111 protein-coding genes, 5 tRNA genes, 1 rRNA gene, 2 pseudogenes and 1 other annotated feature (1 of these 120 running past the window's edge) are annotated in these 115,343 nt (G+C 46.9%); of the genes and pseudogenes, 38 read left to right on the top strand and 81 right to left on the bottom strand.

What is annotated here, in order from left to right; translation table 11 throughout:
- On the top strand, positions 1 to 404 hold the end of the coding sequence (locus SB847_RS16820; protein ID WP_410578136.1) for a M20 peptidase aminoacylase family protein. The gene continues 718 nt to the left of window position 1, outside the view; the window shows 404 of its 1,122 coding nt (coding positions 719–1,122); its start codon lies off the left edge, out of view; it ends in the stop codon at positions 402 to 404.
- A gap of 35 nt (positions 405 to 439) precedes the next feature.
- On the opposite strand, the gene SB847_RS16815 is transcribed toward SB847_RS16820, so the two are convergent.
- The 3 genes from SB847_RS16815 to opuAA are packed head-to-tail and all read right to left on the bottom strand — an operon-like array spanning position 440 to position 3,426.
- Positions 440 to 1,321, bottom strand: coding sequence for a glycine betaine ABC transporter substrate-binding protein (locus SB847_RS16815; RefSeq protein ID WP_007409051.1), 882 nt, complete (start codon positions 1,319 to 1,321; stop codon positions 440 to 442).
- Positions 1,321 to 2,169: a glycine/proline betaine ABC transporter permease subunit OpuAB gene (gene opuAB, locus SB847_RS16810; protein WP_003156639.1), complete on the bottom strand. Its 849-nt coding sequence runs from the start codon at positions 2,167 to 2,169 to the stop codon at positions 1,321 to 1,323. The genes SB847_RS16815 and opuAB overlap by 1 nt, the downstream gene beginning before the upstream one ends.
- On the bottom strand, positions 2,170 to 3,426 hold the full coding sequence (opuAA, locus tag SB847_RS16805) for a glycine/proline betaine ABC transporter ATP-binding protein OpuAA (RefSeq protein ID WP_410578134.1): 1,257 nt from the start codon (positions 3,424 to 3,426) through the stop codon (positions 2,170 to 2,172).
- A gap of 286 nt (positions 3,427 to 3,712) precedes the next feature.
- Between opuAA and SB847_RS16800 the strand changes: the two genes are divergently transcribed.
- Both SB847_RS16800 and SB847_RS16795 read left to right on the top strand, forming a co-directional pair.
- Positions 3,713 to 4,015, top strand: a complete 303-nt coding sequence (locus tag SB847_RS16800; RefSeq protein ID WP_410578132.1) for an ArsR/SmtB family transcription factor — start codon at positions 3,713 to 3,715, stop codon at positions 4,013 to 4,015.
- Between the two features lie 68 nt (positions 4,016 to 4,083).
- Positions 4,084 to 5,247 (top strand): MFS transporter, encoded by a 1,164-nt coding sequence (locus tag SB847_RS16795; RefSeq protein WP_410578131.1) that lies wholly within the window; start codon positions 4,084 to 4,086, stop codon positions 5,245 to 5,247.
- 30 nt (positions 5,248 to 5,277) lie between these two features.
- Here SB847_RS16795 and niaP read toward each other — a convergent pair whose 3' ends face one another.
- From niaP to SB847_RS16760, 7 genes are all read right to left on the bottom strand, one after another.
- Complete coding sequence (gene niaP / locus SB847_RS16790; RefSeq protein ID WP_071392163.1) at positions 5,278 to 6,480, bottom strand: niacin permease NiaP; 1,203 nt, start codon at positions 6,478 to 6,480, stop codon at positions 5,278 to 5,280.
- Between the two features lie 115 nt (positions 6,481 to 6,595).
- Positions 6,596 to 7,684, bottom strand: a complete 1,089-nt coding sequence (locus SB847_RS16785; RefSeq protein ID WP_410578128.1) for a toxic anion resistance protein — start codon at positions 7,682 to 7,684, stop codon at positions 6,596 to 6,598.
- A 6-nt stretch (positions 7,685 to 7,690) separates the two neighbouring features.
- Complete coding sequence (locus tag SB847_RS16780) at positions 7,691 to 9,313, bottom strand: YceG family protein (RefSeq protein WP_410578126.1); 1,623 nt, start codon at positions 9,311 to 9,313, stop codon at positions 7,691 to 7,693.
- Positions 9,314 to 9,385: 72 nt separating this feature from the next.
- Positions 9,386 to 10,159, bottom strand: a complete 774-nt coding sequence (locus tag SB847_RS16775) for a TerC family protein (RefSeq protein WP_003156644.1) — start codon at positions 10,157 to 10,159, stop codon at positions 9,386 to 9,388.
- A 38-nt stretch (positions 10,160 to 10,197) separates the two neighbouring features.
- Positions 10,198 to 10,776: a TerD family protein gene (locus SB847_RS16770; RefSeq protein ID WP_032872756.1), complete on the bottom strand. Its 579-nt coding sequence runs from the start codon at positions 10,774 to 10,776 to the stop codon at positions 10,198 to 10,200.
- A gap of 33 nt (positions 10,777 to 10,809) precedes the next feature.
- Positions 10,810 to 11,391 (bottom strand): TerD family protein, encoded by a 582-nt coding sequence (locus SB847_RS16765; RefSeq protein ID WP_003156648.1) that lies wholly within the window; start codon positions 11,389 to 11,391, stop codon positions 10,810 to 10,812.
- Positions 11,392 to 11,414: 23 nt separating this feature from the next.
- On the bottom strand, positions 11,415 to 12,011 hold the full coding sequence (locus SB847_RS16760; RefSeq protein ID WP_003156649.1) for a TerD family protein: 597 nt from the start codon (positions 12,009 to 12,011) through the stop codon (positions 11,415 to 11,417).
- A gap of 275 nt (positions 12,012 to 12,286) precedes the next feature.
- Between SB847_RS16760 and SB847_RS16755 the strand changes: the two genes are divergently transcribed.
- Positions 12,287 to 13,282 (top strand): LLM class flavin-dependent oxidoreductase, encoded by a 996-nt coding sequence (locus tag SB847_RS16755; RefSeq protein ID WP_410578124.1) that lies wholly within the window; start codon positions 12,287 to 12,289, stop codon positions 13,280 to 13,282.
- A 44-nt stretch (positions 13,283 to 13,326) separates the two neighbouring features.
- On the opposite strand, the gene SB847_RS16750 is transcribed toward SB847_RS16755, so the two are convergent.
- The 6 genes from SB847_RS16750 to SB847_RS16725 all read right to left on the bottom strand — a co-directional run bounded on the left by SB847_RS16750 (position 13,327) and on the right by SB847_RS16725 (position 19,791).
- A complete protein-coding gene (locus SB847_RS16750) occupies positions 13,327 to 14,166 on the bottom strand; it encodes a metal ABC transporter permease (protein ID WP_007409044.1) in 840 nt (279 codons plus the stop codon).
- Positions 14,124 to 14,819 carry a metal ABC transporter ATP-binding protein gene (locus SB847_RS16745; RefSeq protein WP_003156655.1) on the bottom strand — a complete coding sequence of 232 codons (696 nt, stop codon included), beginning with the start codon at positions 14,817 to 14,819 and terminating at the stop codon, positions 14,124 to 14,126. The genes SB847_RS16750 and SB847_RS16745 overlap by 43 nt, the downstream gene beginning before the upstream one ends.
- 54 nt (positions 14,820 to 14,873) lie before the next feature.
- Complete coding sequence (locus SB847_RS16740; RefSeq protein ID WP_410578122.1) at positions 14,874 to 15,827, bottom strand: metal ABC transporter substrate-binding protein; 954 nt, start codon at positions 15,825 to 15,827, stop codon at positions 14,874 to 14,876.
- Positions 15,828 to 16,010: 183 nt separating this feature from the next.
- A complete protein-coding gene (locus tag SB847_RS16735; RefSeq protein WP_410578120.1) occupies positions 16,011 to 17,690 on the bottom strand; it encodes a glycoside hydrolase family 13 protein in 1,680 nt (559 codons plus the stop codon).
- An 83-nt stretch (positions 17,691 to 17,773) separates the two neighbouring features.
- On the bottom strand, positions 17,774 to 18,553 hold the full coding sequence (locus SB847_RS16730) for a glucose 1-dehydrogenase (protein ID WP_410578118.1): 780 nt from the start codon (positions 18,551 to 18,553) through the stop codon (positions 17,774 to 17,776).
- Between the two features lie 116 nt (positions 18,554 to 18,669).
- Complete coding sequence (locus SB847_RS16725; protein ID WP_410578116.1) at positions 18,670 to 19,791, bottom strand: response regulator aspartate phosphatase; 1,122 nt, start codon at positions 19,789 to 19,791, stop codon at positions 18,670 to 18,672.
- 109 nt (positions 19,792 to 19,900) lie between these two features.
- Here SB847_RS16725 and SB847_RS16720 point away from each other — a divergent pair, with 109 nt between their 5' ends.
- Entirely contained in the window at positions 19,901 to 20,404 is a 504-nt protein-coding gene (locus tag SB847_RS16720; RefSeq protein WP_410578114.1) for a M15 family metallopeptidase, read from the top strand.
- Here the strand turns inward: SB847_RS16720 and SB847_RS16715 are convergent.
- Positions 20,401 to 21,759, bottom strand: coding sequence for a YcdB/YcdC domain-containing protein (locus tag SB847_RS16715; RefSeq protein WP_410578112.1), 1,359 nt, complete (start codon positions 21,757 to 21,759; stop codon positions 20,401 to 20,403). The genes SB847_RS16720 and SB847_RS16715 overlap by 4 nt on opposite strands.
- 200 nt (positions 21,760 to 21,959) lie before the next feature.
- Complete coding sequence (locus SB847_RS16710) at positions 21,960 to 23,360, bottom strand: YcdB/YcdC domain-containing protein (protein WP_410578110.1); 1,401 nt, start codon at positions 23,358 to 23,360, stop codon at positions 21,960 to 21,962.
- Positions 23,361 to 23,486: 126 nt separating this feature from the next.
- On the opposite strand from SB847_RS16710, the gene SB847_RS16705 reads away from it, so the two are divergent.
- Positions 23,487 to 24,482, top strand: a complete 996-nt coding sequence (locus tag SB847_RS16705) for a DUF5105 domain-containing protein (protein ID WP_410578108.1) — start codon at positions 23,487 to 23,489, stop codon at positions 24,480 to 24,482.
- Between the two features lie 43 nt (positions 24,483 to 24,525).
- On the opposite strand, the gene SB847_RS16700 is transcribed toward SB847_RS16705, so the two are convergent.
- From SB847_RS16700 to SB847_RS16685, 4 genes are all read right to left on the bottom strand, one after another.
- Positions 24,526 to 25,458, bottom strand: a complete 933-nt coding sequence (locus SB847_RS16700; RefSeq protein WP_410578106.1) for an aldo/keto reductase — start codon at positions 25,456 to 25,458, stop codon at positions 24,526 to 24,528.
- A 129-nt stretch (positions 25,459 to 25,587) separates the two neighbouring features.
- A complete protein-coding gene (locus SB847_RS16695; protein WP_130571651.1) occupies positions 25,588 to 26,658 on the bottom strand; it encodes a helix-turn-helix domain-containing protein in 1,071 nt (356 codons plus the stop codon).
- Positions 26,659 to 26,795: 137 nt separating this feature from the next.
- Complete coding sequence (gene estA / locus SB847_RS16690; RefSeq protein ID WP_044802712.1) at positions 26,796 to 27,440, bottom strand: lipase EstA; 645 nt, start codon at positions 27,438 to 27,440, stop codon at positions 26,796 to 26,798.
- A 195-nt stretch (positions 27,441 to 27,635) separates the two neighbouring features.
- Positions 27,636 to 28,751 carry a type II asparaginase gene (locus SB847_RS16685; RefSeq protein WP_410578103.1) on the bottom strand — a complete coding sequence of 372 codons (1,116 nt, stop codon included), beginning with the start codon at positions 28,749 to 28,751 and terminating at the stop codon, positions 27,636 to 27,638.
- A gap of 177 nt (positions 28,752 to 28,928) precedes the next feature.
- On the opposite strand from SB847_RS16685, the gene lmrA reads away from it, so the two are divergent.
- Positions 28,929 to 29,495, top strand: coding sequence for a transcriptional regulator LmrA (gene lmrA / locus SB847_RS16680; protein WP_088461485.1), 567 nt, complete (start codon positions 28,929 to 28,931; stop codon positions 29,493 to 29,495).
- 37 nt (positions 29,496 to 29,532) lie between these two features.
- Positions 29,533 to 30,972, top strand: coding sequence for a lincomycin efflux MFS transporter Lmr(B) (lmr(B), locus tag SB847_RS16675; protein ID WP_410578101.1), 1,440 nt, complete (start codon positions 29,533 to 29,535; stop codon positions 30,970 to 30,972).
- A gap of 35 nt (positions 30,973 to 31,007) precedes the next feature.
- On the opposite strand, the gene SB847_RS16670 is transcribed toward lmr(B), so the two are convergent.
- A complete protein-coding gene (locus SB847_RS16670; RefSeq protein WP_410578099.1) occupies positions 31,008 to 32,135 on the bottom strand; it encodes an aminotransferase class V-fold PLP-dependent enzyme in 1,128 nt (375 codons plus the stop codon).
- Positions 32,136 to 32,206: 71 nt separating this feature from the next.
- Here SB847_RS16670 and pcp point away from each other — a divergent pair, with 71 nt between their 5' ends.
- A complete protein-coding gene (pcp, locus tag SB847_RS16665; RefSeq protein ID WP_326151039.1) occupies positions 32,207 to 32,854 on the top strand; it encodes a pyroglutamyl-peptidase I in 648 nt (215 codons plus the stop codon).
- On the opposite strand, the gene tatC is transcribed toward pcp, so the two are convergent.
- The 4 genes from tatC to SB847_RS16645 all read right to left on the bottom strand — a co-directional run bounded on the left by tatC (position 32,851) and on the right by SB847_RS16645 (position 36,290).
- Positions 32,851 to 33,576, bottom strand: a complete 726-nt coding sequence (gene tatC / locus SB847_RS16660; protein ID WP_326151040.1) for a twin-arginine translocase subunit TatC — start codon at positions 33,574 to 33,576, stop codon at positions 32,851 to 32,853. The two genes, pcp and tatC, sit on opposite strands and share 4 nt — an antisense overlap.
- A gap of 61 nt (positions 33,577 to 33,637) precedes the next feature.
- Positions 33,638 to 33,835, bottom strand: coding sequence for a twin-arginine translocase TatA/TatE family subunit (locus SB847_RS16655; RefSeq protein WP_003156681.1), 198 nt, complete (start codon positions 33,833 to 33,835; stop codon positions 33,638 to 33,640).
- A 12-nt stretch (positions 33,836 to 33,847) separates the two neighbouring features.
- Positions 33,848 to 35,599 carry an alkaline phosphatase D family protein gene (locus SB847_RS16650; protein WP_410578096.1) on the bottom strand — a complete coding sequence of 584 codons (1,752 nt, stop codon included), beginning with the start codon at positions 35,597 to 35,599 and terminating at the stop codon, positions 33,848 to 33,850.
- Between the two features lie 262 nt (positions 35,600 to 35,861).
- A complete protein-coding gene (locus SB847_RS16645) occupies positions 35,862 to 36,290 on the bottom strand; it encodes a cell wall hydrolase (protein WP_032872720.1) in 429 nt (142 codons plus the stop codon).
- 153 nt (positions 36,291 to 36,443) lie between these two features.
- On the opposite strand from SB847_RS16645, the gene SB847_RS16640 reads away from it, so the two are divergent.
- Complete coding sequence (locus tag SB847_RS16640; RefSeq protein WP_003156684.1) at positions 36,444 to 36,827, top strand: DUF2512 family protein; 384 nt, start codon at positions 36,444 to 36,446, stop codon at positions 36,825 to 36,827.
- Positions 36,828 to 37,045: 218 nt separating this feature from the next.
- On the opposite strand, the gene SB847_RS16635 is transcribed toward SB847_RS16640, so the two are convergent.
- From SB847_RS16635 to SB847_RS16620, 4 genes are all read right to left on the bottom strand, one after another.
- Positions 37,046 to 37,384, bottom strand: coding sequence for a thioredoxin family protein (locus tag SB847_RS16635; RefSeq protein ID WP_410578094.1), 339 nt, complete (start codon positions 37,382 to 37,384; stop codon positions 37,046 to 37,048).
- Between the two features lie 168 nt (positions 37,385 to 37,552).
- Positions 37,553 to 37,942 (bottom strand): DoxX family protein, encoded by a 390-nt coding sequence (locus SB847_RS16630; RefSeq protein ID WP_410578092.1) that lies wholly within the window; start codon positions 37,940 to 37,942, stop codon positions 37,553 to 37,555.
- A 132-nt stretch (positions 37,943 to 38,074) separates the two neighbouring features.
- On the bottom strand, positions 38,075 to 39,013 hold the full coding sequence (locus tag SB847_RS16625; RefSeq protein WP_101669941.1) for a ring-cleaving dioxygenase: 939 nt from the start codon (positions 39,011 to 39,013) through the stop codon (positions 38,075 to 38,077).
- 24 nt (positions 39,014 to 39,037) lie between these two features.
- Positions 39,038 to 39,658, bottom strand: a complete 621-nt coding sequence (locus SB847_RS16620) for a nitroreductase family protein (protein ID WP_410578089.1) — start codon at positions 39,656 to 39,658, stop codon at positions 39,038 to 39,040.
- A gap of 429 nt (positions 39,659 to 40,087) precedes the next feature.
- Between SB847_RS16620 and SB847_RS16615 the strand changes: the two genes are divergently transcribed.
- On the top strand, positions 40,088 to 40,981 hold the full coding sequence (locus tag SB847_RS16615) for a cation diffusion facilitator family transporter (RefSeq protein ID WP_058906537.1): 894 nt from the start codon (positions 40,088 to 40,090) through the stop codon (positions 40,979 to 40,981).
- Positions 40,982 to 41,126: 145 nt separating this feature from the next.
- On the opposite strand, the pseudogene SB847_RS16610 reads toward SB847_RS16615, so the two are convergent.
- The 5 genes and pseudogenes from SB847_RS16610 to glnK all read right to left on the bottom strand — a co-directional run.
- Positions 41,127 to 41,305 (bottom strand): annotated as a pseudogene (locus SB847_RS16610) (transposase); the annotation flags it as partial.
- A gap of 128 nt (positions 41,306 to 41,433) precedes the next feature.
- A complete protein-coding gene (locus SB847_RS16605; RefSeq protein WP_032872714.1) occupies positions 41,434 to 41,598 on the bottom strand; it encodes a tryptophan RNA-binding attenuator protein inhibitory protein in 165 nt (54 codons plus the stop codon).
- An 88-nt stretch (positions 41,599 to 41,686) separates the two neighbouring features.
- Positions 41,687 to 41,937: a binding site (T-box leader), on the bottom strand.
- A gap of 48 nt (positions 41,938 to 41,985) precedes the next feature.
- Positions 41,986 to 42,219: pseudogene (locus SB847_RS16600) on the bottom strand (hypothetical protein); the annotation flags it as partial.
- A gap of 5 nt (positions 42,220 to 42,224) precedes the next feature.
- Complete coding sequence (glnL, locus tag SB847_RS16595; protein WP_410578087.1) at positions 42,225 to 43,172, bottom strand: glutamine utilization two-component system response regulator GlnL; 948 nt, start codon at positions 43,170 to 43,172, stop codon at positions 42,225 to 42,227.
- 1 nt (position 43,173) lies between these two features.
- Positions 43,174 to 44,466 carry a two-component system sensor histidine kinase GlnK gene (glnK, locus tag SB847_RS16590; protein ID WP_410578085.1) on the bottom strand — a complete coding sequence of 431 codons (1,293 nt, stop codon included), beginning with the start codon at positions 44,464 to 44,466 and terminating at the stop codon, positions 43,174 to 43,176.
- Between the two features lie 243 nt (positions 44,467 to 44,709).
- On the opposite strand from glnK, the gene SB847_RS16585 reads away from it, so the two are divergent.
- The 4 genes from SB847_RS16585 (at position 44,710) to SB847_RS16570 (ending at position 49,734) form a co-directional block, all read left to right on the top strand.
- The gene (locus SB847_RS16585) at positions 44,710 to 45,693 is read left to right on the top strand and encodes a glutaminase (protein ID WP_007409011.1); all 984 of its coding nucleotides are present in this window, start codon (positions 44,710 to 44,712) and stop codon (positions 45,691 to 45,693) included.
- A gap of 24 nt (positions 45,694 to 45,717) precedes the next feature.
- Positions 45,718 to 47,154 (top strand): alanine/glycine:cation symporter family protein, encoded by a 1,437-nt coding sequence (locus SB847_RS16580; RefSeq protein ID WP_410578082.1) that lies wholly within the window; start codon positions 45,718 to 45,720, stop codon positions 47,152 to 47,154.
- A 115-nt stretch (positions 47,155 to 47,269) separates the two neighbouring features.
- Entirely contained in the window at positions 47,270 to 48,217 is a 948-nt protein-coding gene (gene mmuM, locus SB847_RS16575; RefSeq protein WP_410578080.1) for a homocysteine S-methyltransferase, read from the top strand.
- Positions 48,218 to 48,330: 113 nt separating this feature from the next.
- Entirely contained in the window at positions 48,331 to 49,734 is a 1,404-nt protein-coding gene (locus SB847_RS16570; protein ID WP_181364942.1) for an amino acid permease, read from the top strand.
- 41 nt (positions 49,735 to 49,775) lie between these two features.
- Here SB847_RS16570 and SB847_RS16565 read toward each other — a convergent pair whose 3' ends face one another.
- Positions 49,776 to 50,843, bottom strand: a complete 1,068-nt coding sequence (locus SB847_RS16565; RefSeq protein ID WP_082998925.1) for a branched-chain amino acid aminotransferase — start codon at positions 50,841 to 50,843, stop codon at positions 49,776 to 49,778.
- Between the two features lie 369 nt (positions 50,844 to 51,212).
- On the opposite strand from SB847_RS16565, the gene gltP reads away from it, so the two are divergent.
- A complete protein-coding gene (gltP, locus tag SB847_RS16560) occupies positions 51,213 to 52,463 on the top strand; it encodes a glutamate-aspartate/proton symporter GltP (RefSeq protein WP_007409006.1) in 1,251 nt (416 codons plus the stop codon).
- Positions 52,464 to 52,499: 36 nt separating this feature from the next.
- Here gltP and trhO read toward each other — a convergent pair whose 3' ends face one another.
- The 9 genes from trhO to SB847_RS16515 all read right to left on the bottom strand — a co-directional run bounded on the left by trhO (position 52,500) and on the right by SB847_RS16515 (position 59,760).
- On the bottom strand, positions 52,500 to 53,468 hold the full coding sequence (gene trhO, locus SB847_RS16555; protein ID WP_224223994.1) for an oxygen-dependent tRNA uridine(34) hydroxylase TrhO: 969 nt from the start codon (positions 53,466 to 53,468) through the stop codon (positions 52,500 to 52,502).
- Positions 53,469 to 53,572: 104 nt separating this feature from the next.
- Positions 53,573 to 53,848 carry a hypothetical protein gene (locus tag SB847_RS16550; protein WP_007409004.1) on the bottom strand — a complete coding sequence of 92 codons (276 nt, stop codon included), beginning with the start codon at positions 53,846 to 53,848 and terminating at the stop codon, positions 53,573 to 53,575.
- A gap of 42 nt (positions 53,849 to 53,890) precedes the next feature.
- A complete protein-coding gene (locus SB847_RS16545; protein WP_007409003.1) occupies positions 53,891 to 54,706 on the bottom strand; it encodes a phosphatidylserine decarboxylase in 816 nt (271 codons plus the stop codon).
- Positions 54,699 to 55,187, bottom strand: coding sequence for a DedA family protein (locus SB847_RS16540; protein WP_003156711.1), 489 nt, complete (start codon positions 55,185 to 55,187; stop codon positions 54,699 to 54,701). The genes SB847_RS16545 and SB847_RS16540 overlap by 8 nt, the downstream gene beginning before the upstream one ends.
- Positions 55,178 to 55,711: a CDP-diacylglycerol--serine O-phosphatidyltransferase gene (gene pssA / locus SB847_RS16535; protein WP_003156712.1), complete on the bottom strand. Its 534-nt coding sequence runs from the start codon at positions 55,709 to 55,711 to the stop codon at positions 55,178 to 55,180. The genes SB847_RS16540 and pssA overlap by 10 nt, the downstream gene beginning before the upstream one ends.
- Positions 55,712 to 56,188: 477 nt before the next feature.
- Positions 56,189 to 57,343: a phosphoribosylglycinamide formyltransferase 2 gene (gene purT / locus SB847_RS16530; RefSeq protein ID WP_101669936.1), complete on the bottom strand. Its 1,155-nt coding sequence runs from the start codon at positions 57,341 to 57,343 to the stop codon at positions 56,189 to 56,191.
- 81 nt (positions 57,344 to 57,424) lie between these two features.
- Positions 57,425 to 58,495 carry an iron-containing alcohol dehydrogenase family protein gene (locus SB847_RS16525; protein WP_326156744.1) on the bottom strand — a complete coding sequence of 357 codons (1,071 nt, stop codon included), beginning with the start codon at positions 58,493 to 58,495 and terminating at the stop codon, positions 57,425 to 57,427.
- A gap of 72 nt (positions 58,496 to 58,567) precedes the next feature.
- Positions 58,568 to 59,038 (bottom strand): helix-turn-helix transcriptional regulator, encoded by a 471-nt coding sequence (locus SB847_RS16520; protein WP_003156718.1) that lies wholly within the window; start codon positions 59,036 to 59,038, stop codon positions 58,568 to 58,570.
- 278 nt (positions 59,039 to 59,316) lie between these two features.
- Positions 59,317 to 59,760 carry a hypothetical protein gene (locus SB847_RS16515; protein ID WP_038456840.1) on the bottom strand — a complete coding sequence of 148 codons (444 nt, stop codon included), beginning with the start codon at positions 59,758 to 59,760 and terminating at the stop codon, positions 59,317 to 59,319.
- A 375-nt stretch (positions 59,761 to 60,135) separates the two neighbouring features.
- On the opposite strand from SB847_RS16515, the gene SB847_RS16510 reads away from it, so the two are divergent.
- From SB847_RS16510 to hpaB, 3 genes are all read left to right on the top strand, one after another.
- Positions 60,136 to 62,310, top strand: coding sequence for a glycoside hydrolase domain-containing protein (locus tag SB847_RS16510; protein WP_088461498.1), 2,175 nt, complete (start codon positions 60,136 to 60,138; stop codon positions 62,308 to 62,310).
- Positions 62,311 to 62,382: 72 nt separating this feature from the next.
- A complete protein-coding gene (locus SB847_RS16505) occupies positions 62,383 to 62,808 on the top strand; it encodes a hypothetical protein (protein ID WP_044802693.1) in 426 nt (141 codons plus the stop codon).
- 150 nt (positions 62,809 to 62,958) lie between these two features.
- Positions 62,959 to 64,404: a 4-hydroxyphenylacetate 3-monooxygenase, oxygenase component gene (gene hpaB / locus SB847_RS16500; RefSeq protein WP_044802692.1), complete on the top strand. Its 1,446-nt coding sequence runs from the start codon at positions 62,959 to 62,961 to the stop codon at positions 64,402 to 64,404.
- Between the two features lie 55 nt (positions 64,405 to 64,459).
- Here the strand turns inward: hpaB and SB847_RS16495 are convergent, their stop codons facing one another.
- A complete protein-coding gene (locus tag SB847_RS16495; RefSeq protein WP_007408994.1) occupies positions 64,460 to 64,702 on the bottom strand; it encodes a DUF2651 family protein in 243 nt (80 codons plus the stop codon).
- 334 nt (positions 64,703 to 65,036) lie between these two features.
- On the opposite strand from SB847_RS16495, the gene glpT reads away from it, so the two are divergent.
- Together glpT and SB847_RS16485 are read left to right on the top strand one after the other, a co-directional pair.
- Positions 65,037 to 66,371, top strand: coding sequence for a glycerol-3-phosphate transporter (gene glpT, locus SB847_RS16490; RefSeq protein ID WP_410578078.1), 1,335 nt, complete (start codon positions 65,037 to 65,039; stop codon positions 66,369 to 66,371).
- A 95-nt stretch (positions 66,372 to 66,466) separates the two neighbouring features.
- On the top strand, positions 66,467 to 67,354 hold the full coding sequence (locus SB847_RS16485) for a glycerophosphodiester phosphodiesterase (protein ID WP_410578076.1): 888 nt from the start codon (positions 66,467 to 66,469) through the stop codon (positions 67,352 to 67,354).
- 181 nt (positions 67,355 to 67,535) lie between these two features.
- Here SB847_RS16485 and SB847_RS16480 read toward each other — a convergent pair whose 3' ends face one another.
- The 3 genes from SB847_RS16480 to aimA form a co-directional block, all read right to left on the bottom strand.
- Positions 67,536 to 67,784 carry a DUF2651 family protein gene (locus tag SB847_RS16480; protein ID WP_032872681.1) on the bottom strand — a complete coding sequence of 83 codons (249 nt, stop codon included), beginning with the start codon at positions 67,782 to 67,784 and terminating at the stop codon, positions 67,536 to 67,538.
- A gap of 67 nt (positions 67,785 to 67,851) precedes the next feature.
- A complete protein-coding gene (locus tag SB847_RS16475) occupies positions 67,852 to 69,060 on the bottom strand; it encodes a hypothetical protein (RefSeq protein ID WP_410578073.1) in 1,209 nt (402 codons plus the stop codon).
- A 535-nt stretch (positions 69,061 to 69,595) separates the two neighbouring features.
- A complete protein-coding gene (aimA, locus tag SB847_RS16470; protein WP_007609126.1) occupies positions 69,596 to 71,215 on the bottom strand; it encodes a glutamate/serine transporter AimA in 1,620 nt (539 codons plus the stop codon).
- A 185-nt stretch (positions 71,216 to 71,400) separates the two neighbouring features.
- On the opposite strand from aimA, the gene SB847_RS16465 reads away from it, so the two are divergent.
- Complete coding sequence (locus SB847_RS16465) at positions 71,401 to 71,661, top strand: hypothetical protein (protein WP_003156732.1); 261 nt, start codon at positions 71,401 to 71,403, stop codon at positions 71,659 to 71,661.
- 44 nt (positions 71,662 to 71,705) lie between these two features.
- On the opposite strand, the gene SB847_RS16460 is transcribed toward SB847_RS16465, so the two are convergent.
- The 12 genes from SB847_RS16460 to SB847_RS16405 form a co-directional block, all read right to left on the bottom strand.
- Entirely contained in the window at positions 71,706 to 72,404 is a 699-nt protein-coding gene (locus SB847_RS16460) for a YqeB family protein (RefSeq protein WP_032872674.1), read from the bottom strand.
- A 109-nt stretch (positions 72,405 to 72,513) separates the two neighbouring features.
- Positions 72,514 to 72,762, bottom strand: coding sequence for a sigma-G-dependent sporulation-specific acid-soluble spore protein CsgA (locus SB847_RS16455; RefSeq protein ID WP_032872819.1), 249 nt, complete (start codon positions 72,760 to 72,762; stop codon positions 72,514 to 72,516).
- Positions 72,763 to 72,842: 80 nt separating this feature from the next.
- The gene (locus tag SB847_RS16450; protein ID WP_032872671.1) at positions 72,843 to 73,319 is read right to left on the bottom strand and encodes a DUF4879 domain-containing protein; all 477 of its coding nucleotides are present in this window, start codon (positions 73,317 to 73,319) and stop codon (positions 72,843 to 72,845) included.
- A gap of 103 nt (positions 73,320 to 73,422) precedes the next feature.
- The gene (locus SB847_RS16445) at positions 73,423 to 73,602 is read right to left on the bottom strand and encodes a hypothetical protein (protein ID WP_011996242.1); all 180 of its coding nucleotides are present in this window, start codon (positions 73,600 to 73,602) and stop codon (positions 73,423 to 73,425) included.
- Positions 73,603 to 73,615: 13 nt separating this feature from the next.
- Entirely contained in the window at positions 73,616 to 74,758 is a 1,143-nt protein-coding gene (locus SB847_RS16440; protein WP_410578070.1) for an ABC transporter permease, read from the bottom strand.
- Positions 74,755 to 75,942: an ABC transporter permease gene (locus SB847_RS16435; protein WP_410578068.1), complete on the bottom strand. Its 1,188-nt coding sequence runs from the start codon at positions 75,940 to 75,942 to the stop codon at positions 74,755 to 74,757. Before SB847_RS16435 ends, SB847_RS16440 begins: the two co-directional genes overlap by 4 nt.
- 9 nt (positions 75,943 to 75,951) lie before the next feature.
- Entirely contained in the window at positions 75,952 to 76,887 is a 936-nt protein-coding gene (locus SB847_RS16430; RefSeq protein WP_410578066.1) for an ABC transporter ATP-binding protein, read from the bottom strand.
- A gap of 141 nt (positions 76,888 to 77,028) precedes the next feature.
- On the bottom strand, positions 77,029 to 77,673 hold the full coding sequence (locus SB847_RS16425) for a response regulator (protein ID WP_014416791.1): 645 nt from the start codon (positions 77,671 to 77,673) through the stop codon (positions 77,029 to 77,031).
- Positions 77,674 to 77,677: 4 nt separating this feature from the next.
- Positions 77,678 to 78,808, bottom strand: coding sequence for a sensor histidine kinase (locus SB847_RS16420; RefSeq protein ID WP_410578064.1), 1,131 nt, complete (start codon positions 78,806 to 78,808; stop codon positions 77,678 to 77,680).
- 10 nt (positions 78,809 to 78,818) lie between these two features.
- Positions 78,819 to 79,532 (bottom strand): YjjG family noncanonical pyrimidine nucleotidase, encoded by a 714-nt coding sequence (locus tag SB847_RS16415; protein ID WP_042634759.1) that lies wholly within the window; start codon positions 79,530 to 79,532, stop codon positions 78,819 to 78,821.
- A gap of 92 nt (positions 79,533 to 79,624) precedes the next feature.
- A complete protein-coding gene (locus SB847_RS16410; RefSeq protein WP_410578061.1) occupies positions 79,625 to 81,010 on the bottom strand; it encodes an amino acid permease in 1,386 nt (461 codons plus the stop codon).
- Positions 81,011 to 81,436: 426 nt separating this feature from the next.
- Entirely contained in the window at positions 81,437 to 81,868 is a 432-nt protein-coding gene (locus SB847_RS16405) for a MarR family winged helix-turn-helix transcriptional regulator (RefSeq protein WP_003156749.1), read from the bottom strand.
- A 195-nt stretch (positions 81,869 to 82,063) separates the two neighbouring features.
- Here SB847_RS16405 and SB847_RS16400 point away from each other — a divergent pair, with 195 nt between their 5' ends.
- The 3 genes from SB847_RS16400 to SB847_RS16390 all read left to right on the top strand — a co-directional run bounded on the left by SB847_RS16400 (position 82,064) and on the right by SB847_RS16390 (position 84,086).
- Entirely contained in the window at positions 82,064 to 82,468 is a 405-nt protein-coding gene (locus SB847_RS16400) for a CidA/LrgA family holin-like protein (RefSeq protein ID WP_003156751.1), read from the top strand.
- Positions 82,438 to 83,130, top strand: a complete 693-nt coding sequence (locus SB847_RS16395) for an LrgB family protein (protein WP_349553435.1) — start codon at positions 82,438 to 82,440, stop codon at positions 83,128 to 83,130. The genes SB847_RS16400 and SB847_RS16395 overlap by 31 nt, the downstream gene beginning before the upstream one ends.
- A gap of 110 nt (positions 83,131 to 83,240) precedes the next feature.
- Entirely contained in the window at positions 83,241 to 84,086 is an 846-nt protein-coding gene (locus SB847_RS16390) for an aldo/keto reductase (RefSeq protein ID WP_410564476.1), read from the top strand.
- 129 nt (positions 84,087 to 84,215) lie between these two features.
- On the opposite strand, the gene SB847_RS16385 is transcribed toward SB847_RS16390, so the two are convergent.
- The 13 genes from SB847_RS16385 to SB847_RS16325 form a co-directional block, all read right to left on the bottom strand.
- Complete coding sequence (locus SB847_RS16385) at positions 84,216 to 84,869, bottom strand: ABC-2 transporter permease (RefSeq protein ID WP_349553439.1); 654 nt, start codon at positions 84,867 to 84,869, stop codon at positions 84,216 to 84,218.
- The gene (locus SB847_RS16380; protein ID WP_029326108.1) at positions 84,847 to 85,719 is read right to left on the bottom strand and encodes an ABC transporter ATP-binding protein; all 873 of its coding nucleotides are present in this window, start codon (positions 85,717 to 85,719) and stop codon (positions 84,847 to 84,849) included. Before SB847_RS16380 ends, SB847_RS16385 begins: the two co-directional genes overlap by 23 nt.
- A gap of 420 nt (positions 85,720 to 86,139) precedes the next feature.
- Complete coding sequence (gene glmS, locus SB847_RS16375; protein ID WP_410578058.1) at positions 86,140 to 87,942, bottom strand: glutamine--fructose-6-phosphate transaminase (isomerizing); 1,803 nt, start codon at positions 87,940 to 87,942, stop codon at positions 86,140 to 86,142.
- A gap of 431 nt (positions 87,943 to 88,373) precedes the next feature.
- Positions 88,374 to 89,720 carry a phosphoglucosamine mutase gene (glmM, locus tag SB847_RS16370; RefSeq protein ID WP_410578056.1) on the bottom strand — a complete coding sequence of 449 codons (1,347 nt, stop codon included), beginning with the start codon at positions 89,718 to 89,720 and terminating at the stop codon, positions 88,374 to 88,376.
- 17 nt (positions 89,721 to 89,737) lie between these two features.
- Positions 89,738 to 91,177, bottom strand: coding sequence for a CdaA regulatory protein CdaR (gene cdaR, locus SB847_RS16365; RefSeq protein ID WP_410578054.1), 1,440 nt, complete (start codon positions 91,175 to 91,177; stop codon positions 89,738 to 89,740).
- Entirely contained in the window at positions 91,170 to 91,991 is an 822-nt protein-coding gene (cdaA, locus tag SB847_RS16360; protein ID WP_003156763.1) for a diadenylate cyclase CdaA, read from the bottom strand. The genes cdaR and cdaA overlap by 8 nt, the downstream gene beginning before the upstream one ends.
- Positions 91,992 to 92,156: 165 nt before the next feature.
- Entirely contained in the window at positions 92,157 to 92,783 is a 627-nt protein-coding gene (gene rsiW / locus SB847_RS16355) for an anti-sigma-W factor RsiW (protein WP_003156765.1), read from the bottom strand.
- 13 nt (positions 92,784 to 92,796) lie between these two features.
- Positions 92,797 to 93,360 (bottom strand): RNA polymerase sigma factor SigW, encoded by a 564-nt coding sequence (sigW, locus tag SB847_RS16350; protein ID WP_003156766.1) that lies wholly within the window; start codon positions 93,358 to 93,360, stop codon positions 92,797 to 92,799.
- 230 nt (positions 93,361 to 93,590) lie between these two features.
- Positions 93,591 to 93,662 (bottom strand) — tRNA-Gln (locus SB847_RS16345).
- A 4-nt stretch (positions 93,663 to 93,666) separates the two neighbouring features.
- Positions 93,667 to 93,751, bottom strand: a tRNA-Tyr gene (locus SB847_RS16340).
- Between the two features lie 19 nt (positions 93,752 to 93,770).
- Positions 93,771 to 93,843, bottom strand: a tRNA-Thr gene (locus SB847_RS16335).
- A 5-nt stretch (positions 93,844 to 93,848) separates the two neighbouring features.
- Positions 93,849 to 93,924, bottom strand: a tRNA-Val gene (locus tag SB847_RS16330).
- Between the two features lie 3 nt (positions 93,925 to 93,927).
- A tRNA-Glu gene (locus tag SB847_RS16325) sits at positions 93,928 to 93,999 on the bottom strand.
- Between the two features lie 180 nt (positions 94,000 to 94,179).
- On the opposite strand from SB847_RS16325, the gene SB847_RS16320 reads away from it, so the two are divergent.
- The 12 genes from SB847_RS16320 to SB847_RS16265 all read left to right on the top strand — a co-directional run bounded on the left by SB847_RS16320 (position 94,180) and on the right by SB847_RS16265 (position 107,739).
- Positions 94,180 to 94,632: a 2-thiouracil desulfurase family protein gene (locus tag SB847_RS16320; RefSeq protein ID WP_410564465.1), complete on the top strand. Its 453-nt coding sequence runs from the start codon at positions 94,180 to 94,182 to the stop codon at positions 94,630 to 94,632.
- Between the two features lie 18 nt (positions 94,633 to 94,650).
- Positions 94,651 to 95,127, top strand: coding sequence for a GNAT family N-acetyltransferase (locus tag SB847_RS16315; protein ID WP_410564463.1), 477 nt, complete (start codon positions 94,651 to 94,653; stop codon positions 95,125 to 95,127).
- Between the two features lie 99 nt (positions 95,128 to 95,226).
- A complete protein-coding gene (gene murQ, locus SB847_RS16310; RefSeq protein WP_044802671.1) occupies positions 95,227 to 96,156 on the top strand; it encodes an N-acetylmuramic acid 6-phosphate etherase in 930 nt (309 codons plus the stop codon).
- Positions 96,157 to 96,284: 128 nt separating this feature from the next.
- Positions 96,285 to 97,652 (top strand): PTS transporter subunit EIIC, encoded by a 1,368-nt coding sequence (locus tag SB847_RS16305; RefSeq protein WP_410578052.1) that lies wholly within the window; start codon positions 96,285 to 96,287, stop codon positions 97,650 to 97,652.
- A gap of 18 nt (positions 97,653 to 97,670) precedes the next feature.
- Positions 97,671 to 98,954, top strand: coding sequence for a penicillin binding protein PBP4B (pbp4b, locus tag SB847_RS16300; protein WP_410578050.1), 1,284 nt, complete (start codon positions 97,671 to 97,673; stop codon positions 98,952 to 98,954).
- A gap of 46 nt (positions 98,955 to 99,000) precedes the next feature.
- Complete coding sequence (locus SB847_RS16295; RefSeq protein ID WP_410578048.1) at positions 99,001 to 100,914, top strand: glycoside hydrolase family 3 protein; 1,914 nt, start codon at positions 99,001 to 99,003, stop codon at positions 100,912 to 100,914.
- 15 nt (positions 100,915 to 100,929) lie between these two features.
- Complete coding sequence (locus SB847_RS16290; RefSeq protein ID WP_174737893.1) at positions 100,930 to 102,174, top strand: exo-beta-N-acetylmuramidase NamZ family protein; 1,245 nt, start codon at positions 100,930 to 100,932, stop codon at positions 102,172 to 102,174.
- Between the two features lie 137 nt (positions 102,175 to 102,311).
- Positions 102,312 to 103,907, top strand: a complete 1,596-nt coding sequence (btr, locus tag SB847_RS16285; protein WP_045206526.1) for a bacillibactin transport transcriptional regulator Btr — start codon at positions 102,312 to 102,314, stop codon at positions 103,905 to 103,907.
- An 87-nt stretch (positions 103,908 to 103,994) separates the two neighbouring features.
- Positions 103,995 to 104,951 carry an ABC transporter substrate-binding protein gene (locus SB847_RS16280; RefSeq protein WP_410578045.1) on the top strand — a complete coding sequence of 319 codons (957 nt, stop codon included), beginning with the start codon at positions 103,995 to 103,997 and terminating at the stop codon, positions 104,949 to 104,951.
- Positions 104,952 to 104,970: 19 nt separating this feature from the next.
- Complete coding sequence (locus SB847_RS16275; protein WP_410578043.1) at positions 104,971 to 105,978, top strand: FecCD family ABC transporter permease; 1,008 nt, start codon at positions 104,971 to 104,973, stop codon at positions 105,976 to 105,978.
- A 1-nt stretch (position 105,979) separates the two neighbouring features.
- Entirely contained in the window at positions 105,980 to 106,990 is a 1,011-nt protein-coding gene (gene feuC / locus SB847_RS16270) for an iron ABC transporter permease FeuC (RefSeq protein WP_032872817.1), read from the top strand.
- The gene (locus tag SB847_RS16265; RefSeq protein WP_410578042.1) at positions 106,987 to 107,739 is read left to right on the top strand and encodes an alpha/beta hydrolase; all 753 of its coding nucleotides are present in this window, start codon (positions 106,987 to 106,989) and stop codon (positions 107,737 to 107,739) included. Before feuC ends, SB847_RS16265 begins: the two co-directional genes overlap by 4 nt.
- Here the strand turns inward: SB847_RS16265 and SB847_RS16260 are convergent.
- The 5 genes from SB847_RS16260 to SB847_RS16240 form a co-directional block, all read right to left on the bottom strand.
- Positions 107,728 to 108,669 (bottom strand): bile acid:sodium symporter family protein, encoded by a 942-nt coding sequence (locus SB847_RS16260; protein ID WP_099567254.1) that lies wholly within the window; start codon positions 108,667 to 108,669, stop codon positions 107,728 to 107,730. The two genes, SB847_RS16265 and SB847_RS16260, sit on opposite strands and share 12 nt — an antisense overlap.
- Before the next feature lie 150 nt (positions 108,670 to 108,819).
- Positions 108,820 to 110,253, bottom strand: a complete 1,434-nt coding sequence (locus SB847_RS16255) for a SulP family inorganic anion transporter (RefSeq protein WP_410578040.1) — start codon at positions 110,251 to 110,253, stop codon at positions 108,820 to 108,822.
- Between the two features lie 231 nt (positions 110,254 to 110,484).
- Positions 110,485 to 111,531: a zinc-dependent alcohol dehydrogenase gene (locus tag SB847_RS16250; RefSeq protein WP_044802661.1), complete on the bottom strand. Its 1,047-nt coding sequence runs from the start codon at positions 111,529 to 111,531 to the stop codon at positions 110,485 to 110,487.
- Positions 111,506 to 112,456, bottom strand: a complete 951-nt coding sequence (locus SB847_RS16245; RefSeq protein ID WP_410578038.1) for an inositol monophosphatase family protein — start codon at positions 112,454 to 112,456, stop codon at positions 111,506 to 111,508. Before SB847_RS16245 ends, SB847_RS16250 begins: the two co-directional genes overlap by 26 nt.
- Positions 112,453 to 113,721 carry an aspartate aminotransferase family protein gene (locus tag SB847_RS16240; protein ID WP_410578036.1) on the bottom strand — a complete coding sequence of 423 codons (1,269 nt, stop codon included), beginning with the start codon at positions 113,719 to 113,721 and terminating at the stop codon, positions 112,453 to 112,455. Before SB847_RS16240 ends, SB847_RS16245 begins: the two co-directional genes overlap by 4 nt.
- Positions 113,722 to 113,949: 228 nt before the next feature.
- Between SB847_RS16240 and SB847_RS16235 the strand changes: the two genes are divergently transcribed.
- Positions 113,950 to 115,161: an MFS transporter gene (locus SB847_RS16235; RefSeq protein WP_173602744.1), complete on the top strand. Its 1,212-nt coding sequence runs from the start codon at positions 113,950 to 113,952 to the stop codon at positions 115,159 to 115,161.
- Positions 115,162 to 115,256: 95 nt separating this feature from the next.
- On the opposite strand, the gene rrf is transcribed toward SB847_RS16235, so the two are convergent.
- Positions 115,257 to 115,343: ribosomal RNA gene (gene rrf, locus SB847_RS16230) — 5S ribosomal RNA — on the bottom strand; the annotation flags it as partial.

The following is a 115,343-nucleotide window of genomic DNA, read 5'->3' as shown; positions in this document are numbered from 1 at the left end:
GCCTTGATCTCCGCGCACAAACCAATGCCGCCATGGAGAAATTAACCGCCGAAACCGAAAGAGCCTGTGAAGCGGCGGCTGCCGCATTCGGCGCAAAAATCGAACTGCAAAAAGAACACAGCCTCCCGGCAGCCGAGCGAAACAAGGAGGCGGAAGCCATCATGGCATCTGCGATCAGCAGCATTCTCGGAGAAGAACATCTGGATGAACCTCTTGTGACAACCGGTGGAGAGGATTTTCATTTTTACGGGGTAAAGGTGCCGAACTTAAAAACGACGATGCTCGGCCTAGGATGCGGTCTGGAGCCGGGACTTCACCATCCCCAAATGACATTTGACCGAAGCGCCATCTTTACTGGCGTTGAGATATTAACGGCCGCCGTCCTCAAATCGTTTGAAGCATAAAAAAAAGCAGCCCGTTACAGGGCTGCTTTTCCTTATTACTTCTTCAAATCTTCAATTGAATTGACGTTTTTCATGTACTGAGGAACGACCAGACCCATCTTGACGCCTGTCAGACTCGTTCCTACATCTTCATATTTGCCTTTATATTTAGACGCATATGCCTTATGGGTATTCGGAAGCCAAGCAGACAATGACGCATCCGCGCTGCCTGTCGCAATCGCAGTCCACATCGGTCCTGCCTCCACTTGCGTCAGCTTCACGTCATAGCCGAGGTCTTGAAATACTTTTCCGATTACATTCGTACTTGCGATTTCACTGTCCCATGCCACATAAGCCAGGTTGATTTTATCCCCTTTAACTTTATGGGCTCCTTTTGTCCATTGAGCCACTTGATCTTTGTGTTTTTTCACATATTCAGCTGCGGCTTTGGCCGGCTTTTCGCCTTCCTCAACGGCAATCATGACTTCTCCCATATCGTCCTGCGTCCATTTGAACTGGCTGAGAACTTTGGCCGCGTTAGGCTGTTCCTTACTGAAGCCGGTTCTAGTAATCGTATGAATCTGCTCGGCAGTTCCATACGTTTTTTTCGGATCATCAAGGAACTTCAGCTTGTATCTGGAGAACATCCAGTGCGGCGTCCAGCCCGTTACGATGATCGGCTTTTTCCGGTCATATGATTTCTTCAATGTCGCCGTCATGGCAGCACTTGACGCCGTGACGACATTCCAGTCTTTCAATCCGTAATCCTTCACGGCCTCATCCGTCAGGGCCATGATCCCCGATCCCGGATCAATACCGATAATGGTTTTGTTCACCTGGTCCGCAGCCGTTGCCTTACCATCAGTCTGCGAACCGCAGGCAGCCAAAGAAAGAGCCAGCGCAGCGGTAACGCCGACACCGATGATTTTCTTAAGCATCAGGCATTCCCCCTGCTCTTCTTCTTCACTTTAATGTTTTGCGTGATACGGTCGAGTGTAATCGCTACGATAACGATCGCGATACCCGCTTCCACTCCGACACCGGTTTTCAACTGTGTCACGGCGCTGTATACTTCAGAACCGAGACCCGGCGCACCGACCATGGCCGCGATAACGACCATTGACAAAGCAAGCATGATGCTTTGGTTAATACCGGCAAGAATTGTTTTTGTGGCAAGCGGAAGCTGGACCTTGAACAGACGCTGAGACGTCGTTGAACCGAATGCTTCCGTCGCTTCAATCAGATCAGCCGGAACCTGTTTAATACCGAGAACCGTCATGCGGATCGTCGGAGGCATCGCGAAAATAACAGATGCCACGACGCCTGGCACAACCCCGATATTAAAGAAGAAAATTGCAGGCAGCAGATATACGAAAGCCGGCATGGTCTGCATTAAATCCAGAATCGGTGTGACAATGCGGCGGACCGTTTCTTTCTGAGACGCCCATATGCCGATCGGAACCCCGATAATAATGGAAATCAAAACAGATGTGACGACAAGCGCCAACGTTTGCAGCATCGGCGACCAATAACCCAAATAATCAATAACAAGGAATCCGATTAACGTAAAGAGTGCAATTCCTCTCGTACTGATCCACCAAGCGAGAGCTGCAAAAATAACAGTCAATAAAATAGACGGGATGAAACCCAAACCGCTCACAATCGCGTTTACGAAAGCGGCCAAACCGTTTGAGATTCCGTCAAAGAAACCTCCGAACGTCATGGTAAGCCAGTCAACAAACCGGTCAACGATATCTGCTAACGGAATTCTAGGCAATCTGTCCATTTACTTCACCCCCTGAACAGAAGAATCCTGAGCTTGTTCAGCAGAATCTTCAACATTTATATAATCGTTATTTCCTGAAAGCGCGCCGATTAATGCGCCTTTTACGACAATGCCTTTCATGCGGTCCTTATCGTCCGTGACGGCGATCGGAATATTCGCATCAGACACGACATCGAAAATTTCCGTCAAGTACGTGCTTTCGTTTACAGTCGTAAATTCAGTATTTAGAATATCCTGAAGCGATAAGTCGGATTCCACCGCTTTTTTCGCATCCGCCGCGTGAATGACGCCGAGAAGCTGTTTCTGTTTATCAACGGCGTAAATAGAAGAAATACCGAGATTCTTCATGAGCTGCAGCGCTACACGAGGCCCTTTGTCAATCCGCACGGTTTCAGCGCGCTTCATGATGTGACCCGCTGTCAGAACTTTGGATAAATCAACGTCCTCAACGAATTTCTCAACGTATTCATTGGACGGGCTCATCAGAATTTCTTCAGGCGTCCCGATCTGAACGATGTTACCGTCTTTCATCAGCACGATTCTGTCGCCGATGCGCAATGCTTCATCAAGATCATGTGTGATGAAGATGATCGTCTTGCCGACAGAGTCATGAAGGTCTAAAAGCTCATCCTGCATGTCTTTGCGGATCAGCGGATCAAGCGCACTGAAAGCTTCATCCATCAGAAGAATGTCAGGATCATTCGTCAATGCGCGGGCAAGTCCGACACGCTGCTGCATTCCTCCGCTGAGCTGATCAGGGAATTGGTGTTCAAAGCCTTCAAGACCGACAAGTTTAAGCGAATCAAGCGCTTTTTGCTCACGCTCTTTTTTGTCGACGCCTTGGAGCTCCAAACCGTATTCCGTATTTTCAAGAATCGTTCTGTGCGGAAACAGCGCAAATTTTTGAAAGACCATGCTGATTTTTTTCCGGCGCACTTCCCGGAGCTGGTCTTTTGACATATTTGTTATCATGTCACCATCAATATAAATATTCCCGGCAGTCGGTTCAATAAGCCGGTTTAACAGCCGAACTAAAGTTGATTTACCGCTCCCCGATAGACCCATGATGACAAATATCTCACCATCATATACATCAAAATCAGCTTGATTTACCCCAACGGTTGATCCAGTGGCTTTCAGGATCTCTTTTTTTGTCTTTCCGTCGGCAAGCATCTGAACTGCTTTCTTTGTATGTTTCCCAAAAATTTTAGAGACTTTCTCGACTTTTATCTTAATTGGTTTCTCATCTACACTCATATTTTCCCTCCATATTAAGCAATCTTTATTAACGTAACATTTATGTAACATCCCCACAAACAGCATATTTCCTTTTATTCTGTACCATTTCTTTATAAACATCCCCTGTGGCCGTTTGACCTTATTTATGCTTCTAAATACTCTGTTATACTCCTTTATGATTGTATTTTACAGGTGATATTCCGCTCACCTATAGTTGAAAGCGCTTTTAACGGAACTTAATTCCTCTCTTTTCTATAATTGTTCTCCTTTACTGGAAAAATAAGTTGCTTTCCCACCTCCCATTATGTATTATAGTTTCATGACTATGAAACAATCAGATGATCAAATCAGAGCCCAAATCTTTAAAGCACTGTCTGATGAATCGAGGCTTGCCATTATTCGTACGCTTTATTACAGCGGAAAAGAACTCAGCTGCGGTGAAGTAGGTGAAAAATGCGATATTGTCAAAACCACAGCATCCTATCATTTTAAAACGCTGCGGGAAGCGGGATTAACGGCAACCCGGAAAAATTCACGGACAAAATACGTCCGCCTGCGGGAAGAGACATTTCAAACATACCTGCCCGGCTTTTTGGAAACCCTTTAACAAAGGGTTTTCTCTATACATATCTGTTTCATAGTTTCAAAATTATAAAACTATAGGAGTGATAACATTTGAATCGTATTTGGCTTTTCTTCAGTGTGATGTTTGTCATTGGCACGGATACTTTTTTACTTTCTCCGCTTCTCCCGCTTTTACAGAATCAGTTTCATGTCTCTACCGATTTGTCAGGCTGGATGGTCAGTGCTTATGCACTCGGTTATGCGCTATTCGCTTTCATTGCGGGTCCGATCTCAGACAGGCTTAACAGGAAAACAGTCATGCTGTGGGGACTTGCAGGCTTTATTGTATCCACGTTTTTATGCGGCATCGCACCCTCTTTTGCCGCCATGTGCCTGTTCCGTTTTGCCGCAGGCGTTAGCGCTGCGTTTGTGACGCCTCAAATTTGGGCGTCCATCCCTATCCTCGTCCAGCCTTCTCAGGTCATGAAAAGCATGGGGATTGCGACAGCGGGATTGGCCGCTTCACAAATGCTCGGACTGCCGATCGGAGGGTTTTTCGCTTCCTTTACATGGCATACTCCCTTTTTCTTTTTGTCAGCGTGCTCGCTTATTCTTCTATTGATCCTGGCAGCTGTTATGCCTGATATTCGACCTTCTGAACAAACAGCGCGCACGTCAATTGCCGCTCCATATCGGGAGCTGTTTTCGCTGCCGAAGACAGTGGTTATTTTGCTTGCCTATTTCCTCTTTCAAACCGGAAATTTCGCGTCGTTCAGCTTTCTCGGCACTTGGCTTTCTGCGGATTATCATTTAACCGTGTCGCAAATTGGCGCCGCTATGCTTGTACTCGGACTGGGAAATATGCTCGGAAGCCTGATCGGCAGCCGGATTTCAGAAAAGCTGGGCATGTTTAAAACATTGATCGGCGGCATGCTGCTGATGGGCGCTTTCTATTTCGCTCTTCCTTTCTTGCCTAACTTATTTTTTGTAGAAACAAGCTTTTTTCTCACGTTCTTTACAGCTGGCATCATCTTTCCGTTAATGATGGGTGTCTTTCAAGCCATTTCACCGAATGCGCGAGGAACTATCGCTTCCCTTTCCAATGCCGCTATGTATGCAGGTACCACTGTCGGCACATGTGCTGCAGGTTTTTTATATCAAAGCGCACACCATTTCGGAGCCGTCACAGGATTTACAGCCATTCTATTCATCCTGTCTATGACGCTCTACCAGACAACCGGGAATCGCCAATCCGCAGCCCGGGCACACATGTAAAAAAAGCACCTCAATCGCGAGGTGCTTTCCTTATTCAAGCTCAGTTTGTTTTGTTTCTTTCCCCATAATCAAAATACAAGCAACCGCGAGTAAGATGGCAATGCAAAAGATTGAAAAGATGACCGAAAACGAAATATGGCGGGCTGCGAGCGTTCCGACGAGCAGCGGGCCGAAGATGCCGCCGATTCTTCCAAACGCCGCTGTCGTTCCTGAACCTGTTGCGCGAATCGCTGTCGGGTATTGCTCCGGTGTATAGGCATACAGCACGCCCCACGCACCAAGGTTGAAAAACGATAACAGCATGCCAGCCGTAAGCAGAAGGCCTAAGGAATCAGCTGTTCCGAAGAAATAGGCGCTTCCTGCCGTACCGATCAAGTAAATGACGAGTATCCGCTTCCGGCCCGCTTTTTCGATCAGCCATGCAGCGGAAAAATAGCCCGGAAGCTGAGCAAGCGTCATCAGCAGGACATATTCAAAGCTTTGAATCATGCTGAAGCCTTTCATCAGCATGACACTCGGCAGCCATAGGAACATGCCGTAATAAGAAAACACCACGCAAAACCACACGATCGACAGCATCACAGTCGGCCTTATATACTGTCTTGCCCAGACGCTTTTTACATTCTCCCACACCGATTTCTTTTTGGCAGAAAGCGACTCATATTTCGGCGAATCAGGCAGACCCGTCCGCAAGTACAGCGCATAAAAAGCAGTCAGCGCGGTTAACAGCAGGGCAGCCTGCCAGCCGAAGCTTGGGATCACAAAGTAAGAAATCAGTGCCGCTGCGAGCCACCCCGCGGCCCAAAAGCTTTCCAGAAGCACAATCACTCTGCCGCGCTTCTCAGGCACAACCGCTTCCGATACAAGTGTTGAAGCAACTGGGAGCTCTCCGCCAAGCCCCATCCCGATGACAAAACGAAGAATGAGAAATGCTGATAAGCTCGTTACAAAAGCGGAAATGCCGCTTCCGATGGAAAAGCACAAAAGGGTAATGATAAACACTTTTTTGCGGCCGATTCGATCAGCCAGTAAACCAAACAAAAACGCACCCGCTGCCATACCGATGGAATTGACGCTTCCGATCCATTTCATTTGATCGGGCGTTAAATTCCAATCAGTGTGAAGCGCGGCGATAATAAACGATAAAATTCCGACATCCATCGCATCAAACAGCCAGCCCATTCCGGCAATCGCCAGAAGTTTTCGCGGAGTGACGGCAGGTTGTTTGTTCATAAGCAGCACCTCAAATCGAAAATGATTACCGTATAAGTTTACACCTGTCTTTACACATTGTCATTATCTTTTTTCGCAAAAAAATCCCGCTTGCCGTAAGCAAGCGGGATGTGTGTTAATTCTTTAAGACTGCGTTTTTAATATTATCCTGAAGCTGTTGAATCCGTTTCGCGCCGTCTTCTCTGATACGTCTGTTCTCTTCCTCGATCTGTTTCGTTTCCTGCATACCGCTGACAATCGTATTCCAAGACGTTTCAATCGTCTCAATGTCAATGCTCGGACGGCCTGCCATACGGGCAATCTCCACGCTTTGGTTTGAGATGTTTTCAGCGTTGCGCTTCAGCATTTCATTCGTGCGGCGGTCCAGCTCGCTCATTGAATCAGCCACAAGCTTTTGCCGTTTGACTGTGACAGCCTGAATGATGCCGTTTTTAAAAATCGGAATCGTAATAACGAAAGCGGAATTGATTTTCCCGATGAGCTTCGTATTCCCGCGCTGAAGGAGGCGGATCTGCGGCGCCGTTTGCAGCGCCACCATCCGCGCCATATCTAAATCATAGACACGTTCCTCAAGCGCCTGAAGCCCGTCACGAAGCGTATCAAGCTGCATTTGCGCAAGCTGGTTTCCGCCGGCCGCTTTTTCTTCATAAGAAGGAATGAGCGCCTGCATTTCCTCAAGCTTCATCTGCCCGGCAACGACATACTTTTCAAGCTCCATGTAGTAGTTAATGTTGTTTTCATACATCTCTTCTAGCATATGGTTTGTCTTTGCCATTTCATCTTTGTATTTTGAAATTTCGACGTGGATTTTTTCAATTTCTCCGCCCAGGGTGCGGTACTTTTGAAAAATCTTTTCAATCATGCTGTTGCCGCGTTTGAACATTTTAGCGAGAAATCCTTTTGGTTCATCGAAATCATTTTTGTCAAAACGGTCCATAATTTTTCCGAGCTGCGTCAGCATTGTGCCTGAATCCGTGACACTTGTTGTTTTCATCATATTTAAGATGCGGTCGGAGAACTTCGAGATTTCAACTGCCGGTTCTTTTCCGTACTCCAGCAGCTCCATTTGGTTTTTCACGTCAATCTGCTGCGAAATGCGCTGCACTTCAGGGTCTTGGCGCAGCTGCACCCTGATGTCATCTGCTTTTTGTTCAGAAATCTCTTCATTTTTATCAAGAACAAGCGGATTTTGATTTTCTGTCATGTTTATTTACTCTCCCTGCTTTTGCGTAATGGTTCTAAACAGCTTTCTTACGAGTGACGGCTCCTTATATTCCTGCCGAAACACCATGTCCTCCAGCCAATGGACATCAAATTGGCTTTCTTCAATATAATGCTCAATATCTTGATGCCCCGGCGGATTATACAAGATGATATCGACGCCGAATTTATTTAAAAACAACAGAGCGGCGGCGTCAGAACGTGTGAGTTCGCCATTTTGTTCCGTATGATATAAAACGAGTTTCGGAACGGTTTGGGCGTAATCAAACGTCTGAATCAATTGCAGCAGCGAAGCGGGCAGGTTCATCGCCTGGCGGAACAAATAGATTGCGGCATCCCTTGCCTGCTCCCCGGGCAAAGCCTTCAGCCCTGGGTTTCTGCACATGTCAGAAATCACATTGGCGATGGCGTTCTGCACACCTGAAGGCAGATGCTTGTACTGCCAGATGTTGCTTCTTTTCAGCCTGTCCGCGTCAATCGCTCCTTCTTCGTTCAAAACCTGAGTGTAGTGATACTGGTAGTTGGCTTTCAGCTCTTCCGTAAACGGAAAACTGCGGATCATGTGTGTCTCCTGATAGTCCGCGGCGGTATGGAGTCTGTTCCAATATTCTTTCGTATCTTTGGAAACCCCCATCACTTTCGCAAAAAGGTTCGGAACGGCCACCCGCTCCCTGTCCGCTTTAAATTGCGGCCGGATAAACGCCCGCTCCTTCGCAATGAGAAATAACTCATCATACGTCGTTTTTAATGTCACGGACTGCGGGGTATGATCCCTGAACTGCCAAGGCTTATACATCATAGATTCCTCATGGTTCAGCACATGCTCAATTTCTTTCGTTGACCGGTAGGCCGTCGTGGACGTTCTGTCCGGCTTTTCTTTCGGGAATGGCTCAAGGCCGCCTGTTGCGGGGAGCTTTATCACAAAGCTGAGTTCCTCATCCGGATCAATCAAGCTGAACGGATCTTCCGCAGCCGGATGAAACAATAGGACGTCACAGCCGATTAGCATGAGATAATAGAGAAAATAGAGCTGGCTTTTGGCAGCGTCTCCATACCACACCACCTTCGGCATCTCACGCTCTATATCGGCTTGTTCGAGCCATGGATTCAGGTGGTTCAGCGAAAACTTTGACACATCCAAGAGCACACGCCGGAAATCGGGGTGATTCAGCCCGTTTTCATGCCGGTCCGCAAAGGTTTCCAAAAGCGTCATAAACGCGGTTCTCAGCCGGCGGTGCATAAGCGGATCAGCGTGTTTGGCAAGCAGCCTGCCCCCATCGAGAAACGCGACAAATCTGGAAACCGAAAGCCCTTTCTCTTTTTGATTGACCGAATGGATGTGCTGGAGCGCCTGAAACGTTTCAGGCGCGATGGTCTTATCCAGCGTTTCGCTTAACACATGGATGTTTTCATGAGAAGACAGCTCGAAAAGCTTATTGTAATACTCCGTCTCATCATAAGGAGTGCCCAAAATCCGGACGGCAAGCCGGGTAAACGTCAGCCCGTTTTCCCGCTCGTAACCGGGACGTTCCGGCAGCGGCCGCATCAGAAACGTTTCCCAGTCATCGTTTTCCGGCTCGGCCTTTCGGATCACCAATTCTTCCTGCCTCATCATCTTCCTCCTTTCTCTTCATGATTATCGGTACAAAAAAGGAAGGAAATGAACTCTCCCTCCTTTTTTGTTTTATTCTTCTTTAGATGCAGCCGTTTGCTCCTGAACCTGCTTTTGTTTGTTGAAATAGTGGATAATAAACGTTACCACAAACGCAGCGATGATGATTCCGAAGAACACAACGTGCGGCATTTCATAATCAAAGGCGCTCGCCGCCATTTTCACGGCGATAATCCCGATCAGCACGAAAGCCGTGTTTTCAAGCTCAGGGATTTTATCAATTAAAACAAGGAATACTTTTGCGACTGTACGCATCATGAGAATGCCAAGCATACCGCCGATCAAGAGCACCCACACTTTTTCCGATACCGCAAACGCGGCCAAAATGCTGTCAACAGAGAAGGCCAGATCCATTAACTCAACTGAAACGACAGTGGCCCAGAAAATTCCGAACGTACGGACCATCCATGAATTTTTCTTCATGCCTTCCGTATCGTCATCACCTTCTCCGATCCAGAAATGCTTAATGACGAGCCAAGCCAGGTACAGCGCGCCAAGCACTTTGATCCACCAGAACTTAATGAGCAGCATTCCGATCCCGATAAAGATAAAACGGAAAATATATGCCCCGAACAATCCGTATGTTAATGCTTTCTTCCGCTGTTTTTCAGGCAGATGCCTTACCATAACCGCAAGCACTAACGCATTGTCGGCCGACAGCAGCCCTTCCAGCAGAACCAAGGAACCGATCAGCCCCCATGATACAGGGTCAGTCAGCACCTCACCCCACATTTTCCAATCAAAAAAGGAAGCGTAGGTCGACATAATATGATGTAGAAAATCCAAGTTTTTTCCTCCTATTTAGTAAAACGGTAATTTCCTGTTTACACCTGCAAGCCGTAATTCCGGCAAAGTGATGCCAGACCGCCGGAAAACCCGCTGCCGATGGCGTTAAACTTCCACTCAGCCCCATGGCGGTAAAGCTCACAAACGACAACCGCCGTTTCAATCGAGAAGTCCTCCCCTAAATCGAAACGAAGCAGTTCATTCTGGCTGTTTTCATCGACGACGCGCACGAACGCGTTAGACACTTGTCCGAAATTTTGGCCGCGCGCTTCCGCATCATGAATCGTGACGGTGATGCCGATCTTTTCAATATTTGCGGGTATTTTTGAGAAGTCGACGATAATTTGTTCATCGTCTCCCTCGCCCTCGCCCGTCCGGTTGTCTCCCGTATGGATGACGCCCCCGCTTGGGTGTTCCAGGTTATTGTAGAAAACAAAATCAAGATCATTTACACAGTTGTCATGGGCATCGACAAGAAAAGCCGACGCGTCAAGGTCAAAGTCATGCCCTCCGGAGTACTTGTTCGTATCCCAGCCTAAGCCGATCACCGCTTTTGTAAGGCCGGGGTTCGTTTTTGTCAGATCAACACGCTGTCCTTTCGATAATTGAATAGCCATGTGCCGTCCTCTCCCTTCTGTGTTTGATATGGTTCAGCCGATTTGCAGGCCGTAATCTGTCGCAATACGGGCCAGTCCGCCTTGGTAGCCTGAGCCGATCGCGGAAAATTTCCATTCACCGTTATGTCTGTAAAGCTCCCCTGCGATAATGGCTGTTTCAATTGAGAAATCTTCAGCCAGATCGTAGCGGATCAGCTCTTCATTTGTCTCTTCATTGACAATGCGCACGAACGCGTTGGAAACTTGTCCGAAGTTTTGGCCGCGCGCTTCGGCTTCATGAATCGTGATGACGAATGAGATTTTGTCAATAGCGGCAGGCACCGCGCTCAGGTTGACTCTTACGCTTTCGTCATCGCCCTCGCCCTGGCCTGTCAGGTTGTCTCCTGAATGTGCGACAGAGCCGTTTCCGCCTTCAAGCTGATTATAGAAAATGAAATCATCGGGCGACGCGCATCTTCCTGCTTCATTTAGTAGAAAGACGCTGGAATCTAAATCAAAATCATGTCCGCCGTCGTATTTGTTTGTATCCCAGCCAAGGCCGACAACGACTTTAGAAAGACCCGGATTTGTTTTCGTCAAATCTACTTTTTGTCCTTTTGCCAATGAAATTGCCATGTGAGCACTCTCCTTTTTATCGTTTAGGCGTATCGGTTAACGATATCGCCGATTTTTGTATCGTTTGTGCCTTCTCCTACTGCGGCGAATTTCCACTCGCCGTCCTCGCGGTAGATTTCAGCCGCAATCAGGCTCGTTCTGCCTGAATAGTTATCTCTTAAATTGTAAGTCACCAGTTCTTCCCGATTAGCCTGATCAACGACGCGGATGAACGCGTTTTGAATCATGCCGAAGTCCTGTTTACGTCTGACGCAGTCGTAAATATTGACGACAAACACAAGTTTATTAATCTGAGCGGGCACTTTCGCCAAATCGATGAGAATTTGTTCATCATCGCCGTCGCCTTCACCTGTCAGGTTGTCACCCGTATGTACGACACCGCCGCAGCGGCTTTTCAGATTGCCGAAATAGATGACGTTTTTGCTGTCTGTCATTTTATCATTTTCAAGCATCAGTACGGAAGCGTCACAGTCGATATTGGCACCGCCTCCGCCGAACAGCTTTCCGAAAAAGCCCCCGGATGATACAGGGTCCCAGCCGAGTCCGACCAGCAGTTTTGACAGGCCGGCTTTTCCTTTTGTTAAATCAATCCGCTGTCCTTTTTGTAAAGAGATCGCCATATGATTCACTCCTATTCTGTAAGGGTGCCGCTAAGCACGCCGCAAGTGCGCATTTTTACTAAATTCCGGGACAAGAATCCCGGTGTTTATTAAGATATACGTCTTTTATTATATCAAAGTTTCATAAAACATAAGAATTTTTGGCGAAAATCGGCGAAAAATCACTTCCTATATTCTCCTTCGTTCCGGAGAGAATAGAAAAAACAAAGAAATTGACGGGGACTGAACATTTTTCCTATCCTTGTATCAAAACATGTCAGGAAAGGGGCAGACGAGTGATTGATTTAAGCATACTTGATCAGGCGCCCGTATCCAAAGGAAACGGGCCGCACGAGACGCTCCGCCATTCCGCGGAGCTCGCCCGCCTCAGCGAAGGTTGGGGCTATAAGCGGTACTGGTTTGCCGAGCATCACGGCACAAGAGGGCTCGCAAGCGTTTCGCCGGAAATTATGATCGCTCATACCGCCGCAGCTACAACATCCATCCGTGTCGGATCAGGCGGCGTGCTGCTGCCGCAGTACAGCCCCTATAAAGTCGCGGAAACTTTCCGTCAGCTTGAGGCGCTGCACCCGAACCGGATTGACCTTGGGGTCGGACGCTCACCGGGCGGTACAACGAAAATCCGGCTCGCCCTCACAGACGGGGTAAAGAAAAGCATGACCGAGTTTAATAGGCAGCTTCAGGATTTATCATCCTTTCTGACAGATTCGGTTCCCTCGGACCATGCTTATGCAGGAATAAAAACAGCGCCTTTGATTGAAACAGCCCCGCAGCTTTGGGTGCTCGGCCTCGGGGAAAACAGCGCCAGACGCGCCGCTCTTCAAGGTGCGGGCTATGTCTTCGGCCATTTCATTAATCCGGAACGCGGGGAAAAAGCGTTTCAGATCTATCGGAACCATTTCCGGGCCTCCGCCCATTTTTCCGCTCCCGCCTCGCTCTGTGCCATTTTCGTCATATGCGCGGCTACGGATGAGAAAGCGGAAGAACTTGCGTTAAGCCAGGATTTATGGCTTCTTCGTGTCGGAAAAGGCGCCGACAGCCGCGTGCCGAGTGTGGAAGAAGCGAAGGCTTATCCGTATTCGCCCGAGGACCGTAAACAGATAGAAGAAAACAGGAAGCGGATGGTGATCGGCTCTCCTGCCGCAGTGAAACGCCGTCTGCTTGAACTTTCCGAGCGGTATCAGACAAAAGAGATGATGGTGCTGTGCAACGTCTTTGATTTCGAAGCAAAAAAAGAGTCATATGAGCGTCTTGCTGATATATTTCTGTAAAAAAAAGCCGTCAAACGGAGCAGCAGATGAGACTGCTGCTCCGCTTAACGGCGGTTTTTTCGTTCTTTTCCTTTTTTAAACGCATTCCAAATCCCCTGCAGCGTAAACCCGAGCAGAAGCAGAATGATTAACAGTAAAGTGATTGACGGCCCTGGAGGCGTTCCGAGCTGGTACGAAGACGTCAGCCCCATGAACACACTGAAAAGAGAAATAATAATGGCTGCCGCAAACACCCATTTAAACCCTTTGGCGATACGGATTGCAAAAGCCGCGGGCAGTACGAGGAGCGCCGAAACGAGAAGCACACCGATAATCGGAATAATGACCGAAATCGCCAGCCCCGTCACGATGCTGAATGACATTGACAGCAGGTTTGTGTTAATGCCTGATGTCTTCGCCGTCGCCTCGTCAAAGGTAAGAAGATAGAGCGGTCTGTTTAATATAATGAAATAAAGCAGAATCAGCAGGGTAATGCCTCCGATAATATAGACCTGCTGCTGGCTGACCGTGACAAGCGATCCAAATAAATATTGATCGATGCTCATCGACGCGCCGCCTTTTGACAGGCTGATCAGAAACATCGCAAACGACAGCCCGGCCGCCATTAAAATTGCGATAGATACCTCTGAATATGTACGGTACGCCCGCCGCATGTATTCAATGCCGATCGCTCCGATCGTGACGACAACAATGCTCGCCGCCGTAATATTGGTACTGAGAAAAAAACCGATGGCCACGCCCGACAATGAAATATGAGACAGCGTATCCGCCATCAGCGCCTGTCTTCTCAGCACGAGATATACGCCTAATATCGGCGCCATAATTCCGATCATGCTTCCCGCTAGAAAAGCTCGTCGCATGAATTCCAAGTCAAACATTTCCATCCGCCTTTTTCCCCCCTCTCAAGCCGTATGACTTTATCCAGATACTGCTGTACTTCGTTTTGTTCGTGTGTCACCATGACGACGGTGCGGTTGTGATTTTTCACTTGATGGTGCATAAATTCGTAGAAACCCTGTCTGCTTTCATAATCAACCGCGGTTGTCGGCTCATCAAGCATCAGCAGATCCGGATTGCTCGCAAGCATTCTCGCAATGCAGATTTTCTGCTTCTGTCCGCCGGATAAATCGCCGATTTTCCGGTGGCGGAAATCCCACATTTCCACCATCTTCAGCGCGTTTTCCACCTCGTGGTGATCCGTTTCGTTCAATCGTTTAAACCATTTTCCTTTCGTATAACGGCCTGATTGCACAAGCTCCAGAACCGTGCTTGGGAATCCTGCGTTAAATGAAGAAATCTGCTGCGGAACATAGCCGATTGTCAGGCGTTTTCCGGCTGCGTTTTTTTTACTGATCTCGGCCGTTCCTTCCCAAGGTCTGAGCATGCCGAGCATGACTTTCATGAGCGTCGATTTTGACGCGCCGTTCGGTCCTGTAATGCCGACGAATTCGCCGCTTTTGATTTCCAGCGACACGCCGTCAAGCACCGGTGTATGCGAATAACCAAAAACGATATCCTGTAATGTAACGAGATTCATGCTGACCTTCCTTTCCCGCATAGAAATAGTGTGCACCCCGCGGCGCACACTATGTTATTTAACCAATAGCGAATCTTTCAGTGCATCAAGGTTTTTCTCCATAATGTCGATATAACCGATGCCTTTATCCCGTTCTTTTTGGCTTAAACCTTCCAGTGTATTGAGCACTTCCGTTTTCGCGCCGATTTCACCGGCAAGTGTATCTGCAACTTTAGGCGATGCAACTTCTTCAAAGTAGATGATCTTCACATCATGCTTTTTGGCAAACGTTTTGAGATCCGCCAGTTTGGCCGCACTCGGCTCTTCTTCAGGAGAAAGGCCTGCAATCGCGACTTGTTTTAAGCCGTATTCTTTGGCGAGATAGCTGAATGCCGCGTGCTGTGTGATCAGTTCTTTTTTAGCCGCTTTATTTAATGTTGTACGGTATAGTTTATCAAGATCCTGCAGTTTTGCAATATATTCTTTACTATTTTTCTCATAGTATGCTTTATTCTTCGGGTCCTGTTTTACGATCTGCGCCGTAATGGTTTTGACCTCTTTTTGCGCAAGAACCGGGCTGAGCCACACGTGAGGGTCCATGCTGTGGCTGTGGTCATGACCGCCGTGTCCATGTTCCTCTTCATCCGAACCTTCGAGTAAGTCAATTCCTTTTGACGCCTTTACAAACTTCGCATGATCAGAGCCCATGCTTTTTTCCGCTGAAGGAACCCATGTCTCCATATATTCGCTGTTGTATACGAAAAGATCGGCGTTTTGAATGCCGGCGATATCCTTCGGCGTCGGCTCCCAATCATGGGGTTCGACCGAAGACGGGATGAGAATGTCTACATCGCCTTTGTCTTTGACAATTTGTTTCGTGAATTCGTACATAGGATAAAAGGTCGTCACGACGTGCAGTTTGCCGCTTTTTGAAGAACCTGACGAACCTTTTGAAGATGAATTGCCGCAGCCCGCCGCGATTAAAAAGCATGCCGCAATGACAATGATTCCGCTCCATTTTTTAAACAAGCCGTTTCCCCCTGTTCTGTAAATCAGAATGATGACGATTTCCAAAGCGTACTTTCTCGTTCATTTGTTACCTATACCATAATAAAACGAAGTAATTACGTTTTGCAAGATTTTTTTCTAAATTGATATCCGATTTACCTAAAAAGCCCCCGCCATGTATGGACGGGGGCGTCATATCACATATCAGGCAAGCAGATAAACTCTTGTTTCGTATGGGCGGAATGTGATGCGGGATCCCGTGCCGCCGTCATTTTCATAGTTGCTGAGAAGCAGCTCGGCCCTTTCAGGTTCGGAGCCATCCGGCCAATAAAAGACGGCTTCTTCTTTCGATACGTTGCTGATGGACATGAGTTTTTGTCCGTTTGCCTGTCTTTCATACACAAACAGCTGCGGGTCATCAGGAAGCAGCAGCGTGTAGCTGCCTTTTATGATATCAGCATACTGTTTTCGCAGGCGGATCAGTTTTTTGTAAAAGTTCAATATAGAGTCGGGATCATCCTGAGCCTCGGCCGCATTGACGGTTTTGTAATTGGGATTGACCTTGAGCCACGGTTCGCCCTCCGTAAATCCGGCATTCTTGCTGCCGTCCCACTGCATCGGTGTACGGGCATGGTCCCGGCTTTTCGCCATAATGGACGCCATGACTTCTTCCCTGTTGCTGCCCATTTCAAATACCCTTTTATGATACATATTGACGGTCTGAATATCTTGATAATCCTCTATTCTGTCAAACGGAGCGTTTGTCATGCCGATTTCTTCCCCCTGGTAAATGTACTGCGTGCCTTTCATGAAATAAAGCAGGGCGGCAAGCATTTTAGCGGATGCTTTGCGGTATGTGCCTTCGTCTCCGAAACGGGACACGATCCGGGGCTGGTCATGATTGCACCAATACAGCGTATTCCAGCCTCGATGTTCCAGTTTTTCCTGCCAGTCTGTGAGCACTTTCTTCAAATCGGATAGCTCAAGCGGTTTTACATCCCAATGCTCTTGGCCCGGCTTTTGATCAAGCTCCATATGCTGAAAATGAAAAATCATATTCAGTTCATGCTCATCGGTTCCCGTGTAGACGAGCCCTTCCTCAGGCGTCACTGATCCGGCCTCGCCGACCGACATCACGTTATATTTGGAAAATACCTCTTTCGTCATTTCTTTTAAGTAATCATGTATCCGTGCCCCGTTTGGCCGGAAAGGCTTCGGATCGGCCCGGCGGGCGATGTAATCTTCATATGGCGGCAAATATTCTTTTTTTGACAGGAGATGGAGCTGGTCTATACGCAATCCGTCCACGCCTTTATCGAGCCAAAATCTCATCATCTCGTACACTGATTGCCGAACCTCTGGATTTTCCCAATTCAGATCGGCTTGTTTGACGGCGTTCATATGCAGGTAATATTCGCCCGTATGTTCTTCGTACTGCCAGACGGATTGTCCGTAATCCGACACCCAATCGGTCGGCGGTCCGTCCGCGGTGCCCGGCCGCCAAATATAATAGTCGCGGTATTTGCTGTCCGGATTCATTTCCGCCTCTTTGAACCAGGGATGCTCCGTGGAGGTATGATTTAAGACGAAATCCATCACAAGCTTTAATCCGCGGCTGCGGCATTCTGTAAGCAGATCGTGAAAGTCCTCCATCGTTCCGTAAGATTCCATAATTGCTTGATGATCCGTCACATCGTAGCCGTTATCGACGTTTGGCGACGGGTAAATCGGGCAGATCCATATCACATCAGCGCCAAGTTCTTTTATATAATCGAGACGCGCGATAATCCCCCGCAGGTCGCCAATGCCGTCGCCGTTCGTATCTTGAAAGCTTCGCGGATAGATTTGATAGACAACGGCGTCTTTCCACCAGTCATTCGCCATCTTGCGATCCCCCTGTTTTTTTAGAAAACCATTTCCTTTATGACCCTGCTCTAAACAAAAAAGAGAAGGTTTCCCCTCCTCTTTTATCCTTCCAGCTGAGACGGATAAAGCGTCATGCCTCCGTCGACGAAAAGTGTCGTTCCGGTCACGTAACTCGCTTCTTCCGACACCATCCATGCGGCGGCCGCGGCGACTTCTTCCGGTTTGCCGAAGGCGTTCATCGGAATTTTTTTCAGCTGGGCCTGTTTATGTGTTTCATCTTCCAGATCCTTATTGGACTCCGTGGCGATCGTGCCGGGAGCGATGGCATTCACCCGGATGCCTTTGTCTGCATAATTGAGCGCCATCGTTTCCGTCATCATTTTGATCCCGCCTTTGGATGCCGAGTACTGCACGTTTTCAGGGCGGGGTATTTGCTGATGAACGCTCGATATGTTTAAGACCGTTCCTTTTTTGCCGCTCTCGAGCATATGTTTCAGTGCCGCTTTCGCCCCCAAAAAGGTGCCGGTCACATTGACGTCGATGACCCTTTGCCAATCCTCCAGGCTCATTTCATGGGGCATCGCTTCGGCCCCGTTAAAACCGGAATTGTTGACCATCACGTCCACACCCCCGAAATGCTCTTGCGCGGCATGAAACAGCGCCTGAATCCCTTCTTCTGAGGATACATCGGCTTTTACGGTGACGGCTCGCCCTCCCGCTTTCTCAATGATGTCCGCCGCTTCTTCCGCTCCGGAGGAATCACCGAGGTAATTCACAACCACATTCATCCGCTCCTTGCCGAAGCGTTCGGCAATGGCCTTTCCGATTCCTTTCGAAGAACCTGTTACGATTGCTGTTTTTCCCTGTAAATCCTGATACATTGTCTCTTTTCCTCCCTGATGTTAATACAGAGCATGTACCCGGTTTTGATCAGCTGAAAACAAAAGAGATCATAAAAAGAACGATGAAACCGAAGCTCCCTCGTTCTTTTTTTTCATTATGCGTAGTTGTTCATTTGCAGCCTTTTTTGCACGCCGACAAGCCTGCTGAAAAAATAAGATGCCGCTTTGTAGTTCTCCCGTTTATGAAAGAAATGAGCCGCGTCCTGAAGCAGTTCCTCTGTGTCAGCCAACAGCTCTTTTGATTCCAGAATGTCAAAATACTCTTTGAGCGAATCCTGTCCGCCTTCCCCCTGATAAAGCTCTTTAATCAGACGGAATTTCGTCAGATAGATCTCATCTTCCCATTCCGCCGCGCTTCTCATGCCCCGCGCGCAGCTGGCGGCGGCTTCACTGTATTTTTCCGTTTTAAAGTAGATATGCGTGAGTGAAAAAACAGCCTGGATGACCTGCCGGAAGCTGTGTGCTTCAAATCCGGCTGCCGCCCGTTCAAAATCCTCCGCCGCCTTGCAAAAGTCACCCAGACTGTACATACAGTGCCCGATATTATAATAGGCCGCAGCAATCATATATTGATCATCAAGCCGCTCCGCGTGCTCCAAGGCGCATTCGAGGTATTCCAGCGCTTTTTTATGCTGCTGGGCGTCCATCAGATTTCCGGCAATGATAAATTTGCACTGCACCCTTCTCATTCCGTATAATTCATATTTCTTGTAAATATCAAGCGCCTGTCCTGCGTAATTCATCGAAAAGAAAGTCTGCTTGATATGATAGTACACCTCAGAAATTTTATACAAAAACTCGGCTTTCTCTATGTCATCTTCCACATATTCAAGCTTTTCCTCAGCCCGCTTATAATGAGAAATCGCTGAGATGAAGTTTTTCTGCTTAAATTCATACATTCCCCTGAAATAGTAAAAATAATATTCCAGTAAGCCGGTCAGCTTTTGCTGGTTCATCTCAATCTCAGTGAGCATTTCAGAGAACGGAGGCTGGCAGTCGCCGTCTTTCATGGGTTTTAATTTATCCAGCATGATGCGGTGCCGAAATTCCATCAATGAAAAATACAACAATAAATCCTGGTTCTCTTCCATATCTTCGAGTTCAAATTGAATCTCCCGTTTCAGCGCTTCAGCTTTATCGGCTTCAAACGCGCGGATCAGCTTATACCATTCATTCATCTTTACGGCCACTTCTTCAGATGGAATCTTGGATTTCATAGATTTGCCTCCTTCCTCCGGCTACTAATTATGTTATATTTTATCATAGCAAATTTATGGCAGTGAGCAAACAAAGATTTTAATCAATTAAAGAAAGAGAGAATTCACCATGAAACGACCAGTCAGAATTGCGCTGCTTTTGATCCTCTTCTTTTCCGCAGACCTATGTTTTTCCTATGTGCAGAAAGAATTGAGGCCGCAGACGGCATTACAAGATAGAGCCATTCCAAGCGCTCTTCATCCGCTCGTGAGGCAGAATGCGGAGCTATTGCAGACGGCCGCTCTGAAAAAAGGCATCACCGTCGTTATCACAGAGGGTCTCAGATCAATTGAGGAACAAAACGAATTGTACCGTCAAGGACGTTCAAAAAAAGGAAATATCGTCACCTACGCAAAAGGAGGGGAATCTTACCACAATTACGGCCTTGCGATCGACTTCGCCCTGCAAAAAAAGGATGGAAGCCTGATTTGGGATATGACGTACGACGGAAACCGAAACGGCACGCCCGATTGGCTTGAGGTCGTATCGATTGCCAAAACGCTCGGTTTTGATTGGGGAGGCGATTGGAGAGGCTTTAAAGATTATCCTCATTTACAAATGATCCCTGGCTAATAAAACCTTTTCTTTTTTCGCTTTTGCGCATCAATGTACGGAGGATAGACAGGCCTGTACACAAGCTTATATCCTTCATTGCCGGACGGCGTAAAATCGCGCTGCCACTCCAGCCGCAGATGGAAATCGGATAAAAAAGCGACCTTTGCTTCTTCGGGAGTAACGGCCGGCACCGGATTGATCTTCTCCAGCTGCTCCGGGTCAATGTCAGGCGCCATGTAAGCTTCCACAAGCCCCGTTACGGGACTGACAAGAATTCTCGCAGCGCCGAACCGCAGCGGAATATCCTGATGCCATATGGAAAAATGGAAGCGGAACCTGCCCCTTCCGTCCGTTTTCAGCGGGTTCATTTTAAAAAACTCGTCCGCTCTCGGATAAAGCTTGTATAAAAATTGAAGCGCGACGGCCTCACACTCTTCCGCAGAATAAAAGGCCGGGCCCTGATGCTCAATAAAAGATTTAAAGGCTGTCATTTTCCCTGTCTTTTTGTCCGTTTTCATCTTCATTGTATTTTTGTTGCTGCTTTCAAAATAGCTTTCGATACTCAAATCTTTCCGTTCCGGAACCGACCCTTTCCGCCATGTCGTTCCGATCTCATCCCCGAGATCACGCCGGCGCGTCTGAACCATATCCGCGGTAAACCCCATTAATTCATCCAGGCTGATTTCCCGTTTATGTTCAAACGCGGGAAGCGGTTTTGCCGGCTCATTCCTGTCTTCGCAAAGCTGCTGATCCGGCACGATATCATCTTCACCGGCCGGATAGCTGTAAGCCGGCAGAATCGGTTCATAGATGAGACGCGGTATTTTCTCAAAATTGACCACATCATAGACGAGACTGAATGTCAGCACACTCATATAATGCGAGACGACTTTTTCCCGATCGACGAATGTTTCCGGAACGGGCGCTTCACCCTTATCCCCGTAATAGATAAACTGCACGACGAAGCCGCTCCTGGTTACATCAACGAAAAAACCTGAATCGGGAAGCGGCCGGCCGAGCACTTTTTTTGTATAGATAAATCGGATGCACCCATTGCGTTCTTCCCTCGCCTGAAAGATGAAATTCATAAAAGTAAGCGGGCGGTGTCTCGCCGCAAACCGAAGAGCCGTCAGCTTTAATTCGGCTTCTGACAGCTGTATGTCTGAACTCGGACAGTCGTTGCGTGAATAAGTAAGCAAAGATCCGTCGTCGCCCAGCTCAATCGTGACCGTTTTATCCGGCTGGTTACGATTTTTCCATATATAATAGGCTTTCGTTTTTTGTTTTTCATCATAATCTTCTATTTCAAGCTCATAGTGCGGCGGTATGTTCCCGATTTCCAGCGCTTTTTTTCTCAGATGTTCTTTCAGCAATGGGGTCATCCTTTCAGAAGAGTGTATAAAAAAGAACTGTTTTTTATTATATAAAAACGCCCTTATCCTTTTAAAGGGAAGAAAGTGCCTTTTATGTGTCTATTTTTAGCAAAGAGGGAAAAGAGCCGTATTCAGAGCGGCACTTTTTCATACAAATGTCACATTCCCTCTGAAAGTCCCGGGACGAACGCCCATGACCTTCAGCCTATTAAACTCGTAATCACTTCTCCCGTATGAGCCTCAATAAACCGCGGGAAAACCGGTTTGTATACGAGCCTGTACACTTTCCCGGAGCTGTCGTCATCGTAACAACGATCCCAAGCGAGCTCTGCTTTGATGGCCCGGCGGATCGCGTCCTTCGCCTCTCCCAATGTCAATGAAGGAACGGGATCGATTTCCTCGAGCTCTTTCGGATCAATTTCCGGCGGCATATATACAGTGACAAGACCCGTCTTTTTGCTGACACAGATTCTCCCCTCTCCGAATCGCAAATCAACGCCGCCCGAACAAGCCTTATATGTAAGCCCTGCGTTTTCTCCTTCATCATCCGGTTCATCATATTGAACCCGGAAATACTGATCCGCTTCTGGAAACATGGCGAATAAAAAGCGGATGGCCATGTGATGGCATTCTTCCTCGGAAAACTCCGGTTCGCCTTCAACTTTTATAAATGACATCACCCCGGTGAGCCGGCCCGATTCTTTATCATACCTTGTTTTCAATACGTGTTCATTCCGTTCTTTAAACAAACTTTCAAAGCTTTTATCTTCCCGTACGGATTTTGTTTTTTCAGGACGCCAGGCAATGCCGATACAGCCCTCTCCAAGATCGCTTTCCCTCTCTTTATAAAAACCGTCGTGCAGCCCGATCATGTCATTGATGCTCATTTTTTCCGCTTCAGGTGCAGGGCGTGAAATCGGGACATACGGCCGCGTGTCGTCTTCCAGTTCTTCATATTCGTCTATTTCTTCATTCTCTTCCTTCAGGTCGGCCGATATCGGCCGCGTCGGAGACACGATTTCATAGACGAGATGGGGCTTGTCATCCCCCTGCATATAGACGGACTGATGCAGGACGGTGAACAACAGCTCTGCTTCTATATGTTTGACAAAGTGAGCCAATGCTTCCCGCTTGTCCGCAATTGTCCCGGGCCTTACAAGATCATCGGCCTTCCCATGGTAAGAAAAACCGGTTACTTCCCCTGCCAAAGACAGGTCGACGTAAAACCCGGTCAGCGGAAGCGGCAGACCGTCAGCCATCTGAACATAGGAATATCTCACATCACCATCATTGGCGGAGCCGCAGTTTTCCAATTCGAACTCAGCCAATGCCCCAGGACGATGGGTTTCTAAAAACGCCCGCATCCGTTTTTCTATGTCCGATTCCGAAAGAGGCGGCAGATCAGTCTGGAAAGCCGGACGGGATAAGTATTTCAGTTTTCCGTCCCGGTCTAATTCGACCATGATGCCGGCTTCCGGGTCATTCTTATCTTCCCACCAAAACAGAACCTCATCTTCCTGGTATTCTTCCACATTACTCTCATAGCGGGCAGGTACGTTTCCGATTCGGAGAGCCAGCTGTTTCAACTCTTCTTTTTTCATCATAACACTTCCTTTTCTTCCAAAAAGATTGATGATTACCAAGACTCTTTTATACAAAACTAGTATAATTAACCTGTCCATCTTCATGACTATCGAATTAATCATTAACAACAGGGGGTAAACCAGATGTCCATCAAAAAAATTAGCGCCGTGTTTTTCATTCTGCTTCTCACGGCATTTACCGCCGCATGCAGCAGCGAAACGAGCGGCGGCCAGGAAAGCGGCACGGCGAAAGTGAAAATAAAAGAGACGGCGTGGGCCGCTTCAGACGATACTGAACATCCGGCCGCGCTGAAAGTAACGGTCACCGTCAAAAATACGGGCAAAGACCCGCTTACCGTCAAAAGCAGCGACTTCTCGCTTTATCAGGATGACGCGAAAACAGCCAAGGCCGATAAGGAAGACTTGATGCAGAGCGGCACGCTTCATGCGGGTAAGACAGTGACGGGCAATCTGTACTTCACGGCTGACGAAGGCAAATCATATGAATTGGTATATCAGCCGCAGGCAAAAGACGCGAAGCCTTTATCTTATAAACTGAAAGTCAAAGGCACAGCCTCAAACGCAAAACCTGACCCGGCGGACGCATTATCCGCCTACATTGATGTGATGCTGTACGGCAAACACAATAAAGATTTCACCCGCCTGACCGGGGTAAATGAAAAAATGACGGCCGCCGCATATCAGGAATCGGCGAAAGCCAGCTTTATCACCTCAGCAGGCATTTCACAAGAACAGGCGGATCCAAAAGCCATTTCCGCTATTATTGACGCCATGTCATCAGCGCTGCGGGATAACACAGAGCTCAAGGTGCATACCAAATCCATGTCAGGCAAAAAAGCCGTCCTTGAAGCAAAAGTGACGCCGCTTGATATGTCTCCGCTTGCGGGGCAGCTGCAAGACCGCGTGCAAGACTATGCCGGAAAGCACCCCGATGCTGATGAAAACGAAATTGTCAGCCACCTGCTTTCTGTCTATCCGGAAGAGTTTATGCGCCTGAAACCGGCTTCTTCTTCCGTTACAAGAGAAATCGAGATGAAGAAAAACGCCCGCGGCCAGTGGTATCTGGATACAGACGCCGATCTGGAAGGATTGACAGAAGCGTTTTTGAAAACGTCCTGACAACAAGAAAGGAAATAGCGCAGGCTATTTCCTTTTTTTATTTTCACTTAAAGATGTCACTGATATATTGAACCTCATCCTCGGTTAACTGCACATGAAGCGCGTCCAGATTGTGTTTCAGCTGGTCGGGGCGTTTGGCTCCGGGAATGATCGCATCCACCGCCGGCTGCGACAGAAGCCATGCGAGTGCGATATGCGCTGTCTGCGCCCCTTTTTCCTCCGCAACGGCCCGAAGCTTATCCACTCGCTCCAGGTTTTGGCGAAAAGCTTCTCCCTGAAACGGCGGCCTGTTCTTTCGGCTGTCCTCAAAAACTGTGTCTTTTGTAAACTTTCCCGTCAGCAAGCCGGAAGCAAGCGGAAAATAAGGAATAAAGGAAATGCCGTTCTTTTCACAATAAGGCAGCAGATCATGCTCCGCCTCACGCTGAATCAGTGAATATTCCGATTGAAAAACCTCTAAATAGCCGTCCGCGTTAAACTCCTGCAATTGCCGGAAACTGAGATTGGACGCGCCGATTGCTCTGATTTTCCCTTCGTCCTTCAGTTCTTTTAACGTGCCCGCCACTTCGGAGAGCGGTGTTTTGCCGTCAGGGAAGTGGACGTAATACAAATCAATCACGTCTGTTTTCAGCCGCTTCAGGCTGTTTTCCGCCTCACTCCGGAGAAATTCACGGCTGTTTTCCAGCTCGATTTGTCCGTTGACTTCTTTATGCGCGCCTTTTGAGGCAATCACGAGGCTGTCCCGCACGCCGCGCTCTGCGACAACTTCACCGATTAACTCTTCGGAACGCCCCAAACCGTATATAAACGCCGTATCAATAAAATTGACGCCGCCGTCCAACGCTGTGCGGATGAGTTCTTTTCCCGTTTCATCATTGAGATTGGGAAACAGATTATGTCCTCCGACCGCATTAGCGCCAAAGCCGATACGCTTTACCCGTAAATCCGTCCTGCCCAGCGTACGTGTCTCATCCATAGCTCAGGCTCCCTTCCTTTTATCGCTCTGTTTAGTATTAGATAGACGGTAAGAATTATCCTGCCTGAGAGCCTCTCTATAGAAAAAACCTTGAAAAGCGTTTGCCCTTCAAGGTTTTTTTGCTGTGTATTAAGATGTCAGAGCTGCGGCGAAGCGTTCGGCTTCATCCGTGAGAGCACCCTCGATTTCCTTATAGCGGCTGGAAATCGTTGAGGCGCTGACGCCGTACTTCTTCGCCAGCTTCGCTTGAGAAACGGACGCGCCGTTCAGAGAAATGCTGTTCACGTAATATTCGACCGCCGCCGCGAAAGCTTCAGGCTTTCTGATCGTCGGTGTTTTTTTGACACAGAACGTTTTCCACAGATCAATTACGGCCGGAACCAGCTCAGCCGGGTATTCATCCCCGCTCAGGCCTTTTTCAATGGCGTCCGCCGTTTCCTTCTCCATGTCGTTCGCCCACTCTGTCTGTTTTTCTTCAGCAGCCTGCTCAGGCTCTTCCGCCGTTCCTAAAAGAGCGGCCAGCACAGTGTCGAAGTTTTCCTGCATAAAGCGCTCAGGCGATTTTCCTTCCGCAAGGGCCGGGGCAGCCGCCTTTTTCACTTTGCTGATTAGAGCTTCGGTCCGCTTCACAGGGAAGATCGTAAATTGCATGAAGAACTCCGCTTTTTCCGCTTCGTGGATCGGATAGCCGAGAATCAGGCTTCCCGCCGGCGGAAGATCCTGCTGGCTGACGTCCATTTCCACTTTGAATTGTTTCTTTGTCATCACATCTTCAAAGTGAATCATTCCTTCTTTCACATCTTCAAGAACCATAACGGCAGGTGTCATGCTTTTCCATGATTCAACGATTTCCCGTGTTTTCGGGCGGTTGATCCCGCCGGCTTTTTTCTGAAGATATTCTTCAAAAATCGTCTTGCCGCCTGCCAGCGGACGGAAGAAAATTCCCCAGATGCCGAGGTTGAAGACTCCGATGTCTTTTGTCTGTCTGTCCAGCTCCGTAATGAATGCGTGCTGGTTAATAAATGATGATATGCCGTCTCTATGTGCTGTAAAGGCGTACTCCATTAGGCTTTCCTGAATCTGTTTCGCTTCTTTTGCCGCGATGTCTGCCGGAATGGCAGCTTCTTTGCTTCCGCAGCATTTTTTATATTTCTTCCCGCTGCCGCATGGGCAAGGGGCATTTCTTTTCACTTTTCCCACAATAAACCCTCCGAATTCTGATATAACTTTATTATTTTAACAAAAATAACTTCAGAGGGCTTGGTTTACGGCGAAAAAAGAATATGGAAGAAAAAAAAGACCCCGGGATATTCTCATTCTCCGGGGCTTTGAAACTGTTAATTTGTATTTTGTCCGCCGCCGTTCAGACCTTCTTTAATCAGCCCGTTTACTTGGCTGTTCATCAAAAGTCCGATGTGTCCGACACCGTGAATCTGCACGTTTTTCCCGCCGATCAGTCGTGACAGCGGGTTCAGGACGATTAAGTCCGCTGAGCTGTAAATCGATGTATATAAAATCTTTTGGTTCGGATCAGTCCCCGGAAGCGCCCGGTTGGTCACAAGGCCGTTCGCTCCGCCGAGTGTGACGACGTTTGCGATTTTGTCTCCGCCGTCAAGATTTTTAATGTAATAGAGTGTGTTGGCTCCGCCCATGCTGTGCGCGACGATATCGACTTTTTTCGCACCTGTTTCGCTGAGCACTTTTTTCACGTAATTGGACAGTCTCGGCGCATTGTGTCTGTTGTTTCCGGTTTTGTCTAAGAAATCAATGGCGTACATCTCTTTTCTTGACCAGCCTTGGGATGCCAAGTATGTTTTGATTCCCGCGAAGTTAAAGGACGCCCCGCCGATTCCGTGGACCATGACAACAGGGTTATGCCCTGAGGAGGCTTTCGATACGGTCGGCTGGAAGGCAAATACGGAAATGACGGACAGCATACAAACTGTAAGGACAACTAGAATTTTGTTTTTTATTTGTTTCATGAACTTTCCTCCTGCTATGTAATATTTTTGCAGTTTTCATTCTATTAGAGGAGAAAAGGAAAAAATAGTGTATTTTTTACTGTTTTCAACAATTTAAAAAGAGCGGAAAAATGAGAAAGACGCCCCTTTCCCTAAAGCACGCTTATGCTTTAACACGGCATACCGAAAAAGGAGAGAACACCCGGTTCTCTTCTCCTAGTACTCATTGAAATAGGTTTGAATCCGCTTAGGGTCATGCGTTTTTGTCAGCGCAAGCATCAGAAGAATCCGCGCTTTTTGAGGGTTGAGAGAGTTTGAAGCTGTCAAATGGTCTTTTTCATAATCTCGATTAGGTGTTACCGTTCCGTTTCCCGTCCTTGTGGAGCGGACGACCGCCAGCCCGCTTTTGACCGACTTTACGGCGCCTTTTTGCGCCTCATCAGACATTGAGCCGTTTCCCGACCCTGCAAAAATAATGCCTTGCGCTCCTGATTTTACGGCGGCTTCAAAGAGATAGCTTCCGTCATTTTGATAGCCGTATATAATATCGACCTGCGGCAGTTTATCAAGTTTATCTATCTGGAAATCTGTATCCTTCGTATGCTTTCGGGTGATGACGTTATTAAAATAGACGTCATCAGCAATTGTTCCGATATAACCCATTTCTTCCGATTTGAATGTGTCGGCCGCGGTTGTATTGGTTTTTGTCACATAACGCGCCGAAGCGATTCTGTCATTTAATACGACAAGCGCTCCCTTGCCTTTCGCATCAGGCGCAGCCGCTGTTTTTACCGCGTTATATAAGTTGGACGGCCCGTCCGCTCCGATCGCCGTGGACGGCCTCATTGACCCGGCGACAACAACGGGCTTGTCACTTTTGACCGTCAGATTGAGAAAGTAGGCGGTTTCCTCAAGTGTGTCTGTTCCATGTGTAATGACAATGCCGTCTGTATCATCAGACTTGAGCAGCTTGTTTACCCGTTTTGCAAGTTTCAGCAGTGTCTCGTTATTCATATTCTGGCTGCCGATATTCACAACCTGTTCTCCGCTCACATGCGCGACCTCTTTTATCTCCGGAACGGCCTGAATCAGGGCATCAACTCCGATTGCCCCCGCCGTGTACTCCGTAGCTGACGTCTTTGAAGGAGCAGCGCCTGCAATTGTGCCGCCGGTGGCAAGAATTTTAACATTCGGAAGTCCGTCTTTTTTCGCTGGGGCTGCGGCTGCCATCCGGGGCGGTGTTTCTTTCGCTTGAGGAGATTGGGAGCAGCCGGCCGCAATGAAGAGCAGAGCCGTGATAAATGTAATGAAGGGCATGAATTGTTTTTTCATTCTTTTCTCTCCTTTTCTTTATTTATGAAGATTTTCCTCTCACCGGTCAACGCGCTTGTCAGGCAACCTCCCGAAGAAAATAACCGTTAAAAAACCTTGACACCGTCATGTGAAATCAAGATAATAGACCAGTCACTATATTTTAAATTTGTCAAAAATCAGTAAGGTGGGAACATTATGAGCTATGGAGATTCTCGTGAAAAAATCCTCGCCGCGGCAACCAGGCTGTTTCAGCTTCAGGGGTATTACGGCACGGGGCTGAATCAGATTATTAAAGAAAGCGGTGCGCCGAAAGGTTCTCTTTACTATCATTTTCCGGACGGCAAAGAGCAGCTCGCCATTGAGGCTGTAAATGAAATGAGCCATTATATCCGTATGAAAATAAAAGAAAGCCTTGATGCCCATCCTGATCCTGCGGAAAGCATTCAAGCGTTTTTACAGGACTTATCAAGCCAATTCACATGTCCGGAGAACTTTGAAGGGTTTCCTGTCGGTTTACTGGCTGCCGAGACGGCTTTAAAGAGCGAAAAGCTCCAGCAGGCCTGTCAAAGCGCTTATCAGGAATGGGAGAATCTGTTCGCGGGCAAATTGAGATCAGCCGGTTTTTCTGATGAGAGAGCGGCGGAAATCAGCACTGTTTTAAATGCCATGATAGAAGGCGGCATCATTGTGTCCTTAGCCAAAAAAGACAAAATGCCGATCCTCCATATTTCTAAACAAATCCCGAACCTGCTGAAGACATAAAATACGAGAGACATTGTACGTATAGAAAGAGAGGAGAATGATTTTGGAAAACGCTCAGCCTTCCAAACAATATAAAGTCATGCCGATCATGATTTCTTTACTGACGGCAGGGTTTATCGGCATGTTCAGTGAAACGGCGCTGAATATCGCCCTGACTGACCTGATGAAGGAGTTACATATCACTCCTGCGATCGTCCAGTGGCTGACGACGGGCTATCTGCTCGTTCTCGGTATTCTTGTCCCGGTATCAGGTCTGCTTTTGCAATGGTTTACGACGAGACAGCTGTTTATCGTTTCACTTGCTTTTTCCATTATCGGTACGCTGATTGCAGCGCTTGCGCCGAGCTTTCCGTTTCTTTTGGCGGCAAGAATCGTGCAGGCTTTAGGAACCGGGCTGCTGCTGCCGCTGATGTTTAATACAATCCTCGTCATCTTCCCGCCGCATAAGCGCGGAGCGGCGATGGGGACGATCGGGCTTGTCATCATGTTCGCTCCTGCGATCGGTCCGACATTTTCAGGGCTTGTGTTAGAGCATTTGAACTGGCATTGGATTTTCTGGATTTCCCTGCCGTTTCTTGTGTTGGCTCTTTTATTCGGCATCGCCTACATGCAGAACGTGTCTGACATTACAAAACCGAAAATTGACGTGCTTTCTATTATTCTGTCTACGATCGGGTTCGGCGGTATCGTATTCGGATTCAGCAATGCGGGCGAAGGATCAGACGGCTGGTCAAGCCCGACGGTTATCGGTTCGCTCACTGTCGGTGCGATCGCGCTCATCTTATTTTCCATCAGGCAGCTGACAATGAAGCAGCCGATGATGAATCTGCGCGCTTTCCGCTATCCGATGTTTGTTCTCGGTGTCGTGATTGTATTTATCTGTATGATGGTTATCTTATCGACAATGCTTCTATTACCAATGTATTTACAAAGCGGACTGATGCTGACGGCGTTTACGTCCGGGCTCATCCTGCTGCCGGGCGGTATTTTAAACGGCTTTATGTCTCCGGTGACGGGGCGCCTGTTTGATAAATACGGGCCGAAGTGGCTTGTCATTCCCGGGTTTGTCATCACGGCAACTGTGCTTTCGTTTTTCTCAAACATTAATGGCGCTTCAACGGCGCTTCTGATTATCGCGCTTCATACATGCCTGATGATCGGAATTTCCATGATCATGATGCCGGCGCAAACGAATGGCTTAAACCAGCTGCCGCCGGAATTTTATCCGGACGGAACGGCCATTATGAATACGCTCCAGCAGATGGCCGGCGCAATCGGCACTGCGGTGGCGGTCAGCATCATGGCTGCCGGCCAGAAGAATTATATGAGCACCGCGAAAAACCCGAATGATCCTTCCGCATACTCTCACGCGCTGATTGCGGGCGTCCAGCACGCCTTTATCTTCGCGATGATTGTCGCTGTTATCGGCTTGATCAGCGCCTTCTTTATAAAACGGGTCAAAGTGAATCACTCATAAGAAAAACAGCAGGCTCACGGGGAGTCTGCTGTTTTTTATATACCGCGCGCTTCAGCCAGTTCATCAATCGCATAGATCAGATCGTCAGCCGTGTTATAGAAATGAGGCGCCAGCCGGATGATTTGTCCGCTGGGTGCGCATACGATGTTTTTCCGCCTCAACAGCGCAGCCGTTTCCGCCGCTTTTTCATCCCGTATGGAAATCATGCCGGGTCTGTCATCGACAGACGGAGGCCCTGTGAGATTCAGTCCTTTTTCAGAAGCGTATTCATACGCAAATGCGCTGAGTTTTTTTACTTCTTGGTGAATGCGGTCTGTGCCGGCATCGTTTAATAGAGATAAAGCCGCCTGTGCCGCATATATGCTGATAAATGCCGGAGTTCCGGTCTCAAAGCGTTTGGCTCCGTCCGCATAAGAAAAACGGGTTAAATCCAGCATCGACGCCCGCTGCTGCCCGAACCACCCTGTGACTTTCGGCTTCAGCCGTTCGGCAAGTTCCTTTCTGACATAAAGAAACGCCGTTCCCGGTATGCCGAGCATATACTTTCTCGCACCTGCGGCCAGCATATCAACTCCCCATTCTTTTACATCAATCGGGATGTGCCCCGCTGATTGATAAGCATCGACAAAAAGAAGCGATCCCTTCTTTGCGGATATCTCGGCAATGCGCTTCATATCCTGGACAAAACCGGACGTATATGACACATGGGGCACACAGGTGAAAAGCGTCTGTTCCGATATGTACGTCTCATACCGCTCTAACGGGATCATTCCATCTTCAGACGGCACGACTGAAAGCTCCATCTCAGTCTGTGCCTTCAAAAGGTGGGCGATCGCCGGAAAATCCAATTCCGTATACACCGCCTGTTTCTTTCGGCAATCCGGTAAAGCGGAAACGACGGCAGAGACAGCAGCCGTTACTGAAGGTAAAACAGCAATTTCTTCAGGATGGGCGCCGATCAATTTCGCAAATTCACACCTTGCCTGCTCCGTTCGTCCAACGGCTTCTTCCCAGTTTCCGCCATGCTGAAGCAGGCTTTCCTGATAGTCATTGATCGCTTTTGAAACCGGCAGGGCAAGAGCGCTTTGAGAGCAGCTGGCGAGCATCGTATGTGTGCGGAGCGCCGGAAATAAAGATCGGTATTGCACCAGAGGCGAATTCAAGACATGTTTCCCCCTTCGGCAGGAATATATGTCCATTATAGAGTATGGTAAAAAGAAAAGGAGGGTTTTATATGGAGAAAAAAGTATTGATGACAGGCTTTGACCCCTTCGGCGGGGAAACGGTCAATCCTTCATGGGAAGCGGTCAAACGGCTGAACGGTGCCGCTGAAGGCCCCGCCTCTATCGTATCTGAACAAGTGCCCACCGTTTTTTATAAGTCCCTTGCCGTGCTGCGCGAGGCGGTCAAAAAGCATCAGCCTGACATTATCATCTGTGTCGGACAGGCAGGCGGCAGAATGCAGATCACGCCGGAACGGGTCGCGATCAATCTCAATGAGGCGCGCATACCGGATAACGAAGGAAACCAGCCTGTCGGGGAAAACATTTCTCAAGACGGTCCAGCGGCCTATTGGACCGGCCTTCCGATCAAACGGATCGTTGAGGAAATCAAAAAGGAAGGCATTCCCGCGGCTGTATCCTACACGGCGGGGACGTTTGTATGCAATCACCTCTTTTACGGCCTGATGGATGAAATCGCCTGCCGCCATCCGCACATCCGCGGCGGGTTTATACACATCCCGTACATTCCGGAGCAAACCTTGCAGAAGTCTGCGCCGAGCCTAAGCCTGGATCTCGTGACAAAAGCGCTCAAAATCGCCGCGGTGACCGCCGCGGCGCATGAGGACGATATTGAGACCGGCGGAGGCGAACTTCACTAAGCTGCAGACGGCGCCTCGGCCCATTTCTTCCGGTAAACGATGCGGGACAGCGTCACACTGATTTCATAGAGGACGAGCAGCGGAATCATGACGAGAAAGTCAGACATAAAATCCGGAGGCGTAATCAGCACCGAGACGACGATCAGCACAAAATACGAAAGCTTCCGCGCCTTTGCCAGCCGGGTTGGATTCACGATTCCGAGCCGTGTCAAAAACATGACGGCCAGAGGCATTTCAAACAAAAATCCGAACGGCAATGTAAGATTCAGCATAAAGGTAAAATACTTGTCCGCCGTAAATACCATGTCAAAATGGCCGGCGGATAATTGTGTTAAAAATCCGAGCACAATCGGAAACAGCACAAAATACCCGAAGGAAATTCCGATAACAAACAAAACCGAAAGCCCCGGAATGTAAAGCAAAGCGGCGCGGCGTTCAAACGGGGTCAAAGCCGGCGCCGTAAAACGCCAGAGCTGAAAAGCGGCAACCGGAATCGCTGCCGTAAGGGCGCATATTCCCGCAATCATCATATACACCCATAAAATCTCGCTCGGCCCTAAAACGGCTAGCCTGCCATCCAAATCCTTGATCAGCCAGTCATAAATGTCCTGCACAAACCAGCAGGCGCCGATAAATAATAGAAGAAAGGCGATAACGGTTTTAATGAGACGCTGCCGGACTTCCTCTAAATGCCCGATCAAGTGGGTTTCTTTTTTATCCAATCGTACATCCTCCTTATAGAGAAAGAGGCAGAAGCGGATTCGTCTGCCCCCATGTCAGGATTCAGCCTGCCGTTTTGTCTTTCTCAGCTGTCTGCTTGTCCGGCTCTTCATTTGAGACCAATGTTTTTGCGGCGCTTTTAAATTCAAGCAGCGTGCGGCCGGCGGCACGGCCGATTTCCGGAAGCTTTGAAGGTCCGAAAATGATGAGAGCGATGACGAAGATCAGGATCAACCCGGGAATGCCGATATTTGAAAACATGAGTGTGCCTCCTTATTGTGAGAGTTTGGCCCGTTTCTTTCTCATTTGCTTTTCATGCGCATTGTTATGGGCGAAGAAACGATCCTCTTCGACCTCGTTTGACTGCTTTAAACCGCCTGCAACCGCAGCTTGAGAGACCTTCCGAATCCCCGTCTGGTCTTTCTGATAAATGAATGAAGCCCGCGTGGATACCTCAGCCCCCGGCTCCGTCACGTACGGCACCACTCTGTAATCCGCTCTCCATTGGGCAGGGGTCACCGTACAGCGGACATAGCCGCGGTAATCGTTAAAAAACTTAATATGCGGGTTTTGTTTTAAGATCTGATCCGTATCGGCCCGTTTATCCGCCCCGTTTCCTCCAGATGTAATGGAAGTCCCGACGAATTCGGCTCCGAAAATCTTTGAATTCGTTTGATTAAAATCGGTATGCAGGTTTGACGCCCAGCTTGCGTGAACATCACCCGTCAGCACGATGACATTGTTCAGGTTTTTGCTTTTTATAAAATTGATGACCCGCTCCCGCTGAGCCGGGTAGCCGTCCCATGAATCCATGCTGTATATCGGATTGGCGGTTGTTCCGAAATTCCATTGCGCGAAAAAGATTTGCTGCGCCAGCACATTCCACTTCGCTTTTGAGGCGGCTAAATTTCCGAAGAGCCATTGCTCCTGTTCTGTCCCCATCAATGTGCGCTTCGGGTCTCTCCACTCATCAGAAGGCGGCTTATTCCCGTCGCCGTTGGCCTGATCATCTCTGTACTGTCTTGTATCAAGCACATTGAACGATGCCAAATTGCCATAAGAAAATTGCCTGTACAGCCGCATATCAGGACCGTTCGGCAATGACATGCGCCTGAGCGGCATGTGTTCATAATAAGCCTGATAAGCTGCGGCCCTCCTGAGCACAAACGCTTCAACGGATTGGCCTTTTTCAGGGATAATATTGGCATAATTGTTTTCCACCTCATGATCGTCCCACGTCACGACCCACGGAAATGCGGCGTGGGCGGCTTTCAGATTGGCATCAGAGCGGTATTGGGCATGACGGTTGCGGTAATCTGACAGTGTATACACTTCAGCGCTGCTGTGCGTCCTGACATTTCCCGTTTTTGACACATATTCGTTCGGTCCGTATTCATAAATGTAATCTCCGAGATGGAACACGAGATCAAGCTTTTCCTTCGCCATATGTTTATACGCCGTATAATAGCCGTGTTCATACTGCTGACATGAGGCAAACGCAAACGTCATGGCGGATACGTCAGCACCGGGAGCGGGCAGCGTTTTCGTCCGGCCGACGGGACTGAGCTCATGCCCGCTTTTAAACCGGTAATAGTACACTTTATTGGGCTTGAGCCCGTCCGCCTCGACATGGACGGAGTGTCCGAGATTCGGCTTGGCCATTTCCGTTCCGCGTTTGACGATGTGACGGAAATGTTCATCAGCGGCGATTTCCCATTTTACCGGCACGGCCTGCTTCGGCATGCCGCCCCCATTCAGCGGGTCAGGGGCAAGACGCGTCCAGAGAATGACGCTGTCAGACAGCGGGTCGCCGGAGGCTACGCCGAGGGTGAACGGATAGTTTGAAAATTTCGGAGCGGCATTCACTTCAAACGCGCCGATGGATTGCGCGATCGCTAACCCGAGGGAAAGACCGGCGATTTTCCCGGCGCCCTGTATAAATGCGCGGCGGTCAAACGTATTGTTCTGAAAGCTTTTGTTCTCCAATTCCTTGATCCATTCATCTAAACGGCCGTCATGTGTCATGTCAGTTCCCCTTTCGTCTCATTGATCGCCCTTATTATAAAAAAGAAATGTTAAACCGCTATGAAGAAGTGTGAAGGGTTTGTAAGGCTGAAAAATGGACGGCGGGAGACATTTTTCACATTGTTTCGACAAACCTTGCCCCGCCGGGAGAAAACCCCCTCTGTTTCTTTTTGGCTTGTCATCCGTCAAGCGCACTTTTTTCCTATTTTTCTTCACAAAAAATTAAAAAACACCGTTCATTCTAAGAACGGTGCGCCCGGGATTAAAATGTATTGTACACGTTTTCGCACGTCTCACCTGTCGGCTGATAGAAGCAGTGGGATCTGAATCTGGCGACAAACGGCTGGCCATACCAAGTCTGCGGGCAGTTGCCCGGCGGCTTAAAATACCACAGGCTGAATTTAGCCGGCCAAAACCGTTCTCCGTTAATGTTCCTGCGGGCAAGCCTCCGCTCGGATTCACGCGGTCTTTGGTAAAAGTATCCGTGAGTCACCGCTTCAAACGCGTGCGGCTGAAACACCATCTGCCTGATGGTGCGCAGGCCTTTAAAATCAGAACAATTCGCCCGCACCCTATTGATTCCCACATTGCCGACCAAAAGCATTCCCTGCTTCCCTTCGCCTTCCGCTTCCGCCCTGAGCAGCCTTGCCATTAGATTGACATCGGCGCTCGACGCTTTTACGACTGCCATCATGACACCTCCCGTATTTTCTCCTTTCATCATATTCAGCAGCGGCCCAGTGATGACAGCCAAAAGCCAGAAAACAAATGTTCACGAAAAAAGGGTTTATATTTCTCGTTATGAGGAAACATACTAACATGATTTCCATAAGGAGGAATTCGCATGGAACACATTAAAGCGCTTGCCATTAAAGGCATTATGACCATCATTATTCTGTATCTGATACTCGGCTTAGGTTTTCGCTTTACATTCGGCGACGTGCTGCTGATGACCATTGTGCTGGGGGCCGTTTCCTACTTTACGGGCGACCTGTACGTGCTTCCGAGATGGAATAATATCACGGCGGCGTCCGCTGATTTCGGAATCGCGTTTCTTGTTGTCTGGCTGATGGGAATGCCGCTGTCCATGGGCATTTCCGGAGGAAGACTGGCGTTTGCCGCTCTTATTTCCGCCGTCATCATCGCCGTCGGAGAATATTTTTTCCATATCTATCTGATGAGAAAAGACTTGGGCGGGTCCCGTTTTTTAGAACCCCGGTCCGAATAACGTAAAAAAGGCCGGATAACGGCCTTCAGCTTGCAGAAAAAATGATGTTTTTTCTGCAAGCCTTGTGCGGAACATGAGAAAGACACCGTCCTTTTCTGACTTTCTTTTATTTTATGACAGGGGAATGGATATTTTAAGGAAAAAATAAAGGCTGTCGAGATTTTCTCGACAGCCTGAGCCCCTTAAAGGGGGCTTTTTATTTGTAAATTATAAACGCTTTATACATCTTGATATAACTGATTAACCCTTTTCAGCCTTTCTTCGAGCTGTTCAAAATGAACAAAGCGGGCTTCTCTCAGAAACTCAGTCCCATCAATGAACAAAAGAAGCACGGGGACAGTGAAGACTGAAAATCTGCCGGCAACCTCTTCTACCTCGTCAGCGTTGGTATGCCCCAATTTGATATTCGGAAACTGATCCAATACTTTTCTGAGCTGCGGCAGAACAGCGTGACATACTGTACAGGCGGGTCTTGAAATGTAGATAAAACTGAATTGATGCTGCTTAATAAAATTCTCGATAGAATCTAACGAATGTAAGTCTGTCAGCTCTTTCATCAAAATCCTCCTTCAAATCGGCTCGTCTTTCATGACCAAGCTCATCAATACTCGTACATTCACTATACACATTTATATTGATCATATCCGCTTAGAGCACCTTAACGTTGTGATTGAAAAATAAAAGAACAGTTACCGCTTTTCAGTAACTGTTCTTAGATACTTATATTAAAAATGCAAAGCGTACGCCCCTGAACCGATGAGTGCAACTCCGATGGAGACTGCAATCAGCACCAAGTTATATTCAAAACCGCCGGCACCGTTCGCAAACCCTTTCGCTCCGTGAACTTTTACAATGGCACCTAACATAATGATCGTTATAATAGCAGCTCCAAGCGGGAGGAATACACCTAAAATAAATAAAATTCCGCTTGCGAGTTCCCCGAGACCTGATAAAGCGGCCGCGACATTGCCTGGTTTAACTCCAATTGACTCGAACCATTGTCCGGTTCCTTTAATCCCGTATCCGCCAAACCAGCCGAATAATTTTTGTGATCCATAAAACAGAAACACCACACCAATCATAATTCGAATAAGTAATAGTCCTGCATCTTCCATTTTTATCTCTCCTTATTTTTCATATTATATAATGTGCTGCAAGGCAGCTTGTTTACCAACAGTCGCTTCCAGCAAACATCTGTTAAATGTATGCCTTATTATTTTTCTTCATGCTTCACGTTCATCTATCAATCAATCTAATTCTCTCACTTCAAACGGCAGCAGCCCTTGTTCAATATGAGCCCGGTGCGGTTCATACTGCTCAGGGAGCATCAATTTTCCGCCCATTGTTTCTTGTGACTCATCATGGGCAAAGCCCGGCGGATCAGTTGCGATCTCAAATAAGATTTCCCCGTGTTCTCTGAAGTAAACCGCATTAAAATAGTTTCTATCCTGAACAGGAGTCACACCATATCCGTTCGCAGCAATGAATCTTTGCCAATCTAATTGATCTTCGTCATCCTCAGCCCGCCAAGCAATGTGATGGACCGTGCCGACACCCATTTGCCCGCGGCCGATAGGCGTTAATTTAAGATCAATCACATTTCCGATATCACCGGCAGAACGATAACGAACGAAGTCTCCTTCTTTGCCGACTCGCTCAAGCCCCATGAGGTTTTCCAGCAATTCACCTGTTTTTTCAGGCTGTGCTGATAACAGGGTTGCACCGCCAAAGCCTTTAATGGCAACATCCGGGGTTACATCTCCGAAAGTCCACGTATTGGCGTCCCCTGCTTCTCTTTCCACAATTTCTAAATGCAGGCCATGCGGGTCATCAAATTCTATATATTGTTCTCCAAAACGCTCGATTTTTGTGTATGGCACGTTGAACTTTTCAAGTCTCTTTTCCCAAAATGCCATAGCACCTCTCGGCACGACGTAAGATGTCACGCCAACCTGTCCGTCTCCAATGATGCCTTGACGGGCGTCCGCCCACGGAAAGAATGTGATGATTGTTCCCGGCTTCCCGCCTTCATCCCCAAAATAAAGGTGATACGTACCCGGATCATCAAAATTGACCGTTTGCTTGACCAATCGCAGCCCCAGCACTCCAGCGTAGAAATCAGCATTCTCTTGAGGGTGACCGACAATTGCTGTAATATGATGGATTCCCGTCGTTTTTTTAGCCATTTTTATCCGCTCCCTTACAAATATTTAAATATACTCCACAAACTCATTCACAGGCTTTCGGTAGCCGCGCGGCCTTCTGCTTTCTATTTTTTCTTTACCGATTGTAATCATCATGACAACTTCAAATTGATCATCTATCTTCAAAATCTGTTTCACGGCTTCAGGATCAAACCCTATCATCGGACAGGTGTCCCAGCCTTTTTCCTTAGCACTCAGCATAAACATCATCGCAGAAAGTGAAGCATTTCTTATCGCCTCATCTCTCTTAAATGGTTCTCCCTTGTTTTCATAAAACGAAACGGTGTCTTGAACCATGTGATCATACTCTTGTTTATTTAATACCCCAAGCAGCTTCAATCCTTCATAGATGTCAGCCGCTTGCTGATATGCCTGCTTATCCCCTAAAACCAAAAGAACCGCTGATGAGCTAAACACTTTATATTGTCCGTTTGCAGCCTGCTTCAGCTTTTCTTTTACATTCGGGTCAAGAACCGTCACATATTTTGTATGCTGCAAATTAAAAGCTGATGGAGCCAACGCAACCAATTCAAACATTTCGTTGAGCTCATCTCTTGTGATTGGATGTTCTGGAAGAAAGTTGCTTGCAGATCTTCTTTCATTCACCAGCTGTACAAATTCAGCCATTTCTCTCGCACCCCTTTTATCTCGAATTCGAGATATTATAGTATAAAAAATCAAATAACGTATGATTAAAAAACGAAACGTTCTCTTCACTGATCTTTTCTTGATTCAAACGATCGGCAGGTTCTTATCCTGCACTCTAATTAAATTATCTTGAATTAAAAAATCTTGAATTCGAGATAATAATAAAAGATAAATACTCAAATGTCAACAGTTCATTTTTAAATTCAGCGCTATTTTGTCTGTGTACTGTTTAGCCCTGCTCCAACTTTTTTTCAGTCACCTTATTTATTAGGAAACAGGAAACAACCTTGCTATAGACCCACTCAAAACTGAATTGGTACGATAAGCAAAGTGATTACACAAGAAAGGATACGGAGAGCGAATCAAAAGCGCCCCTATTTTTTTTGTGCAGTTTTATAGGAGGAAAAAATGACAAGTGAAAGAGAACAAATAAGCAAAAAAGTTGCTTTGATTGCATTGATAGCCAATCTGATCTTAATGGCAGGAAAGATCTTTTTTGGACTGATAGGCGATAGTGAAGCAGTTTTTGCCGACGGTATACATTCTGCAGCGGATGTCGTGGCTTCAATTGCTGTCCTGGCCGTCATCGGCATTTCTAATAAGCCGCCCGATCAAGACCATCCTTTCGGGCATGGCAAAGCTGAGGTCATCAGCGAAGCGATTGTAGGAATAATATTAGTGCTCGTTTCCGTGTATATTCTAATAGAAGCGATTTCGTCCTTTGTTGAGGGCCCAAGCATCCCGCAATACAGCGCATTGTTTGCGGCTCTGATATCCTACGTGGCTAAGCAGATCTTATATCGTTATTCGATCAAACAAGGGGAAAAATGGAACAGTAAAGCGATTATAGCGATTGCATACGATCATAAAGGCGATATCGTTGCCTCTCTTGCGGCTTTTATCGGCGTCCTATTGGCGATTATCGGGAACACCCGCGGATGGTCCTATCTGTTGTACGCGGATGCAATTGCCAGTGTCATCGTGGCGTACCTCATTTTTAAGATTTCAATGGAATTAATCAGGCCGTCTGTTGACGTTCTCATGGAAAAAAGTGTTGATCCCGAACTGATAGAGGAATATAAAGCGGTTATTTTGCATTGCCCTCAAGTCAAACGGCTCGATAAAATCCGAGCAAGAGAACATGGCCACTATAAATTGCTTGATGTCCGGTTATCTTTGGATCATGATTTGACGATTAAGCAGGGACACGATATTGCCCGCGAAATCCGAAATGAAATCAAAAGACACTTTTCAGATGTTGAAGAAGTGCTCATCCATGTGAATCCTTATTTTGAAGAATGAAAAAGCAGCTTGTAGAGAAAATGATGTTTTTTCTGCAAGCTTTTTTGTTTCGTGCTGTTTCTTTACATATTCATTTGATTTCAGGTGCAGAAAAAGCACTCCCACATGCCTAGCCTTGCTTGGCTGGGTATGTAGCAATCTTTAACATCATTTTGAATAAGATCAGCGGATCAAGTAAGAGCTGCAGTAAGGTTTGACCTTTTCAACGATGAAAGAGAAGTCTATGTATTTATCAATTTTCCGAAGAAGGTGATCCTCTTCGACGAGTTGGTCAAACAGAACGAATTCGGCTGTGTTTTGAGAAAAATTTCTTGTGCGGAACATGAGAAAGCCATTTTTTCTGTCTTTCATTTATTTTATAACAGGGGAATGGATATTTTAAGGGAAAAATAAAGGCTGTCGAGATTTTCTCGACAGCCTGAAGGCCGGATAACGGCCTTTTTCGTTTGATTTCACTGATCAATATGCTTTCTGATAAAATGCAGCAGCGTGTTTCCTTGAGCGGTCAATATGACGCCCTTCGCGCCGCACTTCGGACAGGGCGTCCCTTCCTTCTCCTGGCCGGTTCCTTCACAATGCGGACACGTGAGCTCAAGATCGTCGGTTGCGATCACCATGAATATCCCTCCTTTTTTGATTGTCTGTCCGTCTCCAGTCACTTTCCATGGCCATCACCTCCTTAACAACACAAAAAAACCCCGTCCATCAAAGGACGAGGTTTTCGCGGTGCCACCTTTATTAACGGCTGAAAAGCCATTCTCTCAAAAAGTACAGAAACACACGGTTTCAATACTCCTTTCTTGATAACGGGGAAAGAATCCCGGCGCCGCCTACTGTCATTTCAGCACAGCAATTCAGAAGCCCATTCGGCACCGGACGGGGATCGGTTCACAGCGGCCACCGACTCTCTGAACCCCGCGCGCTGATGCGTACTTACTCTTCCTCAGCATTGTTCATCCGTTCTTTTATTTTAAAATGTATCATACGCTGTCATCCGGCGGAAGTCAATAACCTTTCGGATCGGACAGGCCGAGCATGTCCCGCGCCATTTCCATATGCTCCTCTTGCCCCGTCTGAAGCGCGAACTTCGCCGTTTCCACAGGGTAAGCGGCCTGCCATTCTGTCACATGCTGATTTTCGTTTACAAAAATATGCGGAGGGTGCAAGCCATGGATCAGCGCGGAAAAATCAGGCCAGTACGAACTGTCATTTATCCACGTTTGCCATCTTTTCCAAAGCCAGCTCACCGGCTGCCTCCGCTGACAAATTTTGATCCTTCGCGTAAATCTTTCGCCTCTAAAAAGAAGACGTGAATGAATTTTTTCATATTCACTTTAACCGGAGAAAGCGGCACGGTTTCCTTAGCCTGCATTTCTTTCATTCTCTTGCTGACAGCGGGGAAATCAAAGAATTTCGAGGCGTAATATTCAAATTTGGGGTTTGAAAAATCAGTTGTGCCCAATGAAGCGAAATGGTTTAACGAATGGATGACGGCCCTTCTGATCCGCTGTTCCGAGGCTTTGATTTCTCTGTTAACCTCGGCTTGTGCCGCCGCAGGCCCCAGCTTCCGGATGGCGGTGTTTGTAAACATCTGCTTTAAAGACGGGATGTTTCTTTCCGCCTGTTCATCCTCAAATAAATAGTGAAGGACGGCCATGAGGTCATGCGCCCCGCTTTCTCCCACGATGCCTAATTCCGATAAAAGAAATTTTCCTGTTTCTTTGATTGATTTCTCGTGCATCCCCCCCGGCCCGCTTTTTTTCGGCTCATTCCGCTGAATAAGGCGGCTTAACGAGTGTTGGATGTCGCCGATCGAGGTTTCCAGTTCAATCCGCTCTTTTACTTTTCGCAAAACGGTGACGATCTCGATTTTGTTGATCGGTTTGTGGATAAAGTATTCGATGCCGAGAGAATAAGCTTCTCCCACCATTTCCTTAGCCTCCACCTGCGATATCATCACTGCTTTTCCGTTGTACGACCCCTGAAGATGCCGGATCGTCTCAATCCCGTCCCGATCCGGCATCAGCAGATCAATTAATAAAATATCGACTTGTTTAAAATGGAGATAATGCCCTTCAATCTGGCTTCCGTCCTCTGCCTCACCGACGACTTCGCCTAAGTCCTCGTCCTCGATCATCTGTTTTAAAATGGAACGGATCGCCCGGTCATCATCAGCTATAAAAAAACGCATATTATGAGTTCATCCTTTCTGCAATCAAATGCTTCACCGGCAGCTTAATCGTAAATATGACGCCTTTTGGCTTGTTGTGAAAGGAAATGTCTCCGTCAAGTTCAGTTACGATTTCCTTCACGTAAGTAAGCCCGATGCCCGTTGAAGGTGTGCCGAATTCATCGTATTTGGACGTAAACCCGGGATCATAAACGACCTCTCCGATTTTTTCCGGAATGCCGGGACCGTCATCTTCAGCCTGAAATTCAGCCTTTTCTCCTTCTGCCCTGCGCAGTGCGAGGCGGATCTCACCCCTGTCGCCCATGGCTTCGACGGCATTGGCGGTCAGGTTATTTAAGATCGACAGGACGGTAAAGACGTGATAATCGGGATGTTCTCCTTCAATCACGCTCCGGAATTGAATGTCCTTGCCTAAAGATTCGGCGTATTTTTCATTGATTCGGATGACGATGCCGACCAGAGCGGCGGCATTCATGTAATCCCGGAATCTCTCATTGGAAATCAGCTTCGACAGGCCGGCGAATATTCGCTGATTGTCTTTTTTCACTTCATGAATTTCTCCCGCAAGGCGCAGCATTCGGCTCCCGAGCTCCCGGTCGTTCCCGCTCATTTCCCGATACAGCTGATAGGATTCTTTCGTCACATGCTCCGTCGTTTTCAGCGTTTTTTTCAAATGAATCGTTTCTTCATATAAGTTGGACACAATCATCAGCATGTGCTCATGCTGCTTTCTCGTTTGTTTTTCCCTGACCTGAGATTCGTGCAGCTTCATCACGTTGAAAAAACTCAGCACAATAAATGTGTGAGAAACAGCGATAATCGCAATATCCGCCAGCTTGTCCGGCATCATAATCTGCCGGCCGCCGGAAAACTGAACCGTCATTTCAACGGCATCGGACGCAATTTCAATGAGAAAACCGAGAAACCCGATCATCAGCGGCCGATCCCAAAAAAGCCTGACCTTCAGCACATAAAACAAGCAGGCATATGTAAAGTAAAAAAAGAAACTGGGATATTGGCTGAAAAAAGCCTCCGTAAAGCCGGCATGCTCTCCTCCCCAGCACGCCAGGCCGATCCGGAATGCCACAACGGCTGCACCTGTCAACAGCCCTGACAATACTGCCGGCACATGCCGAAGCAGCAGCAGAAAAAAGAAAAAAGCCGGGGCGCCGAAGCTGATCCGATATACCTCATTCAGGGGGTAAAATTTCAGTTCCCCCGCCAGCGGCACGGTGATCAGCATAAGGGCGAAAAGATAGCCGTCTTTTTTCAGTAAATAGTCGAGCCTGATCATAATCACTTCCTTCTTCTGTCTATTTTGAACAAGACCGATACAGTCCGCAAATTTCTTTAGACCCGAATGGCGGGACGCTCCGGCTGATTTATAAATCTATCGGCTTATTTTAAGAATGATTTTGTCGTATTTTGTATGATTCTGTAGATGTCATTATACATTAACATGGAACACGCTATTTTTGAAAACGTTTTCCAAGACCGGGTTCCGCTTCGGACAGGCTTGCAATAGAGGAGGAATGTTATGAAAGATATGGTCAGAGAGCGCCTTGAAAAAGAGGAACTGGCTTCACTTTTACAAGATTGGGTGGAGCATTACCGACCGTTTTCCGTCAATGGAAAAAGCGCAAATTATATACCCGCCCTCGGAGAAATCAACGACTCTCAGCTGGGCATTTGCATATTAGAGCCGGATGGCTCAATGATTCATGCCGGTGAATGGAATGTCCCGTTCACATTGCAGAGCATCTCAAAAGTCATCAGCTTTATTGCCGCCTGCATGAACAGAGGCATTTCTTACGTGCTGGATCGTGTGGACGTGGAGCCGACGGGTGATGCGTTTAATTCTATCATCCGGCTTGAAATCCACAAACCCGGGAAGCCCTTCAACCCGATGATCAATGCCGGCGCCATTACCGTCGCCTCGCTGCTTCCGGGTGAAACGGCGCATGATAAATTAGAATATCTCTTTTCCGTTTTTGAAAAATTAATAGGAAAACGGCCTCACATTCACGAGGAGGTCTTCCGTTCTGAATGGCAGACCGCGCATCGGAACCGAGCGCTCGCCTACTATTTAAAAGAAACGAACTTTCTAGAGGCGGATGTGGAAGAAACGCTTGAAGTGTATTTAAAGCAGTGCGCCATGGAGGGTACAACCGAGGACATCGCTTTAATCGGATTGATACTTGCGCATGACGGCTACCATCCGATCCGACGGGAACAGGTCATTCCGAAAGATGTCGCGAAACTCGCCAAAGCCCTGATGCTGACGTGCGGAATGTACAATGCGTCAGGCAAATATGCGGCTTTCGTCGGCGTCCCGGCCAAAAGCGGGGTATCCGGCGGCATTATGGCATTGGTTCCCCCAAGCGCCAGAAGAGAACAGCCTTTTCATAACGGCTGCGGCATCGGCATTTACGGTCCGGCCATTGATGAATACGGCAACAGCCTGACCGGCGGCATGCTGCTGAAACATATCGCACAGGAGTGGGAGCTCAGTATTTTTTAATCAAACGAACCAAGAGGTGATTGGATGCAGGAATTCCTTGAAAATGTAATCGGCTCGGCAAATGATTTTTTATGGTCAAAACTGTTAATCGTACTGCTTCTTTCTCTGGGACTGTTTTTTACGTTCAGATCAAAGGGTCTGCAAGTCCGCATGCTGAAGGAAATGATCCGGGTTTTGAAGGAAGGCGCGGCCGCCCGGACAAAAAACACCATTTCCCCGTTTCAGGCATTTTGCATCAGTATGGCGGCGCGTGTCGGAACCGGGAATATTACCGGAATCGCCATTGCGATCGCACTCGGCGGTCCGGGCGCTATTTTCTGGATGTGGATTATCGCAGTCATCGGTTCGGCTTCAAGCTTTGTTGAAAGCACGCTGGCCCAAATTTATAAAGTAAAAGATCAAAACGGATTCCGCGGGGGCCCGGCCTATTACATGGAAAAGGGCCTGAAGAAACGCTGGATGGGCGCGCTGTTCGCCGTATTAATCACACTGTCATTCGGGGTTGTTTTTAATTCCGTTCAATCCAATACGATCAGCGTCGCCTTTCAAAACGCATTCGGCACCAGCCGGCTTACATTGGGCATTATTTTAATCTTGGTTTTCGGGGGCGTAATCTTCGGCGGCGTCAAACGAATTGCGAAAATGGCGGAATACATCGTAGTCGTTTTGGCCGTTTTATATATCGGTGTCGCTTTCTTTGTCATTCTGACGAACATCACCCAATTGCCCGGCGTTCTGTCGCTAATCGTAAAAAATGCGTTCGGCATTGATCAGGCAGCGGGCGGCGCTTTAGGTGCGGCCTTGATGCAAGGTGTAAGGCGCGGGATTTTCTCAAATGAAGCGGGTATGGGAAGCGCTCCGAACGCGGCGGCGACAGCTACGACGAGCCACCCGGTGAAACAGGGGCTCATTCAGGCATTCGGCGTCCTGACGGATACGCTCGTCATTTGCACAAGCACGGCGCTTATCATTTTATTTTCAGACGCTTATCACCAGCCGGGACTGAGCGGCATCGCGCTTTCTCAGGCCGCCTTGAGCGACCATGTCGGCGCGTGGGCGTCAGGTTTCCTTGCCGTCTTAATGCTTTTGTTCGGCTTCAGCGCTCTGATGGGCAACTATTATTACGGAGAAACCAATATCGGATTTTTAAGCCAGAACAAAAAATGGCTGTTCATTTACCGCATCTGCGTGCTCGGAATGGTACTGTTCGGCTGTATTTCCAAAGTCCAGCTTGTGTGGGATATGGCTGACTTGTTCATGGGCTTAATGGTGGTCGTGAACTTAATCGCGATTTTCCTTCTGTCGAAAAAAGCGTTTGCCGCTTTGAGCGATTATGTCCGGCAAAAGAAAGCCGGAAAGGACCCCGTCTTTTACAGAGATGTGCTCCCTGATGATGACGGGATCGACTGCTGGGAGTATTCAGACATCGCGAAAAGCGCGAAAGGCAAACACATTTCCTAAACAAAAGGTGTTCGGGCAGCGTCCTGAACACCTTTTTTCTGCCGGTTCATTGACAAAGAGAATAGCGTCCATTACCCTTTTTATATATTTTCAGTAAAGTCAGAAAGGAAGGCCTATGAATCCCATTACACAAATATTAAATGAATACCCGGTGATGATCATAGACGGCGCGATGGCAACTGAGCTTGAGCGGATGGGCTGTGATTTACATGACGATCTGTGGTCGGCCAAAATTCTTTTGGAGAGGCCGGAACTGATTAAACAGGTGCATGCAGAATATTTTGCCGCCGGCGCTGATTGCGCGATCACCGCCAGTTATCAATCGACAATCGAAGGATTTGCAGCGCGCGGCATCCCGGAAACCAATGCGATACGTCTCATTCAGACATCTGTTGAACTTGCCGCACAAGCACGCGATGAATTTTGGGCGCATGAAGAAAACCGTTTACACCGGCCCAAACCTTTGGTCGCCGCTTCTATCGGACCTTACGGCGCGAGCCTCGCTGACGGCTCAGAATATCGCGGGCATTACGGACTGACGGAGGATGAGCTGATCAGCTTTCACCGCCCCCGGATGAAAGCCCTCATAGAATCCGGCGCCGATCTTTTGGCCTGTGAGACCATTCCGTGCCTGTCAGAAGCAAAAGCGATCACAAGGCTGCTGGAGGAATTCCCCGGCACTTATGCATGGATCAGCTTCAGCGCCAAAGACGGACGGCATATCAGCGAAGGCACGCCTATTTCCGAATGCGCGGCTCTGCTCGGCTCCTGCAGCCAAATCGCAGCGATCGGCATCAACTGCACACCGATCGAACATATTCCGCAGCTGGTACAAGAAATCAAACGGGCAACGTCCAAACCGATTATCGCCTATCCGAACTCCGGCGAACAATATGACCCAGTGACAAAAACCTGGAAAGGCGCAGCGTGCGAAAACCATTTCGGAAAAAGCGCGCAAAGCTGGTACGAAAACGGCGTGAGCCTGATCGGAGGCTGCTGCCGGACGAGACCTGCGGACATTCAGGCCATTGCCGATTGGGCCAAGACCTTAAAAACAACTTGACTAATCGGAATAGTTTGTATATTCTATTCAAAAAGCCGGTTCGCCGGAATCTCGTGCCGTTCGCCGGCATGAGATTTTTTATTAGAACGGCTCTCGCAGAAAGTTGGAAAACAATGAACAACAAGAACGAGACGAATTTTCAGAGAAGTATGAAAAGCAGACACCTCTTTATGCTATCACTCGGAGGTGTGATCGGAACGGGGCTGTTTTTAAGCTCTGGGTATACCATTCATCAGGCGGGTCCGGCGGGCACCATTTTCGCTTACCTTTTGGGCGCGGGCATCGTCTATCTTGTCATGCTTTGCCTCGGTGAACTGTCAGTGGCCATGCCGGTGACGGGCGCATTCCACACCTATGCGAAAACCTATATCGGGCCCGCGACAGGCTTTACGGTCGCATGGCTGTACTGGCTGACGTGGGCGGTGGCGCTGGGCTCTGAATTCACGGCGGCCGGGCTTTTCATGCAGCGTTGGTTCCCGCATACTTCGGTTTGGATGTGGAGTGCGGTATTCGCTCTTCTCATCTTTTTATTAAACGCCTTCTCCGTGAAATTTTTTGCTGAATCGGAGTTTTGGTTCTCAAGTATTAAAGTCTTAGCCATCTTACTGTTTATTTTATTGGGCGGAGCGGCGATGTTCGGCATCGTCCCGATGAAAAGCGGTGAGGCCGCACCTATGCTGTCGAACTTTACGGATGGCGGCAGCCTTTTTCCAAATGGCTTTTTCCCGATACTGATGACGATGCTTTCAGTAAACTTCGCTTTTTCAGGGACGGAATTGATCGGAATCGCCGCAGGGGAAAGCGCCGATCCGGAAAAAACCGTTCCGCGCGCCATTAAGACCACAGTCTGGCGGCTGGCGCTTTTCTTTATCGGAACGATTTTTGTGCTGTCAGGGATGATCTCCATCAAGGAAGCCGGTGTGATTGAAAGCCCATTCGTCACGGTATTTGACAGAGTCGGCGTGCCTTATGCGGCCGATCTGATGAATTTCGTTATTTTAACGGCGCTTCTGTCTGCGGCCAATTCAGGGCTGTACGCGTCATCACGTATGCTGTGGTCCCTGTCTAAAGAAGGGGAGCTTCATCCCGCCTTTGCCAGGCTGACCTCTAAAGGCATTCCTTTTAACGCTCTGATCTTCAGTATGATCGGCGGCATTCTGTCGTTGTTGTCAAGCGTATTTGCAGCGGATACAGTCTATCTTGTTCTCGTCTCCGTCTCAGGATTTGCGGTAGTGGCTGTGTGGATGAGCATCGCCGCATCGCAATTTTTGTTCCGAAGACGGTTTCTTACAGAAGGGCACCAGCTTTCAGACTTGAAATACAGGACACCGGGATATCCGGCCGTACCGATAGCGGCCTTTCTCCTATGCCTCGCCTCCTGTATCGGCATCGCTTTTGATCCGAACCAGGCCATCGCCCTTTATTGCGGAATTGCATTTATGGCCGTTTGCTACACCGCTTATTACTTGAAAAACCGGAAAAGCAGAGCCCGCGTGCAAGCCGTAAAATCCCAATAACCGAAAAAAGAACCCTGCAGCGCAAGGGTTCTTTTTTTTGTTTATACTTCAACCACCCATCTGAACGAATCCGGCACCTTCCCGACCTGGATGCCGGCAATCGTTTCATAGAGCCTTTCTGACACTTCACCGATCAAACCGTTATTCAGCTCAATCGTTTCGCCGTGAATGTGCAGCGCGCCGACCGGCGAGATGACGGCCGCGGTTCCCGTACCGAATACCTCTGACACCTCGCCTCTCATCGCAGCCTCATAGATGTCATCAATGGCGACCTGTTCTTCCCTGACGCGGATGCCCCAGCTTTTTAACAGCTCTATCACAGATGCGCGTGTGATGCCCCCGAGAATGCTTCCGTTTAATGCCGGCGTTACGGCCTCTCCGTTTATGATGAAAAAGATATTCATACTCCCTACCTCTTCGGCATATTTCTTTTCCACCCCGTCGAGCCAAAGCACCTGATCATACCCCAGTTCTTCGGCTTTCCGCTGAGCCTGTAAGCTGGCCGCATAATTTCCGGACGTTTTGACGTCGCCCACTCCGCCGGTGACGGCACGCACATACTCATCCTCCACATAAATACGGATCGGTTTCAGCTGATCGCCGTAGTACGAACCGACAGGCGTCAGAACAACCATGAACTTGTAACGTTTTGAAGGCCGGACGCCTAAAGAAGGCTCAGTCGCAATTACAAACGGACGAATATATAAAGAGGTTCCTTTTTCTATCGGTATCCATTCCTGCTCCAACTCCACCAATTGTATCAATGCTTCCAGCGCCAGCTTCTCGTCAAGAGGCGGCATGCTCATCCGCCGTAACGATTTATTCAGCCGTTTTATATTTTGGTCAGGACGGAACATCAACACCCGGCCGTCTTCTGACCTATAAGCCTTCAGCCCTTCAAATACGGCCTGCCCGTAATGGAAAACGGATGCGGACGGATCAAGATGGACCGGTTCATAAGGGGTGATTCTCGGATCATGCCACCCTCTCTCCTCTTCGTAATCCATAACAAACATGTAATCTGTGAAGTACTTGCCAAATCCCAATGAAGCGGAATCCGGTTTTTCTTTTCTTGCTGTGACCTTACGTCTTTCAATCAGTTGATTCAACAAAAGCACACCTTTCTTGTAATTGTTTAAATTTTCAGTCTTTTATAAGCTGCCTGTTTTCTCTGCCTGAATCGTGTATGCACAGATATATGAGAATGCAGTTGACCGTATCATATCAAATATACCACTTATAAGAGGATAATTATCAAAATTTTTAATATTTTCATCAGAAATCTTTCTTTATTCTTATGCTCCTTCATTTTTTTCAATGAGGACTTTCTGTCATATTAAATGATTGCGCTTACATAATGTAAAACAATCCTTTCTATCGCACAGTCAATAATGTGACAAATTTATGGCGGATAGGAAGGTGGTTGCCGCCTGCTTCACGAATTACGTATGAAATGCGCAAGTAAAAGGGGGATTCGCTTGAAAAAATTTATCGCATTCCAGATTTTGATCGCTTTAGCCATCGGAGCATTGATCGGCCATTTCTTCCCGGATTTCGGGATGGCGCTGCGGCCCGTCGGAGACGGATTTATCCGCCTGATTAAAATGATTGTCGTGCCGATCGTGTTTTCAACCATTGTCATCGGAGCCGCCGGCAGCGGCAGTATGAAAAAAATGGGCAGTCTCGGCATCAAAACGATTATTTGGTTCGAAGTGATTACGACGCTTGTTCTGGCGCTCGGTCTGTTATTGGCGAACGTGCTGAAGCCGGGAGTCGGACTTAACCTTTCTCATCTTGCTAAAAAAGACATTCACGAGCTTTCCGGCTATACGGAAAAAGTAGTCGACCTGAAACAAATGCTTCTTGATATTATCCCCGTTAATATCATTGACGTTATGGCGAAAAACGATCTTCTCGCCGTCATTTTTTTCGCGATTTTATTCGGTGTTGCCGCAGCCGGCATCGGCAAAGCCTCCGCGCCTGTCATGAGTTTCTTCGAATCCACGGCAAATATTATGTTCAAGCTGACGCAGATGGTGATGGTCACCGCTCCGATCGGCGTTCTCGCCCTGATGGCCGCCTCAGTCGGACAATTCGGAATCGCGCTTTTGCTTCCGATGCTGAAGCTGATCGGTACTGTGTTCCTCGGGCTGTTCCTGATACTCTTCGTTCTGTTTCCGATCGTGGGGCTTATCTTTAAAATCAAGTACTTTGAAGTGCTGAAAATGATTTGGGATCTGTTTTTGATCGCTTTCTCCACGACAAGCACAGAAACCATTCTGCCTCAGCTGATGGATCGGATGGAGAAATACGGCTGTCCGAAGCGGGTGGTCTCCTTTGTGGTTCCGTCAGGTTTATCGCTGAACTGTGACGGCTCAAGCCTCTATTTATCGGTGTCCTGTATTTTTCTGGCGCAGGCGTTTCATGTGGAGATGCCGCTTTCTCAGCAGCTTCTGATGATGCTTGTGCTCGTCATGACAAGCAAAGGCATTGCCGCCGTCCCGTCAGGCTCACTCGTCGTGCTTCTGGCGACAGCGAATGCCGTCGGTCTCCCCGCGGAAGGTGTCGCCATCATTGCCGGTGTCGACCGCGTCATGGACATGGCGAGAACCGGCGTCAACGTGCCCGGCCATGCGGTCGCCTGCATCGTCGTGTCCAAGTGGGAAAAAGCATTCAAATATAAAGGACCCGTCACGGCAGACCAGACTGCCCGGACAGAAAGTATGTAAACACAAAAAAGACCACCTCATTGGTGGTCTTTTCTATTAATCAATCGCCGCATGATCCTCTTTTTCAATCAAAGCAAGGCGTTCATTGATTTCTTCCTGAGTCATTTCGTGCTCTTTCACATACATGTTGCGTTCGTTCGTACGGCATTCGTGACTGCAGCTGCGCATGTATTTGTATTCATTCTCAGGTGTGCAGATCATTTTTTTATTACATGCCGGATTTGCGCAGTTCACATAACGCTCGCACGGCTCGCCCGTGAAATAATCTTTTCCGATGATAACGTGCTCTACGCGGTTGACCGGTACGCTGATTCTTTCGTCAAACACGTAGCACTGTCCGTCCCACAGCTGCCCTTTCACTTCAGGATCTTTACCGTAAGTGACGATACCGCCGTCAAGCTGGGACACGTCTTCAAAGCCCTTCTTCACCAGCCAGCCGGAAAATTTCTCACAGCGTACGCCGCCTGTGCAGTACGTGAGAATTTTTTTGCCTTCAAGCATGTCTTTGTGCTCTTCAATCCAGTCCGGCAGCTCACGGAACGCCTCAATATCAGGTCTGACCGCTCCGCGGAAATGACCGAGATCATACTCATAGTCGTTTCTGGCGTCGATCACGATGGTATCAGGATCCTGCATTTGCTCATAAAAGTCTTTCGGTTTCAAATGCTTGCCCGTCGTGACATTCGGATCAACATCATCTTCGAGACGAAGCGTCACCAATTCTTTTTTATGGCGCACAAACATTTTGCGGAATGCATGTCCGTCAGCCTCGTCAATTTTGATCGGCATGTCGGCAAAGCGCGGATCAGCTTTCAGCGCATTCATGTATTGTTCCGTCTGTTCAACCGTTCCGGACACCGTACCGTTAATGCCTTCTTCAGAAATCAAAATACGGCCTAACAGACCGAGCTCCTTACAAAACTTCAAATGCTGAGCCGTGAACTCTTCAGGCTCATCAATCTTTACATATTTATAATAAAGTAAAACTCTATATTGTTTTTCCATGATTTATACACCCTGTTCAATTAAATTAATGATCGCACACTCTACTATATCATACAGGAAAACGGGCGAAAGATGAACATTTCCGTCCGGACTCTTTCTTCCAGTCACGCTTCGCCTTTTAAAACCTGCTGAAAATAAAACCGATACGTGTTGCGCAAAAAGGTCTCAAGCGAAAGGCCGGCTGCGGTCTGATACTTGCCGATAATAAACGGAAAACGGTCACGGCCTTTTGCCCGCAGAAGATCGGCGCTGTCTTCAGCCAGTTCTGAGATGAGCGCCTCAACGACAGGCCGGCATGCGTCCCGCACGGCTTCAAGAATTTGCTGATCCCCTGTATGCTGGTACTGCTCTATCAGCTTTGCCAAATCCTTTTCTTCCATAATGTTCACTTCCTTACACCATATAAAAAAGAGGAGCAGCTTTTATAAAGCGGACGCCTCCTCCTGTGACTCCGCATAACCGATGATCTGACCGACCTGTAATTCACGGCCTTCAGTCAGGTTATCCGAAGGGGTAAACATATCTTTCTCGAATACTAAAATAACGGTCGATCCAAATGAAAAATAGCCCAGCTCTTCCCCCGTCTCAAGCCTGTTTCCGGTGTTTGTCTGAACGATCGAGTTAATATTCATCGCACCTACCGGAATCATGAGCATCTGCTGGTCAGCGCGGGTCAGCTCGTACACATAACGGTAATTTTTTGAGAGCACATCTTTCCCGTACTTCAATCCCATCGTATTAACGGGATAGGAACGTTTCCCCAGCTCGGCCAGCTTCTGATACGTGCAGCTGACGGGAGAATGGAAGCGGTGATAATGTCTCGGACTCAGATAAAGCACGGCAAAACACCCGCCGTTATACTTGTGATCGGCGCTTTTAAACCCCGTCAGTTCGGCGAACGAATAATCCTTCCCTTTTACCATGAAAGTTTGATTGGGTTTAATCATGCCAACCGTCTGAACGACGCCGTCCACCGGGCTGACGATGGCGTTCTTCTCTTTTGCCACGGGGCGGAGGTTTAAATTAATATCACGAATGAAAAATGACGCCAGTGAATCAAAGTCAGAAGCCGTACGTTCCGTTTCATTCCAGTTGATGCGATAGTGTTTGGAAAACAGCGGAATCATCGGCTTGCTCAGTTTCGATTCACAGAAGTTTTTAATGAGATAAGACGTCAATCGATTATTAGTCAGTTCAATCAATGAACGGTAAAGAACTTTAGCGGCAGTATTAAACATTGATTACTCCTATGAATTTTCCTATAGTAATAAAAATAAAACACCATAAAAACGCTCCGATGGCGGCGAAGCATAAGTAGGTTTTGAATTCCATTCTGCCGATTCCGGAAAAGTAGCAGGTCACGTGTCTGATGCCGGGAATGAAATAACCTAAAATAATGGTGTACGGCCCGTACTTCTTCATCCACCTGTCTACTTTCTCCATCCTCTTTTCCTTCAGGCCGACCCATTTTCCGAACTTATTAATAAACGGCCGACCGGCTTTTCTGCCGATGAAGTAGCTGATAATCATCCCAAGGAGCGCTCCGATAAAGCTGATCAGAATGGAGAGCCCGTAATTCAGCACGTTTAAATGAGCGAAGTAGCCCACAAGCGTCATCATGACTTCATCCGGAATAGGCAATCCGATAATACCGAGTGTCAGCATAAGAAAAATCGCGATATATCCGTAATCGGATATTAATTGCTGAACTAATTCCATCTTCTGCTCTCCAGGTTTTCAGGCGCCTGTTTTTTAAAGTGCGGAAATTTAATGTTGCTGACCATTAAATAACCGAGCGCGATCGTTCCCGCCCCCAGAAGAAAAGCGTTATTGATAAAGCTCAAAATGACAAGACACATACCCGCAAAGGGAATCGGCATCCCGATAAACGTCGGCAGCTTGCTTTGTTCAATATTAAATCTGGAAAGACGGATCATCCCGCAGATGCTGTAGGAAAGCGCGATTAAAATTCCGATGAACGGAAGCGTATACAGTGAAACACTGTAAGCAAGCATGGACGGCGCTACGCCGAACGTCACGAGATCAGCAAAAGAGTCAAGCTCCCTTCCCATCTCCGATACCGCGTTCAGCTTACGGGCGGCCAAACCGTCAAAGAAATCAAGAAACATCCCGGTGAAAATAAAGATCACCGCAGAGTGTATATTATGATACAAAAGGGAATGAATCGATAAGAGCCCGCAAATGAAATTTCCAATTGTAATCATACTAGGTATATAATTCACAGTTTACACAAACCTCCAATTAAAACCATATCAAATCGGACTGCGTATGCATAAAGACTCCATTTTACGGAAACATAAAATGGAATTCTTTCAATGCTATCATTCAAATTCTTTTATTATACAGCATTTGGTGTTATTTGAACAATCTAATCTGGTGATTTTTGTTTTTTCGCCGTTCATATTAAGGTAAGCAATCATGGTTTCCTCTATTCCGGATTACCCTGCTTAAATATTCCATGCTGCGATCCGGATTGTCCGTTCTTGATGAATGAAAAGCCGTATGATGTATTGTTATTTCCTTCTCCGTGAAATGAGAACATAACATATAACGATTGCGGACATAAAAAGTTTCAAGAATTAAAAAGCCGGCACAAAACGGCCTCATACATTATCTCACAACCCCGTTTTCCAGTATATAGTCTGTCCAAACAAAAAAGGCGCCTTACCATTACGGTAAAAACGCCTTTTAAGATCATTTTATGTAATTGATAAATGACTGAGTGCTTCGGCCGCTCTTTCTCTGGCCTCTTCAACGGTCTCAGCTGCAGAAAGCGCAACCGCCATACGGCGTCCTACTTTCGTGACGGGTTTACCGAATACGCGGACCTGAGTGCTTTTTACCGCCAAAGCCTTCTCCACACCTTCAACCGCATAATCAGCAAGCTCTTTTGGCGCCTTCAGCGGACGGCTTGCCCCCGGCGACAGCTGAGTGATTTCCGGAATCGGGAATCCCAATACCGCGCGGACATGCAGCGCAAACTCTGACAAATTTTGCGTCACAAGCGTAACGAGTCCCGTATCGTGCGGACGGGGAGACACCTCGCTGAAATATACTTTATCTTCAGTAAGGAAAAGCTCCACCCCGAACAAACCGTATCCGCCAAGCTCGTCCGTTATGCTTTTCGCAATGTGTTTCGCCTCTTTGATCTGCTGTTCCGTCATATGATGAGGCTGCCATGATTCAATATAGTCACCGTCTTTTTGTTCATGTCCGATCGGCGCGCAAAAGGACGTACCGTTCGCCGCGCGCACTGTCAGAAGCGTGATTTCTGATTCAAACGGAATGAATTCCTCAACGATGACCCGGCCGTTTTTCACCCGGCCGCCTTCCATCGCCATGTCCCAGCAGCTTTTCAGCCCGGAAGCCGAGCGGCACACGCTTTGCCCTTTTCCGGAAGAGCTCATCAGCGGTTTTACCACGCACGGAAAGCCGATTGTTTCCGCCGCTTCTTTAAATTCTTCATATGTATTCGCGAATTCATAGCCGGCAGTCGGAAGATGAAGCGTCTCTGCCGCAAGCCGTCTGATGCCTTCACGGTCCATCGTCAGCTTTGCCGCACGCGCATTCGGAATGACGTGAAAACCTTCTTCCTCAAGCTTCAGCAGCTCATCCGTCGCAATGGCTTCCACTTCCGGCACGATCAAGTCCGGTTTTTCTTTCTCAATGACTTCTCTGACCTGCGCTTTATCAAGCATATCAATCACATAGCTTTTGTGCGCGGCCTGCATGGCGGGAGCGTGCTCATAGCTGTCAACGGCTACAGTGACAACCCCGAGCCGCTGCGCTTCAATGACGACTTCTTTCCCCAGCTCGCCTGATCCTAATAACAACATCTTCTTCGCCTGATACATGTCCTTTGGCCCCTCCCTTTCTATACCCCACTCATTATAACGGAAATATTCAAAAAATAAAGACAAGATAGATGACAAGCTCTATCCTGTCTTTTGCGCTGATTCGAGCGATTCAATCGCAGCTGACACGTCCTTCTCGCGATATTGCCCCATTAAACATAACGATTCTTCCGCCCGGCAGGCGTGAGAAGCAATACGGCGCTTGGCTTCCTCATGGTTGTCAAGGATGCCGAGATCACAGAGACTGACGGGGACACCGAGCCGGCGGTAAAACGGAAGCAGCTCTTCAATCTCAGGTCTCCGATTCTCAAGCGCGAGCTGCACCAATATGCCGTAAGCAACCTTCTGGCCATGCAGCACCTGATGTGTCTCCTGAAGAAAACTGAGTCCGTTGTGGACCGCATGCGCCCCTGCCATCCTGCACAAACGGCCGCCATACCCGCCGACCGTTCCCGCAAGCATAATGATCGTTTCCGCCGTATGGATAAACGGCACGGACAGCTCGCCTTTCTCCATGCTTCCGACGGCCGCTTCACTGTAACGCAATAACAGATTACGGATATATTCCGCCTGTCTCAGCCCCGCCTGCGCCATCAGCGGCGCCGCCTCCTCCGTATTTCTGATGACTGCCTCGGCCTCATACCATTTCGCCAGCGTATCACCGATCCCGCTTTTCATATATTCAATGGGAGAGGAAAGCAAAAACAGCGGATCAACAAGCGTCAAATAGCTTGAACGCTTATGATAATCAACTCTGATAAAATTGCCTCTCTCATCATATATGACACTCAACGGTGTACTTGCCGCACACGTCCCCGCAATGGAAGGAACCATCACAGCCTCTATATCAAGCCGGTCTGCCGCCGCTTTTGCCAAATCCAAAATCGTGCCGCCTCCGATACCGATGATCACATCCGCGTCTTCCGCCTGCTCACAGACCTTACGCACCGCCTCAGGTGAACAGTATCCTTTATGCTGAATCACATCCCAGGAAGAACCGCCGCTGTAATCGGAGAACGCCTGATAGGATTTGATTCCGGTCACAATAACGGGTTTTCTGAATGTCTCGAGCAGCCCCGGAAGTTCTTTTGCGATTCCTTCCTTGCATATGTACTGATTCGGGCCGCTTCGGACGATATCTTCAGGCTTCATTCGAATCTCTCCTTTGGCTGGAATTTATATATATTTTCCCACTTGTCAGAAAATACATCAACCGGAGGTGCGTCAGCGCTTCGCTTCTTCCGCCTCCAAAAACAGCTCATCAAGCCGCTCCAAAGCCTCTGCCTTTTCAAAACTGCTGAACCACAGATCATCATAGGAATCAAGGATGCGGTAATGGTGGGAAATCAAATGCTGCTGCAAGCGGAACTCGCCTTTTTTCTCGATGGCTTTCCACCACACCTTGCCGCCCATCGTCTTCCCCTTCGGCCTGTCAATTGTGCGGTGAGCAACCGTTTCAATGACCTCCAGCGGATCATCTCCTAATACGGATTGCAGTGTTTCACTTGATCTGAAAAGCGCGCAAACCGCCACAACGTGCGGCCATTCCGCAAGCGCCCGCCCTTTCTCAATCTGCACCAGCGACTTTTTAGAAAGGCCGATCACATCCGCCATTTTCTCCTGTGTGTAGCCTCTCTCCGACCGGATTTTCTTCAGCTGGACTGAGACAAGCTCAGTCATATAATCTTGATCCATCTCAACCTCCATATTTATCAATATAGCCATTTTACACCGGGGCACGCCTTTTTTATATCAGAACATTTTCAAACGAATCAAAAGAATCGGTAAAAAAGAACCCGGGATTGGCTTATCATTGAAGCGATGTACCTTTCCGCATAATCCAGAATGATGCGTTGAAATACAAACGTAAGCCCGAAGAGACAGGTGCGGGCTCCCTGGCGGTTGAACTCCGGAGAAAATAAAAAGCTGCCGCAGCAGCAGCAGCTAAAACTTTACAGACCGGAAAATCGGCATTATGAAGCGAATACAATCCATCTTGCACTATAATTGACACGTTTTTTCGAACCCTGATTGACCAATTTAAATCTGTATGAATCTCCTTTTTTCAACGAAGGTGTTTCAAAATAAGTCGTTCCATTTTTCTTTGCATTGGCGGTTTTGATTGTTTTCCAGGCACCTTTGCCGTTGACTTGCTTTTGGACGTATATTTTATACGTGCCCTTCCCTTTACTGTTGGATTTAAAAGTCACGGCTCTCAAGCTGTACTTTTTTGTCGTTTTAGTGAATTTAGGATGATATGTATTGATCACATAGTTAGTGAAATACCCGCTTTTATAAGTATGAAGCCAGTCTTTAGCCTCTGCTTTTTGCGGAGAAGAAAAACTCATAAAACCAATTCCGCTGATTAAAAGAGTAAAAATAATGATGAGCGACTTAAAAATCTTTTTGCTTTTCATCGAGAAAATCCTTCCTTCCTGTAACTATTTACCCTATTTATGTTAATGACAATATGGCCAATCATAAATCCGTCCAACTAACCATTTTGACTGCAGGAAGAGGTGTGAACAGCCCTTAAAATGACTATATGACTACTACTTATGATTCTTGTTATTTTTGATTAAGTGATAAAGTTACTTTAAACCGCTATCCATTTTGTTTTTTTTGTATCAATTGTCATAGCGAGGTCTTTTCCTATCAATGCCTCTCTTTCGGCGTTTGTTCTGCGGCTGTATGATGGGGCTCTCCTTGGATAAACTTCTGCACCCATGACAAACTGTCATACGTTTGCCACCTATGAATGAACGCACACTACACCTAATGGAGGGATTGCAATGGACGAAATGGTCCTGGAAACACAACAATGGCTGAATGAAACGTACAAAGGCAGACACGGGTACAACAAAGTACCGGAAAACGGAAAAACGGGCTGGGATACCATTTACGGTCTGACACGGGCGCTTCAAATTGAACTTGGTATTTCAGAACCTGCCGATAACTTCGGCCCGACGACACAAAGATTGTTTAAGCCGTTGAAAAAGCAGGCTCCCGATTCTAAGCCGACAAACATGAATTACATTCTGCAAGGGGCGCTGTGGTGTAAAGGTTTTAACCCCGGCGGATTTTCAGGCGTTTTCTATGAAAATACCGAAAGCGCTGTAAAAGAGTTTCAAAAAGCGGCCGGGCTCACTAAGCAAGACGGCATCGTCACGGCACTCATTATGAAAGCCTTGCTGGATATGAGCGCTTTTCGATTAGTAGCGGGAGGCGACAAAAAAATCCGCCAAATCCAGCAGAACCTGAACCGGGATTACAATGACTACATCGGCTTGATGCCTTGTGACGGCTTATATGCCCGCGATACAAACAAGGCTCTCATTTATGCCCTGCAAAAAGAAGAAGGCATGAGCACAAGCGTCGCCAATGGATTTTTCGGGAACGGAACGACCAGCTTATGTCCTACCTTGACTCCCGGCGACTCACGGACAGGCTTTGTTTTGATTGTTCAATACGCGCTTTACTGTAATGGGAAGTCATTTGACCCCGGTGAATTCGACGGAAAATACGGCGTCGGCGTTGTATCGGCAGTGAAAGCTTTCCAAAAGTTTATGTGCCTGCCGCAGACTGGTTATGCGGACATGCCGACGATTAAAGCTTTATTATCAAGCTCAGGCGACACAACCCGTGCTGCTTCAGCTTGTGACACCGCCGCCATTTTGACGGCAGATACGGCTAAAACTTTGCGTGAGAATGGCTATAAGATCGTGGGAAGATATCTGACCGGGAATGTGCGGACAAGCAGCGGACTGACATCGAAAGCATTAACGTCAAAAGAACTCTCCACTATTTTCAATGCCGGCTTAAGCGTGTTTCCGATTTATCAGGACGGCGGCTATGAATCTTCTTATTTTGTAAAAGACCAAGGAACGAGAGATGCGTACAGCGCTGCATCAGCCGCCCGAAGATTAGGCTTTCCGTCAGGAACGACCATTTACTTTGCCGTCGATTTCGATGCGTATGATTATGAAGTCACAGATAAAATCATCCCTTACTTTCAAGAAATCAAGTCAGCTTTTATGAAAATGCAGGCGTTCTCAACTGCGCCGAAATATGAAATCGGGGTATACGGACCGAGAAACATTTGTATCCGGACGTCAGAAGCAGGTCTGACCAAATATAGTTTTACGGCTAACATGTCGACCGGATTCAGCGGCAACCTCGGATACCCGATGCCGAAAAACTGGGCTTTTGATCAATTTTATGAAGGAACGATCGGAAGCGGAGCGGGAAAAGTCGCCATTGACAAAGACGGATACTCCGGAAAAGACTCAGGTGTAAGCAGCGTCCATCCGCCTTCTGATCCTGTGTATGATGCAAGACTGCGCACACTGACGGATATTTTAACAACCATTCCTGCTTTAGAAAATATATCGAATCTTGCGAATGCCATGTTTGAATTCGACAAGACAGAAACCATTTATGCATCACCTGAAATGGATATTCTTTTATCTACTTCACTTTTGGCAACAGTGCCAAGCGAAGGTTCTCCCAACACAGTTACCATTACAAATGGCAAACCGGGAGCTTATATTACCGGTCTGATGGGAGATTCACAAGTCTCTTTTACAGCATCACAAATTGATTCCTATCAAAACCTGCTTAACAGTCTGAGCTTGTCAGTCCGCAACGGTTATTTAGAAGTGTATGTCAATCCGGCTGCGGGATCGCTGAATATTCAATTTAAAATTTATACACCTGATATTCCGGTCGGTGACAGTGCTACAACTGGACTAACAACTACCATTACATTTAAAATAAAACAAAAGAGCTTCAGGTTGCCGGATTCCGAAGAGGTGTACTCCCCGGATTGGGATTCTGTCGTGAATACCATGGCTATTGCAGGCGCAGGAATTATTGTTATTGTAGGGATCGGTGCTTTAGTCGTTTTAGCACCTGAATTAGGAGGAGCTGCAGCCTTGTTCAGCACGGTTTTATCACTATTTCTATAATTGAACAGGCAGCTCCTTGCTCCAGGAATGCTCAATGAGTATTCTTGGAGTTATTTCTAAAGGAGGATTCGCATGAAGATTGATATGCAGACATACAAGGAAACCGTTCAAAAAATAGAAACCGATTTGATTCCGCGAAGTCAAAATGACGAAGAACTGCTTACATACTTAATGAAACAAGATTCGCTCACACTGAATCAAATGAAAATGTGTTTCACTGAACCGCCCCTCACCTTTCAACATACTGTCAAAATTGTATGTACAGTCACATTCATCACGTTATATATCTTTTTTTTCAGCACTCATTTTAATGATTTGATTGAAATGGCTCTGCAGATGGTTTTCGGTCTGGCCGGCCTTGTTTGGATTATTGCTGTATTTCCGTTTTCAAGAAAAATCCAAGTGTCTGACCGTTTCAGACAAAAATCTGAAAACACCCGTATCACCGGAATGATAGACTTCGTCCTCGAACAACGATACAAAGACATGATCAGTTAAAAACCCCTCTGCTTAAGGGGTTTTTTTATTATGCAAACCCTTCACCCCCCTTATCAGAAAAGGCTCTTCCCCTTTGGAAATAACCGGAACACCCAATTTCGTTTTCAATATAATGAGGTAGTGGATCTGCAAAGAAAGAAGGGCGACATGATGGGTATCATTAATGGAAAAATGTTCATTGACCGATTAAATCAGCTTGGAAATGAGATTTGGCTCGATGGTGAAAAGATCGAGGGACAGATTTCTGAACATCCCGCATTTAAGGGCCTTCTGGAAACGAAGCGCTCTCTTTATGATTTGCAAACGAAACCGGATATGAAAGATCAAATGACTTACAGTCTTCCCGGTAAAAAAGAACGGGCCGGGCTTTCATACCTGCAGCCGAAAACGAAAGAAGACGTAAAAAGAAGAAGAAACATGTTCGAACATTGGGCCAGACACACGCACGGAATGATGGGTCGAAGCCCGGATTATATGAATACCGTGCTGATGAGCTTCGCCTCCTCCGCCGCGCTTTTGAAAGACCGCGAGCATTGTTTTCCGGAACATGTTCAAGCGCTGTATGAACGCGCTGCTGCACAGGATCTTTCTTTTACGCACACGTTTATCACCCCTCAGGTGAATCGTTCACAAATGGGTGTAAACGTATCGCCGACACCTATCTCGGCAAAAGTCGTCGATAAAAATGAAAAAGGCCTCATCATACACGGCGCCCGGATTTTAGCCACACAAGGCGGCCTGACGGATGAAGTGCTCGTGGTTTCTCTGCCTAAAATGTATTTTGAATCGGATGAAGCGTTCGCTTTTTCAATCCCTTCCAATACAAAAGGAGTAAAATTCATCTGCAGGGAATCTTTCGTACTCGGAAAATCAGCGTTTGATTATCCGCTCAGCTCAAGATATGAAGAAATGGATTCTATCGTTGTATTTGATCACGTTTTGGTCCCTTGGGAACGCGTATTCTTTTATAATAATTATGAGGCGGCTTTTGATTTTAATATGAAAAGCTCTTTTAACGCCTTCGCATTTCATCAAGTTATCACGAGACAAATTGTAAAAACGGAGTTTCTCCTGGGCCTCGCCCAAACGCTTGTCGAAGCGATAGATGTGGGCGAATATCAGCATATTCAGGCTAAGATGGCTGAAATCATCACCGGTCTGGAAACGATGAAAGCCCTTTTGGAAAAGTCGGAGAATGATGCGGAAACAGATGAATGGGGTTATATGCGTCCGAGTGTCACTCCGCTTCGTGTGGTCAGCGCGATTTTTCCCGACATCTACCCGCGCTTCACGGAAATCATTCAGCTGATCGGGGCAAGCGGAATGGTGACTTTGCCGACTGAAAAAGCGTTCCGTTCTGACATCAGAGGAGACCTTGACCAATATTTGCAGGCGGCCGAATTGAACGCTGAGGACCGGGTAAAAGTGTTCCGCCTCGCATGGGATTTGACCATGAGCCCCTTTGGAACAAGACAGACACAATATGAGCGGTACTTCTTCGGTGATCCCGTCCGCTTAACCAGCCATCTGTACAGAAGCTACCCGAAAGAAGAACAGACCGCGGTCATCAAGGAATTCCTGCACATTCATAAATAAAACAAAGCAGAGAGCACATCTCTGCTTTTGATAGCTGGATCGGCTGCCGCCGATCCTATTTTTTATTTTGGCTGATCACCACCATCGTAATATGCGATAACGCGAAAGAGACGAGCGTGTACACGACGGCCCACCCGATAAACGAGAAATTCAATACGGTAAAGGTGCATATAAGGCAAACGGCCAAAGCGGCAGCCGGCATAATGAACGCGTTTTTAAACAGATATGTTCCGGCGACTGACAAGATGATGATACAAAGCGGCAGAACACCGAACGCAAAATCCAATTCATCAATCAACAGATGCACTCCCTTCGCTTTTCTTAGTTCGGCCTAACACATCTTATGCCTGAGTACAAAATCGAGTACTTCAAATCTTTCGCGCTCCGGCTGATATTCCCTCCGGTTATTTATTCAAAAAAATGAAAACTTTCCTTAAAGCGTTTACATTCACGCCAGACTGTGATAATTTAAGAAAGCGCTATCATACACAAGTTAATGATTTTTGGATGGAGATGAGGAGAACCAGGAAACCCCGCCCTTTCACAAGGGTGATTTCTGGTTCTTTTTGTCATTTTCAAGGAAAGGAGTCATACATACATCATGATAGACGTTCAGCAAAGGGGAGGATATGATGTTTCAATTGTTTAAGCCGGCTCCGCATATTGAGAGATTGGATGATTCAAAGACGGATGCGGCCTATAAACGGCTCAGGCTGCAAGTATTTTTGGGGATTTTCATCGGGTATGCCGGGTATTATTTGCTTCGCAAAAACTTTGCCTTCGCTATTCCTTATTTTCAGGAACAAGGGTTTTCAAAAGGGGAACTTGGCTTGGTGCTTGCGGCCGTATCAATCGCTTACGGCTTCAGTAAATTTATTATGGGGATGGTGTCTGACCGCTGCAACCCGAGGTATTTCCTTGCGACAGGTCTGTTTTTGTCAGGTGTCGTAAACATTTTATTTGTTTCCATGCCGTGGGTCACGTCAAGCGTGACGATTATGTTCATTTTTATGTTTATTAACGGATGGTTTCAAGGAATGGGCTGGCCGCCTTGCGGACGGACGATGGCTCATTGGTTTTCCATCAGTGAACGCGGCACGAAAATGTCGATATGGAATGTCGCCCATAACATAGGCGGAGGTATTCTCGCCCCGCTCGTGACTCTCGGCATCGCCATGTTTGTTACTTGGAAAAGCGTATTTTTCTTTCCGGCGATTATCGCCATCGTTATTTCATTTGTGATTGTTCTTCTCGTTCGGGACACGCCGCAATCCTGCGGGCTTCCGCCGATTGAAGAATACCGGAATGACTATCCGAAACATGCGTTCAAAGACCAGGAAAAAGAGATGACGACCAAAGAAATTCTTTTCAAATACGTGCTGAATAATAAATTTCTGTGGTATATCGCATTTGCCAATGTCTTTGTTTATTTCGTGCGGTACGGTGTCGTTGACTGGGCGCCGACTTATTTGACGGAAGCGAAAGGGTTCTCTCCTGAAGATTCCAGATGGTCTTATTTCCTTTATGAATATGCGGGAATTCCGGGAACGATTTTGTGCGGCTGGATCAGCGACCGGTTTTTCAAAAGCCGCCGCGCGCCGGCAGGCGTACTGTTCATGGCCGGCGTATTTATCGCTGTATTGGTCTACTGGCTTAACCCTGCCGGTCATCCGCTCATCGATAATATCGCGCTGATCAGCATCGGGTTCTTAATCTATGGACCTGTCATGCTGATCGGGCTTCAGGCCATTGACCTTGCGCCTAAAAAAGCGGCGGGAACGGCAGCCGGCTTAACCGGGTTTTTCGGCTACATCGGAGGCTCTGCTTTCGCCAACGCCATCATGGGTTATGTCGTAGACCGCTTTGACTGGAACGGCGGCTTTATCATGCTTATCTCCTCATGCGTGCTGTCCATCGTCTTCTTGGCTATCACGTGGAATACGGGCAAGCGGGCGGAGCATGTGTAAGAAAACAACATAAAAGATTAATATTTTTGCAGTACAGCATTTACAACGATTTTCTACACTAGAGACAGATATTGATTTTTAAGGGGGAAGAAAACATGCGGAAACATAAGTTGTTTGCTTTGGTATTGCTTTCACTCGGTTTATTGTCATTCATCGTCACGCCTGTATCGGCAGCGGGAAAAGGAAACCTCTTGTCTCCTGACAGAATTTTGACCATTGCCCATCGCGGTGCTTCGGGGTATGTCCCGGAGCACACGATCCTTTCTTATGAAACTGCGCAAAAAATGAAGGCTGACTATATTGAGCTGGATTTACAAATGACAAAAGACGGCAAGCTGATCGTCATGCATGATGAAAAACTGGACCGCACCACAAACGGACAAGGCTGGGTGAAGGATCATACATTAGCCGAGATTCAAAAGCTCGACGCCGGCTCTTGGTTCAATAAGGCCTATCCGGAAAAAGCAAAACCGCAATACGCCGGACTTCGCGTTCCCACACTTGATGACGTGTTAAAACGGTTCGGCAGACATGTAAACTATTATATTGAAACAAAGGCGCCCGAAACATATCCGGGTATGGAAGAAAAACTGATCGCTTCACTGAAAAAATACAAATTGGCAGGTAAGCATGCGAAACTTGGACAAGTTATCATTCAGTCTTTCAGCAGGGACAGCCTTCTGAAAATCAAACAGCTCGATCCGAAACTTCCCGCCGTCCAATTGCTTGAAGCGGAACAGATGACGACAATGACTGACGCAGATTTAACGGACATTAAAACATATGCCGTCGGAATCGGACCGGATTACAAATCGCTGAACGCTCAAAATGTCCGAAACATTCGCAGCCACGGCCTTCTGCTTCACCCTTATACCGTGAACAGCGAGGCGGACATGCGCCGTCTGCTGAATTGGGGCGTAACCGGTGTGTTTACCAACTATGCGGATATATTCCAAAAGGTTAAAAAAGAATACAAATCATAAAGTCAGCATGGGTTCGGAGATGATGCCGAACCCATGTTTTTTTGCCCGATAATGCAAACGCCGTTATGGGTTATGTAGCGGGCGGAGCATGTTATTAAAGCTTACATTCACCTTTATATTAATTAAAGGTATCACTGTAATTTTGAATTACCTATGATACCTTACAAACAAAAGGATATAATTATTTATTTCTATTATCTATTTTCGTTCTTACACTATTTGTAATATATGATAATATTAGTGATACTAAACCATAGACAACAACCCATCCCCAAAAGGATAGATTAAAAACAGTAAACATTAGTATGACAGAAATAACTATACTGACAAGCGGCATTATATACACTTTTTTGAAAATATAAGTGAATATAATCGATAAGACGATAATAGAAAGTGGTAAAATACCAAAAGCAAGATCTAGCTCATCCATTATTATTCTCCTTTGTGAATTTAATTTCCCCTTAAGTATACTCACTCAGCTGTCTAGCCATTTATATCTAATCACCCCATACTTCTTTGTTTTTCTTAATCATAAAAAAGTCATATTCAGAAACATGGGTATTGTTAATAATTTTTTCAAGTCCTCTGATAGGAGTAGATTTTAATTTTTTTCCGTTTTTATAAGAGTAAGAATTAATCACATATTTCCCACCCTTGCTTATTTCTAACAAGAAAATTTCAGACTCATCAAAATAAGTGAATTTTGCTTGGTTTTCAAATTTTGTTGATCTATGTAATGGGAGTTTTTTCTTCGGCTTCATACTTTTCAGATCAAAAGTATAAAGTATTGAATTAGCTGCCAAATGATATAAAGTGTCATTTTTCACAAAAAAGTTATTAGTGGAAAGAGGAATTGCCAGTTGAGAAATTTCATCAGGGATATTATAACTGCCTAAAGGATATGCCCCTTTAAACTTATTATGCTTTAAATCAATTTCTGCTACTTTGAATTTTACTTTGTTTGATTTATCCGTTTGGTTATATAGTATAAAAAAGGCTGAGCTTTTTTTAACTATTATCTGTGAATAAACACTCCAATTTTCTTCATTTAATATAGGAATTGTTGTTCCTTTCCCTACTGTAACTGTAACTTTATCTTTATCTATTTTAATACCCTGAAAAGTCGGTGTTTTGATTGAAGAATCTTCATTTATCACGTAAATATATTCACCGTCATTACCAGTACTTGTATAGAAACCCGGAATAATCTTTTCATGAAATCCATTGCTGTTACCCCATCTGATTAAGCTATTATAATGGTTTTTACCGACTTCTTGATTATTCAAAAAATAAAAGATATTTCCTTTTATTAAATGACCCGATGACTGCCCATAACTTGTATGTACTTGATGTTGCATCGGGAATTTCTTAAAGCTATCGCCTATCATATATACTTCTTTTTTGTCCTGTCTAACTATGTTTTTTTCATCTTGTGCAATGGTTCCAACCTCAATAGCATCTCCTTTTACAGCTGTTGCTACTCCTTTTTCATCAATATATACAGTGTAACTCCCATCTTTAGAGTAATCTATTGTTGCTGAATAATATATAGCTGCAATTTTATCATTCAAGAAATTCTTTTCTTTTTCTGTTTCAGTTTGTTTAACATCAGAAACTGAATTAGTATATTTAAATGTTCCGATACATATAAATATACCTATTAATACTATGACCCCAATTATAATAAGCCACTTAATCTTGTTCAAATATAATCTCACTCCTTAATAATATGACTCCCTAAATAAACTTAGGGAGTGAAAATAATTCATCAAAATGTTTTAATAGTTTTTGTATAATTGGAATCTCTGATGTCTCTAGGGTAGTCGTCCAGTCCTAATTTTCGCGTTTTCATACTTATTACCTCCTGCCATTTGTTTATTCTCCTATATTTTAATTTATTATACAATTATTGTAATCCCGACTTACGTACTGTATTTTTTCTGTGGTTAATTATTTGTTTTGTCTCTAAAGCTTTGACTTGAAGTACAGGAAAACGGATGAAGTTACGGAGAAGAAAGAAACATAAAAGATTAATAGCCGCCCAACATATCTTTTACATTCATTCTTTAGTATGGAAGACAGTTATTGATAAGACGGAGAAATCATGAGAAAAAAAAGAATACTGTCCTTGGTTGCCTGTCGTTAGGCTTTCTCATTCATCGTCACGTCTGTATCGAACCCATGTTTTTTTGCCCGATAAAAAAACCTTGCGGGAACTTACCGCAAGGTTTTTATCAATCACTATTCTTTTCCGGCAGCGGCTTCCGCCTGTCCGCCTTTTAATTGATCATTGATTGCTTTGGCGTCTTTCAAATACTCAGTCTTGAAGCCGCTCTTCAGCGCCCACGCATAGAAGGCAAGGGCAACGATTGCGATCAGCCCCATATCCCACCCGTACGGAATGATGTTCAGACCGCCGAATTTTTCACTTCCGAGCCATGAAATGACCATCATGCTGAGCAGATAGAAAACCATCCAGACGCCGCCTTTAAAGTTTCTGCGGAATCCTTTCCACTTCGCTTTCGCTTGGTAGTAGAAATAAATCGGAAGGCCGATCAAAATGATAAACAGCACCTGCCCTGTTAACGGCCAGCGCGCCCAATACAGCACGAGAGACGCGAACACGAAGCCGAGCGGTGCAACCACGCTGAGGCCTTTCAGACGGAGAGGCCGGTATAAATCCCCCGCCGTCCGCCGCAGCGTCATCACCGTCACGGGACCCGTGATATAAGAAATCAGCGTCGCAACGGAAATGATTTCAGCAAGCACGCCCCATCCTCTGAATAAAAACAGAAAGATAAACGATACGATCAGATTGAAAATCATCGCTTGGCGCGGCACGCCGTACAGCGGATGAAGCTTTCCGAAAATGCTCGGCATATATTTATTTTTTTCCATGCCGTAAATCATGCGTGACGTCGTAGCGGTATATGTGATACCCGTTCCTGACGGAGATACGAACGCATCCGCATAAAGAATAATGACAAGCCAGTTGATATTCAATGCGATCGCCAAATCGGCAAATGGAGAGTTGAAGTTCAGGTGACTCCAGCCGTGAACGATCATGGAAGGTTCAACCGCACCGATAAATGCGATTTGCAATAGGACGTAAATGACGGTTGCGACCAGCAGCGAACCGACAACCGCAATCGGAATCGATTTGCCGGGATTTTTCGCTTCTCCGGCCATGTTAATCGGGCTTTGAAACCCGTTAAACGCAAATACGATACCTGATGTGGCCACCGCCGTCAGCACGCTCGCCCAGCCGTTCGGCGCAATGCTTGAACCGGATGTGAAGTTTCCGCCGTGAAAGCCGGTAAACAGCAGCGCTCCGATTGTCAGCCCCGGAATAATAATTTTAAAGATGGTAATCAATGAATTCGCTTTTGAAAACAAGTTAACTGTCCAATAATTCAGTAAAAAGTAAATAATCAGTAATACGGATGCGAAGCCGAGCCCCTCTCCCGTAAGAGTGCCGTTGTGAACGAGATTGCTTGTCCATTTTGCCCATTCCCACGGCCATGAGCTCATATATTGAACAGACGCAACCGCTTCCACCGGAATAACGGAAACAATCGCGATCCAGTTTGCCCATCCTGCGATAAATCCAATAAATGATCCATGAGAATATTGAGTATATTTTACCATTCCCCCGGCTTCCGGGAACATTGAACCCAATTCACTGTAAGAAAGTGCGATAAATAAAATAACGATCATACCGATAATCCAGGAAATAATTGCGGCAGGTCCCGCAATCTGAGCCGCCCGCCACGCTCCGAATAACCAGCCGGAGCCAATCATCGACCCAAGTCCGACCATCATGAGTGCAAACGTTCCCATTCTGCGATGTAATTGATTCATAAAGTTAACACCTTTCAATTAAAATATGACTCCAGCGCTATCATATATTTATAATATTATTCTGAAAATAGTTTTGTCAATCTTTATCGCATTAAAGCAGAAAGCCAAAATTACCCTTCAGATGTTTAAACAGCCGTTAAGCGGGAATAACTACTGCAAGCCAGAAATAGAAAGGAGTTTTTATCGTGAAACAAAAACTGCTCATTTCAGGACTTGCCGTGTCGACTGTCGGAGTGACTTCCTACCTGCTCAAAGATAAATCAAACCGCCAAAAGGTGATGAACTTTATCCGCAATATGAAAACATCGCTCTCCGGGAAGCAGGATATTGAATCATTCCCCGTCAACAAAGCAGGCAACCCGCACCCCGAAGATATTGAAGATAACAAAATGGTATCCGAAGGCTCCATGTACCCGGTTCAATATTATGATGACAAGAAGAAATAATCTGTTCCCGGGCTGCCCGGCCGTATCAAACGGCGGCAGCTTTTTTATGCAGACGGCGTTTGATAGAACCGCCAATATTGGCGCGAGCCTTTATCCCGAACGGTAATGCCCAGCTTGGTTATTTCCGCTTTCAGCTCTTTCGCGTCAGCCTTTTCTTCCTCTTTCAGCGCCTTTTCTCTCGCTTTTAAAAGAGCATTAGCCCCCGGCTCCAAATCCGGCGTGTCCGGCACCCACCGTTTATATTCTTCTTTAAAAGGATCTTCCGTCCCCAGCCAGACATACCCATGCGCGCGAAACGCATCAGCCGCTTTTTCAACCGCCGGCTCAAGCTTCTCCCGAAAAAGCTCCTGCCCTTCAGTCCCCAATAAGACAAGATGCTTTTCATCCGTAAACACACCGGAAATGCTGTCTTTCGAGTACACGCTTTCTTCATTATATATGGTTAAGGACACCTCGCTGTCCGTCACGACCGCCGTAAGACATTCTTTAAAAACAGTCCGCGTCAGCCACAATCCCCCGATTAAGCCGATAACGGCGATGACAGCCGCAGCCTTCCATCCGTGAAAAGAAGCGATCATTTCCAGCGGCCCGATAACAGGCAGCCAATCCAATGTTACGGCCCATTTCGCAATGACCGGCAGAAACCATCCGATGATCAGCCCCAATAATGGCGGCACCAGAAAAACTAAAGCTTTTTCAACCGATGATAACTCAAGAACCGTCTGTTTTTTTATTTCGTTCATGTTTCTCCTCCGTCTGTTTTTTTCACAACTATCCATTATACAAAGGTTTGGATGATTATGTAAACTGTTTCCGAAACAATAAAAAGCCTCCCGGCCGCCGGGAGGCTTTTTAAAACAGGAGCTCATATACTTCATTCAATTCCATCGTGCGCTTCTCATCCTGCTCGTTCTCAGCATATTTGATTTCCTTTTCAAGCACCTGATTCAGCACATCCATTTCCAAATCATTTAGATCTTTCACAAACTCGCCCTCATTTGCATAATGCTTCACCTGAAGCTTTTTATAAATCCCTCGGCACACGTCATGCTCCAAGTGGTTCGAAAGCGACTCGCGCAAATATCCGAGTGTCCTGTCCATCATGTAAGCCCTCCCTTTTCTATAGGAATAGCTTCCCGGAAAGAGAGAAAAACTATACATGAAAGCACCGGACGACTGTTTTAACTCTGTACCTGAATGGAGAAAAACCCGCTGCTTAATGGCGTGTACGGCCCGTTCAGCCCCGTTGCGGAGAAAGAGAACGTTCCTGAACTGACATAAGAAAGAGGAACACTGTAATATTTAATATAGCCTGTAACGATATTGCCGTTTTTCGTATATTCATCTTCCAGCGCTTTTGACGTAAGACTTGTAATATTCGTTCCGTTGTTAAACGCCTGGATCGTGTTATTGTTCGGATACCCTTGGAAATATACGGCTAAATAACCCGTTGTACCCTTCATTGGTTTTGATGCGCTGATTTGGTTCGGCCCGATATTTTCCCATTGGTAACTCTGACCGTCAGACGTCACACCGATAATACGGATTTGTGTTAAAGCAGGAGCCGGCGCCGCAGACGCTGATGGAGCCCACAACCCGCTCACAAGCAACAAAACAGCAACGGCCGCCGCGAATAGCGTAACGAGTCTCTTTTTCATGTTTCTTCCCCCTCTTATTCTTTTCGTAGAATCCTATACTATTTTACACGATTTACAAGGAAAAAGATTACATTTTATAAAAGAGTCCGGAACACTTTGTGAACTAGATATGAAACGCTCTTGAAACGCCGTTGATCATGAGAAAGATGCCGCAGATTCTTAACACGACTCTCGAACTTCTGTCATCTTTACCGAAAAAGGTTTTTCCGAGCCTCCCGATCCATACGTTCATTGCGGCTCCCGCGAGCAATTCTATGATTCCGATCATTTCTGCCATATACAAAGCAGCCACCCTTCTAACCGTTTTTTTTCATATGACGGTTTATCATATAAAGTGATAAGACCAATGACGCTGCACCGGCGGCAAGAAACAGGCTCAGCGGCACTATCTGCATGCTGCCTCCGCCATTGTTTTGAAATGCGCCGATCGCCCATTTTTCAGGGGTAAACAACGACAGCATCCGCATGTACTCCGGAGCTGCGTCTAATGTGAAGAAAGCCCCTCCCAATAAACCCGTGACAGCTATAAAAACGGAAGCAAGCGACGTGAATTGCTTTTGGCTCTTCATGAACGGTATCACGGCCATCGTTACAGCAGTCAGCGCAAACGAGCAGGCCGCAAGCACCGCTCCCGCAGCAAAAACATGATCAGCAAAACGGATATGCAGCATGAATGTTCCGGCAGCGAGGATCACGATAATATGGAGAAGTCCGAAAAGATACGCCGCCGCAAACTTAGAGATTGCATATGCCGTATAGGAAACGGGCGTGCTCAGCAATCTGTCATATGTATGATTTTCTTGTTCATCTATAAATGATCGCAGGCTTTGGACTGCAACGAACCAGATAAACATCACTAAAAATCCGGTAAGTCTGTCGGCTGCCTGTCCGCCTTCATAAACGTGATGGCGGTCAACATTGACGGCGGTTTGACCCTGAATATCCTTCAAGAGATCAGCTGCCGCCTGCTTCCCGTCGGTGTGCAGCGTGCGGGATATCACTTTTGCATCGCGGACTATTTTTTTCAGCGCGCCCGCCTGCTGCGCAATCAGCTGCTCTGTCAAAACAGCATCACCCTTTTCTTCATTCTGAATAAATGAAACGTTCAATTCATCTCCGGAAAATAATTTCTCTTCAAAATGAGAGCCGATCAGCAATCCAAAGGATATATCCTGATGATTAACCTTTGTTTTTAATACGTCCTCCGTGACCTTCGTGACTTTTATATGGCCGGCTGTCTGAATCATTTTCATAAATTGCGCTGAATAGACGCTCTGATCCTCATCAGCTACATATACTTCCTTCTGCTGACTGCCATCCGCAGAAAAGGAAAAGAAATATGTGAGAAGGAGCGGGGCGGAAATCGTCGCAAAGATGGCAGCCCGATTTTGCAGCATCAGTTTCAGCTGATGTCTGATCATGAATAACAGCTGCATCATGAAACAGCCTCCTTCCGTTTAAACACCCAGATGGTCAAACATAAAAACACGGCGCCGATGGCGGCAAGCTCTGCCAAATCCGCCGCAATACCGCTCAGACCGGCATGCTGCGTGACACTGACATAGCTGTTGATCGCTTTGCCATTCGGTATCAGCTCCTGCACGATTTTCAAACTGTCAGGCAAGCCGTCTTTTGCGATAAAGCTTCCGCCTAAAAAACTGAATCCGTATAAAATGGGAGCTGCCATGCTTGAGACGGTCTCGTGGTTTTTTGCAGCACCCCCCCAAAGAAGCACGATACTGCCGATCGCAAATGAATAAACAATCGTAACCAGCAATATTTCAAACAAATTGCCCCATTTTACCTGATACAAGATGCTGCTTGCGATGATGACGGCAGCCATTTGCATAAGGATGGCAAGCATGATTCCCAAAAGCTTACCCGCCACATACTGGATACGTAAAACAGGCATTGATTTGATTCTGAATAACGTGTGCTGCTGTCTCTCTTCCACTATGCCGTGAATGAGCGCAAACGCGGTCATAATGGAGAACATGACGACCATTGCGATTGAATAATACTGCATCGCATCAATCGGAGCCGCGTGATTGCCGGCTGACTGTTTCGTAATGGTGACAGCCTGTTCACGTTCACCCGAAAGGCCGCTGATGATTTTGCTGACATCTCCCTTTGACAGATGTCCCGACTTCTTCAGCACCGCTTTTTCTTCACTGATCTCCGCTTTTACTCTGGTGACAAACGAATCGGCCATCATTTCCACAATTTCTCCGTTTACAGAGCCCTGTTGGTCCGAGATGACTTTGATACTTGTTTTTTCATTGTGTTCTGCCGCTTTTGCAAAGCCTTTCGGTACGTATACAAAAACGGAGACTTTGCCGCTTTCGACAAGCTGTTTCCCTTCTTGGTAACTGCCTATGTCTTTTACACGGATGAGATCAGTTTGTTTCAGCACGTCATTCTTTAATACGTCGCCGAAAGAACTCTCCGCGTGATCCGCATTATAAAACGCGGTCTGAAATGGCTTCACTTTCGAATCGCCGTGAAAAACCGTTCCTAAAATAAAAATCATCAGTGCCGGAAACAGAATCAGTTTTATATAGAAAGACTTTGCTCCGGCCAATAACCGAAAATCTAATAAGATCAGCCTGAATAATATTTTCATGACGCCCCCCTATGAATCCCGCAGCGTTTTGCCGGTGAGCCGGAGGAAAATGCTTTCCAGATTGGCTTCCTCGAAATGAATGCCCTTAATGGTGATACCGGTTTTCCTGATATCATCCGCAATATCAAGGATATTGCGATCTGCCGCAGAGACGAGCATCGTAATGGTCTGCTGGCTGACAGCAGCCTCGGCAACACCGGGAATGCGGCGGATTTTTTTAACGGCATCATCATTCAGCCCCTCTGCATTCACGATCAGGGTATCAGAAGCTTTGGCTGACTGCTTCAATTCGTCTTTCGTCCCGCAGGCAATGATTGAGCCGTGATCAATGATCGCCGCTTTTTCACAGAGGTATTCGACCTCTTCCATGTAATGACTCGTGTAAATGACAGTCATCCCTTTTTCTTGATTTAACGTCTTCACGGTTTCAAGAATGTGGTGTCTGGATTGCGGATCAATTCCGACGGTCGGTTCATCTAAAATGAATAGTTTCGGTTCATTCATTAGCGCGGCCCCGATATTCACCCGTCTTTTCATGCCGCCTGAAAACTCAGATATCCTTTGATTTCGCTGTTCCTGTAATTCGATGATGTCCAGCACTTCATCAACCCGTTTACAAAGTTCCTTACCGGAAAGTCCGTACAGACTCCCGAAAAAAGCCAAATTATCCTTTGCGCTTAATGCTTGATATAAAGCGATTTCCTGCGGGACGACTCCCATCACTTTTTTTATGGCCGCAGGCTGCTCCTGTAATGAGGTTCCGTCAATGCAGATTGTTCCGCCCGTCGGCGGGAGCACGGTGCTGATCATCGACACCGTTGTTGATTTACCGGCGCCGTTTGGTCCCAGCAGACCGAATATCTCTCCTTTTTCGACGCGCAGTGATATATGATTGACAGCGGTAAAATCGCCGTACTTCTTTGTCAAATCCGTTAATTCGAGCATTCGTGCAGCACTCCTTGTGTCATGTCTGCACTTATTCTACTCTCGGCAATCCTTGTTTTCTATTCACTTTCGTACTCGATATGGGTATTACTTTCGTCATGTGTTTAGTGATAAAAAGGGAGAGAGGAGGGTGAAGCGGGGTTATAGCAATTTTTGCAAATATAAGGTAAGCTCGGTTCTGTTTGACACTTCAAGTTTATCGAGGATTCTGGATACATAGTTTTTCACAGTGCCTTCAGTCAGAAATAAGTCTGCGGCAATGCGTTTATTGCTTTTGCCTTCCATAATGTGTTTCGCCACATCAAGCTCTCTCGGCGTGAGAATCTCCGTCAGCTTTGACTGCGGCTCTTCCTGCACCGCAGGGATTTCCATATTGTTCAGCGCTTTTACGACGGAAACCGTGATTTTGGGATTCAGCATCATCTTCCCTTCATAAACGGCTTGAAGGGAGGCGATAATTTCATCTGAATCAGCATCCTTCAAGAGATAACCGTCGGCTCCGCTTTTCAGCCCGGCAAAAATATAGTGATCATCTTCAAACGTTGTCAGAATGATGACTTTTACGGAAGGATATCGCGCTTTTACCGCTTTTGTCGTTTCGATTCCGTCCATACCGGGCATTCTGATATCCATCAAAATCACATCGGTTTCGGTTTGAGAAAGCAGCCGGAGAACCTCTTCGCCGCAAGAAGCCTCTCCCGATATTTGAATTCCTTCGTGAAGACTCAGAATCATTTTCAGCCCCTCTCTCACAATGGACTGGTCGTCTGCAATCATGACATTCACTTGATTATTCCTCCTTGCATGGAATGTTTATTTTCACGTCAAAACCCGTTTCATTTCCCGAAGAGAAAACAGCTTCTCCGCCAAGTGCGGCTGCTCTTTTCTCAATTCCTTTCAGACCATTTGACTTTATGATCGTTCCGCAGGCTGAGCCGTTATTATGAATATGCGCCAATATCATGTTTCGGTTTTTTTGAATCCGGACAGAAACATATGAAGCATGTCCATGCTTTATCGCATTCGTAATCGTTTCCTGAACGGATTGATAAAGACAATGCTTCACATCCGGCTGTTCCGCTTCTATGGCCGCGTCCATCTCCAGCTCGAAGCGTATGCCTCCCGCCTCTTGAAAATGGCTGAAAATGTCACGGAGCTCTTGCTCAAATCCCCGCCCCGGCAAAGAGCCTTGCAGCAGCATAACGGCCTGGCGAAGCTTTAAAATGGATTCTTTCGTAAGATCATGCGCCTTATGAATGATCTGCTTCACTTTGTCCGGCTGATGCCCGGCTGTCTTCCCGGCAAATTCCAAATTCATTTTCAGAGCAGCCAGATAATGACCGAGAGAATCATGCAGCTCCTGCGCAATTCTAGTTCTTTCTTTCGTAACGGCCAGTTCCTCAATCCGGTCTGAATATTCCTTCAGTGTGTCATTAGCGATCTTCAGCTCTCGGTTCAGCAATTCAACCTTCGACTTCTCCTGCAGGTTTTTCCGATATAAATAAATCACCGCAAACATGATGAAGTATGGCGGCACGATATCACTGACACCCGCTCCGCCGGCGTATAAAGCGGCGGCAAATGCGGCGGCATTCATCGTTAACAAAACAGCCGAAATCTGCTTATCAGTAATAAGCACCTCCGCCAATAAAAGCACCATTACGGCCTGTGTCCCCACACTATAGACATTGTACAAAAGTACTCCCGCGATAACGTTGCTCAGGAGAAAAGAGCCTTGATATACAGCCGGCCTTCTCTTCATATACAGCGGCCGCAGGCAGTCATTAGCCGTCAGCATAATCACGAGCACAGACAAAAAAACCTTCAGCTCCCCCCGGCCGGGAGGAAGCTGAAGAATCGCATGAAAGATTGATAGTAATGCAAAACCCCTGATCAGTAACTTCGTATGTGCAATCTTCATCGAATTCTCCTTACAAATGAGCGGCGGCTTTCCGCTCCACGTTCAGCACATCATACAGCTCATCAAGCGAATGAATCTCGTATGTCGGGATGATTCCGGACTCATTTGCTTTCTTTCCGGGATTAAACCAGCACGTATCCATTCCCGCCATCTGACCGCCTTTTATGTCCGCGCTCAGTGAATCGCCGATAATAAGTCCGCCCTCGGCAGAAAAACCGGGAATTCTCGCAAACACGTAATCAAAGTATTCCTTCATCGGCTTTTGAAAACCCGTGTCCTCAGATACAAACACATCTTTAAAGAACGGATACAGACCGGAGTCGCCCAACCGCTTATATTGTGATCTTGAGACGCCGTTCGTCACGATGTATAAATCAAATAAAGGACTCAGCCGTTCAATCAGCTCATAAGCTCCGTCTATCATCTGGTGCCCTTCTTCTAAGTATTGGCGGTACGCCTGATTCATCAGCACGCCGTCGGCTTCGAGGCCGTATTCTTTAAACAAAAGGGCAAACCGTGTATTGACCACTTCATCGCGGGTCATTTCCCCCTCTTCAAACGCTTTCCACAGCCCCTGATTTAACGCTTTATAACGGGCTTCCACCTCTGCCGTCAGCTCCAGCTTTGAACCTTGAAACAATTTTTGAAGAGCATCGGTTTCTGAAGCGGTAAAATCCAGCAGCGTATTGTCTATATCAAATAATAACGTACGGTAATGACTCATCGATGTTTCCCCCGGTTCTGCTTTTTTTAACCAGTATACCACTCGCGGACAAGCCGAAAAAGACACCCCTGTAAGAGAGGTGTCTTTTTGAATTATACAGCGTCTTCTATTTTCGATTTTTCACTAGGCATGCGCTTGCCGATACCGAAAGCATAATAGCTGACCGTCACAATCGCCAGGAAAATCACCCCGACAACCAAAGAAATCCGCGTATCTTTGTTAAACCACATGCCGATCAATACCATGAGTAAGAAAGCGATCGTCAAATAGTTTGTAAACGGCGCAAAAGGCATTTTAAACGGATGCTTATCAAGTTCAGCGCCCTTCGCTCTTCTGAAACCGAGATGGCTGATTAAAATGACGAACCACGGAATCATTCCCGGCAGCACACTCGCGCTGTACACATAGACAAAAATTTTCGGAGGCGCGATGTAGTTCAGCACGACACCGATCACAAGTCCGATTAATACCGCAAGCGTACCGAATATCGGCACACCGCTCGAAGAAACTTTCTTAAAGAATTTCGGGGCCTGTCCGTTCACGCCCAATGTATAAAGCATGCGTCCCGCACTGAATATCCCGCTGTTGCATCCGGACATCGCAGCGGTAATCACAACAAAGTTAATCAAACCGGCCGCCGCCGTAATCCCGACTTTCGCAAATGTCGAAACAAACGGACTGCCGAGTGAGTGAAGCTCATTCCACGGATATACGGTAACGATGACGAAAATCGCACCGATGTAGAAAATTAAAATCCGCCAAATAATACTCTGAATCGCGCTTCGCAGCGTTTTTTGCGGGTCCTTCGCTTCTCCTGCCGTAATCCCGATCAGTTCGACCCCTTGATAGGCCGCAACAACCAAAGACAAGGCAAAGAAAAATCCTGAAAAACCATTCGTAAAGAAACCGCCGTGCGACCATAAATTAGATAATCCGATCGCATGCCCTCCGTTACCGAAACCGAAGAAAATAATCCCGATTCCGGCCACGATCATCAGAATAATGGTGACGATTTTAATCATGGCAAACCAAAATTCAAACTCACCGAAAGATTTTACCGAAATTAAATTCGCCGCACCGAGAATGGCCATGGCGATAATGCCGGGAATCCATGCCGGCAGATCAGGAAACCAATATTTCATATACGAACCGACGGCGATAATTTCAGACATCCCGACGATCACCCATTGAAACCAGTTGCTCCACGCCGTCATATAGCCGGCTAACGGATGTATATACTTATGGCCGAATGTCGCAAACGACCCTGTACTCGGCTCTACATAGAGCATTTCGCCCATCGCACGCATGATAAAAAAAATAAAGATACCTGAGATCGCATAAGCCAGCAGGACAGACGGCCCTGTCCATCCGATCGTGCTGGATGACCCCATGAATAAACCGACACCGATCGTGCCGCCCAGCGCAATCATCTGTATATGACGCGCGCTTAAGCCTCTCTTTAATTCTTTGTTTGCCACTTCGCTTCCTCCTCTTAACAGCTCTGATATATGTGAAATAATGAAGCAGAAGGTGCACCTGTTGAACCTAACTCGCTCTTCATTTCCCGCAATATTAGAAATATTCTATCTTTCTATTGTTATATAATCTCCAATTTCCTTATTCCATCATAATAAATTTCCGTGGAAAATACAATTGTTTTTTTCAGGTAAACACCTTGCACCCTAAACCAACAGACTAAAAATAAAGCGCTTTCATTTTTTATTGAATTATGAATATTGAGATAATAAATGCCGCAGCCTCCGAGAAACAGGATGTCCCTGGAGAAACATGTTCCGCCCCCTATTCAATATTATTTTTGCTAAGCAGAATGGCGTAAAGCCTTACTCTCTTCCATTCTCCCTTGTATACGCCATAATCCTGCTTAACCCGGCAAAAATCATGCATTAATCGATAAACGCCTCATTCAGCCGCAGCAAAAGCCGGCCGAACATTTCTTTTTCATCGCCTGACCAATCGTCAAGCATACGATGATACCGCTCAAGACGCATCTTTTTATCAGCTTTTAACCTCTGTTTGCCAAGCTTCGTAATCGCAAACAGACTGACCCGCCCGTCAGAAGGATCGGAAAAACGCTGGATCAGCTCTTTCGACTCCAAGGCCGCGGCCTGGCGTGACAATGTGGAAATATCCAGCTTAAAAGATTCGGCTAATTCCTTTACACGCGCCGGTCCGAATTCATCCAGCTGCCGTAATAACAAATACGCAGCCCTTTCCAGATGTCCGATTTTACGGTCGGAGTTATCAAGATAAACAGCTCTCCTGATAAAAGTGGTGAGCTCATATTCAATTAATTCAATCGGATCTTGTTTTGACAACAGCCTCACTCCTTACAATTGACAACAGCAATATTAGTTGTATAATACAAACATATGCACATTTACTCAGAAAACATATAGAAAGATTTTGCATACATATATTTGTATAGTACAAATATATGCGCAAAAAGTAAAGAAACATATCGAAGCATCAAGAAAGGGGGAAGCTGCTCTTCTCCAAAGAACAGCATTGTCGTGAAAGTCATACGCATCATCTTGCAAATCATTATTTTATTCGCATTTTCCTTTATCGGGGGAGCCGTTCAGCAGTTCTTTCACCTGCCCATTCCCGGCAGTATCATCGGTTTGATCCTGCTGATCATATGTTTATCGGTTAAGATCATTCCCGTCAAAATGATTGAAGACGGAGCCGGATTTTTGCTGTCTTTTCTTCCGCTGTTATTCATTCCGGCCATGACGGGCGTCATCAATTACCCGTCACTGTTTTCCGCCAGCGGGGCTGCTCTGTTTCTGATCATCGTGCTGAGCACCATCGTCACAATGATCGCCGCAGGGTACGCCAGCCAGCTGTTAGAGCACAAAGCCAATCAGAGAAAGGAGAAAAAGAAGTGCAGCAAGCATGTATCGCAATCCTTATAATTTTGTTCACGGCCGCCTCCTATCTGGCTATGGTGAAATTATATGTGCGCTTTCCATATCCCTTTCTCATACCGGTTTTGACGACTACGATTTTCATTATCGCCGTGCTGCTTGTTTTTCATATTTCGTATAAAGACTATATGATCGGCGGACAATGGATCAATTCACTGCTCGGCCCCGCCGTGGTGGCTTTGGCATACCCGCTTTATAAGCAGCGCCGGGTGTTAATCAAGTATATGTTTCCGATCATCGGCGGCGTGTTGGCCGGTTTATTCTCCGGAATGGTCAGCGGCCTGCTATTTGCAGAGCTGTTCGGCATCAGCCGGAGTTTGATTTTGTCAATTATCCCAAAATCAATTACGACGCCTGTCGCCATACAGATTGCGTCCGGTATCGGCGGTGTCCCTTCCATGACAGTCGTGTTCGTCATGATCGCAGGGTTTTCCGGCGTTATCTTAGGACCGCTGCTTCTCAAGTGGATCCGCATCCGCAGCTCACTCGGGAAAGGAATTGCATTCGGAAGCGCTTCCCATGCGCTCGGCACCTCAAAAGCAATGGAGTACGGAGAATTAACGGTCTCCATGAGTTCTGTTTCCATGACGCTCTGCGCCGTGTTAGGGTCGGTCTTCGGCCCCGTTGTAGCATGGATGTTTCAAATTTAAAGCTGACGGTTCTCCGTCAGCTTTTTTCATGTGCGGATCATCTCATTTCCTTCCATTATTACGTTTCATTTGTAAGAATAATGGTAAAGTAGAAAACAAGGAGGGATTTAATGATGACTGGAGCAATTCCGCAAAAGAAACTGCTGGATGGGACAAGCATTCCCGCGATCGGCTTCGGTACATACGCTCTTAACGGAAACAATGGCGTTCATGCCATTACCAGCGCCATTGATATCGGCTACCGTCTGATTGACACCGCTTATAACTATGAAAATGAAGGATCGGTCGGAGAAGCCATCCGCAGAAGCTCTGTTCCGAGAGAACAGCTATACGTGACGTCCAAGCTGCCCGGGCGCTACCATGACTATGACAAAGCTGTACAAACCATCCAAGAATCTTTATACCGCGCCGGTCTGGACTACTATGACCTGTATCTCGTCCATTGGCCGAACCCGAAACAAGACCGCTACACGGAAGCATGGCAGGCACTGATTGATGCGAAAAAATGGGGTCTGATCCGATCCATCGGCGTCTGCAATTTCCTGCCTGAGCATATCGAACGGCTCGAACGTGAAACCGGCGTAAAGCCAGGCATCAACCAAATTGAACTGCATCCCGCTTTTAATCAGCAGCAGCAGCGCCAATGGCACGAAAAACAGGGCATCGTGACAGAATCATGGAGTCCGTTATCCCGCGCCGGCGAAGTATTGAACGATCAAAAACTCGGACGAATTGCGGACAAATACGGCAAAACCATTTCTCAAGTCATTTTACGCTGGCATATCCAGCTGGGCGCCATCCCGATTCCAAAATCAGCATCGCCCGAGCGCCAGCTTGAAAACATCTCCGTTTTTGATTTCTCCCTTGATGAAAACGACATGAGCATCATCGACTCGCTTACCCGCCCCGACGGACGCATAAACGGCCAAGACCCGGCGGAGTATGAGGAGTTTTAAGAAAAGACATAAAGAAAGCTGACGGCATCATTCGTCAGCTTTTTCACCTTTTGCTCTGGGATAGCCAAGACTGTGAAACTTTGCAGTAAAGGCTGAAACACACTTATCCTATTATAAATTGATCAGTTGCTAAAATTCTTTTTTATGATAGATAGCTGCGGCAATGAAAAATGAAATGATATATAAGATAACGCCGATCATGAGATATATAATCGGAACATATAAAGAAGGATTTATGTGCAAAAATGACAGCGGTACTTGTTCTGCTGCATACCCAACGACACTTTGCAATCCAAAGGTAGCAAAAAGTCCCCCCATTGCACCTCCAATCACGATAGCATCGGATTTTTCCGGGCCTATCATGTAGAGAAGAGGATAAACGATTGCACCGGCAAAGAGAACGATGAACGTTCCAAAAGAGACAATATTCAATATGCCGTCAATTGGTTCATCAGAACCCAGGCTGTATACAAGGAAAATACCATAAGATATTACAGTTCCGATCACAACAATCAAAAGATAAAAGAAATAGTGACTTTGAACAATATTTGTTCTGCTGACCGGTAAAGTCAGGACATACCTGTCATAGCCAGACTTGCTCTCATACTTTATAACCTCAAGTGCGGGCATAACGACAAACAAAATAATCAGCATTGCAACAAAACGATGCATTGAAGCATCCCCAAAATAAAAAATGACTGCTGATACCAATATGGCCAACCCCGTGTATGCAAAGAAACTTCGATAAACCAAGTAATAGTTAGTCAGTAACAGACCTTTCAATGTTTTCACTCCTCGTTAAAAAGACGCTGATTTCTTCTATGGAAAGGGTGTTGGCCGTTACGCCATTCGGCAATTTCTGTTGATCCGATACAAGCACACTCCAATAAGATCCATGATTCCTTTTTGCTAGAACGATATCTTCGTCAAGCTCAGCCAATCGGCCCTCATCAACGTCTATAACAGTATAGCTTTCAAGAACCTTATCTTTCTCTTCATTTAATAAAATTTCGCCATCTTTCATAATAATGATATGGCTGGCTATCTTCTCGACATCAGTCATAATGTGCGATGAAAGTAAAATACCCCCGTTGCTTTTACTCACAAAGCTTTTTAATTCATTTAACAGATCATCCCTTGAAGAGGGATCAAGCCCTCCCGTTGCTTCATCCAGGAGTAATAATTTTGCATTATGCGACAAAGCAACAGCTACGGATAACTTCATTGACATGCCGCGCGAGAATGTATTCACTTTTTTGTCCATAGGTAAAGAGAAAGAATGAACCAACCGGTAAAAATGATCTTGGTCCCAAGCACCGAATAGTTTCTTAAATACATGATTCAGCTGCTTTATCGTAAGGTGCGCAGGAAGATTCATCGCATCAAATACGACCCCAATATCTTCTTTGAACTTTATATGTTTATCCAGATTCTCTTTACCAAAGATTTTCACTTTACCTCTATCCTGAGAGATTAATCCTAATATCGTTTTAAATGTTGTTGACTTGCCTGCGCCGTTATCACCGATAAAACCGACAATTGATCCGGCAGGCACATTGAATGTAACATCCTTTAAAACAGCTTTATGACCAAAAGATTTGCTGATGTTTCTGATTTCTAAAAGGTTTGACATCATTCCACTCCTATCATTGCTGTCAGGACTTTTTTTGAGAATTTAACCGGATTATTGCAAAAATGTTGTTATTTTCATATCTAGTCGAGGTATTCATAAAGAGGCAGGAGCCGGCAAATACAAAAGAGAATTTAAAGTCTTAAGTATAATGTGAAAGTGCAATCGATTGATTACGTTTATATAATGGAATATTCATGATGAAAAATACTGGAGGTGATTACTTTCCGATGAGGCATGCACAAAACGATTTACTAATGATTACATTTATGGATTTTAACCGGAATGCAACTCGTATTATAAAGCAGGTGTTAATCCTTTTCAATATATAAAAGGGGATTTCTTTACAATCGCAAAGAGTATGTATTTCTAATTTCCGCATTAAAAAACCCCTCTGGCTAATAACCAAAGGGGTTAAATATATTATTCCACAGTCACACTCTTCGCAAGGTTGCGCGGTTTATCAACGTCACAGCCGCGGTGCAGTGCAGCGTAGTAAGCGATCAGCTGCAATGGCACAACAGATACCAGCGGAGCAAGCGCAGGGTTGACTTCCGGCAGGATGAATCTGTCGTCTGCGTCTTCTAAGCCTTTCAGCGAGATGATGCAAGTGTTGGCGCCGCGGGCTGCGACTTCCTTCACGTTTCCGCGGATGCTCAGGTTGACGTGTTCTTGTGTCGCCAGTGCAAAGACCGGTGTTCCTTCTTCAATCAGAGCGATTGTTCCATGCTTCAGCTCGCCGCCGGCGAAGCCTTCCGCCTGGATGTAAGAAATCTCTTTCAGCTTCAGGGCGCCTTCGACACATACGAAGTAGTCGAGGCCGCGGCCGATGAAGAAAGCGTTTCTTGAAACAGTCAGGTACTCACGTGCGATCATTTCCATTTCGTCCTTCTGGTCGCAGAGGGCTTCCATGGCGTTTGCCGCAATACCTAATTCTTTGACCAAATCAAAGCCGATATCAACACCGTTGCGTTCTGCTGCAACAGACGCAACGATCGCAAGCACGGCAATCTGAGCCGTATACGCTTTTGTTGATGCAACAGCGATCTCAGGGCCTGCGTGCAGAAGCAATGTGTAATCCGCTTCACGGGAAAGCGTTGATCCCGGAACGTTTGTGATCGTCAGCGCTTTGTGACCCAGCGCTTTGACTTGAACAAGCACGGCGCGGCTGTCCGCTGTTTCTCCGCTTTGAGAAAGGAAGATAAAGAGCGGCTTCTTAGACAGAAGCGGCATGTTGTAAGAGAATTCACTCGCTACATGCACTTCAACCGGTACGTTTGCCCACATTTCAATATATTGTTTCCCGACAAGACCGGCATGGTAGCTCGTTCCGCAAGCCACGATATAAATGCGGTCCGCTTCCACCACGGCGTCAGCGACATCGCCGGCCACGGCCAGTCTGCCGTTTTCGTCCTGATACGTTTGGATGATTTTGCGCATAACAAGCGGCTGCTCATCCGTTTCTTTTAACATGTAGTGAGGGTATGTGCCTTTTTCGATATCACTGGCGTCAAGCTCAGCGATATAAGACGCACGTGTCATGACTTCACCGTCAAGGTTTTTAATCACGGCTTCGTCTTTTGTCACGATCACCATTTCTTTGTCCAAAAGCTCAACGTATTCATTCGTTACTTGAAGCATAGCCATCGCGTCAGATGCCACGACGTTAAACGTATCTCCAAGGCCGATTAACAGAGGGCTTTTGTTTTTTGCAACGTAAATGGTGTCTGTGTTTTCACCGTCAAATAATGCAATTGCGTAAGAGCCTTTTAACAGAGTCAGTGTTTTGCGGAACGCTTCTTCCGTGCTAAGTCCTCCCGCCACAAATTGCTCGATCATTTGAACGACTACTTCAGTGTCCGTGTCGCTTTTCAGTTCAACGTTTTCAAGATATTCGCGCTTCAGCTGAACATAGTTCTCGATCACACCGTTGTGAACAAGTGTAAAGCGGCCGAGTGCGCTTTGATGCGGGTGAGCGTTCAGGAAGCTTGGTTCGCCGTGAGTCGCCCAGCGTGTATGGCCGATTCCCGCTTGAGATTCAACCGTGTGATCCACCACTTCACGAAGGTCGGCGATGCGGCCTTTTTCTTTGTACACATGCACGCCCTGCTCATTCGCCACAGCGATACCGGCAGAGTCATAACCGCGGTACTCAAGCTTCTCTAATCCTTTTAACAAAATCTCTTTCGCATCAAGCTGACCGATATAACCTACAATTCCACACATATTTTCTTCCTCCTAAAGGTGCAAAAGGAGACGAAGAAAGTCAAATTACAAGGGGACTTTCAATCGTCCCCTCCCACATGTTTTTTTGGAAGATCATGTGATTTCTCTTTGTTCGGAGAGTCGCCCCTCCGGTTTGAAGAAATCCTTACGGCTGTGATCTAAATGAATCAGCCGGGAGGCATCCGCCGAAAATTCGATAACCTCCATCCTCGTCAACTAAGCCGTTTTTCGGGCGCTTAGTTCGGGCGCTGTAATTATAAAAGATGCAAACAATCCCGCCTTTCCTGCAAGTGAAAAACAAAGGCTGAACAAGCTTGATTTTACAGCATGTGCCAAGGACGGTCAATTATTTTTTGCCGCCCCGGCATCATGTTTACTATCATATTATGCTGATCGCACTTGTCTTGTTCGCTCTCTGCTTATAAACTTCGCTACTCCGCTCCCATTTCTGTCCGCACGACATCCACGATTTTTGTGACATATTCGTCACAAAGCTCTTTTGTTCTCGCTTCGGCCATCACGCGGACGAGCGGTTCGGTGCCTGACGGGCGCACTAAAATCCGGCCGTCTCCGTTCATTTCTTTTTCCACTTCAGAAATAACGGCCTTCACCTTAGCGTTTTCTTCTACCTTATATTTATCCGTCACTTTCACATTCACTAAGAGCTGCGGGAATTTTTTCATTTCATCCGCAAGTTCTGAAAGGGTTTTGCCGGACGCCTTCAGCGTATTCACAAGCATGATCGCGGACAAAAGACCGTCGCCGGTAGTGTTGTAATCAAGGAAAATAAGGTGCCCTGACTGCTCGCCGCCGACATTATAGCCGTCTTTTTTCATCGCTTCTACGACATAGCGGTCGCCGACTGCCGTTTGAACGCTTTTGATTTCTTCTTTTTCAAGCGCTTTGTAGAAACCGAGGTTGCTCATCACGGTCGATACGACGGTATCATCCTTCAGACGGCCTTCTGATTTCAAATACTTCGTGCATATGTACATGATCTGATCGCCGTCGACGATGTTTCCTTTTTCATCAACGGCAATGAGGCGGTCGCCGTCTCCGTCAAACGCAAGGCCGATATCGGCGTTTTTTTCTTTGACGAAAGCACTCAGCGCTTCCGGGTGTGTAGAACCGACGCCATCATTAATGTTTAATCCGTTCGGAGACGTCCCCATTGTAGATACGTCAGCATCGAGATCGGCAAAAAGGTGCGTCGCAATGGAAGATGTCGCACCATGGGCGCAGTCAAGCGCTACATGAATGCCTGTAAAATCTTCGTCCGCCGTCTGCTTTAAAAATTGCAGATACTTTTGAACGCCTTCAAAATAATCGTTCACAAGCCCGAGGTCCGCGCCTGTCGGTCTCGGCAGCTTATCTTCCGGTTCCTCCATGAGACGTTCAATCTCGGCCTCCTGCTCATCAGAAAGCTTAAAGCCGTCCCCTCCGAAAAATTTAATTCCGTTATCCTGTACGGGGTTGTGAGAAGCGGAGATCATGACGCCCGCCTCAGCATCCATGGCTTTCGTTAAATAGGATACCCCCGGCGTAGAAATAACGCCGAGGCGCATCACTTCAGCTCCGATCGATAAAAGTCCGGCGACAAGGGCTCCCTCCAGCATATGTCCGGAGATACGTGTATCACGGCCGATCAGCACTTTCGGGCGCTGCTTATCTTTGGTCAGGACATAACCGCCAAAACGCCCAACTTTAAAGGCCAGCTCTGGCGTAAGCTCGCTGTTGGCAACACCTCTTACACCATCTGTTCCAAAATACTTGCCCATTTTGTATCGCTCCTTTTTCATTCTGTTGAAGAAGAATCAGCGCTTGATCCGTCTTCATCCTGATCTTGATTTTGATCCTGGTTTTGACTTTTATTCTGATCGCTGTCAGTGTCGTCTTCCCGGTTCTTGTTCTTGTCTTTGTCTGCGTCTCCGCTTGTGCCGTTCTTATTGTCGGAATCAGCGGAACCGCCGTTATTTTTATTTGAACTTGTGTTTTTCTTAGAAGTCAGCTTAATCTTAACCGTGTCTTTTGACAGGGACCATGTGACGTTTTGCGGGCCATTTACTTCAAGCTTTACAGAGTGCTCTCCGTCATCCAGGTCCGAGACATTGGCATACAGTTCAATGTCCGACTTTTTCAGCGCCTTAATGTTGGCGGGAGAGCCTTTGGCCGTAATATTTATCGCCTGCGATTCAGGATCGAGAAACTCAATCTGCTGTGAGCCTCCCAGTCCGACCGTCTTGATTCCGACATTGTCAAAATCCTTTTTGTCTTCACTGTCCACTTTAACATGAAGCGTGATTTTTTCCGGTGATACCTTAGTGACACCCTTAGGAAGCGGGATATCGGCATTGATATCGGTATCTTTATCAATTTTGCCTAAATCAAGAGATACGCCGTCAATAAATTCAAGTGAATCCAGCACATCCTGCGGGCCGTAAACCGTCACCTCACTCGGATTCGAGTCAATGCTCGCAACGCTCACCCCGTCCGGAAGACTTCCCTTCCTTTCGATTTTGAAAGGAAGCTTTTTGCTCGGACTGGCTACGGGAACCGTCACTTTAATGACTGACGGTTCAACATCAACAGGAAGTGCGTTGCCGTCTTTGTCATAGACGGTCACTTTCACTTCCTTTTCAATGGTCTCATCTGCATTTTCAAGGTTCACGGATGCTTTGACAAGTGAAATGTTATCAATCACATTTTTCGAACCTGTAATCTGCACGTTTTTCGGGCTGATAATCGGCTGCTGAGGGGTATATCCCTTTTTCATTTTGCTTTTATTGTAGTATTCAACTTCCACGGGAAAACTCTCAGCCGTTTTTTCCTGAATCGTAACCGTCGTGACTGACGGGTTAATGGAGACCGTCAGTCCGTCCGATACGTTTTTCGCCTTCAATTCGACCTTATGAGTCCCGGTCTTCAGCTTATTCATATCGGCGTATATCTCAAAATTCTTCGTCTGTCTCGCCTTTTTCACCGAGCTTGTCGAGCCTTTAATCGTGACATTTACGGTCTGGGGCACGCCGGTGACGACATAGTTCGCTTCATCATAGTATGCTTTTACAGGAATATCAGTAAGCGTAGCCTCGTCAGTCGTTGATGTCGGAAAAAAGGATTCCCCCGGCTTTTTCGGAGTCGGCGCCTGGTTGTTGTTAACCGCAACGTAAAGCAGCAGCGCAAAGAGCAATGCAATGATCTTTACAGCCCAGCGGTTGTTTAAGAATTTATCCATTTTTCTTGCCCCTCCAGTACCAGCGGTTAGAAGAAGTATCTCTGGCGTTCTTCTTAAACTCGGCTTCAAGCATTTCTTTCAGTGCTTCTTCCGTCAATTCTCTGTGAAGGTCTCCGTTTTTGGCCACACTGATGGCGCCCGTCTCTTCAGATACAATAATGGTTAAGCTGTCCGTCACTTCACTGATGCCGACAGCCGCTCTGTGACGCGTCCCCAGCTCCTTTGAAATAAACGGGCTTTCAGAAAGCGGCAGATAACAGGCAGCCGCCGCAATCTCGTTATTTTTCATAATGACCGCTCCATCATGCAGCGGTGTATTCGGGATGAAGATATTAATCAAAAGCTCCGAGCTGACCTGCGCATTAAGCGGGATGCCCGTCTCAATATAATCGCCCATTCCCGTATCGCGCTCAATCGCGATGAGTGCGCCGATGCGGCGTTTTGCCATGTAGCTGATCGATTTTGTAATCGCTTCAATTGTCTTATGCTGCGCTTCCTCCACGGGGGTTCCGCTCCTGGAAAAGAACCGGCCCCGTCCGAGCTGTTCAAGCGCCCGTCTCAGCTCAGGCTGGAATATAATGATGATCGCTAAAAATCCCCATGTTATCGCTTGGTCCATCAGCCACTGAAGCGTGCTGAGTCCCAAATATGAACTGGCCATCCGGACCAATACGATGACGACGATTCCTTTTAAAAGCTGAACCGCCTTCGTCCCGCGTATGACCATGATTAATTTATATATCACATACCAAACAAGGAGAATATCAACGGCATTGCCGAGGTATTGCAAAAATGGGATGTCCTCAAAAGCCATTTCCTCGTCCTCCAAGAATTCAGTCATTTCGTTTTTCTGTTATGAATTGTGCTGCATGAGCAATATGTACATCATATAGCGTGCTCATTATACCACATTTTGATTTCTCAAGTGAAATGAGCCAGAGCGGCGATGCACAAAAAAAGAGTAAAGCGATTATACGCTTTACTCATCTTCATTCGGGTCCAAAGCGCTCACGACGCCCTGGCCCGCCGATTTCAGTTCGTACCAGACCCAGTCAAACAATTGGTTAATCTCTTCAATCTGCCCGGTGACTTGTCCGGCTGAGGCCATGTATTTTTCTCCGTTGACGACAGTCACATTGCCGTCGACTTTTCCTTCAATGAACAGCTTGCCGTTTTTTACTGTGACATCGCCCTTTACGGTCTCGCCTTCAGGGACGGTGACCGTGTGATTCTGCACGACAAGGTTCGGCTGTTTGGACACACTGAAATTGTGGTCATTATGCCAGCTGTTGAAAAAACCGCCGCCCATTAAAATCACAAAAACCGCTGCGGCTGCAATCATCGGATGAGTTTTGATCCATCGTTTTACAGAAGCGCGTTTTTTCTCTTTTGGAAGATTCGCCATAACTTTGGCAGTAAAATCAGCAGGGGCCGTGACATGCGATGTGCTTCGGACGAGTGCTACGGATTTCTCCATTTCATGAAAATGCCGTTTGCAATTCCCGCATGACTGCAAATGTTGTTTTAATACGTTTTCATCTTCAGGAAGGATATCTCCATCAAGATGCTTATGCATAAGCTGCACAATCTGTTCAGGACAGCTCATTTCATCACCCCACTTAAAGATCCCTCAATTGTTTTCTAAGAGCCTCTCTGCCTCTGTGTATCCTTGTCTTGACGGTGCCGACAGGGATATTCAGAATCTCCCCGATTTCAATTAAAGAGAGTTCGTCAATATACTTTAATACAATAACCGTTCTGTACTTGTCAGGCAGCTTTAAAATCTTTTTCTGAATTGTGTCCGACAGCTCCAATGACAATACGGCGTCTTCAGGGAGAACCCCGTCCGCGGCGATCTGCGAATACATCGTCAGCCCTTCTGCTCCAGCTACTTCTGCGTCCAGATAGTAATCAGGCTTTTTCTTGCGGATTCGGTCAATGGTCAGGTTGGTCGCAATTCTGTAAAGCCACGTTGAGAACTTTCTGTTGATATCGAAACTGTCGATATTGACATATGCTCTGATAAAAGCTTCCTGCGCAATATCTTCCGCTTCGTGAACATTGCCGAGCATGCGGTAGCAAAGCTGGTAAATCTTATCTTTATAAAGGTCAACGATTTCTGCAAACGCATTTTGATCGCCTTTTTTGACTTGCTTGATTCTTTTTTTAATCAGGTTTTCCATGTTTTATCTTACCTCTGCCCTTCACCGGTCTGTATCTATACGTTGATTGTTTTAAAAGGTTTCATTTTTTTATTACATTTATTTTACCAAATTTCAGGCAGGGTGTAGATGGAAAATACAGAATATACTGCCTTAACAGCAGCTTAAAAATAGTATATCTGATGAACAATCAGAAATTGAAACAAAATGCTGATAAAAAAAAGACACCTTTATGCAAAAGGTGTCTGAGACTGGGCTAGCTGGATTCGAACCAACGCATGACGGAGTCAAAGTCCGTTGCCTTACCGCTTGGCTATAGCCCAAAAATGGTGGAGGGGGGCAGATTCGAACTGCCGAACCCTGAGGGAGCGGATTTACAGTCCGCCGCGTTTAGCCACTTCGCTACCCCTCCGTATTTTTTTGGAAAACAGTGCCGGCCAGAGGACTTGAACCCCCAACCTACTGATTACAAGTCAGTTGCTCTACCAATTGAGCTAGGCCGGCAAATATGGTGGAGGATGACGGGCTCGAACCGCCGACCCTCTGCTTGTAAGGCAGATGCTCTCCCAGCTGAGCTAATCCTCCATATGACCCGTACGGGATTCGAACCCGTGTTACCGCCGTGAAAGGGCGGTGTCTTAACCGCTTGACCAACGGGCCGTTGTGTCCGCGTCGAGCTGACAAAAGTTATTATATACAGGTTGTACCCCATTTGTAAAGAGAAAAATTATTTTTTTTATTTTCAAACTTTTTTACCCGTTTTTTAACTGAAAAACTCATCCCTCCTCTCTTATTTCATTTATGATGAAAGTATCAAAATATTGAAGGGAATGGACACAGATGATCTTAGTCAGCTCTTGTCTCGGCGGTATCGAATGCAGGTATAACGGCTCTCACGCCGCTTCGGAAAAAATCCGCAGACTCGTAGAAGAAAAGAAAGCTGTTATGGTCTGCCCCGAACTTTTGGGCGGCTTCACCACTCCCCGCGAACCGGCGGAAATCATCGTCGGTACGGGCGAAGACGTGCTGAACGGAACAGCAAGAATCGTAACGGCATCAGGCGAAGATGTTACGGCTTTATATATGGACGGCGCGGAAAAAACGTTAGCATACGCAAAAGAAATAGGCGCCGCAACGGTCATCCTTAAAGAAAACAGTCCGTCCTGCGGCAGCAGCTTTATCTATGACGGCACTTTCTCAGGAAAAAAAATACTCGGAGACGGCATCACTTCCGCTCTTTTAAAACGGGCAGGCTGCCGTGTTCTATCAGAAGATGAATTGGATCAATTATAAAAAAGGAGAGTAGATATCATGGATGTGGCCCTGTCCTTTTATAAACCGGAGCATGCAGACGGGCTGAACGGATTTGTGCTGAGTGAAGAAGATAAAAAGTTCACAGCTCTGCCGATAGATGTCCTGCCGCAGGCTCTCGTCATCCGGGATCGCTACCCGACAGTCATTTTAAAAGAAGACCGCCCCGTCGGTTTTTTCATTTTACATACCTCAAAAGAAACCATTGCCCCGTATTCGAACAATGTGTCTGCCATTTTGCTGAGTGCGCTGTCCTTACATGCGCCGCATCAGGGAAAAGGTTATGCCAAACAAGCGATGCTGCAGCTCCCCGCTTTTGTCGCAAATTACTTTCCTTGGTGTGATGAAATCGTGCTTTCTGTAAACCATCGCAATCATCGTGCAAAGAACCTGTACCGGTCTTCCGGTTTTATTGATAAAGGTCGTCGCACGATCGGCCCCATCGGCGAACAGCACATTCTGCATCATTTTTTGTGAAAGCGCTTGATTACTTATCTCATCCCTGCCGATTTTTCTTGAAACATATATTCAGAAGCCCATATACTTCAAGTATTAACGACTTGGGAGGGTACAATCATGACAGACCGGCTAAACATTCACAGATTGACCACAGAAACCAGAAATCCGCAGACCGCTTCAATCCATCAAGCAGACACGATGGAAATTCTCCGCATCATTAACCAAGAGGATTTCAAAGTGGCTGAAGCCGTTCAGCAGGTGCTGCCCGATATTCAGATTGCCGTTCAATTCGCCCATCAGTCCTTACGGCGAAACGGCAGGCTGATTTATGCGGGAGCGGGCACAAGCGGCAGACTCGGTGTACTGGATGCAGTTGAATGCCCGCCTACATACAGCGTAAGTCCCGACACCGTCATCGGTCTGATGGCCGGAGGAGCAGACGCCTTTTTGCAAGCGGCTGAAGGTATAGAAGACAGCGAGGAAACCGGCGCTCTCGATCTCAAAACGATCGGGCTTACCGCAGAAGACACCGTGATCGCCATCGCGGCAAGCGGGCGCACGCCGTATGCGGCCGGTGCGCTGAAATACGCAAAAACAATCGGCGCCAAAACCGTCGCGCTCACATGCAATAAGGACTCATTGATCAGCACTTATGCCGATCACAGCATTGAAGTCGTCGTCGGCCCCGAAGTGATTACAGGGTCAACACGAATGAAAGCGGCGACGGCACATAAAATGATTCTGAACATGATTTCCACGGCCGTGATGATCAAAAGCGGCAAAGTGTACGAAAATTTAATGGTGGACGTTCATGTCAGCAACGAAAAATTGAAAGAACGCGCAATCGGCATTATCCAAAGCATCACGGGCGTTCCGTACGACAAGGCAAAAGAAACGCTTGAGGCCGCAGGCAGCCATGTCAAAACGGCAATCGTCATGCTGAAGACGAATTCGGACGAAACACACGCGAAGGCACTGCTCAAAGAATCAGACGGCTTCATTGATAAAGCCATTGAACAGCACCTTTCAAAAGAAAAAGAACGCTGATCGTTCTTTGGTGAAAAATAATGTGCTTTTACGAGCCCGCGCCGTTTTCATGATCGGCGCAGGCGCTTTTAGGACGCGTTTCAGGCACAGCTCCCCGGGAAAAATCGTACGGAAAAAGGAGGATCTCCATGAGCAAAGAGGCATTTTATCAGTCACTGGCCAAAGATATTCTGGACAATTGCGGCGGTTCATCGAATATCTCAGGCTTTACCCACTGTATGACACGCCTGAGGATTACGCCTTTAGATCAGGACAAAACGGATATTGAAGCGCTGAAACAGCTTGACGGGGTAATAGGCGTCGTCGAAGCCGAAACACTGCAGATCATCCTTGGCACGGGTGTCGTCAATCATGTCGCCGACGCTTTCGCAAAACTTATGTCATCCGGAAAAAACATTGATTTAAAAGAAGCCGCCTCACGAAAAAAAGCCGATCTCAACAGAAAAAACACCACACCCATCAAACTGTTTCTGAGAAAAATATCAAGCATCTTCATTCCCCTTATTCCCGCACTCATTGCATCAGGTTTAATTACCGGTATTACGAAAGCCGTCATTCAGGCCGGCTGGCTCCCGAAAGAATCCCAAATCGCACTTATTTTAACGGTTATCGGTTCAGGCTTATTCGCTTACCTCGGCGTCCTTGTCGGCATCAATGCGGCGAAGGAATTCGGCGGGACACCCGCGATGGGCGGCCTTGCGGGCATATTGATCCTTAACCCTGAAATCGCCAATATCAGTTTGTTCGGAGAGAATCTGCTCCCTGGCAGGGGAGGATTAATCGGCGTTCTTTTCGCTGCGGTTTTTATCGCTTATACCGAACGGTTTATCAGAAAGTACGTCCATCAATCCATCGACATTATCGTCACGCCTACATTGTCTTTACTTATCACCGGGCTGGTGACATATGTCGTTTTTATCCCTGCAGGCGGTTTTATTTCTGATCTGATTACATCAGGTTTATTGTCGCTGCTGAATGTCGGGGGAGTGCTCTCAGGGTTTGTACTGGGAGCCGCCTTCCTGCCGCTTGTCGTCACCGGCCTGCATCAGGGCTTGACTCCCGTACATTTGGAATTAATCCGGTCAATCGGAGATGACCCGCTTCTTCCGATTCTCGCGATGGGAGGCGCGGGTCAAGTAGGAGCGGCCTTCGCCATCTTTATGAAAACAAAAAAAGCCTCATTGAAAAGAGCGATCGGCGGAGGACTTCCATCCGGTCTGCTCGGAATCGGAGAGCCGCTCATCTTCGGCGTCACGCTCCCGCTCGGCCGGCCGTTTTTGACGGCGTGTTTAGGGGCGGGAATCGGCGGCGCCTTTCAAGCCCATTTTCAGGTGGCTACTTTTTCAATCGGTGTCTCGGGCCTTCCGCTCTCGTTTCTCGTACAGCCGGCTCAAATCGTTTTGTATATCATCGGTCTCTTCATCTCTTACGCGGCGGGCTTTGTCTTCACTTATGCGTTCGGATTTAAGGATGACATGGCTGCTGAATTTGAATAAACCGGGAGGGATCAGAATATGAAAACACTGACAGCCGCAATACTCACAATGGTCATCAGCCTCTCTTTCCTGCCGCAGCACAAAGCCGCAGCCCAATCCAAATTATACGACGCAGCAAAGCTCAGAAAGGTTGATCAAATGATTGAAAAAGACATCGCGGCAGGATTCCCCGGAGCCGTCCTCGTCGTCGTAAAGGACGGACGGGTGATCAAAAAGAAAGCATACGGCTACAGCAAAAAATATGACGGGAACGCCCTTCTATCCCGTCCGAAAAAAATGAAAACTTCAACCATGTTTGATTTAGCTTCCAATACAAAAATGTACGCGGCCAATTTTGCACTGCAGCGACTCGTCAGTCAGGGAAAGCTTGATGTGTATCAAAAAGTCTCGGCTTACCTTCCTGATTTCAAAGACGGAAAAAGCGATCCGATTCAAGAAAAAGACCGCATTCGCGTCATCGATGTGCTCCAGCATCAATCCGGTCTGCCGGCAAGCTTTTATTTCTATCAGCCGGACACCGCAGGCCCTTTATATTCACAAGAACGGGAGAAAACGATCCGTTTTCTCACCCAAATCCCGCTTGAATACAAACCGGGAACAAAACACGTATACAGCGATATCGGTTACATGCTTCTCGGCTGCATCATTGAAAACATAACCGGAAAAACCCTTGATGCCTATGCGGAACAAGAACTGTACAAACCGCTGAAACTGACGCACACACTGTTCAACCCGCTGCAAAAAGGCTTTAAAGAAAAAGCATTCGCAGCTACTGAACGTTTAGGCAACACACGTGACGGAGTCATCCATTTCCCTCACATCAGGACGTATACGCTGCAGGGGGAAGTTCACGATGAAAAAGCATTTTACTCCATGGGAGGGGTGTCCGGTCACGCCGGGCTGTTTTCCAGAGCTGATGATATGGCCGTCCTTCTTCAAGTCATGCTGAACGGAGGCAGTTATAAACACGCTTCTCTCTTCAATAAAAGAACGGCCGATTTGTTCACAACGGCGGCATCCTCTGATCCGACTTTCGCTCTCGGCTGGCGGAAAAACGGCAGCCCGGATATGGAGTGGATGTTCGGCCCTTATGCAAGCAGGCAGGCATACGGCCATACGGGATGGACCGGCACCGTCACGATTATTGATCCCGCTTATAAGCTGGGGATCGCACTTTTGACCAATAAAAAGCATTCCCCCGTCGTCAGTCCCGGTGAAAACCCGAATGTTTTTGAAGGGGATCTTTTCCCGACCGGAAGCTACGGCAGCGTCATAAGAACGATTTATGAAGCCATTGAATGACAACCCATGTCTTTTGTCCAAACTATGACGGCAGGAGGGCACCATCATGAAACTTGTCATCTCAGCTGTATTACTGTTATTCATTGTTTTCGGCACGCATCATGCATCGACAAAACCGGACATTCCGTCACAGGCGGAACAAGCGGTATCCCGTATGACATTAGATGAAAAATTAGGGCAGATGCTCATGCCTGACTTTCGCAATTGGCAAAAAAAGGGGCAGTCATCACCTGAGGCTCTTACCCAAATGAATGATGAAGTCGCAGGGCTTATTCAAAAGTACCGGTTCGGCGGCGTTATCTTATTTGCAGAAAATGTAAAAAACACTGAGCAAACGGTACGCCTGACAAATGCCTTTCAAAAGGCGAGCCCTGACATTCCGCTATTATTAGGTATTGATCAGGAGGGCGGCATCGTAACCAGACTTGGTGAAGGTACTCATTTCCCAGGCAATATGGCGCTCGGAGCCGCGAGAAAAACAGCCTACGCGTCCCAGACCGGCGCCATTATCGGCAAAGAACTGAAAGCACTGGGCATTAATACGAATTTCGCTCCCGTTCTCGATATCAATAATAATCCCGGAAACCCTGTCATCGGCGTCAGGTCGTTCAGTTCAGACCGTGATCTGACAGCTACACTCGGCCTTGCCTCAATGAAGGCTCAGCAAAAGCAGGATGTCGCTGCCGCCGTCAAACATTTCCCGGGACACGGTGACACGGATGTCGACAGCCACTACGGCCTTCCGCTTGTCACCCACAATCAAGAAAGACTGCGTCAGATTGAACTTTATCCGTTCCGGAAGGCCATTCAGGCCGGAGCTGATATGATCATGACAGCCCATGTGCAATTTCCCGCTTTTGACGATACAACCTATAAAAGCAAGCTGGACGGTTCAGACATTCTCGTACCCGCCACACTCTCGAAAAAAGTGATGACTCATCTTCTCCGTGAGGAAATGAGATTTAACGGTGTCATCGTTACGGATGCATTAAATATGAAAGCCATTGCCGATCATTTCGGCCAGGAAGAGGCGGTCGTCATGGCAGTAAAAGCAGGAGTCGATATTGCCCTGATGCCGGCCCAAGTGACATCGCTGCAAACGGAAAACCGCTTTGCCCGGGTTCATTCCGCTTTAAAAAAGGCGGTACAAAAAGGTGAAATTCCGCTGCAGCAAATTAACAAATCAGCGGAACGCATCATTTCCCTGAAAATAAAACGAGGGATATATCCCGCACCGAAAGAGACAAATCTGAAAAAGAAGATTGCAAAAGCAAAGAAAACCGTCGGCAGCAAAAATCACCTGAAAGCTGAAAAACAAATCGCGGAAAGGTCCGTCACCGTCTTACAAAACAAAAACCGCACGCTCCCATTCAAACCGAAAAAGAACAGCCGCGTTCTCATTGCCGCTCCTTATGAAGATCAAACAGCGTCAATGGAACAAACCATTCGGCAGCTCATCAAGAAGAAAAAAATCCGGCCGGTAACCATCAGTAAAATGAACTTCGCCGAGCGCACATTTCATGATGAGCACAAAAAGCTGGTATCCGACGCTGATTACGTGATTACAGGCTCATATGTCGTAAAAAATGATCCTGTCGTAAACGACGGCGTCATTGACGATTCCGTCACAGATCCCGGCAAGTGGACGACTGCATTTCCGCGGGCCGTCATGAAAGCCGCACAATCGAACAAAAAACCCTTTGTGCTGATGAGCCTGCGTAATCCATATGACGCTGCGAACTTTGAAGAAGCTGAAGCCCTTATCGCAGTCTACGGCTTTAAAGGATATACAGACGGACAATTTCTCCAGCCAAACATTCCGGCAGGCGTTGAAGCGATATTCGGACAGACAAAACCGCAAGGCAGGCTGCCCGCTGACATTCCTTCCGTCACTCATCCGGGAACGACACTCTATCCTTATGGTTTCGGTATCAATCTGAAGACCGGAAAACCGCTTTAAACAGGAGGACAGATCATGAAAACACAAACGGCTGCGCTTCTTGCCGGATTAGTCGTCATCAGTGCTATGACGGCAGTCTCGGCGGCTTCTGACAGAAACCTTCATACCGCCAAGAAACCAAGCATCCAAACAGGCATCGACCGCCTGCTGAAAGATTATAAACAGGAACTGAAGGGAAAAAGGGTCGGGCTGATCACCAACCCGACCGGTGTGAACAATTCATTGAAAAGCAGCGTTGACGTGCTGTATGAGGCACCAGACATCCATTTAACGGCATTATTCGGACCGGAGCACGGTGTCCGCGGCGATGCCCAGGCCGGAGACAAAGTCACATCCTATATAGACGAAAAAACAGGGCTTCCCGTCTACAGCCTGTACGGGGAAACGAGGAAACCAACGCCTGACATGCTGAAAGATACAGATGTGCTGATTTTCGATATTCAGGATGTCGGAACACGATACTACACCTACATTTATACAATGGCCTATGCCATGGAAGCGGCCAAAGAAAAAGGCATTCCTTTTTATGTCTTGGACCGGCCGAATCCGCAAGGCGGACGAAATCCGGACGGCCCGGTTCTTGAACCGGATTACGCTTCATTTGTCGGACTATATCCGATCCCGCTGAAGCACGGCATGACGATCGGTGAGCTTGCTCTTTTATTCAATAAAGAGTTTCATATTGGCGCCGACCTCACCGTCGTAAAAATGAAGCGCTGGAAGCGGACGATGACAATTGAAGATACCGGTCTGCCGTTCGTCCTCCCTTCGCCTAATATCCCGACCCCGGACAGCATATTCGCATATTCGGCGACAGGACTAATCGAAGGCACAAACGTATCCGAAGGAAGGGGCACGACAAAGCCGTTTGAACTTATCGGCGCGCCTTATATGAAAAGCACTGAGCTCGAAGAACGCCTGAACAGTCTCAAGCTTCCGGGCGTCGCCTTCAGAGCCGCATCATTTACCCCCAGCTTCTCCAAGCACCAGGGCAAGCTGTGCCACGGCGTTCAAGTCTACGTAACAAACAGAAACACATTTGAAGCGGCAAAAACAGGGCTTTCCATTCTGAAAACCATGCATGACTTATATCCGAATGACTTTTCCTTCTTGCCGACAGGCTCTTTTGACAAGCTGATCGGTAACGGCTGGGTACGCAAAAAAATAGAAAAAGGCGCTTCCATTGAAGACATCACCGGCACATATCAACGCCGGCTGGACCAATTCAAAACTCTAAGAAAACAATACCTCATATACTGACAACATTCGTGTTACACGTGTAACATTTTGACGCATTTCACATTTCCGCTTTTTATAGGAAAACATTCATTTATTTGGTACAATTTAAATGATAACAGTTATCATTTAAATGAATGTTTCCTAAAAGGTGGTTTCTCATGAAAAACACATTATTCTTTCAGCCCATTGATATCATCTCCGTAAAAAAAACAGCCGACCTTCTGTCAGAGCATCAGCTCACTGATTCCCCCGTATTGATCTTTCATGTGAAAGGCGAGGGACAAATTGATATCGGAACAGACAGCTTTCCGCTGCAGAAGGAAACGCTCTACATCTGTCCTTGTGATGAGACATTCAATATTGCCCCTATATCGTCAGGCGGCATCCATTTGTATATCGTCAGACTCCGTGTTTTCTCCTATTCATCAGATGATGAAGCGATGCTTCCGGATAATGGGGAAGACATCTTCCACGGACTTCAGCAAATGAATTTACAAACGGTTGATCATTTGACAAGCCGGCTTCAGTCACTTTCTGAAAACGTGCGATCGGCGGATGCATTGCAGAAAATGAAATATACAGCCGACTTTCAGCAGCTGATGTACGACCTTTATGCCGCAAAAGTATGCCATCAAAATAATACGAAAGCGGCGATCGAACAGACAAAACAATTCATACATGCTCAGTCCGACACAAAAATCACGCTCACCCAGCTCGCTCATATGGCGGGAATCAGTCCCAAGCATTACAGTGAAACCTTTAAAAAACTATACGGGCAGAGCGTAACCGAATATATCACAGACATCCGCATAACCAATGCGAAAAAACTGATGGCCAAGGCAAACTGCAAACTGCGGGAAATCGCTCATCAAATCGGCTACCAGGACGAATTTTATTTCAGCCGCATCTTTAAAAAACATACCGGCAGCTCACCTACAAGCTATATGAAAAAAAGGCGCACAAAAATGGCCGCTTACGGAAAAGAAACGATGGGGCATCTGATTCCTCTGCATCACGTGCCTTACGCTGCAGCGCTGCACCCGAAATGGACGGCCTATTATTACAAACAATTCTCTTCTGATATTCCGGTTCACCTGAGTGCTTACCGCTATAATGCAAATTGGGAAGAGAACTTGCACACGCTTTCCCAAGCTGCCCCGGACATCATTTTCAGTCTTGATTCTGTCAGTGAAGAAGAAAAACAGCGCCTGAATGACATCACTGACGTTTTTTACCTTCCGGCTCAAGAGAATTGGAGAGACCAGTTTCTTCGCACAGCCGCATATTTGAATGAAGAGCAGGAAGCGCGGCACTGGCTTAAAGCTTATCAAAGTCTCGCCCATTCAGCGAAAGATGCTCTTAAACACGTGCGGCATCAGCGGTTCTTATTTATCCGTGTATATAAAGAAAATATGTACATCGCCCATAACAACAGTATTGAGGATGTCTTCTTCGGTGATTTAGGCTTTGCCTCCGCAAAACCGGAATCTTTTGCTCCTGACGAAAAGATTTCCTTGGAAATGCTGGCGGATTGCCAGGCTGACTGCATCATGCTTTTCACTTGTAAAGAACCGGAAACGCTTCGTTATTTTCAGCGGATTCAGCAGACCGGAATATGGCAGAACCTTAGAGCCGTCAGCAATAAACGCGTGTTTCCCATATCATCTGACCCGTGGATTGAATATTCTCCAAGCGGACATCAGCGGATGATCGAGCAAAGCATTTCCATTTTATCCGAAGATCGTCCATGGTAATACCGGAAATTATCCATGGTCTTATCCCTGTTCCTTCTCTATAATTCCAATTGATAATAGTTATCAATTGAACAGGAGGAACAATAGATGAAGAAATTGGCATTCGCTTTCATGATTTTGCTTTTGGCTTTCACGGCCGCGGCTTGCGGAAGCTCAGAAACATCTGATACAGCAAGTAAAGGAAAGGACGCTTCTTCAGATAAAAAGAAAATCGAATATCTCGGAAAAACATATGAAGTCAAAACGCCGACTGACAAAATCGCCATTACAGGCAGCGTAGAATCAATGGAAGACGCCAAATTGCTTGACGTTCATCCGGCAGGAGCAATTTCTTTCTCCGGCAAATTCCCGGAACTGTTTAAAGATATTACAGATAAATCCGTATCAACGGGAGAAAAAATGCAGCCGAATATGGAAAAAATTCTTGAGCTGCAGCCGGACGTCATTCTGGCATCAACCAAATTCCCGGAAAAAACGTTGAAAAAATTGAGCGGCACCGCTGAAACGATCCCTGTCTCTCATATCTCATCAAACTGGAAAGAAAACATGATGCTGCTCGCCCAGCTTACAGATAAAGAGAAAAAAGCGAAAAAAATCATCGCAGATTACGAACAGGATCTGAAAAAGACAAAAACAAAGATCAACAGCAAAGCGAAACAGTCAAACGCGCTGGTCATCAGAATCAGACAAGGCAATATTTATATTTATCCTGAACAAGTATATTTCAACTCCACGCTTTACGGTGATTTAGGTCTGAAGGCGCCGGACGAAGTCAAAGCGGCGAAAGCGCAGGAACTGATTTCTCTTGAAAAATTAAGCGAAATGAACCCTGACCACATCTTCGTACAATTCTCTGATGACGAAAACGCAGATAAGCCGGACGCTTTGAAAGACTTAGAGAAAAATCCGATTTGGAAGAGCCTGACGGCAGTCAAAAAAGACCATGTATACGTCAATACGATCGATCCATTAGCCCAAGGCGGAACCGCTTGGAGTAAAATCCGCTTCTTACAGGTTGCGGCTGACAAATTGACTCAAGACTAATAAAGAGTAGGTTTTTCACATGTATGCAAAACGGCGGACACACATTATTATCATTGCTTCACCGATTGCCATTGTTCTGTCACTGCTGCTTTCCGTTTTATACGGCGCAAAGCAGCTTGACTTCCATACCGTGTTCTCCGCATTGCTGCACTTTAATCCGGAGAATACCGACCATCAGATCATATGGCATTCAAGAATCCCGAGGGCTGCCGGCGCTATGTTTATCGGCGCCGCCCTTGCTGTTTCCGGAGCACTCATGCAGGGAATCACACGGAACTATCTGGCCTCGCCTTCGATCATGGGTGTGTCGGACGGCTCCGCTTTTATCATCACCCTTTGCATGGTATTGCTCCCTCAATCGACATCCATTGAAATGATCATATACTCGTTTATCGGTTCCGCATTCGGCGCCGCTCTTGTTTTCGGGCTGGCCTCCATTCTTCCCGGCGGTTTTACCCCGGTGCAGCTTGCCATTATCGGAACGGTGACCAGTATGCTTCTCAGCAGTCTGTCGGCTGCGCTTTCGATTTATTTTCAAATTTCGCAGGATCTCAGTTTTTGGTACAGTGCGAGACTGCATCAAATGAACCCTGATTTTTTGAAACTGGCCGTCCCGTTTTTTGCAATCGGAATCATCACGGCCATGATTCTCAGCAAAAAGGTCACTGCCGTATCATTAGGAGACGACATTTCAAAAAGTCTGGGACAGCAGAAAAGAACCATCAAACTCATGGCGATGGCAGCCGTTGTCATATTGACCGGAAGCTCGGTGGCACTCGCTGGAAAAATTGCCTTTGTCGGTTTGGTCGTTCCGCACATCACACGTTTTCTCGTCGGATCGGACTACAGCAGGCTGATCCCATGCGCGTGCATCATCGGCGGCGTCTTCATGACCCTTTGCGATCTTGCCAGCCGATTCATCAATTATCCGTTTGAGACGCCTATTGAAGTTGTCACTTCTATCATCGGTGTTCCTTTCTTTCTTTATTTGATTAAAAGAAAAGGAGGGGATCAGCGTGGTGCGTAAAATGGCCGGAATTTATATCATTCTGATTGCTCTCATATTGCTCGTAAGCTATTTCAGCATGACAAGCGGTTCTTTTTCCGCAAAGCCGGGTGAACTGCTCAGTACGCTTTTCCGCATCCATCCGAATCCGCAATATGACATTTTGCTGTTTCAGCTGAGGCTGCCGCGCATTGTCATGGCTGCTGCCATCGGACTCGGGTTGGGGATAGCCGGAGCCGTTATTCAGGCCATTACCAAAAACGGTCTTGCCGATCCCGGTATTTTGGGCATTAATGCAGGAGCCGGAGCCGGAATCGTCACGTTTATGCTTCTGTTTCAGGGACAATCTGAAGCGACGGCACTTGCCTCTGCGATGGGTATGCCTGTCTTCGGCCTCATCGGAGGATTGATGGCGGCCGTGCTGATCTATATTTTCGCCTGGCACCGGGGGCATCTGGAATCGGGCAGAATTATTCTCGTCGGGATCGCCATGAATTCCGGGTTCAGCGCGCTGTCTTTATTTCTTTCATTAAAAATGGACCCGCAGGATTATGAGATGGCGATGGTTTGGAAAAACGGCAGCATCTGGTCGGCAAACTGGATGACCATTACGGCGATCCTTCCGTGGCTGATCTTGTTCATTCCTCTTCTTATGGCGAAAACGTCATTGCTGGATACCATTCGTTTCGATGAGGACACAGTGAAAAGCCTCGGTGTTTCAACCAATAAAGAAAAAACGATTTTACTCATTGCCTGCATCGCTTTGATCAGCGCATGTGTAACCGCAGCGGGCAGCATGGCATTTGTCGGACTGATCGCGCCCCATATTTCCCGCAGGCTCGCCGGGATTGAGCACAGATACTCATTACCGGTCAGCGGATTGGTCGGTATGCTCCTCGTCATATCCGCCGACTTTGCGGGCAAATTGTTCTTTCAGCCTTCAGAAGTGCCGGCGGGAATTATTCTTGCGATTCTCGGCGTTCCTTATTTCTTTTTTCTTCTGTTTAAGCAGAAGAAGGGGCTGGATGCATGAGAGGCACCCTTACAGAACACTGGATAAACGGAAAGGAATGCACTGTGTATCTTCCTCCCTCCTATTCGGTTCAAACAAAAGCTTTACCCTGTGTATACGTACTGGACGGGGGTTCTTTGTTTTTAGAACAGATGGATAAGCTTGAATCCCAATTTGCGAACGGAACACTTCCCGAATTGATTTTCATCGGCATCAAACCGGCTGACAGGCTCGATGAGTACACGCCGTGGCCCGCGCCTTCCCTGAGCCCTGCGTTTCATGATTTCGGCGGCAAAGGGAGGCTCTTTCTCGAGGAGCTGACAAATGTCATCATTCCCACTGTTGAAGATATGCATCACATTTCTGCACATTCGGAAACGAGAGGCCTGATCGGCGCGTCATTAGGCGGACTGTTTTCGGTGTACGCGATGTTACAGAAGCCTGAAATATTCGGCAGAATCGGCTGTATTTCCGGTTCCTTCTGGTATGAAAAATCAGCAGAGTATGTCCGCTCCGCATCTTTGCGTCCGGCACGGCAGCGTATCTATATGTCTGTCGGCAGCCGCGAAGCTGAGCATAAAAACAACATCCAAAACACCATGATCCGACAAAATAAAGACGTGCATGAAAGCCTGAGGCAAAAAGGCTTTTCTCAATCTCAGCTCTCTTTCACTGTTGAAAAAGGCACCGTGCACCATCAAGAAGCATTCAAACGACAATTCAATGCAGCACTAAGCTGGCTGTACGGAAAAAACCGCTCACGTAGCTGAGCGGTTTTTTTCATACTTCATCACGACCGGCTTAAGTTCAAAGCGTCTCAGCAAATAGCCGAACAAAGCGGCAAGGATTTGCTGAAAAAGCATCCCGATGACGACCGGAACCGCCACTTGAGACGGAAAGAAAGACACGGCGAGAACGGCTCCGGCGCTGATATTGCGCATGCCCCCTGTATAAATCAGAGACACGATTTCATCCTGGCTCCGCTTCATCAGTCTTCCGATCAGCCAAGCCACGGCATAACCCGTCATGGCAATAAAAAATACCATGCCTGCGATGCCCGCAAATTTGATATCCACGTGCGTGACATACGGCGCGATTTCCGAACTGTTAATGGCAATGACAATCATCAGACAGATTTTTGAAAAAGGAGACAGCGACCGGCTTATCGCCTGAGTCCTTACCGGCGGGGAAAACTGGTTGACTATCATCCCTGCGATGGATGGAATCACCACCATCTCCGCCAGTCCTTTCATCATTCCCCACACATCCATTTGAACATTCGCCCCGGCCAGGACAGACAGGCTCAACGGTACGATAAAAGGAGAAAGGACGGTATCAACCAGGATAATAGACAGCGTCAATCCGACATTCCCCTTATACATCGCAGCCCAAATCAAACTCGTAATTCCGGTCGGAATCACCACACCCATAATCAGACCCGTCACAGTTAAAGGGTCACCGCTGAAAATCAGATGGCCGCTTCCCCATGCAAAAACAGGCATGAAAATATGCAGAACAAACAATGCCATGATCATGGGGAGCGGCTTCTCGATACTGCGCTTCAGCGATTGAAAATTGGCACTCAGACTGCCCGTAAATGTAATAAATGCAAATATCCACGGCACAGCGCCGGCCATCCAGCTGATATGCTGAGATAACAGCACACCCGCCGCCACACTTGACGGAGTCAAAAGCGGCATGATTCTCCCCAACACTTGGTTCAACTTCTGAAGCCACATCATATGCAAGTCTCCTATATACGGTTTTCAAATCTCATTCATTATAACAATGCAAACCCACAAATTTAACCGAAAAAAAGCCCGGATATATTCATCCGGACTTCACAAATTCTATGCCATTTGTTTCATTAAATCTCGGCTTTTCTGATTTAATCCCTTTAATTCAGCCTCAATTCCGTATTCTTTACATTTGGCGACAATTTTCTCAAGAGCTGCCGCTCCCGAATCATCCCACACATGGGCATCGGTCAAATCAATGACAATCCGCTTCACATCTTCATCATAAACGATGGCATTCATCAGTTCAGACACGGAAGCAAAAAAGATCTGTCCCGTTACCTTATATGTTCTGACATCTTTCTGTTCGGAATGTGACACAATCTTCAGCTTAGAAATTTTCGCCGTAAAAAAGATCGCGCTTAGCAGCACACCTGCGAAGACACCCTTTGATAAATCATTTGTCAGGACGACCGTCACGACGGTAATAACCATAACGACCGAATCAGTAAGGGGCGCTTTCCGCAAACCTTTAATCGATGACCAGTCGAACGTGCCGATGGACACCATAACCATCACGGCCACCAGCGCAGCCATCGGAATTTTCACGACGATACCGCTTAATACGGCAATTAAAAACATTAAAAACGCGCCGGCCGTAAAAGCCGATAACCGGCCGCGTCCGCCGGCTTTCGTATTAATGACAGACTGGCCGATCATGGCGCATCCGGCCATGCCTCCGAAAAATCCGTTCACAATATTGGCGATGCCTTGTCCGCGGCTTTCTTTGTTCTTATCACTATCCGTATCCGTCATTTCATCAATGATCTGGGCCGTCAGCAACGACTCAAGCAATCCGACGAATGCAAGCGCCAGAGAATACGGGAAAATAATCCGCAATGTCTCAAACGTCCACGGAACATCCGGTATCAAGAAATGCGGAAGTGAACTTGTAATCCCGCCCATATCACCGACCGTGCGGACATCAGCATGGAAGACCACCGCAATGATCGTCATGACAATAATCGCCACCAGCGGAGACGGCACAGCCGTCGTAACCTTCGGCAATAGATATATGATAACCAGTGATCCGGCAAGCATGGCGTACATGACCCATGAAGCTCCTTTGAACTGCGGCAGCTGCGCAGAAAAAATCAAGATCGCCAAAGCATTCACAAATCCGATCATGACCGAACGCGGAATAAATTTCATCAATTTCGCGATCTTACTGACACCAAGAATAAATTGAATAATACCTGTCAGAATGGTTGCCGCAAACAAATACTGCAGCCCGTAATCAGCCACCAATGTCACCATGACAACCGCCATTGAACCCGTAGCGGCTGAAATCATTCCCGGTCTGCCGCCGAAGATAGAAATAATAATCGCGATACAAAATGATGCATAAAGGCCGACCATCGGATCGACACCTGCAATAATTGAAAATCCGATCGCCTCAGGGATCAGAGCGAGAGCAACCAGAATACCGGCCAGAATGTCTTTACGGACATTCCCGAACCATTGCTGCTGTAACGTATAATCTTTCAAATGATAACGACTCCTTTTCACTATAAAAATCCGCACCCTATCAGTTGGAAACATTGATTTTCATCTGTGGAATATGAGGCAAGCTTACGAGGAAAAAGAAGACACGCTCAGAGTATAATGTCGTTGAGGAAAGGAATTGTTAACAAAGAGTATCATATTAAACTTTAAAGAAATGTGCAAGACCGTATAAATAAGAAAAGAAAACGACTCTCACTGGAGCCGTTTCCGCTTTTATAAAAGTTCCGGATCAGACACAAGAATCGTTTTTATTGCGCTGATATCCTTTCTTTCTTTTGTCACCGGGTCGATGCCCATGAGATGATCAATGGCTTCTTCATAATTCTTCAGTTCCGTCTTTTCCGTAATAAGATCATAGAGCTGCGGAAGGTCGGACGCGCATGCTAACGCAGCCTCCATGATCTGGCGGGCTTCACCTGTGCCCACAATCGTTACGCCGTTTGACAGCAGCTGGTACGGCCTGACCGTCATCTCATACGTATCATCAAAGCCCATCGGCACGATTCTGCCTCCCTTTTCAATGAAAGGATAAGCCCAATCAAGCTGGTTACCGATGGCGTCAAAAATCACATCAAATTTTCTTCCTTGATTAATCCGTTTCACTTCATCCACGGTTAATGCTTCAGGGTGATAGACATAATCCGATATCCGGCTCGCCGCCTCGCTTCGGAAACTGCCTATTTCAGTCGCAACCGTCAATCGCGCCAGTTTTTTCACCATCATTTGCACAAGCAGTCCGATCGGTCCGGAGCCCAAAACCAAGACCGAGTCCTGCGGCTGAATCGAAGCCTTGTCCACAACATTCAGTACACAGGAGAGAGGCTCAACCAATGTGGCCCGCTCCCATTCCATTGAATCCGGAATTCTGTACATGAACCTGTCTTCCCCCACGTAATATTCCGCAAACGTTCCGTGCGCTCCGATTCCGAGCTGCCAATCCTCGAAGGTTTCGCAATAACACGTCAGCCCTCTCCGGCAATAATGACATTTCCCGCAAAACTGCGTAGGATCTATCACGACGCGGTCTCCGACTTTTACATTTGTTACGTCCGGTCCGATTTCCACGACCGCTCCCACCGATTCATGCCCCATAATCATATGATGGGTTGCATTCATTTTTCCTTTCAGCACATTTAAGTCCGTTCCGCAGATACCAGTGCCGAAAATTTTCACTTTCACATCATTGGATTTCCGAATTTGAGGCTCGTCCACCTCTTGATATTCAAGCTTATCATTAGGAGTCCAGACCAACGCCTTCATATTTCTCTTCCTTTCTGCCCCAGCGGATTTGGTCTAACAATGTTTGATGAAGCTCTTTCGTTGATGCCGCAATACATGATTGCTGATTCTGATAACTTAAATCTGTCAGAAGTGTTTCGTCCAAAGACCGGCCGTATGCATCCGTAATGACCACTCCCGCCTTCTTCGCCAAAAAGACGCTTGCGGCAATATCATAAGGAAACAAATGCAGCACCTGCCCGTTCCCGACCTGCTGAAAATCTGAAAGCAGCTTCGGATCATCTTTCAGCAGACGATTGCCGATATCCACATAAGCATCCATCTGCCCCGTAATAATTCGTGAAATCGAATAAGAAGCGCTGTTGAACACAAAAACCCCGCCATTATTGGCTGACTGGTCAATCAGATGGCCGTATGCGTCCGTCATCAGCTGCGCCGGATGCCCGTTAAATTCAAGGCTCCAAAACATATTTTTAATATCCCGCACTCCGCTCAAATTCGGCAATTCTCCATGATACCCTTCAAAATGAATGGCATCGCTGTATATATCACCGTACATAAAAGCGCCTGATTTCAATTCAAGTAAAAAAGCAAATTCGATATCCTTAATCTTTGCGTTTGGCTTATACGAAGCAAGCGCAATCGAAATACACGACATTTCAAGTCCCGCGGCGGCCGGGCGCGTTCCGTCTATCGGATCTACAATTAAAGTATATTGCGGATCTTCTCCAATCAGCTTCAGGCCGCCATCCTCCGTGTAAAAAGCAACCGGATGGCCCTTTTCTTGAATATAATCCAGCACCGCCTCCTCAGCAGCGGCGTCTATGTTAAATTGGGCGTCGCCTCCCGGGGAATAGCCGTTTACGAGCCGGTTTTTCAGTGTGCCTTTTTGATTTTTCACCTTTTGATAAACAAATTGTCCAAGCCCAATGATATAGTCTCTCACTTGATTTCCTCCAATAGCTTACGAAGTCTGTAGCAGAGCACTTCGGCTTCACTAAGTGTTATGGTTAAAGGCGGACGGATCTTAAATACATTTCCGAATCCGTAACGGGATGTCCGGAGAATCAGCCCGTAATCCATTGCCCGTTTAGCAATATAATTGGTCAGCTCCACATCCGGTTCATTGTTCTCTTTAACAATCTCCACACCGATCATAAGACCGACGCCTCTTACCTCAGAAATAAAAGCGAAATCCTCTTTCATCGTTTCTAAGCGATCCATAATATAATGACCGACAGTCGTTACATTTTCCAAAAATCCCGGGCGCTGCATAATATCTATGGTTTTACACGCGGCAGCGGCGGCCATCACATTTGAGCCGTACGTGAAGGAGTGCGTATACCCCGGAAGCCCGGTATACTTGTCCTCCGTCAGAGTGGCCGCGACTTGGAAGCCTGTGCCCCCGAGCCCTTTTGCTACCGTCATCATATTAGGTTTCACATCGAAGTGGTCCGCGGCAAACATTTTGCCCGTCCGTCCGAATCCGGTCTGAATTTCATCAAAAATCAGAGCGATATCATGTTCATCACAAAGCTTTCTCAGCTGTTTAAAATACTCTTTAGGCGGAACGACATTTCCACCGTTTCCGGATATCGGTTCAATAATAATGGCGGCAATTTTTCCATTGCTCGCATACTCAATAAAATCATTAATTCTTTCTACGCACAGCATACCGCATGAATCAGGTTTCTGATTATAGAAACAGCGGCTGCAATAGGGATCGGGGACTTGCAGGCCAAAAGAAATTTGTGGCGAGAAAGGTTCTTTTCTGAATGAGTTGCCGGACAAAGCGGAAGTCATATACGTTTGTCCAAGGTGGCTTCGAAATAAGGAGATGACATCGGTTTTTCCGGAGTAATACTGAGCCATTTTAATAGCTCCTTCATTTGCACCGGAACCGCTGCTGACTTTAGGGTGTACTTTTGTGAGATTATCGGGGGCGATTTCTGCTAGTTTTTCTGCCAGTTTATTTACGGCGTCTGTTTGAAAAGATGATGTTACATGGATCAGTTTATCGGCTTGTTCTTTAACCGTATCAATGACCTCTTTGTTACCGTATCCTAAATTCAAGTTAAACGTGGCAGAGGCGCAATCAATGTACTCATTTCCCTCTTGATCGTACAGGTAAATCCCTTCTCCGCGCTCCATTACTACATCGTCAACACTGTAATACAAGCTGTCTGGATTCGTGATTTCCTTCGTTCCCACAAATACCACCCCTATGAAATTATTAGAATTTCGCTTTTTATCGTATAAATTATTGAAAATAATGTCAACGATCTTTCTTGTAAAAAATGTTAACAATTTGTTAACGTTACCATAAGGGATGTACGAGAAAAAGTTATGTGATATAGTAACAATAATTGGATTTTTTGTAAAAACATCATGTCATACGAGTAGAGAGAAATATGATTTTACCAATAAGGAGATAAAATGATGAAAACTCGTCTGCTGTGGATAAGCTGTTTTTCTTACGGATCGATTGCTTTTACACTTGTTATTCTGGGAGCCGTACTGCCTGAGTTACTCACACATTATTCACAAAGCTACAGTAATGGCGGTGTATTAGTATTCTCTCAGTTCATGGGCTTTCTCATCGGTGTCATCGGAATGCCTTACATGGTGAAAAAGCTTGGGCGCAAAAACGTCGTTATCTTTGGCCTGGCACTCATCAGCTGTGAAATGTTCATCACCTTCCTGCCGCCCTGGCCGCTGCTATTTCTTCTCGTCAGCATCGCGGGGCTTGGCGCCGGATTGGTGGAATCCTGTGTAGGCACGATCATCCTCACCGCTATTAAAGAAAGACAGGCTGTGGCCATGAGCAAGATGGAAGTGGCCTACGGATTAGGTGCGCTGTTCATGCCTCTGCTCTCAGGCTTTCTTATCAACAACCACATGTGGACAATTGCTTTTTTAGTATTAGGGTTATCCAGTTTTGCACTATTAATTGCATGGAAGCAGATGAGTTTCGGCAGTATTGATCAGCTTCTCATCCGCAAAGAGGTCTCTTCCGATGACACTAAAAAAGAAAGCACCGGTTATCGGTCACACGGATTGCTGTTTATTGCCTTGGCGGGTGCTTACTTCTTCTTTTACGGCGGCAGTGAAGTTTCCATTGTACATTTTATCCCCTCCATCTTCGCTGAGAAATGGGATATCCCCAACTCTTTGGCAACGATAACAGTTACAGTGTATTGGACGGGCATGATCATCGGAAGGTTATTAACAGGCCCGGTATCAGAAAAGCTGACATATCACCGTTATCTCCGTCTCATAAGCATTGGCGGTCTGGCTGCACTTACCGTATTAGCATTAAGCAAAAACGTATGGTTCGGTTTTGCCCTTTGCTTCTTTTTAGGACTGTTCATGGCAGGCATGTTTGCAATAGCCCTAATCATCACGAATCATTTTTATCCCGGAAAGACAGAAACGACTACCAGTATTCTGCTCGCTTCAAACGGATTAGGAGGTTCACTCCTTCCGATCGCCGTCGGCTGGAGCTTAGATGAATATCCCGCACAAACTGCGTTCTGGCTGTTTACTGCATTGATGCTCCTTATGCTGCTGATTGTGTTCAGTTTAAGAATGCTTGAGACAATAAAATCAAACAATCTTCAACATCACAACAGCAAAGCAAAATCAATGTAAACAAAAAAGCTAATGCCTTTGAAAGGCATTAGCTTTATATATCTATGTGATCTTTCATATAAAAAACCCAGTTCATGATGAACTGGGTTAAGATAGCTTGGCGGCGTCCTACTCTCACAGGGGGAAACCCCCGACTACCATCGGCGCTGAAGAGCTTAACTTCCGTGTTCGGCATGGGAACG

This window comes from Bacillus sp. SIMBA_026 (assembly GCF_046535335.1).
In the GTDB taxonomy this organism is placed as follows: domain Bacteria; phylum Bacillota; class Bacilli; order Bacillales; family Bacillaceae; genus Bacillus; species Bacillus velezensis.
Note: the sequence above shows the minus strand (reverse complement) of the source record. Positions and strands in the feature narration are given on the sequence as shown.

What these genes read in the sequence shown, in the direction of transcription:
- SB847_RS16505 (WP_044802693.1), top strand. Translation starts at nt 62,383, where the DNA reads ATGAAGATTGATATGCAGACATACAAGGAAACCGTTCAAAAAATAGAA.
- SB847_RS16570 (WP_181364942.1), top strand. Translation starts at nt 48,331, where the DNA reads ATGAACAACAAGAACGAGACGAATTTTCAGAGAAGTATGAAAAGCAGA.
- SB847_RS16525 (WP_326156744.1), bottom strand. Translation starts at nt 58,495, where the DNA reads ATGAAGCCTGAAGATATCGTCCGAAGCGGCCCGAATCAGTACATATGC.
- SB847_RS16730 (WP_410578118.1), bottom strand. Translation starts at nt 18,553, where the DNA reads ATGTATCAGGATTTACAGGGAAAAACAGCAATCGTAACAGGTTCTTCG.
- glnL (WP_410578087.1), bottom strand. Translation starts at nt 43,172, where the DNA reads ATGCGTTTTTTTATAGCTGATGATGACCGGGCGATCCGTTCCATTTTA.
- feuC (WP_032872817.1), top strand. Translation starts at nt 105,980, where the DNA reads ATGGCCGGAATTTATATCATTCTGATTGCTCTCATATTGCTCGTAAGC.
- SB847_RS16710 (WP_410578110.1), bottom strand. Translation starts at nt 23,360, where the DNA reads ATGAAAAAAGAAGAGTTGAAACAGCTGGCTCTCCGAATCGGAAACGTA.
- SB847_RS16515 (WP_038456840.1), bottom strand. Translation starts at nt 59,760, where the DNA reads ATGAAAAGCAAAAAGATTTTTAAGTCGCTCATCATTATTTTTACTCTT.
- SB847_RS16235 (WP_173602744.1), top strand. Translation starts at nt 113,950, where the DNA reads ATGAAAACTCGTCTGCTGTGGATAAGCTGTTTTTCTTACGGATCGATT.
- SB847_RS16785 (WP_410578128.1), bottom strand. Translation starts at nt 7,684, where the DNA reads ATGACAGAAAATCAAAATCCGCTTGTTCTTGATAAAAATGAAGAGATT.
- SB847_RS16735 (WP_410578120.1), bottom strand. Translation starts at nt 17,690, where the DNA reads ATGGCGAATGACTGGTGGAAAGACGCCGTTGTCTATCAAATCTATCCG.
- SB847_RS16760 (WP_003156649.1), bottom strand. Translation starts at nt 12,011, where the DNA reads ATGGCGATCTCTTTACAAAAAGGACAGCGGATTGATTTAACAAAAGGA.
- SB847_RS16630 (WP_410578092.1), bottom strand. Translation starts at nt 37,942, where the DNA reads ATGGAAGATGCAGGACTATTACTTATTCGAATTATGATTGGTGTGGTG.
- SB847_RS16305 (WP_410578052.1), top strand. Translation starts at nt 96,285, where the DNA reads ATGAGCAAAGAGGCATTTTATCAGTCACTGGCCAAAGATATTCTGGAC.
- SB847_RS16380 (WP_029326108.1), bottom strand. Translation starts at nt 85,719, where the DNA reads ATGTCAAACCTTTTAGAAATCAGAAACATCAGCAAATCTTTTGGTCAT.
- SB847_RS16705 (WP_410578108.1), top strand. Translation starts at nt 23,487, where the DNA reads ATGTCCATCAAAAAAATTAGCGCCGTGTTTTTCATTCTGCTTCTCACG.
- SB847_RS16450 (WP_032872671.1), bottom strand. Translation starts at nt 73,319, where the DNA reads ATGAAAAAGAGACTCGTTACGCTATTCGCGGCGGCCGTTGCTGTTTTG.
- SB847_RS16765 (WP_003156648.1), bottom strand. Translation starts at nt 11,391, where the DNA reads ATGGCAATTTCATTGGCAAAAGGACAAAAAGTAGATTTGACGAAAACA.
- SB847_RS16315 (WP_410564463.1), top strand. Translation starts at nt 94,651, where the DNA reads ATGGATGTGGCCCTGTCCTTTTATAAACCGGAGCATGCAGACGGGCTG.
- SB847_RS16250 (WP_044802661.1), bottom strand. Translation starts at nt 111,531, where the DNA reads ATGAAGGCGTTGGTCTGGACTCCTAATGATAAGCTTGAATATCAAGAG.
- SB847_RS16275 (WP_410578043.1), top strand. Translation starts at nt 104,971, where the DNA reads ATGTATGCAAAACGGCGGACACACATTATTATCATTGCTTCACCGATT.
- SB847_RS16650 (WP_410578096.1), bottom strand. Translation starts at nt 35,599, where the DNA reads ATGACACATGACGGCCGTTTAGATGAATGGATCAAGGAATTGGAGAAC.
- murQ (WP_044802671.1), top strand. Translation starts at nt 95,227, where the DNA reads ATGACAGACCGGCTAAACATTCACAGATTGACCACAGAAACCAGAAAT.
- sigW (WP_003156766.1), bottom strand. Translation starts at nt 93,360, where the DNA reads ATGGAAAACCTGATTAAAAAAAGAATCAAGCAAGTCAAAAAAGGCGAT.
- SB847_RS16620 (WP_410578089.1), bottom strand. Translation starts at nt 39,658, where the DNA reads ATGGCTGAATTTGTACAGCTGGTGAATGAAAGAAGATCTGCAAGCAAC.
- SB847_RS16545 (WP_007409003.1), bottom strand. Translation starts at nt 54,706, where the DNA reads ATGTTTAATACTGCCGCTAAAGTTCTTTACCGTTCATTGATTGAACTG.
- SB847_RS16420 (WP_410578064.1), bottom strand. Translation starts at nt 78,808, where the DNA reads ATGAAGATTGCACATACGAAGTTACTGATCAGGGGTTTTGCATTACTA.
- mmuM (WP_410578080.1), top strand. Translation starts at nt 47,270, where the DNA reads ATGAATCCCATTACACAAATATTAAATGAATACCCGGTGATGATCATA.
- SB847_RS16625 (WP_101669941.1), bottom strand. Translation starts at nt 39,013, where the DNA reads ATGGCTAAAAAAACGACGGGAATCCATCATATTACAGCAATTGTCGGT.
- SB847_RS16635 (WP_410578094.1), bottom strand. Translation starts at nt 37,384, where the DNA reads ATGAAAGAGCTGACAGACTTACATTCGTTAGATTCTATCGAGAATTTT.
- glmM (WP_410578056.1), bottom strand. Translation starts at nt 89,720, where the DNA reads ATGGGCAAGTATTTTGGAACAGATGGTGTAAGAGGTGTTGCCAACAGC.
- SB847_RS16780 (WP_410578126.1), bottom strand. Translation starts at nt 9,313, where the DNA reads ATGAGGCAGGAAGAATTGGTGATCCGAAAGGCCGAGCCGGAAAACGAT.
- glnK (WP_410578085.1), bottom strand. Translation starts at nt 44,466, where the DNA reads ATGATCAGGCTCGACTATTTACTGAAAAAAGACGGCTATCTTTTCGCC.
- SB847_RS16725 (WP_410578116.1), bottom strand. Translation starts at nt 19,791, where the DNA reads ATGAAATCCAAGATTCCATCTGAAGAAGTGGCCGTAAAGATGAATGAA.
- SB847_RS16605 (WP_032872714.1), bottom strand. Translation starts at nt 41,598, where the DNA reads ATGGTGATCGCAACCGACGATCTTGAGCTCACGTGTCCGCATTGTGAA.
- aimA (WP_007609126.1), bottom strand. Translation starts at nt 71,215, where the DNA reads ATGAATCAATTACATCGCAGAATGGGAACGTTTGCACTCATGATGGTC.
- SB847_RS16520 (WP_003156718.1), bottom strand. Translation starts at nt 59,038, where the DNA reads ATGGATCAAGATTATATGACTGAGCTTGTCTCAGTCCAGCTGAAGAAA.
- SB847_RS16800 (WP_410578132.1), top strand. Translation starts at nt 3,713, where the DNA reads ATGTATTATAGTTTCATGACTATGAAACAATCAGATGATCAAATCAGA.
- SB847_RS16290 (WP_174737893.1), top strand. Translation starts at nt 100,930, where the DNA reads ATGAAAACACAAACGGCTGCGCTTCTTGCCGGATTAGTCGTCATCAGT.
- SB847_RS16645 (WP_032872720.1), bottom strand. Translation starts at nt 36,290, where the DNA reads ATGGCAGTCGTAAAAGCGTCGAGCGCCGATGTCAATCTAATGGCAAGG.
- SB847_RS16550 (WP_007409004.1), bottom strand. Translation starts at nt 53,848, where the DNA reads ATGGAAGAAAAGGATTTGGCAAAGCTGATAGAGCAGTACCAGCATACA.
- estA (WP_044802712.1), bottom strand. Translation starts at nt 27,440, where the DNA reads ATGAAACAAATAAAAAACAAAATTCTAGTTGTCCTTACAGTTTGTATG.
- SB847_RS16585 (WP_007409011.1), top strand. Translation starts at nt 44,710, where the DNA reads ATGAAAGATATGGTCAGAGAGCGCCTTGAAAAAGAGGAACTGGCTTCA.
- SB847_RS16485 (WP_410578076.1), top strand. Translation starts at nt 66,467, where the DNA reads ATGCGGAAACATAAGTTGTTTGCTTTGGTATTGCTTTCACTCGGTTTA.
- glpT (WP_410578078.1), top strand. Translation starts at nt 65,037, where the DNA reads ATGTTTCAATTGTTTAAGCCGGCTCCGCATATTGAGAGATTGGATGAT.
- SB847_RS16295 (WP_410578048.1), top strand. Translation starts at nt 99,001, where the DNA reads ATGAAACTTGTCATCTCAGCTGTATTACTGTTATTCATTGTTTTCGGC.
- niaP (WP_071392163.1), bottom strand. Translation starts at nt 6,480, where the DNA reads ATGAACAAACAACCTGCCGTCACTCCGCGAAAACTTCTGGCGATTGCC.
- SB847_RS16415 (WP_042634759.1), bottom strand. Translation starts at nt 79,532, where the DNA reads ATGAGTCATTACCGTACGTTATTATTTGATATAGACAATACGCTGCTG.
- SB847_RS16615 (WP_058906537.1), top strand. Translation starts at nt 40,088, where the DNA reads ATGACAAGTGAAAGAGAACAAATAAGCAAAAAAGTTGCTTTGATTGCA.
- cdaR (WP_410578054.1), bottom strand. Translation starts at nt 91,177, where the DNA reads ATGGATAAATTCTTAAACAACCGCTGGGCTGTAAAGATCATTGCATTG.
- SB847_RS16700 (WP_410578106.1), bottom strand. Translation starts at nt 25,458, where the DNA reads ATGGATGAGACACGTACGCTGGGCAGGACGGATTTACGGGTAAAGCGT.
- SB847_RS16580 (WP_410578082.1), top strand. Translation starts at nt 45,718, where the DNA reads ATGCAGGAATTCCTTGAAAATGTAATCGGCTCGGCAAATGATTTTTTA.
- SB847_RS16260 (WP_099567254.1), bottom strand. Translation starts at nt 108,669, where the DNA reads ATGCCGCTTTTGACTCCGTCAAGTGTGGCGGCGGGTGTGCTGTTATCT.
- SB847_RS16720 (WP_410578114.1), top strand. Translation starts at nt 19,901, where the DNA reads ATGAAACGACCAGTCAGAATTGCGCTGCTTTTGATCCTCTTCTTTTCC.
- SB847_RS16745 (WP_003156655.1), bottom strand. Translation starts at nt 14,819, where the DNA reads ATGAATCTCGTTACATTACAGGATATCGTTTTTGGTTATTCGCATACA.
- SB847_RS16540 (WP_003156711.1), bottom strand. Translation starts at nt 55,187, where the DNA reads ATGGAATTAGTTCAGCAATTAATATCCGATTACGGATATATCGCGATT.
- SB847_RS16750 (WP_007409044.1), bottom strand. Translation starts at nt 14,166, where the DNA reads ATGGAAATGTTTGACTTGGAATTCATGCGACGAGCTTTTCTAGCGGGA.
- trhO (WP_224223994.1), bottom strand. Translation starts at nt 53,468, where the DNA reads ATGGAAAAACAATATAGAGTTTTACTTTATTATAAATATGTAAAGATT.
- cdaA (WP_003156763.1), bottom strand. Translation starts at nt 91,991, where the DNA reads ATGGCTTTTGAGGACATCCCATTTTTGCAATACCTCGGCAATGCCGTT.
- SB847_RS16435 (WP_410578068.1), bottom strand. Translation starts at nt 75,942, where the DNA reads ATGAAAATATTATTCAGGCTGATCTTATTAGATTTTCGGTTATTGGCC.
- SB847_RS16390 (WP_410564476.1), top strand. Translation starts at nt 83,241, where the DNA reads ATGATGACTGGAGCAATTCCGCAAAAGAAACTGCTGGATGGGACAAGC.
- SB847_RS16460 (WP_032872674.1), bottom strand. Translation starts at nt 72,404, where the DNA reads ATGAACGAAATAAAAAAACAGACGGTTCTTGAGTTATCATCGGTTGAA.
- SB847_RS16685 (WP_410578103.1), bottom strand. Translation starts at nt 28,751, where the DNA reads ATGAAAAAACAATTCATGCCCTTCATTACATTTATCACGGCTCTGCTC.
- SB847_RS16440 (WP_410578070.1), bottom strand. Translation starts at nt 74,758, where the DNA reads ATGATGCAGCTGTTATTCATGATCAGACATCAGCTGAAACTGATGCTG.
- glmS (WP_410578058.1), bottom strand. Translation starts at nt 87,942, where the DNA reads ATGTGTGGAATTGTAGGTTATATCGGTCAGCTTGATGCGAAAGAGATT.
- opuAB (WP_003156639.1), bottom strand. Translation starts at nt 2,169, where the DNA reads ATGGACAGATTGCCTAGAATTCCGTTAGCAGATATCGTTGACCGGTTT.
- SB847_RS16640 (WP_003156684.1), top strand. Translation starts at nt 36,444, where the DNA reads ATGGAACACATTAAAGCGCTTGCCATTAAAGGCATTATGACCATCATT.
- rsiW (WP_003156765.1), bottom strand. Translation starts at nt 92,783, where the DNA reads ATGAGCTGTCCTGAACAGATTGTGCAGCTTATGCATAAGCATCTTGAT.
- SB847_RS16480 (WP_032872681.1), bottom strand. Translation starts at nt 67,784, where the DNA reads ATGGATGAGCTAGATCTTGCTTTTGGTATTTTACCACTTTCTATTATC.
- SB847_RS16770 (WP_032872756.1), bottom strand. Translation starts at nt 10,776, where the DNA reads ATGGCTATTCAATTATCGAAAGGACAGCGTGTTGATCTGACAAAAACG.
- pbp4b (WP_410578050.1), top strand. Translation starts at nt 97,671, where the DNA reads ATGAAAACACTGACAGCCGCAATACTCACAATGGTCATCAGCCTCTCT.
- SB847_RS16265 (WP_410578042.1), top strand. Translation starts at nt 106,987, where the DNA reads ATGAGAGGCACCCTTACAGAACACTGGATAAACGGAAAGGAATGCACT.
- SB847_RS16320 (WP_410564465.1), top strand. Translation starts at nt 94,180, where the DNA reads ATGATCTTAGTCAGCTCTTGTCTCGGCGGTATCGAATGCAGGTATAAC.
- pcp (WP_326151039.1), top strand. Translation starts at nt 32,207, where the DNA reads ATGGAGAAAAAAGTATTGATGACAGGCTTTGACCCCTTCGGCGGGGAA.
- lmrA (WP_088461485.1), top strand. Translation starts at nt 28,929, where the DNA reads ATGAGCTATGGAGATTCTCGTGAAAAAATCCTCGCCGCGGCAACCAGG.
- opuAA (WP_410578134.1), bottom strand. Translation starts at nt 3,426, where the DNA reads ATGAGTGTAGATGAGAAACCAATTAAGATAAAAGTCGAGAAAGTCTCT.
- purT (WP_101669936.1), bottom strand. Translation starts at nt 57,343, where the DNA reads ATGTATCAGGCGAAGAAGATGTTGTTATTAGGATCAGGCGAGCTGGGG.
- SB847_RS16815 (WP_007409051.1), bottom strand. Translation starts at nt 1,321, where the DNA reads ATGCTTAAGAAAATCATCGGTGTCGGCGTTACCGCTGCGCTGGCTCTT.
- btr (WP_045206526.1), top strand. Translation starts at nt 102,312, where the DNA reads ATGAAAAACACATTATTCTTTCAGCCCATTGATATCATCTCCGTAAAA.
- SB847_RS16455 (WP_032872819.1), bottom strand. Translation starts at nt 72,762, where the DNA reads ATGGACAGGACACTCGGATATTTGCGCGAGTCGCTTTCGAACCACTTG.
- hpaB (WP_044802692.1), top strand. Translation starts at nt 62,959, where the DNA reads ATGGGTATCATTAATGGAAAAATGTTCATTGACCGATTAAATCAGCTT.
- SB847_RS16510 (WP_088461498.1), top strand. Translation starts at nt 60,136, where the DNA reads ATGGACGAAATGGTCCTGGAAACACAACAATGGCTGAATGAAACGTAC.
- SB847_RS16280 (WP_410578045.1), top strand. Translation starts at nt 103,995, where the DNA reads ATGAAGAAATTGGCATTCGCTTTCATGATTTTGCTTTTGGCTTTCACG.
- SB847_RS16430 (WP_410578066.1), bottom strand. Translation starts at nt 76,887, where the DNA reads ATGCTCGAATTAACGGATTTGACAAAGAAGTACGGCGATTTTACCGCT.
- SB847_RS16655 (WP_003156681.1), bottom strand. Translation starts at nt 33,835, where the DNA reads ATGTTTTCAAATATCGGCATTCCCGGGTTGATCCTGATCTTCGTCATC.